Below are 97754 nucleotides of genomic sequence, written 5' to 3'. Positions count from 1 at the left end.
CCCCGACGGACGCCGCCCTCGCCGCCGACCTGGCGCTGCCGATCGAGGAGCTGGAGCTCACCGTTCGGTCGTACAACTGCCTCAAGCGTGAGGGCGTCCACTCCGTGGGTGAGCTCCTGGCGCGTTCCGAGGCCGACCTGCTGGACATCCGCAACTTCGGTGCGAAGTCCATCGACGAGGTCAAGGCGAAGCTGGCCGGCCTGGGCCTGGCCCTCAAGGACAGCCCGCCCGGATTCGACCCGACCGCCGCCGCCTTCGACGCGGACGACAACGGGGGCACGGGCTTCGTGGAGACCGAGCAGTACTGACCGGCGCTCGGCTCGGCGGCCCGCCACGGGTCGCCGAGCTGTGCTACCGTCTCAGCGTTGCAGTTGTGGTACCCATGAACCTATGTGCGCCTGACGGGAATGTTTATCCATCAGGCGCATTTGTTTGTTTTCCGGGATCTCCGGATGGGGCCTCTGCCTACAGAAGGAGAAGGTCATGGCACAGGGAACCGTGAAGTGGTTCAACGCCGAAAAGGGTTTCGGCTTCATCCAGCAGGACGGCGGCGGCCCCGACGTCTTCGCCCACTACTCGAACATCCAGTCGCAGGGCTTCCGTGAGCTCCAGGAGGGCCAGCGCGTGTCCTTCGACGTGACGCAGGGCCAGAAGGGCCCGCAGGCGGAGAACATCGTCCCCGCCTGATCGCGGACGCGTATCCGCTCACCGGGGTCCGCACCGTCATGGTGCGGACCCCGGTTTGTGCTGTTTCCAGGAAGGCAGACAACCGCATGTCCCGCAGGTCCCAGAAGCCGAACCGGCGCGCCTCGTCGCCCGCACGGTCCGCGTCGTCCGCACGGTCAGCGTCGTCGGCGTCGTCCGGGTCGTCGCCGACGGAGTTCCGGCTGCCGGAAAGCACGACGCCCGCACTTCCCGCCGTCGAGGACTTCGCCGGTCTGGACATGCCCGCGGGGCTGCTGAAGACCCTCACCGCGCAGGGTGTGACCACGCCCTTCCCCATCCAGGCCGCCACCCTGCCCAACTCGCTCGCCGGCCGTGACCTGCTGGGACGCGGACGCACCGGCTCCGGCAAGACCCTCGCGTTCGGGCTGGCGCTCCTGGCCCGCACGGCCGGGCTGCGCGCGGCGCCCAAGGCGCCCCTCGCCCTCGTGCTGGTGCCCACCCGTGAACTCGCCCTCCAGGTGACGGACGCGCTGACCCCCTACGCGACGGCGGTGAACCTCCGGCTGGCCACCGTGGTCGGCGGGCTGTCCATCACCAAGCAGGCCGCCGCTCTCCGGCGCGGCGCGGAGGTGGTCGTGGCGAGCCCGGGCAGGCTGAACGACCTCGTGGAACGCGGGGACTGCGAGCTCGGCGACGTACGCATCACGGTGCTGGACGAAGCCGACCAGATGACCGACATGGGCTTCCTGCCGCAGATCACCAAGCTGATCGAGCAGGTACGGCCCGACGGGCAGCGCATGCTCTTCTCGGCCACCCTGGACCGCAACATCGACCGCCTGGTGCAGCGGTTCCTGACCGACCCCGTGGTGCACTCCGTGGACCCGTCCGCCGGAGCGGTGACCACGATGGAGCACCATGTGCTCCACGTCCAGGACGAGACCGACAAGAAGGCCGTCACCACGCGTATCGCGGCCCGGGACGGCCGGGTCATCCTCTTCCTCGACACCAAGAGGTCCGCCGACCGGCTCGCCAAGCGGCTCCTGACCGTCGGTGTCCGCGCGGCGGCACTGCACGGGGGCCGCTCCCAGCCGCAGCGCAACCGCACCCTGGAACAGTTCAAGAACGGTCAGGTCACCGCCCTGGTGGCGACGAACGTCGCGGCCCGGGGCATACACATCGACGACCTCGACCTCGTCGTGAACGTCGACCCCCCGGCCGACCACAAGGACTACCTCCACCGGGGCGGCCGCACGGCCCGCGCCGGCGGCTCCGGCAGCGTGGTCACGCTGGTCCTGCCCGACCAGAAGCGGGACGTCACCCGGCTCATGTCCGACGCGGGCATCCGCCCCCGGACGGCCCGCGTCACGTCGGGCGACGCGGAACTGGCCACCATCACCGGCGCCCGCGAGCCGTCCGGCGTGGCCGTCACCATCGAGGTCCCCCAGCCGGCGACACCGTCACCTACGGCGTCCCGACCGGAGGGGAAGACCGGTACCAAGCCCGGCACCACACCCGGCAGGCGATCCGGCCGCCGACGCCGAAACGGCGGCGGGGCCGAAACGGAGGCAGGCGCCGCCGCGAGGACCGGACCGCGGGCCGCGGGCCGGGGCTCCGACCGCCGGCCCACGGCCGGTTCGGCAGCGTCCGGTGGCACCTCCGCGACCGGCGGACGCGGATCCGGCCGCCGTACGGGATCCGGCGGGGCCACGGGCGGTGCCGTCAAGGCGGGCGGCCGCGGTTCCGGCCGCCAGTCCGCGTCCGGCACGGCGACGGGCGCGGCGACGGGCGCCCCCTCCGGCAAGGAAGCCGGCCGCGGATCCGGCCGCCGAGGCGGCTCGACGCAGTCCTCGGACGCCGGGCGCTCCGGCCGGGACTCCGGGCGCTGAGCGCCCGGAGTGACGGGGCGAGCTGAGCGGCCGGGGTGTGATGCCCTTGCTTGCCGCGAGGGTCACCCGTGTCCCCGAGGGGAACCCGGATCGCAGGGATGATCCAGGCGATTCCTCGGGTGACGGGAGGCGGCGATGGCGGACCCGGATGGCGCGGACCCGGACGGTGCGGACCCGGACGGCGCGCGGGAAGCGGTTACCAGGGCTCTCGACACCCTCGGCACGGGTGCTTACCTGGCGGACGAGCAGGGCTTGATCGTCGCCGTCAACACGCGCGGCGAACAACTCCTGGACCGCTGCGCTGCCGATCTGGTCGGCCGGGACGCCCACGACCTGCTGCACCGCACCAGTTCCGGGGAGCCCGTGTCCAGGGACCGGTGCCGCATGCGGGAGAGCGTCCTCGGCGGGCGCACGCGGCAGGGTGAGGACGAGTGGCTCGAGCGCGGAGACGGCACGTTGTTGCCGGTGGGATCGCTGGCCACTTCCTGTGACATCGGTGTCCGCCCGCCCACCACGCTCGTCCTCTTCCACTGCGCGGAGCGCTCCGGGCGCCGCGCCCAGCGGCCACCGGCCGGCGGACGGCTCTCCGAAGTGGAGCGGCTCACTCTGCTCGCGGAGACGACCACGCTGCTCACCTCCACCCTGGACATCCACGAGGCGCTGCGGCGCCTGATCAGCCTCGTGGTGCCTCGCATCGCCGACTGGGCCGTCATCGACCTGATCGGCGAGCGGGACGAAGTCTGGCGCTTCGCTGTCGCCCATGCCGAGGACGGCACCGTGGTGTTCCGGGAGGACCTCGAGGGGCCCATGCCCCCGGTGCCACAGGAGTCCCCGATGCCCCTGTCCCGTGCCCTGCGCGGTGTCGCGTCCTCCTTCGCCGGCCCTGAGACCTATCAGGGCCCGCCCGACTCCGGGATCGCGGTGGAGCAGCGGCGCCTGTTCGAGGCGACCGGCATGCACTCGGCCATCCTGGTGCCCCTCCGCAGCCTGCACGGCGTGATGGGCGCCCTCACCCTGGGCCGCGCCGACCAGCCCGACCGGTTCACCGCGGCCGACACCGCTCTGCTGGAGGACATCGCCCGACGCGCCAGCCTCGCTCTGGAGAACGCCCGCCTCTACCAGCGCCAGCGTCAGGTCGCCGAGACCATGCAGCGCCATCTGCTGCCGAAGCTCCCGCGCTCACCCGGCCGCAGCATGACCGCCCGCTACCTGCCCGCGCCGGACGCCTCCCACGTCGGCGGCGACTGGTACGACGCGTTCATCCTGGCGGACGGCGCCACCGCCCTCGCCGTGGGGGACGTCGTCGGCCACGACCTGGAAGCCGCGGCCGGCATGGCCCAACTGCGCAACATGCTCCGGGCCTACGCCGTGTCCCAGCAGAAGCCGCCGAGCAAGATCGTGGAATGGCTCGACCAGGCGACCCTGGGCATCACCGAGGTCTCCATGGCCACGCTGGTCTTCGCCCGCATGAGTGACACCGCCGACGGCCGGTGCGAGCTGTCCTGGACCAACGCGGGCCATCCCCCTCCCCTGCTGGTCACCCGCGAGGGTGTGGCCACCTATCTGACCGACGGCCACGGGATCCTCCTGGGCGTCACACCCGAGCAGGTCCGTCCCGACGCGACGGCGGAACTGCCGCCCGGGGCGACCCTGGTCCTCTACACCGACGGCCTGATCGAGTCCCCGGGCCACACCCTGGACGAGGGCCTGGACCGCCTGCGCCGACACGCCGCGGCCTTGGCCCATCGCCCCCTGCAGTCGTTCACCGACGAGTTGCTGGCACGGGCACGCCCACCGGACAACGACGACGACGTGGCCCTGCTGGCCGTACGGCACGGGCCCGGCTGATCCGCTTCTCACGGTCCAGTGGTACTCGCGGACACCCAGGTGCCCGCCGACTCTCAGGGCGCCCACTCTCCTCGCCAGGACGGAAGGAGGCGCGTATGGCAGCCGAGTACGTCACCTTGGTCTGCGACGGCATACCCAACGGCGTAGTACTCACCGACCCGGGCGACCGCGTCCTGGACGTCATCCAGGTCGTACGCCGACTCACCGGCCTGAGCCTCTGGCGCAGCAAGCTCCTGGTGACGCAGGCGCCGACCGTGGTTCTCGAGGGCAGACCCCGGGAGGACGCCGAGGCGGCAATCGTGGCTCTTCGTGCGACGGGAGCCGAGGCGGAAATCAGGGCGAGAACAGCCCACGAGTGGCGGAGTGACATGCGCGCCTGACGGCCCCGCCGGCAGCTGACGCCCAGAGACGGCCCACGGAGAACGTGAAGCCCCCTACCGGCGGAGAGACCGCAGGCAGGGGGCTTGGTCAGCCAGGGTTACTTCTTCTTGCCCTGGTTCTTGACCGCCTCGATGGCTGCCGCGGCGGCCTCCGGGTCGAGGTAGCGGCCGCCGGGGGTGAGGGGCTTGAAGTCGGCGTCCAGCTCGTAGTAAAGGGGGATGCCGGTGGGGATGTTGAGGCCCGCGATGTCGGCGTCGGAGATGCCGTCGAGGTGCTTGACCAGGGCGCGGAGGCTGTTGCCGTGGGCGGCGATCAGGACCGTGCGGCCGGCCAGGAGGTCGGGGACGATGCCGTCGTACCAGTAGGGGAGCATGCGGATGACGACGTCCTTCAGGCACTCCGTGCGCGGGCGGAGCTCCGGCGGGATCGTCGCGTAGCGCGCGTCGTCCGACTGGGAGAACTCCGTGCCGTCCTCGAGCGGCGGCGGCGGGGTGTCGTAGGAGCGGCGCCAGAGCATGAACTGCTCCTCGCCGAACTCGGCCAGCGTCTGAGCCTTGTCCTTGCCCTGGAGGGCGCCGTAGTGGCGCTCGTTCAGGCGCCAGGAGCGGTGGACGGGGATCCAGTGGCGGTCGGCGGCCTCGAGGGCCAGCTGCGCCGTGCGGATCGCGCGCTTCTGGAGGGACGTGTGGACCACGTCGGGGAGAAGGTCGGCGTCCTTCAGGAGCTCGCCACCGCGGACTGCCTCCTTCTCGCCCTTCTCGTTGAGGTTGACGTCCACCCAGCCGGTGAACAGGTTCTTCGCGTTCCACTCGCTCTCGCCGTGGCGGAGGAGGATCAGCTTGTACGGTGCGTCGGCCATGCCCCAGAGCGTAATCCACGCATTCGGACCATTGCTCGAGCCGCCCGGAGGGTGGACGCCCCCCCCCGGCCTCACTTAATTGAGTGGATCTCTCTTTCACCCTTCACGTAAGTTGTGCTCACCACATGAGCCGCTTACATCTGGGGGATCCGAGCCCATGACCGCCGCCAGTCTCAGACGCGCCGCCCGCGAGAGCGTCTCCGGTCTCCCCCGCGAGTTCTGGTGGCTGTGGACCAGCACCCTGGTCAACCGGCTCGGGGCGTTCGTGGCCACCTTCATGGCCTTGTACCTGACCATCGACCGCGGGTACTCGGCCTCGTACGCCGGTCTGGTCGCCTCGCTGCACGGGCTCGGCGGGGTGGTCTCCTCGATCGGCGCGGGCGTGATGGCCGACCGGTTCGGGCGGCGGCCGACGATGCTCGTCGCCCAGGTGTCCACGGCCGGGTCCGTGGCGCTGCTGGGGTTCGTGAGCGGTCCCGTCGCCATCGCCGCCGTCGCCTTCCTCGTCGGCATGGCGTCGAACGCGTCGCGGCCCGCCGTGCAGGCGATGATGGCGGACATCGTCCGGCCGGAGGACCGCGTCCGGGCGTTCTCGCTCAACTACTGGGCGATCAACCTCGGCTTCGCCGTGTCCTCCATGGCCGCCGGCTTCGTCGCCGAGGTCAGCTACCGGGCGGGCTTCCTCATCGAGGCGGGGATGACGCTGGCGTGCGCGATCGTCGTCTTCGCCCGGCTGCCCGAGTCGCGGCCCGCGCCCACCGCCAAGGAGGGCAAGGACGACGTCGGTCTCGGGACCGTGCTGCGCGACGGGCGGTACATGGCCGTCGTGGGGCTGTCCTTCCTCGTCGCGCTGGTCTTCCAGCAGGGCTCGGTCGGCCTGCCGGTGGCGATGGGCTCGGCCGGGTTCTCGCCCGCGGACTACGGCATGGCGGTCGCGGTCAACGGCGTGCTGATCGTCGCGCTCCAGATCCCCGTCACGCGGTTCATCGAGCACCGGAACCCGCGCACGCTCCTCGTCCTGTCCTCCCTCCTCGCCGGGTACGGCTTCGGGCTCACCGCCTTCGCCGGGTCGGTCAGCGTCTTCGCCCTGACGGTCTGCGTCTGGACGCTCGCCGAGATCGTCAACGCCCCCGTGCAGACCGGGCTCGTCGTGCGTCTGTCGCCCGTGCAGGGGCGTGGCCGCTACCAGGGCATGTACACCCTGTCCTGGTCGGTCGCCGCGCTGGTCGCCCCGCTGATGTCCGGCGCGGTGATCGACCGTTTCGGGGCGGAGTGGCTGTGGGCGATGTGCGCGGTCGTCGGTACGGCCGCGGCGCTGGGGTACGGGCTGCTCATGCGGCGGCTCCCGGAGGAGCGGCGGCCCGCGGCCCAGGTCCCGGTGGACGCCGGGCGTGAGGTCTCCGCCGCCTGACGGCACGCCTCCCTCACGGGTGCAGCCGCGCCCCCTTCACCACCTTGTCCACCGCGTTCCTCGGCCCGTACACGGCCAGCCCCACGAGATCCAGATCGCCCGTCCCCACGGCCCGTACCGCCGCCCGGTTGTCGCGGTCGTTTCCCGTGGCGAAGAGGTCCGAGGTGAACACGGCTCGCGGCAGGGCGCGGGACAGCGCCCGGGCGTGGGCCGCCGTCAACGTCTCCTTCGCGGCCTCGAAGACCAGCACCGGCTGCCGGAACATCGGCAGGTACGGCACCCCGTCGGCGTCCTCGTACGGCTCCCCGACCACCTCCGGGACCGTCGTACCGAGGCCGCTGACCAGGAAGGAGGTGACGTTGAGGCGCTGCCAGGGCTCCAGGTCCTCGCGGAGCAGTACGGCGATCTTGGTGTCGAAGCGGATGGGGTCGGTGGTGACGGCTCCGGTGGTGGGTTCCGTGCTCATGGGTTCTGTGCTCATGGGTTCCGTGCTCATGGGATGAGACTGCCGACCGCCGTACGGCTGCGTCTTGTACGTTCTTTACATGGCCGCCCGGCAGGAAGTCAGCGCGTGGCGTCCCCGCGTCCCGGGCGTCACCGAGGTGTTCCACGCCCGCTTCACCGAGTACGCGTACCCGATGCACGTCCACGACGCCTGGACACTGCTCATCGTGGACGACGGGGCCGTGCGGTACGACCTGGAGCGGCACGAGCACGGCACCCCGCACGACACGGTCACACTGCTCCCGCCGCACGTGCCGCACAACGGCTCCCCGGCCACTCCGGACGGTTTCCGCAAGCGGGTCGTGTACCTGGACAGCAGCCGGCTGGGCGAGGAGCTGATCGGGGCCGCCGTGGCCGGGCCCGATCTCCGGGATCCGGTGCTGCGGGTGCGCGTCGGGCAGTTGCACTCCGCTCTCGCCCGGCCCGGCGACGAGCTGGAGGCGGAGAGCAGGCTGACCCTCGTCGGGGAGCGGCTGCACGAGCATCTGCGGCGTACCGGCGAGGTGCCGCGCGCGCTGCGGGATCCGGGACTCGCCCGTGAGCTGCGGGAGTTGCTCGACGCCCGGGTCGTCGAGGGGGTGTCGCTGGAGGAGGCGGCGGGGCTGCTGCACGCCCATCCCGCGCATCTGGTCCGGGCGTTCAGCGGGGCGTACGGCATCGCGCCGCACCAGTACCTGATGTCCCGCCGGGTCGAGCGGTCCCGTCGGCTGCTGCTGGACGGGCTGCCGCCGGGCGAGGTGGCCGCGGTGACCGGGTTCTACGACCAGGCGCATCTGACCCGGCACTTCAGGAGACTGGTGGGCGTGACGCCGGGGCGCTACCGGCCGAGGTCGCGCTGAGCCTCGTACAGGTTGCGGGGGCGGACCGTGTTCGTCGAGGGGTAGAGCTCCAGGCGGGAGTGCAGGTCACCGGTGAAGTCGGGCACGTCGATCTGGTCGAACTCGGTGCACTGGTCGACGCCGACGGTGGCGCTGTAGGGGGCCAGGCCGTCGATCTTGACGAGGCCGGCGCGGTGGTTGGTGTCCCTGATGTTCCAGTGGGTGAAGCGGGCGCCGAACAAGGGCCCGGCGTTGGCGTCGCCGCCGTGGCGGCCGTTGTTGTTCACGGTGATGTCGGTGCGGACGTTGGCGAAGGGCAGACCGCGGTGGCTGTCGAAGGTGCCCATCCGCATGTCGCCGCGCGACCAGACGTTGTACGAGGACAGGCCCTCGACGTTGATGCCGTGGAGTTGGGTGTCGGTGGGCGCGGGGACGGTGCGCTCCTCGAGCGTGAAGTCCTCGACGAGGTTGTCGTGCGAACCCTCGCGGCAGAAGTAGGGGTGGTGTTCGCCCCGGCCGCCGACCCGGGTGCGGCGCAGGGTGCAGGAGGAGGCGGCGACCAGTCCGAAGCCGTTGTCGACGTCGCGGACGGTGACGTCGTCGGCCCAGCAGTCGTACGCGCACTGGAGGACGACCCCGTTGTAGCCCTTGTCGAGGAGGTGCGGGGACTGCGGGGTCTTGGTCACCTCCAGGGTGAGGCCCTCGACGCCCGCGCCCGTCAGTTCCTTCACGTGCGTGGTGAACTGCGGGTTCCACTCGGGTCGCAGGTCCAGCGGGAGCGGGCGTTCCAGGGTGACCCGGCGGCCGCGGACGTGCGCGATGCGGACGGGCCACTCGTAGGGGACGTAGGACAGCAGTTTCGTCTTGTCCTCCCAGTGGTAGGCCGCCGGGCCGGGGCCGCCGCCCGACATGTGCTGGAGCAGGGTGTGGGCGGTGTCGTCGGCGACGCGGAGCAGGACCAGGCGGCCGGGGCGCAGCCGTGCGGGGTCGGTGACGGTGACCGTCCAGTCGCCCTGCCGGGCGGGTTCGACGGCCGTGAGGGTCGTCCACTCGTCCCGTCTGTTGCCGGTCCAGCCCTCGAAGGGCCATGCCTGTGCCTTGATGGCGGCGACCAGGGAGTCCCAGCGTGCCGTGGGGGCGAGCCAGATGAGGCCGCCCGCCCATGACCAGGCCGACTTGGTGCCGCCGTAGCGGGAGCCGTAGGCGCCGATCAGTTCGGTGAGGCTCTTGGTGGCGTACAGCGTGGTGCGGGAGCTGCCGGCGCCGCGCAGTACGACGTCGTCGTGGCCGATGCGGATCAGGCCGTCGATGCGGAAGGTGCCGGGCGGGATGGTGACCGTGCCACCGCCGGCCCGTCCGGCGGCGGCGATGGCACGGTTGATCGCGGGGGCGCAGTCGGTGGTGCCGTCCGGTACGGCACCGAAGTCGGTGACGTCGGCCACGACGGGGTGGCGGGGGAAGCGGGTGGTACCGCGTCGGCAGCCGGCCCTGCCGACGTAGGGGATCTGCGGGTGGGTGAAGGGGGTGCGGGTGAACTCCCGCCAGAGGCTGGGGACTTCGCTCGTCGCGGCGGTCGCCGTGCCGGTCGTCGCGGTGAGGGCCACGGCGGTGGCACCGGCGAGGAGTGTTCGTCTGCTGACGTGCCTGTGGTTCATGTTCAGCCACCCCTTTGGATTCATGGATGTGAACGATGTTCAGGATTGCGTCTGCAGTGAGCATGCCATCACAGCCTCACGCGGGGGAAGGGGCCCCACGGGGATCGACCGGGCGGAAGTCCTCCGTCCGCTGATCACCGCGGGTTAGCGTCCCCTCCATGGATGACACACAGAGAGCACAGGAACCACAGACTCCTCCCGATCCATCCATGAAGGCCCGCGCACTGCCGGTCCGGCGTCTCGCGACCGCCGTCGCGGGTGCCGCGGCCCTGGTCGCCCTCAGCGTCGGCGTGGCCATGGCCGCGACCTCGGGCCACGACTCCGGCGCCCGGCACGGTGTCACGAGCACCGTCCCGCCGGACTCGGACTCCGGGGGCACGTCCGTCGGCACGTCGGACGGCGGTACGGACGGCAGTTCCGACGGCGGTACGGACGGCGGAGGCACGGTGGGCGGCACCGGCGGCGCCGATCCGAGCCCGACATCCACCTCTCCCGACGACCCGGTCCCGAGCCCCTCCGACGACCCGGGCGAGCCCACGCCCCCGAGCGACCTGGACCAGCTGAACCGGCGCATCACCGAACTCGACAAGAAGGTCGACCAGTTGCCGACCAAGAAGGAACTGGCGGACGCCCTGCGGGCGTTCGCCGACGAACTCGACAAGAGCGGCGGCGCACAGCCCGAGCCGGACCCCTCCTAGCGACCCGCCGGGCCCGGGGTCAGTCCGCCGAGCGCCGCGTCAGGTGCGCGAACGCGTCGAGGTTTCGCGTCGACTCGCCCCGGGACACCCGCCACGCGTATTCCTTGCGGATCGCGGAGGCGAAGCCGAGTTCGAGGAGTGTGTTGAAGCTGCCGTCGGCTGCTTCCAGGACCTGGCCGAGCAGCCGGTCGATCTCGTCGGCGGTGACGGTGGCGAGGGGCAGGCGAGCGGTGACGTAGACGTCGCCGAGCCGGTCGACGGCGTAACCGACGCCGTACAGCTTGAGGTTGCGCTCCAGGAGCCAGCGGTGGACGGCGGCCTCGTTCTCGTCGGGGTGCCGGATGACGAAGGCGTTCACGGAGAGGGAGTGGCGGCCGACGATGAGGGAGACGGTCGTCGACAGCTTGCGGGTGCCGGGGAGCTTCGCGACGTAGTTGCCTGGCTCGGGGCTCTCCCATTCCAGCTCGGCGTCCTTGAGGACGTCCTCGACGACCTGCGCCGCCCGCTTCTGTTCCGCGACCTCACCCATGGTGGGAGCGTACGCGACGGCGGTGCGACTGGGCCGCGGCCGTGTACACGTCGGCGGTGGCGGCGGCCGAGGCGTCCCAGCCGAAACATCGCGCGTGCTGTGCGGCGGCCGCCCCCATGCGGGACGTGAGCTCCGGGTCGTCGGCGAAACGGCCGAGCACGCGCGCGTAGTCGGCCGGTTCGTGACCCCGTACGAGGAATCCGGTCTCCCCGTCCCGCACGGCCACCGGAAGACCGCCGACCGCCGCGGCCAGCACGGGCGTGCCGGTCGCCTGGGCCTCTATGGCGACCAGGCCGAAGGACTCGCTGTAGGACGGCATGACCAGCACGGACGCGGCCCGGAACCAGTCGGCGAGCTGCTCCTGACCGACGGGCGGGCGGAACCGTACGACGTCGGCGATGCCGAGCCGCGCGGCGAGCTTCTGAAGGCCCTCGGGCTTGGCGAGGCCGCTGCCGCTGGGGCCGCCGACTATGGGTACGACGACACGGGAGCGCAGTTCGGGGCGCTCGTCGAGGAGGGCGGCGACGGCCCGCAGGAGGACGTCGGGGGCCTTGAGGGGCTGGATGCGTCCCGCGAAGACGGGTATCACGGCGTCCAGTGGGAGGCCCAGGCGGGCGCGGGCGGCGGCCCGGCCGTCGGCGGGGCGGAAGCGGTCGAGGTTCACGCCGGGGTGGACGACGGCGACCTTGGCGGGGTCGGCCGCGTAGTGCCGGACGAGTTCGTCGGCCTCCTCGGCCGTGTTGGCGATCAGCCGGTCGGCGGCGGCCACGATCTGGGTCTCGCCGATGACGCGGGCGGCCGGTTCGGGGGTGTCGCCGTCGGCCAGGCTGGCGTTCTTGACCTTGGCCATGGTGTGCATGGCGTGCACCAGGGGGACGCCCCAGCGCTGGGCGGCGAGCCAGCCGACGTGTCCGGAGAGCCAGTAGTGGGAGTGCACGAGGTCGTAGTGGCCGGGGCGGTGGCCGGCCCAGGCCTGCATCACCCCGTGGGTGAAGGCGCACAGCTGGGCCGGGAGGTCCTCCTTGGCGAGGCCCTCGTAGGGGCCGGCGTCGACGTGCCGGACGAGGACGCCCGGGGCCAGTTCGACGCTGGGCGGGAGGCCTCCGGCGGTCGCCCGCGTGAATATCTCGACCTCTATGTTGATCGCGGCGAGGCGCTGGGCCAGCTCCACGATGTAGACGTTCATTCCGCCGGCGTCGCCGGTGCCGGGCTGGTGGAGCGGTGAGGTGTGCACGGAGAGCATGGCGACGCGGCGGGGCCTGCGGTGCAGCCTGAGCCGCGAGGGGGCCGCCGGAGAGCGACGCCCGAGCCTGCTGACGTACTGGCTCACGTGGCGTTCCTCCTTGCTGCGGGCATGCCGGTCGGAAGGCCGCACTCGCCCTCCGAAGGAATGCAACAGCGCAAGGGTGCCCCGCCATTTCCCGATCAAGCGCCTTTACTCAATCATGACCATTCCTCGCTCAACCGTTCGATGGCCTGCCGCGTGGCCGCCCGGTTCGCGAAGCGGCTCGTCCGAGGCCCCTGGCGACATGCCCATGACCGTCACTTGACCAGCCGGAAAGCGGCCGCCGACCACCCCTTCAACCGCTTTTGACCTGCGGCGATACAACCTTTGACAGCGGAGTCACAGGGCTTGTACACGTGACGGGCCTGCTCATCGACCGTAAGGAAAAGCGTGTCCCTCTCCCGTCACGCCACCAGGGCGGCCCGCGTCATGGGCACCTCGGCCGCCGCGGCCGCGCTCTCCGTCGCCGCCGCCCACACGGCGCTCGCCTGCACCATCGGCGACTTCTCCGCGGAACCCGTCTGCGACGGCAAGGACAAGGGCGTCATCCGCGTCACCGACAAGGACGCGTCCGGCACCCCGGCCACCATCACCCTCTACGTGCAGCTGAGCATGCCCGGAGGGGAGCGATCGGTCGACACCAGGACCATCGACCACCCGACCGCGCAGGGCGTGAGCGTCGACCTCACCCCCCTGGACTGGTACCCCGGGGAAACCTTCCGGGTCCACGTCAAGGCGGGCGACCAGGTCGACGAGGACATCAAGCCGATGGTGGTCGTGCCGGACACGACGTGCGAGGCCTCCGCCTCGGCCTCCGCTCCTGCCCCCGCTTCCACCCCCGCCCAGCCCTCGGCGTCGTCGAACCCCTCCTCCGGCTCCCCCGCGACCCCGACCCCGCTCACGATCCCCTCGGAGAGCAGCAGCGCCTCCCCCACCCCGGCGGCGAGCAGCGCCCCCTCGCCCGCGGGCGGCGGCACCCACCTCGCCGAGACCGGAGCGGGCAACGGCACCACGGTGATCGCGGGCGGCGCGGCCGCACTGGTCGTGGCCGGCGGCGGCATCGTCCTCGCCCTGCGCCGCAGGGCGGCACACCGCTCGCACTGAATCCGCCCGCATACCCTCATACGTATGACAACCCGAGCGGCATCCCTCCCCCACCCTCGGCGTCGTTCGAGCGCGGGGACCCCCATCGTGGGCACGGTGACGCGCGGGACGACCAACCCCAACCGGCTGCGCCGCATGGACCGCTGGATCGCGGCCACGCACGGCGCGGCGCTGCGCCGGGCCGCCGACCCGGTCGCGGTCGACCTCGGGTACGGGGCGGCTCCCTGGACGGCGGTCGAACTCCTCGGCCGCCTCCGCACGGCCGCGCCCCGCGCGCGCGTCGTCGGCGTCGAGATCGAGCCCGCCCGGGTCGCGGCCGCCAGGCCCTACGAACGGGACGGACTCGCCTTCAGGCACGGCGGGTTCGAGATCCCCGTCTCCGGGCGGCCGCAGCTCATCCGGGCCGCCAACGTCCTCAGGCAGTACGACGAGGACGAGGTGGCCGCCGTCTGGGAGCGGCTGTGCGCACGGCTCGCCCCCGCGGACGGGCATGCGCGGGGCGGGCTGCTGGTGGAGGGCACCTGCGACGAGATCGGGCGGCGGCACGTGTGGGTCGCGCTCGGCCCGGAGGGGCCGCGGACGGTCACCTTCGCGGCCCGGCTGGGCTCGCTGGAGCGCCCGTCGGACCTGGCCGAGCGGCTGCCGAAGGCGCTCATCCACCGCAATGTGCCGGGCGAGCCGGTGCACGCCTTCCTGCGCGACTTCGACCGGGCCTGGGCCGCCGCCGCGCCCTACGCCTCCTACGGTGCCCGCCAGCGCTGGATCCGCGCGGTGCGGGACCTGGCGGCCGACTGGCCGGTGAAGGACTCGCCGGCGCGGTGGCGGCAGGGGGAAGTGACCGTGGCCTGGGGGGCGTTGGCGCCGCGGGGGCTGAGTCGCACCGTGCCCGCTCCCCCGATGGAACGATCTCGGTGAGTCGTTCGTCACAGTGACGGGGAGATCGCCATGTCGGGGAGGGAACGGGGGCAGGCACCCCACCGGGCACAACCTCTGTCGTTTTGCGCCAGGCCGTGGCACGATCCCCAGACGTCCGTAAGTTACTGACGGTAAATCAGTTTGGGGGCAGGGGTATGGGACCGGGCAAGCGCTGTCTGCTCACGGCCGCCGTGACCGTGGCCTGCGCGGTCACCGTGCTGGCGGCGCCGGGCACGGCGTTCGCGAGCCCCACACCCACACCGACGGCGTCGCCCAGCGCGTCCCCGACCGTCCCGCCGCTTCCGCCCGACAAGGACCTCGAGAAGGTCCGTGAGAAGCTCGACGACCTCTACCACGACGCGGCCGTCGCCACCGACGAGTACAACGCCGCCGAGGAGAAGGCCGACAAGCAGTCCGCCCAGATCGTCGAGCTGGCGAAGAAGATCGTCGAGGGCCAGAAGAGGCTGGACCGGCTGAAGGACCGCGCGGGAGCCGCCGCCCGCGCCCAGTACCGCACCGGAGGGCTGCCCGACGAGGCCCAGCTGATGCTCAGCGACGACCCGGAGCAGTTCCTCGACGGGGCCGGGCGGGTCCTCCAGGGCCAGCGGGCCACCAAGGGCCTGATCGCGGAACTGACCCGCACCCAGGCCGACTTGAAGCAGTACGCGAAGGACGCCGCCGCCCAGTGGGACAAGCTGGAGGCGAACCGCAGGGCCAAGGCCGCCGCCAAGAAGAAGATCAAGAAGCAGATCGCGGCCGCCGAGGAGCTCGAGGGCCGGCTGGAGAAGAAGGAGAAGGAGAAGCTCGCCAGACTGGAGCAGCAGGCCGCCCTCAAGGCGCAGACCGCCTGGCTGGACACCGGCATCCTCAAGGAGGTCAAGGGCGAGGCGTCCGAGCAGGACAAGAAGGCGGTCGAGTTCGCGACCAACCAGATAGGAAAGCCCTACGTGTGGGGCGCGGAGGGCCCGGACTCGTACGACTGCTCCGGCCTGACCTCGCAGGCCTGGGCGAACGCCGGCCGCCCCATCCCGCGCACCTCGCAGGAGCAGTGGAAGCAGCTCAAGCACGTCGACGTGAAGGACATGCGCCCCGGCGACCTGATCATCTACTTCGACGACGCCAGCCACGTGGCGATGTACGTGGGAGACGGCGCCATCATCCACGCCCCGCGCCCGGGCCGGACGGTGACGCTCGCCGGAGCGGGGACGATGCCGATACTCGGGGTGGTACGGCCCGACGCGTGAGCCGCATGCCCGGAAAACACGGAATGCCCCAAGGCTGGCGTGATGTACGCCATGTGACTCAATGCACCCCCAGTAGCCGCCCAAACCCCGGGGCGACGTGACCTTAGTCATTCCCGCTCCACTCCCGGCCTGTCCAACTGCGGTACAAAAAACGGCATATGACTCCGGCCGACTGCCAAGCGGCCCAGCTCACACCATTCCGTTGCGGCGGCGAGTACCGCTATGGTCCCCAGTCGGGTGGGTCGAGGTCCCTCGCCCCGCCACGCCCTCGGGGGGAGGGAAGGAACCCAGGACGATGCCCGCACCCATACCGCGGCAGAGAGCGATCCCGGCCGCGGAGAGTGGTCAGGCGCAGACCGCCGTGCCCACCGCCGGCGGTCCCCTCAAGGAAGAGGCCAACCGCGACACGGCCGCCGCACACACCACCGCAGCCGCCACCACTCTCACGCTGCTGCTGATCGAGGACGACCCCGGCGGCTCGCCGATCGTGCCCGAACTGCTGGACCCGTCCGGCAAGCCGATGCGTGTGCGCACCGCCCGCAACCTCACCGAGGCCGGGCGGCTGCTCACCGACGACGTCCACTGCATCCTGCTGGACCTCGCGCTGCCCGCCCCGGGCGGCACCGGCGCCGACGACGAGCTCGCCGTGCTCAGGCACGTCCTCGAGCTCGCGCCCCGGCACGCCGTGCTCGCGCTCACCGCCTCCGGTGACGCCGAGCGCGGCGCCGAAGCCGTGCGCGTGGGCGCCCAGGACTACCTCTTCCGGGACGAACTGGACGGCCGGCTGCTCAGCCGCGCCATCCGCTACGCGGTCGAGCGCAAGCGCTCCGACACGGCCGAGCGGCGCCTGGCCGAGGGCCGGGTGCGGGCCCAGGAGAACCGCCGCCTGGAGCGGGGCCTGCTGCCCACCCCCCTGCTGGAGGGCTCCTCGCTGCGCTTCGCCGCCCGCTACCGGCCCGGCCGCTCGCGCGCCCTGCTCGGCGGCGACTTCTACGACTGCGTGCGCACGCCCGACGGCACCGTGCACGCCATGATCGGTGACGTCTGCGGCCACGGCCCCGACGAGGCCGCTCTCGGCGTGGAACTGCGCATCGCCTGGCGGGCGCTGACGCTGGCCGGGCTGTGCGGGGACGAGCTGCTGAACACGCTTCAGCAGGTGCTGGAGCACGAGCGCGCGGACGACGAGATCTTCGCGACGCTGTGCACGGTGGACATCTCCCCGGACGGCCGCAGCGCGGGACTGTGCCTGGCCGGCCACCCCTCCCCGCTGATCGCCCGCCCCGGCCGGCCCGCGGAGCTCCTCCCCTACGACAACAACGGCCCCGCCCTCGGTCTGCTCCCCGGCGCCCGCTGGCCACGGATGCAGGTGGAGCTGGGCGCCGAGTGGAGCCTGATGCTCTACACCGACGGCCTGATCGAGGGCCGCGTCGGCGAGGGCGGCGACCGCCTCGGCCAGGACGGCATGGTGGCGATGGTCCGCCGCCAGCTCGACCGCGGCCTGACCGGCGAGGACCTGCTGCGCACCGCGGTCAGCGAGGTCCGCGACCTCAACGGCGGGGAACTGACGGACGACGTGGCGGTGGTCCTGCTGGACCGCGTGCCGTAGCGCTGCCGCTGGGCCTGCTTGTTACGGGCTCGGCGACGGTCCCGCCGGACGGGGCGCCGCGCCCCGAGGGGGGAAGCGCAGGGCCCGGCCGCCGCCGGCCCGAACGGCGCCTGCCGGGCGCCCCGGCAGCGGTTCCGCAGGGACCGCATACCGCAGACCCGCCGTCGGCAGCCACCGCAGCACGGCCTGCCGACGACCGGCCACCGCCGACCCGAACGGCGCCTGCCGGACGACCCGGCAATGATCCCGCCGGAACCAGATACGGCAAACCCGGCCGGAGGCTCAACGGCCGCAGCCGCGCAGGCCGTCGGCGACCGGCCGCCGCCGGCCCAGGCGCCTGCCGGACGGCCCGGCCATGGCCCCGCCGGGACCGGGTGTCGCAAACCTGACGGGAAGCGCAGCAGCCGCCGCACGGCCTGCCGACGACCGGCCGCCGCCGGCCCGAACTGTCGGCCGCTGCGCTTCCCGGCGGGTCTGCGGTATCTGGTCCCGGCGGGGCCAATGTCAGGCGCCCCGCAGGCGTCGCCTGCCGACGACCACCGGCCACCGCCGACCCGAACGGCGCCTTCCGGGCGACCTGGCAGCCGTCTCGCCCGGATCAGATGCCGCGAACCCGGCCGGAGGCTCAGCGGCCGCCGTTGTACGGGCCGTACGGGCCGTCGCTGCTGCTGCCGCGGCGGCGGCCCCAGCCGCTGCCGCCGGAGACCTGCCGCAGCGCGGGGCGCACGTCGACGATGTAGACGATGCTCCCGACCAGGCCGGCGATCGGCAGGATGGACAGGAGCGAGAACAGGTAGCTCACCACGAGCGCGATGCTCAGGATGATCAGCCAGAACACCTTGTTCTGCTTGTCGGCCGCGCGGAACGCGTCCTCGCGCCGGAGTGCGGCGTCGACGAGCCCGAACGCGGCGAGGGCCATCAGGACGATCTTCAGCAGTCCCAAGAAACCCGCGAAGCCCAACATCAGCATGCTGCCCACCGCCCGTTGTCTGCCATCCCTACGCGGCCACCGTACCCGTAGTACGGGCCGGACACCCCAGGGGTGCCCGGCCCGTACACGCGCCGTCGGTCACTTGGCGGGCGGCGTGGTCTTCTTCGCGGTGGCGGTCTTGCGGGCCGGCGCCTTCTTCGCCGCGGGCTTCTTCTCCGCGGCGGGCTCGGAGTCGGTCTCGACCGGCTTGGCGGGCTTCGCGGTGGTCGGCTCGCCCTTCGGCTCGACCGCGATGGCGAGCTCCTCGATCTCCTCGGCGGCCTCGCCGCGCCAGCCGCGCACGGTCTGCTCGCCGTGCTCGGCGACCTTCTCGTAGGTCTCGCGGGCCTTCACCGCGTACTCGGCGGCGACGCCGACACCGCGCAGGGCGAGGTCCTGGGCCGACTCGCCGAGCTTCTTCAGGTCGCCGTCGATGGTGCCGAAGAACTCGGTGACCCTGGTCTGGAGGTTCTCCTGCGCCTCCTTGGCCCGTGCGGCGGCCTTCTCCTGCACGGCCTTGGGGTCGGTGTTGCGCACGGCGTCGATCCGGGCCGGGGCCTCGGCGCGCAGCTGCTCGACCAGGGCGGGCACCTTCTTGGCCTGCTGGAGGGCCAGGTCGGCGGTACCGGCGGCGAAGTAGAGCGGGGTCGGGTCGCTGAGGGTCTTGCGCAGGTCGTCGGTGATGGCCATGGTGATGGTCCTCCCGGATTCACGTTCGGCTGAGGGTTGTTGGGTCCGCGGCGGGCCGGCCAGTGCCCTGGTCCGGTTCAACTGGCCGTCTGCCGCGGATCTGGGCCGGCATCGGCGTCGTCGCCGTCGGCCGTGCGGGTGCCGCGCACGGCGCCGGCGACGCTCGCTGTGTCCTCGTCCGTGTTCTCCTCGCCCGCGGTGTCGAACCCGAATCCGTTCTCTTTCCGAAAGGACTCGTAGATCTGTAGAAGCACCTGCTTCTGCCGCTCGTTCAGCGTGGGGTCGGCGATGATGACGGCACGCGTCTCCACCTCGTCCCGGTCCCGCTCGGCGTCGAGGATCCCGGCCCGCACGTACAGCGTCTCGGCGGAGATCCGCAGCGCCTTGGCGACCTGCTGCAACACCTCCGCGCTCGGCTTGCGCAGGCCGCGCTCGATCTGGCTCAGATACGGATTGGACACCCCGGCGGCGTCGGCGAGCTGCCTGAGCGAGAGCTGGGCGTTTCGCCGCTGCTCGCGCAGGTACTCACCGAGATTGCCGACGTTGAGCGATGCCATGACTCCACCTTGCCCCATTCGCGCTAACTATTGCAAGCACCTGCTTGCAATAGTGTGTCGTGTCACGTGGCGGACGGCTGGACCCGGTCGAAGAGGGCGAGGGCTTCGGCGGGGTCCTGGCTCACGAGGCGTTCCAGACCGGCCGTCGTGATCTCCGCCCACCTGCCGGCCCGTGCCCACATCCGTTCCTCGAAGGCGCGGACGGCCTCGTCCAGATCCTCAGGGCCGGCGGCGATGGACTCGGCGAGTTCGGCACCCTCCAGCATCGCGAGGTTCGCGCCCGCCCCCAGCGGGGGCATCAGGTGGGCGGCGTCGCCCAGGAGCGTCACGCCGGGGACGTGGGTCCAGGTGTGGGCCACGGGCAGGACGTGGAGGGGGCGGTGGACGAACGCGGTGCCGTGGTGGAGGAGGTCGAGGACGGGGGCGGCCCAGCCGTCGAACAGTGCCAGCAGGCTCGCTCGCACGGCCTCGGCGTCGGCCAGGTCCAGGTTCGCGTGCCAGTCCAGCGGCGCGCGGAACTGGGCGTACACCTTGACGTGGCCGCCGCTGTTGCGTTGGGCGACGAGCTTCCGGCTCACGCCGTACACGGCCACGGAACCGTCGCCGACCAGCCGGGCGAGGTCGGGGTGGCGGGTGTCGACGTCGTCCAGGGAGGTCTCGACCGAGGTGACGCCGGTGTAGTGCGGCGTCACCGGCGAGACCGCCGGGCGGGTCCGGGACCAGGCGCCGTCCGCGCCGACCACGAGGTCGAACGTCTCCTGCCGGCCGTCCGCGAAATGGACCCGTACGCCGTCCCGGGCCCCCGGCACCACCCGCGTCACGCCCCGCCCCCACTGGACGTCGAGAGGGCCGAGCAGCAGGTCACGGAGTTGCCCGCGGTCGATCTCGGGATTGGCCCGCTCGTCCGGACCGGGGCGCCAGTCGCGCAGGACGGTCCCGTCCGTGTCCAGGATGCGCATGGCCTGTCCCTCGGGTCGGGACAGCGCCTGGAAATCCGCGAGCAGTCCCGCCTTGTCCAGTGCGAGCTGGCCCAGCCCTTCGTGCAGGTCCAGCGTGCCGCCCGGGGGGCGGGCGTCGGGGGAGGGATCGCGTTCGAGGACGGTGACGGGACAGCCATGGCGGTGCAGGACGCGGGCGAAGGTAAGGCCGCCGGGGCCGCTCCCGACCACTGCGATGCGATGTCTCATGTCGATACACTGTATTGACTGCTGACGATGTATCGCAACCGTACGATGTGACCATGACTGTCTGGGACCGGCCGGAGCCGCCGGCTCGCCCCGTGCCGCTCGACCGGGAGCGGATCGTCGCCGCCGCCGTCGCGCTGGCCGACGAGGGCGGGCTGGAGGCGGTGTCGTTGCGCAAGGTCGCCGCCCGGCTGAACGCCGGCCCGATGCGGCTGTACGGGTACTTCTCCACCAAGGAGGAGCTCTTCGACCTCATGGTGGACGAGGTCCAGGCCGAGATCCTCCCCGAGGAGCAGCCCGGTGACTGGCGGGAGGCGCTGCGCGTACTCGCCCACCGCACCAGGCAGGCCGCTCTCCGTCACGAATGGCTGGCCGACCTGCTCGGCGGCCGCCCGACCCTGGGCCCGAACGGCCTCGCCGTGACCGAGGCCACGCTGTCCGCCCTCGACGGTCACGCCGACATCGACACCGTCATGCGCGCCGTGCAGACCGTCAGCGCCTACTTCACCGGCGCGATCAGGCGCGAGATCGCCAACCTGCGGGCCGAGCGCGCCACGGGCCTGTCCAAGCGCGAATGGCAGCGCGCCCACGGCCCGCATGTGGCAAGGATGTTGGCCACGGGCCGCTTCCCGGCGCTGGCCAAGGCGGTGCACGACGGCACGGACGTGGACGCCGAGACATCCTTCACGACCGGCCTGGACTGGGTCCTCGACGCCGTCGCCGCCAAACTCACCCGGCCGCCGGCGTGACGTGATCACGCGCACTACGGCCGTGCGCGGGTACCCCGCAGCCACTCCCGGAGCACGCTGAAGTCGGCATCCGTGAGCCCTCGGTGAGGCTCGACGCGGTGGAGGAGCGCCCGCCCGGGGTGGTGGGCGGCGACCCAGGCGCGGTCGGTCCGGGTGAGTTCGTCGTCGAGCCAGATGAAGGAGCGGCCGGCCGCCCAGGTGACCAGCGGCCGGGTCTTCCAGTGGAGGGGGCCCGGGGGATCGTCGTCGTCGGGCCAGTCCACGAGGGGCAGCCGGGGCAGGCCGAGCCAGGGCGCCACGAAGGCGTTCGCGTCGTCCAGCCAGGTGGTGGCCCACACCAGGTCGCAGCCCAGCGCCGCGAGCCGGGGGCCGAGGGCCGGGTCGATCCGGGTCAGCAGCGGGTTGTCGGCGGCGGCCGCCGCGGGCACGGAGGGCGACTCGTACACGGGGTACGGGCCGTCCGCGCCGAACGGCAGCAGCGTCCCGTCGACGTCGAGGAAGAGCAGCACGCCGGACAGGATCAGCCCTCGTAACCCTCCGCGGCGAGGATTTCGTCGATGCGGGCCCGGTGTGCCGCCTCCCATGCGTCGAGGCTCCCGGCGGCCTCCTTCGCCAGCCGGGCCCGGGCCGCCGCCAGCACCTCGGCCCGGCGGGCGGACGGCACGACCACGATCCCGTCCTCGTCGGCGACGACCACGTCCCCGGCGGCGACCTCGGCCCCGCCGCACCGCACCGGCCGGTTCAGCGGCCGTACGACGGACTTCGCGCCCGGTATCGGGACGACGCCCCGTGCGAACACCGGGAAGCCCATCTCCCGGATCTCGGCGAGGTCACGGACCACCCCGTCGGCGACGAACCCCGCGATGCCGCGCCGCCGGGCCACCGCGCACACGTTGCCGCCGGCCAGCGCGTACTCCAGATCGCCCGACTCCACGACGACGACCGAGCCGGGCCGCGCACGGTGGATCGCGGCGTGCAGCATGAGGTTGTCGCCGGGCGGGCAGCTGACGGTGTACGCCGGCCCGGCCAGGCGCGGGACCGGGTCCCACAGGGACCGGATGCCGAGATCCATGACCTGCGCACGGCCCAGGAGGTCGGCGAGGGTGGTTGACGGGATGCCCTGGAAGTCGGTGGCGTCAGTCATGGGGGGACGATAACCTCCCGATCATGACTGCCGGGTCGGCCTTGTGCCGTGAGCGAGTCGGGTGCCCGGCCTCTGAGTGAGGCCGCGGCGGGCCAGGAGCCCGCCTGTTCCTCTGCGTCCATGACCATCGACAGCAGAGGAAGAAAGCAGAGAGAGTGCCCAACGACTTCAGTCCACACGACTTCAACCAACACGTCATCGACGAGTTCCGCGCCAACCACGGCCGCGTCGGCGGCCCCTTCGAGGGCGGCCGCCTGCTGCTGCTCACCACCACCGGCGCCCGCACCGGCAACCCGCACACCACACCCGTCGGCTACCTCCCCGACGACGGCGACCGCGTCCTGGTGATCGCCTCGGCCGGCGGTTCGCCCCGGCACCCCGACTGGTACCGCAACCTCCTCGCGCGACCGCGGGTGACCGTGGAGAGCGGCGTGTTCACGTACGAGGCGCGCGCCGTCGTCCTGGCGGGCGACGAACGCGACCGGGCCTTCGCACGGGCGGTGGAGGCCGACCCGGGCTGGGCGGAGTACCAGCGCAAGGCGGGCCGGGTGATCCCGGTCGTCGCCCTGGAGCGGATCGCCACGTCCGGACCGGGACACATCGAGGCCCGCTCGCCGGGCGAGGCGATCAGGCTGGTGCACGACGCCTTCCGGCGCGAACTCGCCCTGATCCGGAGGGAGATGGCGAGCGGCGGCAGCTCCCTCGGCGCGCAGCTGCGGGTCAACTGCCTCGTGTTCTGCCAGGGCCTGCACAACCACCACACCGGCGAGGACACCATGATGTTCCCGTTCCTCGCCGAGCGGCACCCCGAGTTCGCCCCGGTCCGGGAGCGGCTTCGTCTGGAGCACGAACGGATCGCCGTGCTCGTCGGCGAGCTGCGCCGGGCGGTCGCCGCCGAGGACCCGGCCGAGGCGCGTGCCGAGGTCGTACGGCTGACCGAGGAGCTGGAGGCCCACCTCGACTACGAGGAGGAGCAGTTGGTCCCGCTCCTCGATGCCGCCGGCGCCGACCGCTAGCCGCCACGCGGGCCCCGAGTCCGTCGGGGCCCGCCGTCTCGATCCCGGGTGAGGCCTGCCTACGCGGGGACGTACCCAGGGCTCCTTCCGTGGTCGTGCTGCCAGCGCACGAGTGCCGTGGCGATCTGCCGGGAGCCCGGGACCGACTCCAGCCCCAGCCACAGGGCGGCTTCGGTCAGCACGCGGCGCAGTTTCAGTGCCGCCTTGGCGAACAACCACCAGTGCCGTTCCGGGCAGGCACCCAGCGACTGGGCCACCCGGACGACGTCGGTGATGAGGGACTGGGCCCGCTTGTAGCCGAGGAGCAGAGGCAGGTCGTGCCGCCAGCCGTTCGCGCTGCCGGGGCGGACGCGTTCCACGGTGTCGGCCCACTGCCGGGCAACGGCCCGTGCCTGCCCGTCCGGGTAGCGCATCAGGTGCAGATGGGTGGCGACGTCGTAGAGCGGGTCGCCGATCACGGCCAGCTCCCAGTCGATCGTCCACAGGCGCCGGTCGTCGTCGACGATGAGGTTCTCGCGGTGCAGATCGGCGTGGAGCAGGCTGAAAGGACGTTCCTTCAGACCCGAGACATGCTTGCGGAGGTGTTCGGATATGCAACAGCGGTCCGCCGAAAGGCTTTCGGGCGGCACTTCCACCATCTGGCGGAACATACCGATGATCTGCCCGAGGATGTCGGGAGGCACCGCGCAGCCCGCCCCGAGCAGCTCTCCGAGCGTCTTTCCCTCGATGAACCGCTGCAAGGTCGTGCCGTCGATTTCGATGACGTCCGGGATCCTGGATATGCGGCCCGAGAGCGCGCGGAGCAGTTGCTCCTCGGACGTGAAGCATCTTCGGTCGAACCAGAGAAGTCCTGGTCGCGGGTCCCGGAGCTTGTACCTGGCCCCGCCCTGGAGAGGGAAGACATATGTTTCGTGGTGATATCCCCGAAGCGGCCCTTTCACGTGTCTCGCGTCGCCGCTCAGCTCGATCGCCCTCAGACGAGCCTGTGAATTCCCCACAGCGGGCCCCTCTCGGTCACCCCGACGTTCATTCCCTCTGGAGCACCGCACGGTAGGAGTCCACGACAATCGAGGCACCTGCCGCCCGAAGTCCCCGTATCTTGCGCTCGTTCCGGCCGTAGCCGACGAACGATACTCCCGCTCGCCGTGCCGCCTGGAAGTCCGAGCCGCTGTCCCCGATCATCACCGCGTCCGTGGGCCCGAGACCGAGCCCGTCGAGTGCGCGGAAGATTACATCAGGATCGGGCTTCATGAGGGCGGGATTCGTCGTGCGCCCCTCAATCATTTCGAACCGGTCGAGCAAGCCGGCACGGGAAAGGTAACGACGCGCCGCTTCGGCGGAATTGTTGGTGACGATCGCCAGGCGGTGGCCCCGGTCCGTCAGCCGGCGTACGAGGGTGTCGGCGAGCTCGGTGGGCCACGCCGTCTCCGCGGCGGTCACCTCTCCCGCGGTGAGGTGCTCCTCCAGCAGCGCCGGCAGCTCCCGTACGGCCCGCTCCCGCCGGGCCCGGTGCACGGCCCGCAGCACCACATGCGGATCGGGGCTTTCGCGTTCCTCGTCGGTGAGGACGTCTCCCGCGCCGTACTTGGCGACCAGGCCGCGCAGTTCGTCCGCCAGCGGCGCCGACGCGCCCTTGGGAAACAGCCGGCAGACCGGCCCGTCGAAGTCGAACAGCACACCACGCGACTCCTCGATCAGCCGCCGCGCCGCCTTGCCCGCCGCACGGTCGTCAGCCATGCCGTCCCCTCTCGTCCCAGCCGCTCCTGCCGCTCTCGTCTCAGCCGCTCCTGCCGCCGGCCCGCAGCAGTCGCCGTTCCGCGTCGTCCGCGTCCCACTCGCGCAGAGCGTCGACGACCGTCTGCTCGTCCCCGACCTCGTCGAGGAGCCCGAGCGGCTCACGCGCCCGCTGGAGAGCCCGTCGGATGCGTTCGGCCGCGACACCGAGGTCCCGCTCACCGGGGTGGTCCGGCAGCAGCAGCGCGGCCCTCATCACGTCCGGGAACACCGACTGGGCGTACTCGAAGCCGAGGTAGACGGGCAGGTCGGTCTCCATGCCCGCGGTCGCCGCCGCATGACCCGAACGGCGCATGGCGTCCACCCACATACGGACCATCAGCTCCTGCTCCGCCTTGTCGTAGCCCATCCGCACCAGATGAGTCGCCACGTCATGCAACGGATCGCCGAACAGGCAGAGTTCCCAGTCGATCACCGACAGACGCTCACGACGCTCGTCCTCCGGTGCGGGCACCACCACCACGTTGGCGCGGTGGACATCCGTGTGCAGCAGTACGAAGGGACGCGGGGTCAGCACCGGCACCGAGCGCATGAAGCGGTCGATCGCGTCCTCGGGGATGCCGATCGCCTCGAAGAGCGCCCCGAAGCGGGGCTGATTGGCGTGGTGCACCCTGTCCCTCGCGAACCGCGCGATCCACTCCAGGAAACCCCGGCTGTCGGCCTGCCGCGGCCAGTCCGGCGGGAGCGGCGGCAGCTCGTTCTCCGTGACGTCGGCGAGGTCCGCGAAGAACTCGGCGAGCGCCATGATCCGTGCGCTGCCGATCGGGCCCTCCGGCACGGCGTCGGCCAGGGCCTGTCCGTCGACGTACTCGTGCAGTGACCATTCTCCGAAGTCGGCCAGGCAGCGGGGGACGCCACTGACGTGGGGTTCCAGCGCACGCAGCACCTGGGCCTCACTGGACCAGATCCGGGGCACCACCTCGATCGTGGGGAAGGGCGTGCGGAACTTGGCGAGATGCCGCCCGGACGGCTTCCGGAGGAGGAAGGCCAGCGGTTGCCGCAGTGCTGCGATGCGGTTGATGTTGTGATGGCCGGAAACCACCTCCCCGTCGGGGCTGCGGCGCCGCGCCTCCGCGAAGAAGCGCACGAGGGACAGGTGCGCTCTGCGGGGCAGAGGGTGCGACATGCGCGCAGACAATAGCGTGTGGGAGGGCCCTTCTCACGTCATGCCACTATGCGGACGCCGCGACGGCACCGCGGGCCGCCGATGCTTCGTGCGTGCTTCAGGCGCGCTTCAGGCGACAGTCTCAGCCTCGCTCAGACGTTCCCAGTACGACTCGAAACTGGCTCGCATGGTCGCGAAGATCCGGCCGTCGTGCCCGTCGGCTCCATCGGGCCCGCCCGCGCCGGCCTCGGTCGCTTCCGCGCGGTAGTGGGAGAGCACCGAGCCGAGACCGAGCACGTCCAGTGCCGGGACGGCGGTGCCGTCCTCCAGGGTGATCGTGCGCTCGAAGACCTCGTACAAGCCGAACAACAGGTCCTCTTCGTTGATCACGTACAGCTTGTACTGCGGGGTCATCTCCACGCGGCGGATCTCCGCCTGGGCGTCCACCCCCCTGGCCCGCAACTGCTCCATCAGGCCGTTGATCTCGATGGCGTACCTGCGCGCCATGGCCCGCCAGCGCTGCCAGATCCGGTCGTCCGCCTCGTCCTTGGCGGCGGGGTAGGCCAGTTTCACCTTCTCGGAGGGCAGCAGCATGCGCAGCCTGACCCGCTCCGGCTCGACCTCCCCGCTGACCACTCGCTCGGCCTGGACCTTCAGGTGGTTCCACAGCGTTTCGGAGGTCAGCGCGAAGGTGTCCAGTGTGACGACGGGCTGCTCGAAGGCATGGTGGATCAGTGGCCCCAGCGATGTGGTCACCCGCCGTTTGGGACGGGTGCCCGCCGGTTCCGCCTGCGGCACCTTCAGCACGCGCATGCCACTGCCCTGCCGGGACTCGACCCATCCCTCGTCCGACAGCTTGCGCAGCACCCGCTGGATGGTGTCCCGGCTCACCCCGAAGTCCGCGGCCAGATGAAGCTGCGTCGGCAGTCGCTGGCCGACGCGGTAGGTCCCGTTGGCCAGCTGCTCCCGGAGCACGGACTCCACCAGAGTGGAAGCCCTCTCTCCGCTCTCTCCACGTCCTGAGGTAGCCACGGACCGAACCTATCGCCCTTGCGCGCCGAGCGCACTACATTCTGTCGGTCAATCACTCTTATTGGACCGAGGGTTGACGCCGACCGCTGGAATCATGCCGGTCTCCGCTCGGCCGCATTAGCCCGATTGGCGGGAAAGTGGCGCGCCGAAGGGGGGAACCGCCGACTGCCTCCCGGTCAACTGTCCCGAAGAACCCGCAGCAACGGCTCGAGCGACGCCACCACCACCTCGGCCCCGGCGTCCCGCAACCGCTTGAGGCTCTCCTCACTGGTCGCGTAGCCGATGAAGGGCACCCCTATGAGCGCGGCGGCGGCGAAGTCGGTGGGGGCGTCGCCGATCATCACGGCGGCGCCGGCCTCCGCCCCCATCGCGGTCAGTGCGCGGTTCAGGCAGTACGGGTCGGGCTTGAGCCGGCTGAGGTCCTGGGTCCGGCCGTATATGTGCGGGGCGAAGCAGGACAGCAGATCGCGTCCCTCCAGGTACCTGCGCACGACCCGGGGAGAGTTGTTGCTGGTGATGGCCAGTCGTGAGCCGACCGCGGTCCAGGTGCGGATCAGCACGTCCGCGTATGCGGTGGGCATCGCCGTGGACGTGGCGAACAGCTCCTGTCTGGTGAGCCGTTCCTCCAGTTCGCCGATCAGGTCGCTGCCGGGGTGCAGGCGGCCGACGGCCCGCAGGAGTTCGTGCGGGTCGTCCGACTCCTGCGCGGCTGCCGTCAGCAGCGCTCGCAGGCCCCGCTCCCCCAGCCACCGGCTCAGATCACCGGCCACCTGCCGTGCCGAATGGCGGGCGAAGAGACCACAGATCGGCCCGTCGAAGTCCCAGAGCACGACCCTCGCGTCGGCGACCAGCTTCCGCAGCGTCGCGCTTCGTTCCGTGTCCCAGTGGGTCCGTGCCGTATCAGAAGTCACTAGGAGAGTGTCAGGTCCGTGGTGATGGTTTCCCAGAGGGCGTCGAACCACTTCTGCGATTCCTGCACGAACGCCGCGTCCCGTTCCCCGGCGCTCTTCTTGAAGTGGAAGAGCAGGGACGTGGAGCCGAGGGCGTCGTACATGTCGAGCGTCTCGCTCCCCCACTCCTCCTCGCGCCGGGTCAGCGTGTAGTACCCGATCAGTGCCTCCTCGCCGTTGAGCAGGTACATCTTGATGGGCGGGGTGAAGGGAAGCGCACGGAAGGCCACCCGCACGTCGATACCGTGGGTCGACCGCAGGGACCGCAGGTTGTGCTGGAGGACCTGCCCCTGGGCGTTGCGCATCCCGAGCCAGCGCCGGTGGACGGGGTCGTCCTCGCCGCGCCCCTCGACGGGCACCGGGAAGGCGAGCGTGATGTTCCGGGACGGTACGAGGATCCGGACGTCGATCGTGTCGGGGCGGAACCGGCCTTCGTGGATCAGCCGAAGCGGTTCGCCGAGGGCCACCATGAAGGTCTCGGCCGTGTGGCAGACGACGTCGATACGGGCGTGGGGGGCCGCGAGCGTCTCCGTCAGCCTCGGCGACAGCCCGACCATCGTCGGCTGGGGCTCGCCCCGGGGCGCGCTCGGCTCCGCGATGCGCGGCGGACTGCCCTTGCTCATGTTGGTCAGCAGCCCGGCCTCGTGCAGGACCCGCAGCGCCTGGCGCACCGCCCCGCGCTCCACGCCGAACTCCTCGGCGAGCTCCGACTGTGTGGGCAGCCGGTCACCCGCCTTCAGCTCGCCGGCGCGGATCCGCTCCCGCAGGACGTCGGCGATCTCCTGCGGCGAGAACCTCTTGCCGCGGTCCACTGCCACGCTCTCCTTGGTCACGACCAGAACGCTACAACCTTGATCCATCTATCGGGAGTTGTTTCATGGTTGTTCATAAGTATCGACCAAGGTCCCGCAACATGGGCATAGTTGGGCGCCAACCTAATTTCAGTCAAATCATCAGTCAAACTTCCTGTGCCGGTTAACCGATCACGCGGTCAGGGCAATATCCCGATGTCCAAGCCAGTCCAATTGGACGACTGGTTGACAGGGGGAGTCATGATCACCACTCAACTGATGGCGGCAGTCCTCACCATGGGCTTCGACCAGATGATCCAGAACCGTTACGGAGGAGTCGGCATGCTCGCGCTCCTTCTCCTCGTAGCCGGGATCAAGGCCAACAACTCGACCTGCTCCTCCATCGGAGCCGTGCTGCTCGTGCTGCTGATGACCCAGGCCTGAGACTCGGATTTGACTGGTCCCGTGCGCACGTCGATGCGCACCTGGAGCGCGCATCCGCCCAAAGAGGGTTGTTCGCAGGTTGTTTATGGATGTTCGCCAAGTGGGGACAACTTAGGCAGAGTTGGTTGCCAACTTAGTCCAGTTGGCGGAAGTTTTGCTTCCCGGCAACCTGAAGGGGGAACCACTGTGCCAGCCCTCGCCCTCATCTCCGCGGTCTTCGTCGTCGGCTTCGAACAGATCGTGCAGTGGAAGTACGGTGCCACCGGCATCGTCGGTCTGCTGATGCTCAGCATCGGCCTCAAGGCGAAGAGTCCGGCCGTCAGCTCGGCCGGGGCCGTGCTGCTCGCCGTACTGCTCGCCGGCCCCACCCTCTGATCCGCTCACCCCGTGAGTACGAGATCCGAACTGATCGTCCCCCAAAGGGCGTTGAACCACAGGCGTGACTGCTCCACGAAGGTCCCGTCCCGCAGTCCGGCGGCCTGCTCGAAGGCGAACAGCATCGAGCGCGTGCCCTCGGCGTCGTACAGCTCCAGGTGCTCGTGCTCGATCTCCCGCTCGCGCCGCGCGAGGGTGTAGTACGCGAACAGCGCCTCCGTGCCGTTGAGCAGGTACAGCTTCACCGGCGGGGTGAACGGCAGCGCGCGGAAGGAGACGTGCACGTCGATGCCGTGCGTGGCGCGCAGTGCCAGCAGGTTGTGCTGGAGCACCTGGCCCTGGGCGTTGCGCTGGGCAAGCCAGCGCCGGTGCAGCAGGCCGGCGGCCGAGGCGTCCACCGGCGCCGGGAAGGCGAGGTCGATGTCCCGGCTGGGCAGCAGGACACGGACGTCGACCTTGGCCGGTTTCAAGCGCCCCGCGTGGATCTGGCGCAGTGGCTCGCCGATCGCCAGCGTGAGCGAGACCGCGGTCAGGCACAGCGCGTCGATCTCGACGTGCGGGGCCGCGAAGGAGGCGGCTATCCGCGAGGCCAGGGCCACCATGGTGGGCTCGGGCGGGGCGGGCGGACCGGCCGGGGCACCGCGGTGGCCCGGGTCGGGGGCCACGGTGGCGGGGCTGCCCTTGGTCACGTTGGTGAGCAGCTGCTCCGACTGGAGGATGCGCAGCGCCTGGCGCACCGCCCCGCGCTCCACGCCGAACTCGTCGGCGAGCTTGGCCTGCGTGGGCATGCGCTGGCCCGGCCTGAGCGCTCCGGACCTGATCCGGGCGCGCAGTTCGTCGGCCACCTCGGTGTGTGACTTCTGTGGCCGTGGTGCCCTCTTCCGCCCATTGGCGGAGGCGTGTTCCGGGTCCACCGTCACACAGTACAACTTCCCGCCATCTTGGGGCAGTTCAGTGAAAGGTGGTTATGAGCCGCTTCCAAGCGGAGATAAGTACTGTGGAGTTGGCAGCCAACTTGGAGAACATGGTCCCTCAACGTGGTTCCTCCTCCGGTTGGCCGGCCGCCGGGTTCCCTTCCGGAGGGGAGCCGGGAGCCCGGCCCGAGCACAGTCACAACCGAACAGCGACAACTCAACACGGACGCGCACAGCCACAACTGAACAAGTACCGCTACGGATCAGTCACCACGGTTTTCGGCAGGAGGGAGCCGCCTGAACGTACGCAGCAGGGCGTCGGCCATTCGGACGGCGCCCGCTCGGTTTTCCGGGCCCGTACCCAGCGGGCCCCGGGGGCACCTCACGTCAGGAGGTCGTCCACCTGGGCCTCGCCGTCGCGGTAGCGGCGCGCGATCTCCGCGCTGCAGTCGTCCGTCGTGCGCTGGAGGTGCTGGCGGCGGCTGGAGACCTGCTGTTCGTAACGGACGAGGCGGCCCATCGCGGTGCCCAGTTCGAGATCGGTGCGGGCCTCGAGGTCGGAGAGTTCGACCTCGGCGAGCATGTCGGCGGCCAGCCGCCGGTACTCCTCGTTGTGCGGGGTGCCGAGGGTGACGTGGCGGGCCGAGGAACGCTGGCGGGCCGGGGCGTCGGTGAGGATCTCCGGGAGGCGGGACACCACGGAGGCGACCACCGTCGCGTCCCTCGGGCCGTCCACGGCGACCGGCTTCTCGCCGCCCCGGCGGGCCAGTTCCGCGCGCAGGATGTCGATCCGGCCCTGCAACAGCCGCCGTACGTAACTGAGGTCCGCCTCGTCACGCTGTGCGTCCCGGCGCAGGGTGCGCAGTTCGGGCAGGCTCAGCCGGGTCAGTTCGTGCCCGGGCGGCTCCACGGGCAGCGCCGGGCTGTCGCTGCGCTGCGTGGGCGGCCGCTGGATCCCCTTGAGATCCAGCCGCTCCGTACTCGGTGTGCTCATGTGCCTCTACCGTCCCCTCAACCGCGTAGGGCAGCATCGTGCCACCCCAAGTGGCCGCTATGTGACCGAGTACCCCCGAACAGCCCCAGATGGGGGCTAAGGAACCATAATGGACCGCCTGTGCCCCGGTCCCCGCCACCCGGCATCATGGTCCGCATGCGAGCAGTGGTGCAGAGAGTGGACGGCGCGAGCGTCGTCGTGGACGGGCAGACCGTGGGCGAGATCGTCGGCGAGGGGCTGTGCGTCCTCGTCGGGGTCACGCACGAGGACACCAAGGAGAAGGCGGCCCAGCTCGCCCGCAAGCTGTGGTCGCTGCGGATGCTGCACGACGAGAAGTCGTGCAGCGACGTCGACGCCCCGCTGCTCGTGATCAGCCAGTTCACCCTCTACGGGGATGCCCGCAAGGGCCGCCGCCCCACCTGGAACGCCGCCGCGCCCGGCGATCTGGCCGAGCCGCTCGTCGACGAGGTGGTCGCCCGACTGCGCGCCCTGGGCGCGACGGTGGCGACGGGCCGGTTCGGCGCGCGGATGCGGGTCTCGCTGACGAACGACGGCCCGTTCACGGTCCTGCTGGAGATGTAGGAGATGTAGCCGGGCCCCAGAGGGTCACGGGTCAGGGCTCGACCACGACCTCCTGCGCCGCCGCCGTGTCCCCGGCCACCAACCGCGCGTCCACCGGCACGTTCCGCTTCAGCAGGGCCAGGGCGACCGGTCCGAGCTCGTGGTGCCGTACGGAGGTGGTGACGAAGCCGACCTTGCGGCCGTCCGGACCCTCGTCCGCGAGGTGGATCTCCGTGCCGTGCGTCGGCAGGTGGACCTCGCTGCCGTCGAGGTGGAGGAAGACCAGCCGGCGCGGCGGCTTCCCCAGGTTCTGCACCCGGGCGACGGTCTCCTGGCCGCGGTAGCAGCCCTTCTGGAGGTGGACCGCCGTACCGATCCAGCCCAGCTCGTGCGGGATGGTGCGGTGGTCGGTCTCGAAGCCGAGGCGGGGGCGGTGGTGCTCGACGCGCAGCGCCTCGTGGGCGAGGATCCCGGCCGGCGGGCCCGCGGACTCGGCGTACGCCTCAAGGTCCGCGCGCGGCAGGAACAGATCACGGCCGTACGGCGTCTCCCGTACGACCACGCCCTCGGGCACCTCGGCGATGGAACCGGCCGGGAGGTGCACCACCGCGAAGTCGTCCGTGCGGTCGGCGGCCTCGACGCGGTAGAAGAACTTCATCGACTCCAGGTACGCCAGCAGCGCCTCCTGGGTGCCGGGCTCCACATGCGCCCAGACCGTCTCGCCGTCGTCCACCAGGTACAGCGCGTGCTCGATGTGGCCGTGCGCGGACAGGATCAGCGCCTCGGTGGCCCGGCCCGCGGGGAGCTCGCTGACGTGCTGGGTGAGCAGCAGGTGCAGCCAGCTCAGGCGGTCCTCGCCGGTGACGGTGACGACACCGCGGTGGGAGAGGTCGACGAATCCGGTGCCGTCGGCGAGGGCACGCTGCTCACGGAACAGGTCGCCGTAGTGGGCGGCGACGCCTTCGTCCACGCCCTCGGCGGGGACGGCGCCGGGCAGGGACAGCAGTGGGCTCTTCATACGCCAAGCCTACGACTCGGTATTTGAACTCTTGAGAGCGCAGTCCTTGCAGCGGCCGAAGATCGCGAAGTGCTTCATGTCCGTGTCGAACCCGAACGTCTCGCGCAGCTTGGCCGTGAACTCGGACGCCACCGAGACGTCCGCCTCGATCACGTTCTGGCAGTCCCGGCAGACGAGGTGGATGTGGTGGTGGCGGTCGGCCAGGTGATAGGTGGGAGCGCCGTGCCCCAGATGGGCGTGGCTGACCAGGCCGAGCTCCTCCAGCAGCTCCAGCGTCCGGTAGACCGTGGAAATGTTGACCCCCGACGCCGTCTTCCTCACCTCGCTGAGGATGTCGTCGGGGGTCGCGTGCTCAAGGGTGTCCACGGCTTCGAGCACGAGTTGCCGCTGCGGCGTCAGCCGGTAGCCGCGCTGCCTTAGGTCGCTCTTCCAGTCGGTGCTCACCACGGCGTCCAGTCTAGGGCCGCCCGCACCGGGCGTGCCGTGCGCATCTCACGGCCCTGCGGGGGCGCTTTCTCATGGGATGAAGCCGTGTCGTCCGGTCATGCACGCGGTGCCGGCCAGGAGGTGAGGGGCAGCGGGCCGCGGTCGATGACGGTGCGGATGCAGAAGGTGCTGCGGGCGTCACGCACGGGACCGATGGCCAGGATCTGGTCGGTGAGCACCCTTTCGAAGGTGCTCAGGTCCGGCACGGCGAGCTCGACGAAGAAGTCGGCGTCGCCGGAGACCACGTGGCAGGCGACCACGTGGTCGATCGCCTTCAGTGCCTCTTCGACCACCTGGGAGGTGGTGCGGGAGTGCTCGACCTTGAGGGAGAGGAACACCGTCAGCCCGAGGCCGAGGCGCTCGCGGTCCAGATCGGCCCGGTAGCCGGCCAGGACCCCGTCCTCCTCCAGCGCCTTGGTGCGCCGCAGGCAGGACGAGGGTGACAGGCGTACGGCCTCGGCGAGGTCGACGTTGGGGGTGCGTCCGTGACGCTGGAGGTGGTCCAGGATCGCCCGGTCGATACGGTCGTAGAGGGGGCGTGGCATGAAATGCAGCGTACTGGCCGGGCTGGCGAACAATCCTTCGTCACAGGGCCGTCCGGGCACTGCTCACGCCATCGTGTGCCGGGCTTGGCGATGCATCCTGGTCACGTGCTCCGGCCGGTACGCCGGACCGCGCCTCCGTACCCCTCTCCCGCCCACCGGACTGCCTCATGCACTGCTTCCCCCTGGAACCCGACCGCGCCGCGATGACCGAAATGGGCCGTCTCGTCCTGGACCGTGTCGTCGACCGCACCGAGAACCTCGCGGCCCGCCCCGCGAGCAGTCCCCTGCCCCCGCAGGCCGAGGCCGACCTGGTGGAGTCCTTCCTGGCGCCGCCGCCCGCCCGGGGCGGTGACCTGAAGGCTCTGCTCGCACGCCTGGACGAGGCCGCCGACTGCGCTCTGGAGACGGCCGGGCCCGGCCACCTGGCGTACATCCCGGGCAGCGGTCTGTACTCGGCCGCGCTCGCCGAGTTCTACAACCGTGCCGTCAACCGCTACGGCGGCCTGGCCTCGGTCGCCCCGGCGCTCGCCGCACTGGAGGAGAGTGTGATCCGCTGGATGGCCCAGGAGGTGTGCGGTCTCCCGGAGGGCAGCGGCGGGCTGCTGACCAGCGGTGGCTCGATGGCCACGTTCTCCGCGACGGTCGCCGCCCGCCACCACGGGCTCGGGGAGGATCTCGCCGACGGCACCGTCTACACCACCGCCTTCGCCCACCACTCCGTCGCCAAGGCCGCCCGCCTCGCCGGTATCCCCGCCGCCCGCATACGTACCGTGCCGCACACCCTGGACCTGCGGATGGACCCGGAGGCCGCGGCGGCGATGATCCGCGCCGACCGGGACGCAGGGCTGCGGCCGTTCCTGCTGGTGGCCACCGCCGGCACCACCGACACCGGCACCGTCGACCCGCTGCCGCAGCTGGCCGACCTGGCCCGCCGCGAGGACGTGTGGTTCCACATCGACGCGGCCTACGGAGGCTTCTTCCGGCTCACCGCACGCGGCGCAGAACGCCTCACCGGTATGGAGGAGGCCGATTCGATCACCCTGGACCCGCACAAGACCCTGTTCATGCCGTTCGGCACCGGCGCCCTGGTCGTCCGCGACCTCACCGCCCTGCACGCCGCACACGACGGCACCGGCAGCTACCTCCAGGACATGGGGGCGGCGGGAAGCGTCCCGGACTCCGGTCACCTCGGGCCCGAGCTGACCCACGAGATCCGCGGTCTGCGAGCCTGGCTCCCCCTCCACCTGCACGGGGTGGACGCCTTCCGCGAGGCCCTGGACGAGAAGCTCGACCTGGCCGCACACGTCCACCACACGCTGTCCGGCGTCGCCGAGCTGGAGGTCCTTCAGCGCCCGGACCTGTCCACCGTGGTCTTCCGCGTCCGTCCCGCCGACGCCGGCCCGGCCGCCGCCGAGCGGGCGGACGGAGCAAGCCGCCGTCTGCTGGAACGGATCAACGGCCACCAGCGCATCGTGCTCTCCAGCACGGTGGTCGACGGACGCCACACCCTGCGCGTGTGCGTGGTCTCCCACCGCACCCACCACGACCGCATCACCGAGGCCCTGAAGATCATCACTGCCGAAGCCAGGAACGTCTGAGGGACGCCTCCGTCGAATCACGATCACAAGGAGGACTTCATGACTGTCCATCCCGAATCCCTCCCCGCCAGGGGAACAGCCATCGTGACCGGTGCCTCCTCGGGCATCGGTGCGGCTTACGCACGTCGGCTCGCCGCGGACGGTCACGAGCTGGTGCTGGTGGCGCGGCGCGCAGAGCGTCTCCGCGCACTTGCCGCAGAGCTGACCGCGCAGCACGACGTTCGGGTGGAAACCGTCGTCGCGGATCTGAGCGATGCCGGTGACCTGGACCGGATTGCCCGGCGAACCGCCGAGGACGACGTCGAGCTGCTGGTGAACAACGCGGGCATCAACGGCTACGGCCCCTTCGCCGAGACCGATACGGCACTGCTGGAGAAGGTGATGGCCGTGAACGTGGTGGCGCTCACCCGGCTCACTCGCGCAGCCGTGCCCGGCATGCTGGCACGCGGCCGCGGCGCCGTGGTGAACGTGGCTTCCACCCTCGCCTTCGCCGGTTCGCTTCCGCCGGATCCTCTGCCGGTGCGGGCGGTCTACGGAGGGACCAAGGGGTATGTGGTCACCTTCAGCCGAACCCTGGCCGCGGAGTTGGCCGGTGCGCCGGTTCGTGTCCAGGTGCTGTGCCCAGGGCTGACGGCGACCGAGTTCCACCTCACCCAGGGCCAGGATCCGGTACCCGGTGATGTGGCGCGAGTACACGACGACGGAGGCATGCCCGTCGAAGACGTGGTGACCGCTTCGCTGAGGGCCTTGGAAACCGGCGAGGTCGTGTGCGTGCCCGGCCTGGTCGACGGCGAGGCGGTGGATCGCATCGCCGCGGCGGAGTTCGGGCTCCGCTCCTCGTCCACCAGCACACTCGCCCCGCGATACCGGGCCTGAGCCAGGACTCCAAAACCCGTTCGAGCGCGCCGAACAAGCACAACGTCCCCCGGGCCACTGCGGGTCCACTGCGGGCACGGGGGACGTGAAGGAACCGGCGAAGGTGCCGGAGGGCTACTTGAAGAACGCGATGCCGTCGTCCGGGAGGTCGTCCGGGAGGGCCTTGGCCCAGCGCTCGACCTCCTCCGGGGTGACGACCTTCTTCAGGTGGGCCGACATGTAGGGGCGCAGTTCGACCTCGGGGGTCTGCTTCTCGCCGACCCACATCAGGTCGCTCTTGACGTAGCCGTACAGGCGCTTGCCGCCGTTGTAGGGGCTGGAGGCGGCCGTGCGGGCCACGGCGTCCGTGACCAGGTCGATCTGGGGCTTCTTGTCGGCGAGCTCGCCGTACCAGATCTCGATGACGCCGTCGTCGCGGGTCATCGTGACCTCGACCTTGCGGTCGGCGTCGATCCGCCAGAAGCCGGACTCCGACTCCAGCGGGCGGACCTTGTTCCCGTCGTTGTCCAGCACCCACGTGTGGGAGTGGTACTCCAGGAAGTCACGCCCGTCGTGGGTGAAGGTGACCTCCTGCCCGAAGTTGCACTTCTCCGAGCCGGGGAAGTCGTGCACACCCGCGCCGGCCCAGTTGCCGAGCAGGAACGCGAGGGGAACCAGGTCCTTGTGGAGGTCGGACGGGATCTCGATCATGAGGTCGGCAGTTCCTTGATGGGGGTCAGCGCTGGCCCTGGTACAGCTTCTTCACGGTCAGCCCCGCGAAGGCGAGAACGCCGACGCAGACCAGGACCAGCAGGGTTTCGAAGAAGATCTCCACGGGTGCTCCTTGAGCGAGGGTGGGCGTACACAGAGCCGTGCCCAAGCTTACGCGGCCGGGGCCCGCCCTTCCCGGTCAGGTGGCCCTGGTCGCGGACTCACCCGGTCAGGGGACAATCCGGGCGACGGCCCGGTTGCTGTACGACGCTCTCCGGTGGGGCCCGGACGATCCCCGGGCACTACGGCGACCATTCCACGGAGGAGCCATGGCCACACCGGAGGACCTCAAGTACAGCAAGGACCACGAATGGGTCCGCGCCCTGGGCGGCAAGGTCCGCGTGGGCATCACCGAGCATGCCCAGAAGCAGCTCGGTGACGTGGTCTTCGTCGAGCTGCCCCAGGTCGGCGCCCGACTCGAAGCGTCGGAGCCGTTCGGCACCGTGGAGTCCGTCAAGGCGGTGTCCGAGGTCTACATGCCCGTTGCCGGCACGGTCGCGGCGGTGAACGACGAGCTCAACGGCGAGCCCGAGCTGGTCAACAGCGATCCGTACGGCGACGGCTGGATGATCGAGATCACCCTGTCCGACAAGTCGCAGCTGAACGGTCTCCTCACCGCCGCGGAGTACGAGGAGTACATCCGGGGCGAATCCGGCGACTAGGCCGACGCGCAGCCGCCATCGACACCCGAGGACACCCGCTTTCCCCGTCAGGAGGGGGTACGGCGGGTGTCCTTGCCGTCCCGGACGGGGACGAGGGTGGGGACGTCACCGGTGACTTCGACGCGGGCGGTGACGCTCGTCGTCGCGGCTACGCTTCCGGCATGACCAAGAAGCTCGTGATCAAGGTGACGGCGGGGGCCGATGCCCCCGAGCGCTGCTCGCAGGCGTTCACGGTGGCGGCGGTGGCCGTGGCCAGCGGGGTCGACGTCTCGCTGTGGCTGACCGGGGAGTCGTCGTGGTTCGCGCTGCCCGGGCGGGCCGCCGAGTTCGAGCTGCCGCACGCGGCCCCGCTGCCGGATCTGATCGAGTCGATCCTGGCGGCCGGCCGGATCACCCTGTGCACGCAGTGCGCCGCCCGCCGGGAGATCACCGAGAAGGACGTCATCGAGGGCGTGCGGATCGCGGGCGCGCAGGTCTTCGTCCAGGAGGCGCTGGGCGACGGCACGCAGGCGCTCGTCTACTGAGACGCGGGCTCCGGGACGCGGCCGCACGAGCGGGGCGCTACGAGCGGGGGCGCTTCTTGCCGTCCAGTTCGTCCCACCACTCGTCGGACTGCGGATCGCCCGAGGGGTCGTCCCACCAGCGGTCCTCGGGCCCGCGCCGGTTGGCGATCATCGCCGCGACGGGCGGGATGACCATGGCCACCACGCACATGCCGACCGCGGCGGGCACCGACCACAGGCGCACGACTCCCCACGCCAGGACGAAGAGTGCGATGCACGTCCCCATCATGGCGAAGTACAGATGCCGTCGCCGTGCGTACATGACTCCAGAGTAGGCGGCCACGCGGCGCTCGGCGCGTGCGGTGGACGCGAACGCCGAAGGGCCGCGCCCAGGTGTCCAACCCGGGGGCGCGGCCCTTCGGCCGGTGCTGAGGGGGCTCAGACCGCGATCGCTACCTCCGCGAGCCCGCCCTGCTGGGCGACGACCGTGCGGTCGGCGGTGGCGCCGGGGACGAGGGCGCGGACGGTCCAGGTGCCCTCGGCCGCGTAGAAGCGGAACTGTCCGGTGGCGGAGGTGGGGACCTCCGCGGTGAACTCGCCGGTCGAGTCCAGCAGGCGGACGTAGCCCGTCACCGGCTCGCCGTCGCGCGTCACCTGACCCTGGATCGTGGTCTCACCGGGCTTGATCGTCGAGGCGTCCGGGCCGCCGGCCTTCGCTCCACACATGTCTTTCTCCAGAGGGTTGGGGTCTGACCGGAAGGTCGGTCGGGTGGGTTACTTGTTGGCGCCGAGCTCGATCGGCACGCCGACGAGGGAGCCGTACTCGGTCCAGGAGCCGTCGTAGTTCTTGACGTTCTGCACGCCCAGCAGCTCGTGCAGGACGAACCAGGTCAGGGCCGAGCGCTCACCGATGCGGCAGTAGGCGATCGTGTCCTTGGCCAGGTCGACGCTCTCCTCGGTGTAGAGCTCCTTGAGCTCGTCGTCCGACTTGAAGGTGCCGTCGTCGTTGGCGTTCTTCGACCACGGGATGTTGCGGGCGGACGGGACGTGACCCGGGCGCTGCGACTGCTCCTGCGGCAGGTGGGCGGGGGCGAGCAGCTTGCCGGAGAACTCGTCGGGCGAGCGCACGTCGACCAGGTTCTGCGAGCCGATCGCGGCGACCACGTCGTCGCGGAAGGCGCGGATCGAGGTGTCCTGGGCCTTGGCCTTGTACTCGGTGGCCGGGCGCTCGGGGACCTCGGTGCCGTCGACCAGCTCGCGGGCGTCCAGCTCCCACTTCTTGCGGCCGCCGTCGAGGAGCTTGACGTTGTCGTGGCCGTAGAGCTTGAAGTACCAGTAGGCGTAGGACGCGAACCAGTTGTTGTTGCCGCCGTAGAGGACCACCGTGTGGTCGTTGGCGATGCCCTTCTCCGACAGGAGCTTCTCGAAGCCGGCCTGGTCGATGAAGTCGCGGCGGACCGGGTCCTGGAGGTCCTTGGTCCAGTCGATGCGGATCGCGTTCTTGATGTGGTTCTTCTCGTAGGCGGACGTGTCCTCGTCCACCTCGACGATGGCGATGGTCGGGTCGTCCAGGTGCTCCTGGAGCCAGTCGGCGTCGACCAGGACGTCGCTGCGGCTCATGCTCTTTCTCCTCCGGGGCAGTTGCGGCGGGGCGTGCGAGTGCGTGGGTGCGCGGCCCGTTGCGGGCCGACGCACGGATGCCCTGAGCAGGGCAGGGCGAAGGGGTGAGCGCGGAATTCGGGCTTCCGCTCAGAAGGGGCGACAGAGCATGGCGGCAACGCGGCACAGGTCCACTGCCCGCCGCTTCGTGAGATCCGCCTGTCGCTTCATGCCGACGATCGTAGGTACGGACAGTGGTGTGTGTCACCGGGGTGTCGTATGTTGAGATGCGATCGTCCGGGATGTGGGACACGCTGTGGGAAAGAGGCCCCGCCGCAGGGCTTCCGGGCACCGTTCACGGCCGGTGCTTCTGCGGTACGGACGCGGGCGTCTCGCTCCTCGGACGCCCGCGTTCACCGCACGTGGTCCTACCCGGCCAGCCGGACGTTCGAACCCTTCACCGTGATCTCGACGCCGTCCTTCGCCGCCCGCACCGAGTCCAGCTTGATGCCGCCGGGCAGCTGGTCTATGGCCTGCCTGAAGTCGGTGATCTCGCGGACCCGGCTCTCGGCGATGTCGACCTTGCCGATCACGGGCATGGAGTCGGCGCGCACCTTCACCTGGTCGCCCTCGACGGCGACCGAGCTGAGGACGTAGACCGGCTTGGGCAGCTTGTTGCCGAGGACCGTCGCCTCCACCGCGACCTTGATCTTGCCGTTGCCGCCGTCGGAGAGGCCGACCACGCGGGCGGTGACGCCGGGGGCGACCTCGGTGGGTTCGGACTTCGCCGTCTTCAGCAGCTCGTCGTAGGAGACGGTCGCGGTGCCGGTGGCGGTCGACGCGGTGGCCGAGCTGTAGTCCCCGGAGAAGTCGACGCCCTTCATGTCGGCCTTCAGGTCGTCGATACGGATCTTCTCGGCGCCCTTGCCGGTGGCCGCCTCGTAGTCCTTGATGCCGACCTCGACGTCGTCCAGGGAGCCGCCCGCCACCTGGGTGAGGAAGGGGAAGCCCTTGATCGACACGTCGGGGGTCTCGGCGAGGTTCTGCGTCGCCTTCAGCTTGTCGGCGGCCTCGCCCTCCGCGAAGTGCACGGCCACGCGGTCGACGATCACGAACAGGCCGCCCAGGATCACGACGACGATGAGCAGTATTCGCAGGGCGCGCATTTCGTTGTTTTCCCCCGGCTAGGCGGTCACGTGGCGTTCGGAGATGTGCGGTACAACCCGACGGTAACCCTGCGGGGCCGGGCCGCAGGGAAATTGTCGATCAGCTGTGACAGGGGCGGGCGCGCCCTTGCGTTCGCTCACCCCGCTTACCCCGATCAGCCCAGTGCCCGTCCCAGCACCCACACCACCGGTGCGGCCGCCGACAGCGGCAGGGCCACGCCCGCCGTGAAGTGGACGAAGCGGGAGGGGTAGTCGTAGCCGGCCACGCGGTGGCCGATCAGGGCGCAGACCGCGGCGGCGGCACCGAGGACGGCGCCCTTGCTGCCCAGGTCCGTCGCACCGCCCAGCGCAATGCCGGCGCCCGCCGCGGCGAGCACGGCGACGGCCACGGAGGCCGGGGTCGGCAGCGGCAGGGCGCGGGCCAGGAGGGCGACCGCCACCGCCGCCGCGCCGACCGTCACCGCGTCGGGTTCGGCGCCCAGGTAGCCGGTGGCGACGACCGCCAGCGCCGTGGAGACGACCGTCGCCATCAGGCCGTACATGCGCTCGTCGGGCGAGGCGTGCGAGCGCAGCTGGAGCACCAGCACGAGCAGGACCCACACCCCGAGGGGGCCGAGGATCGCGGCGGGGGCGTTCTCCCGGCCGGCCACCAGGACCGCCGCGTCCGCGGTGAGCCCGCCGGCGAAGGCGAGGGCGATGCCCTGCCGGGCGGGCCACATGCCGTTCAGCCGGAACCAGCCCGCGGCGGTCACCGCCTGGAGCAGCACCAGCGGTACGACCAGGGCGTACGTGCCGATCGCCGCCGTACCGGAGAGCAGCAGGCCGAGCAGCGCGGTCAGCGCGGCGGGCTGCATGCCCGGCTCGATGATCGGGGAACGGCCCTCCAGGCGGGCGCGCTGGGCGTCGGTGATGCGGGAGTTGCCGGACAGGGTGGCCGGTCCGTAACCGGGCCCGGACTCCGGCGCGGAGGGCTGCCGCGCGGGCGGCTGCTGCGCCGGGGGCTGCGGAGGGGCGGGCGCGGCGGGCGGGACGGATGCGGCGGGCTCGTAGGTCGGCTGCGCCAGGTACGCCGTCTCGGCGGCCGCCACCGGCGGCTGCACCGGCGTGTGCAGCTGCGTGTCCCAGGTCTGGCCCTGCCACTGCTGGGTGTGCTGCTCCTCGTAACCGCCCTGGTCGTAGCCGGACTGGCCGTAGCCGGACTGGCCGTACCCGGACCGGTCGTAACCGGACTGGTCGTAGCCTCCCTGGCCGTACCCGCCCTGGTCGTACCCCGCCTGCCCGGGCCATGCCTGCGGCGCCTGCTGCTGGTGCTGGTACGCCTCGTACTCGTTGTACCCGTGCCCCTGCTGTCCCTGATACGGGTTCTGGTAAGGGTTCTGGCCCTCATACGGCTGATCGGTCATCGCTCACCCTCCTGCGAACGGCGGGAGCACTTCGACCGTGCCGCCCTCGGCCAGCCGTACCGTCTCATGCCCGCGGGTCCCGACGGGGTCACCGTCGATGAGGTACGAGCAACGCTGAAGTACGCGCACGAGTTCACCGGGGTGTCGCTCCCGCACCGCGGCGAGCGCCTCGGCGAGGGTCGCCGCGTCGTACGGCTCCTCGGCGACCCCGGCCGCGGCCTTGGCGGCGGCCCAGTAGCGCACCGTGACCTTGGACATCTGGTTCCTCTGGTTCCTCTGGTTCCTCGATCGAAGGAAGAAGGATGGAAGAAAAGTGAGAGACGGATGAGGCCAGGCTAGCCCGCTCGCGTCACCGCCCAGTCCCCGATCCGGGCGAGCAGGGCGTCCTCGGCGGCGTTCTCGGCATGGCCCATGCCGGGCTCCAGCCAGAGTTCGCCGTGGTCACCGGCCGCGTCGGCGAGCATCCGGGGGTGGTCGACGGGGAAGTAGCCGTCGCTGTCGCCGTGCACGATCAGCAGCGGGGTGGGGGCGATCCTCGGCACCGCCTCGACCGGGGAGAGGGGCACCGGGTCCCAGTCGCGGTGGTGGATGCGGGTGTGCAGGCCGTAGCGGCCGACCAGGCGGCCCTCGGGGCGGGTGACCAGCCAGTGCAGGCGGCGCATGGGGGCGGTGCCCCGGTAGTACCAGCGGGCCGGCGCGCTCACCGAGACGACGGCGTCCGTGCCCTCGTGCAGCGCCGCGTGCCGCAGCACCACCGAGCCGCCCATGGAGAAGCCGACGGTGACCACGCGCGCGTGCCCGAAGCCGCGGGCCCACTCGACCGCGGCGGCGAGGTCCAGCACCTCCCGGTCACCGACCGTGGAGCGGCCACCTGAGGCGCCGTGCCCCCGGAAGGAGAAGGTGACGACGGCCCCGTACCGGGCGAGCACCCCGGCCACCCGGCGAACGTGCGGCCGGTCGACGGCGCCGGTGAAGCCGTGCGCGACGACGAACACCAGGTCACCGGCGGGTGGCGCGGAGGCGTCGTATACGACCGGACCCGGGTTGTATACGGAATCGATCGCAATCCCGTCCGCGGTGCGCAGAAACGTCCGCATAGCTGTACGTCTGCTCGTCTCGCAGTTCGGACGAATGGCGGAATGCGCCGTATGACCTGCCGGTCCGTTGCCCATGTGGGCTATTCTGCTGGGCAGAGGACTCGGGCAGTGTTGCCCCCGGGTCCTTTTGTGCTTTCGGAAGCGTTGTATACGAAGCGGGAAACCGCAGGTGTACGGGGCCTTCGGGATCGCAGAGCAGTTCCGTACCGCCCACGTCCTCGCAGGGACCGAGGAGGAACCAGACGTATGAGTTCTCTGCTGCTCCTGACCAACGCCCTCCAGCCGTCGACGGAGGTGCTCCCCGCCCTGGGTCTGCTGCTGCACAACGTGCGCGTGGCTCCCGCGGAGGGGCCCGCGCTCGTCGACACCCCCGGCGCCGACGTCATCCTGATCGACGGCCGCCGCGACCTGCCGCAGGTGCGGAGCCTGTGCCAGCTGCTGCGCTCCACGGGCCCCGGCTGCCCGCTCGTCCTCGTCGTGACCGAGGGCGGTCTGGCCGCCGTCACCGCCGACTGGGGCATCGACGACGTGCTGCTGGACACCGCCGGCCCCGCCGAGGTGGAGGCGCGCCTGCGGCTGGCCATGGGCCGGCAGCAGATCGTCGCCGACGACTCCCCGATGGAGATCCGCAACGGCGACCTGTCGGTGGACGAGGCGACCTACTCCGCCAAGCTCAAGGGCCGGGTGCTCGACCTCACCTTCAAGGAGTTCGAGCTGCTGAAGTACCTCGCCCAGCACCCGGGCCGCGTGTTCACCCGCGCCCAGCTGCTCCAGGAGGTCTGGGGCTACGACTACTTCGGCGGTACCCGCACGGTCGACGTGCACGTACGACGGCTGCGCGCGAAGCTCGGACCCGAGCACGAGTCGCTGATCGGAACCGTCCGGAACGTCGGTTATCGATTCGTTACTCCCGAAAAGGGCGACCGGTCCGACCGGCCCTCGGACGAGGCGAAGGCCAAGGCCGGCCGGGCAAAGCCGGGCGATGCGGACACCTCGGCCGCCCTGGACGACACCGAGGTCCACGCGGAGGCGTAGCGGACGCTCGGGCAGGGCACTGCTCGCGCCCAGCCGGGCCGCGATACGCCCTGCCCAGAGCGGGTCTCTCCGCGTAGACTCCGCGCGTGGCCAAGGTGACTCGGGACGATGTGGCGCGGCTGGCGGGGACTTCCACCGCCGTTGTCAGCTATGTCATCAACAACGGACCCCGGCCGGTCGCCCCGGCCACGCGCGAGCGTGTCCTCGCCGCGATCAAGGAGCTGGGGTACCGGCCCGACCGGGTCGCCCAGGCGATGGCCTCGCGGCGCACCGACCTGATAGGCCTGATCATCCCGGACGCCCGCCAGCCCTTCTTCGGGGAGATGGCGCACGCGGTCGAACAGGCCGCCTCCGAGCGCGGCAAGATGGTCCTCGTCGGCAACACCGACTACGTCAGCGAACGCGAGGTCCACTACCTGCGCGCCTTCCTGGGCATGCGGGTCTCCGGCCTCATCCTCGTCTCCCACGCGCTGAACGACCAGGCCGCCGCCGAGATCGAGGCCTGGGACGCCCGGGTGGTGCTGCTGCACGAGCGCCCCGAGGCCATCGACGACGTCGCCGTCGTCACCGACGACCTGGGCGGCGCCCAGCTGGCCGTACGCCACCTCCTCGAACACGGCTACGAGTACGTGGCCTGCGTGGGCGGCACCGCCGAGACCCCCTCCGTCGGCGACCCGGTCTCCGACCACGTCGAGGGCTGGCGGCGCGCGATGACCGAGGCGGGCATCCCGACCGAGGGACGGCTCTTCGAGGCGCCGTACAACCGCTACGACGCCTACAAGGTCGCGCTCGAGCTGCTCTCCGGCCCGCACCGCCCGCCCGCGGTCTTCTGCTCCACCGACGACCAGGCGATCGGCCTGCTGCGGGCCGCGCGCGAACTGCGCATCGACGTGCCCGGTGAGCTGGCGGTGGCCGGCTTCGACGACATCAAGGAAGCGGCCCTGGCCGACCCGCCGCTGACGACGATCGCCTCGGACCGCTCCGCGATGGCCCGCGCCGCCGTCGACCTCGTCCTCGACGACGGCCTACGGGTGGCCGGCTCCCGGCGCGAGCGACTGAAGACGTTCCCGTCCCGGCTGGTGGTCCGCGGCTCGTGCGGCTGTGCGTGACACGTCGCGGGGGTGCGGGTCGCTGGCCTGCGTCCCGCGGCTGCCGGTGACCCGCGGCTGCGAGGGTCCCGCGGTCCCCGGCTCGGGGAGTCCCGCGCCCTGCGGCTGCCCGTGAGCCAGGCCCTGCGGCTGCGGGCGTCCTGCGGCTGCCGGAGTCCCACGGCCTGCGAGTGCCGGAGTCCCGCGGTCCGAAGCCGTGAGGGAGTCGTGTCCTGCGGCTTCCCATGCCCTACGCCCGACGCCGGGGACGACACGGCTCCCGCGGCTCGGAAAGGCGGCTTCCACACCACCGCCCGCGATGACACACCCTCGGCCACAAGCCCGCAGCCGAATGACGTACCCCCGCGGCTGTGAGTGACCTGTACCCGTCACGATGAACGTCCCCTGAGAACCCGCTCCGAGCTGCGAGGACGGTCTTTATATCGGGCATACGAGGTTCTGCCGGGCTTCTCAGGGAGCACTCAGCCAGCTCTCATGGTCGCGGGCGAAGCTCTGTTCCATGACCGAGAGCTTCCGCCGCAGCGGCGCGTACGAGAACCCCCAGGGTGACGCCTACCAGGGCGCGTACCCCCAGCAGCAGCACGCCTCCTCCCCCGTGGACCCCCAGTGGCCGGCCCCTCCGGCGTACCGGCCCGCGCAGCCGGTCACCCCGCAGCCCGTCACCACCGAGCCGGGCACCACCGTCTGGCCGGCCACCCCCCAGACCACCGCGGACGGCGGACACGGCGGGCACGGCGGCGGTACCGCTCTCCTCCCCACCGTCCCCGCCGACGCCGACCCGGCGCCGAAGAAGAAGCGCACCCGGGGCCCGATCGCCCTGCTGGCCGCCGTGGCGATAGTCGCCGCGGCCGTGGGCGGCGGCACCGCGTACGCCTTCCAGGAGCTCACCGGCAAGGACACCGTCGCCACCTCCAGCACCACCACCAACGTGGTGCCCTCCAGCAAGAAGGGCAACGTCGCCGCGATCGCCGCCGCGGTCAGCCCGAGCGTGGTCGAGATCAACGCGACCCTCAGCAACGGCTCCTCCACCGGCTCCGGCGTGATCATCAGCTCCGGCGGCGAGATCATCACCAACAACCACGTCATCTCCGGCGCCTCCTCGATCAAGGTGACGACCAGCGACGGCAAGTCCTACACCGCCCAGGTCGTCGGCACCGACAGCTCCAAGGACCTCGCCCTCATCAAGCTCCGGAACGCCTCCGGCCTGAAGGCCGCGGCCCTCGGCAACTCCTCCGGCGTCCAGGTCGGCGACACGGTCGTGGCGATCGGCTCCCCCGAGGGCCTGACCGGCACCGTCACCAGCGGCATCGTCTCCGCGCTCAGCCGTGACGTGACCGTCTCCACCGACGAGAACCAGGGCCAGAGCCAGGGCGGGAGCGGCGGACAGTGGCCGTTCCAGTTCGGCGGCCAGCAGTTCAACGGCGACACCGGTTCCTCCACCACCACCTACAAGGCGATCCAGACCGACGCCTCGCTGAACCCCGGCAACTCCGGCGGCGCCCTGATCGACGCCGGCGGCAACATCATCGGCATCAACTCCGCGATGTACTCGTCGAGTCAGCAGTCGTCCTCGTCCTCCGACGCGGGCAGCATCGGCCTCGGCTTCGCCATCCCGATCAACACCGTCAAGTCCGACCTGGCCAAGCTGCGGTCGGGCTCCGACAGCTGAACCAGCGGCCTCGCACATCCAGGGAGTACGTCATGATCAATCAGGTCTCGCACACGGTCACCGGAACCGACCCGGCCGGCATCACCCTGGCCCTCGAGGTGGCGTACGACCTCCACGCGCCGGTGCCCGCGCCGCGCGCCCCCGAGGTCGCGGCCCCCGAGCTGATGGGTCTGCGCGTCCCCGCCAGCCGCCCGCACCGCCACAAGGTGCCGTTGAAGCGCCTGACGACCATGCCCGGCTGACACCGGCCTCCTGCCTACTCCACAGCCCGCAGTCATGCGACGCTGAAAGCGTCCCCACCCACCGCACCCCGAGGAACCGCGAGCGATGAGCCCCGCCGAAGGCGACCGTGACCCCCAGCGCATCCTGATCGTCGACGACGAACCGGCCGTACGCGAAGCACTTCAGCGCAGCCTCGCCTTCGAGGGGTACGACACCGAGGTCGCGGTCGACGGCGCCGACGCCCTGGAGAAGGCGACCGCCTACAAGCCCGACCTGGTCGTCCTCGACATCCAGATGCCCCGCATGGACGGCCTCACCGCCGCCCGCCGCATCCGCGGCGCGGGCGAGACGACGCCGATCCTCATGCTCACGGCCCGCGACACGGTCGGCGACCGGGTCACCGGACTCGACGCCGGAGCCGACGACTACCTGGTCAAGCCCTTCGAACTCGACGAACTCTTCGCCCGCATCCGCGCCCTGCTGCGCCGCAGCTCCTACGCGGCGGCCGTCTCCGCCCAGGCCCAGGAGGACGAGGCCCTCACCTTCGCCGACCTGCGCATGGACCTCGCGACCCGCGAGGTCACCCGCGGCGGCCGCCAGGTGGAGCTGACCCGCACCGAGTTCACGCTCCTGGAGATGTTCATGGCCCACCCCCGTCAGGTGCTCACGCGTGAGCAGATCCTGAAGGCGGTCTGGGGCTTCGACTTCGAGCCCTCGTCGAACTCCCTGGACGTCTACGTCATGTACCTCCGCCGCAAGACCGAGGCGGGCGGCGAGCCACGCCTCGTACACACCGTGCGGGGCGTGGGCTACGTCCTGCGACAGGGCGGCGCCGAGTGAGAAGGCTGGTTCGCCGCTACCGTTCCCTCCCCATCCGCTCCCGGCTGGCCCTGCTGGTGGCGGCGGCGGTGGCGTTCGCGGTGGCGGCGGTGTCGGTGACGTGCTGGTTCATCGTGCAGGGGAAGCTGTACGACCAGCTCAACAACGACCTGGCGAAGGGCATGCGGGGGCCCGCCCCCTACGGTCTGATCAACGACGCTCTCCAGACTTGCGCCGGCAGCCCGCAGGGCGACGGAGACTTCCGCAGCTCCTACACCCAGGCGGTCAAGGAGGACGGCAGCATCTGCCTCTCCTCGAACGCCACCGGCAAGGTCAAGGTCACCCAGGACGACAAGAACGAGATCAAGAACGCGAACACCGACGAGCTGTACTTCCGCAACGGCACCGACACCGAGGGCAACGCGGTGCGCGTCGTCGTCAAGCCGATGGGCACGACCCACAACCGCCAGACCGGTGAGGCCGGCCCCAACGTCGGACTCCTCGTCGCGGCGCCGCTGAAGGCCACCCAGAGCACCCTCAACGACCTGGCCCTGATCCTCCTCCTCGTCTCCGGCGTCGGAGTGGTCGGCGCAGGAGCCGCCGGCCTCGCCGTGGCCCGCGCAGGCCTCCGCCCCGTCGACAAGCTCACCGAAGCCGTCGAGCACGTGGCCCGCACGGAGGACCTGAGCATCCGCATCCCGGTCGAGGAGGACAGCGAGGACGAGGTCGCCCGCCTCTCCCGCTCCTTCAACTCCATGACCTCGTCCCTGGCCAGCTCCCGCGAGCTGCAACAGCAGCTCATCGCGGACGCGGGCCACGAACTCCGCACCCCTCTCACCTCGCTCCGCACCAACATCGAACTCCTCACCCGCAGCGAGGAGACGGGCCGCCCCATCCCCCCGGCGGACCGCAAGGCGCTCCTCGCCTCGGTGAAGGCCCAGATGACGGAGCTGGCCTCGCTCATCGGCGACCTCCAGGAACTGTCCCGCTCGGAGGGCCAGCGCGGCGAACGCGTCCAGGTGGTCTCCCTGGAGGACACCGTGGAGGCGGCCCTGAACCGCGCCCGCCTGCGCGGCCCGGAGCTGACCATCACGGCGTCCCTGGAGCCCTGGTACACCCGGGCGGAGCCGGCCGCGCTGGAGCGGGCGGTGGTCAACATCCTGGACAACGCGGTGAAGTTCAGCCCCGAGGGCGGCACGATCGAGGTGCGGCTGGTCGACGGCGTCCTCACGGTCCGCGACCACGGACCCGGCATCCCCGCCGACGAACTCCCCCACGTCTTCGACCGCTTCTGGCGCTCCCCCTCGGCCCGCGCCCTCCCCGGCTCCGGCCTCGGCCTGTCCATCGTGGCCCGCACGGTCCAGGAGGCGGGCGGCGCGGTCTCCCTCTCCCGCGCGGACGGCGGCGGCACGGTGGCGACCGTACGGCTACCGGGGGCGCCGACGGCTCCGCCGGATTCCGCGTAACGCCCTTGGCCCGACTGCCCCTCAGCCGCGCTTCGGGCCGGTGATCGCTTCGCCGATCACGAAGCCCTTGGCGGGGCCTTTGGGGATGACGACATCGGTGCCGTAGGGCACCCGGTGGGACTCACCCCAGTCGGCCTTGTCGGGGTGAGGGTCGGTGAGGAGGGTGACGGCGCCGTGGTCGTCGTAGTCATCGATGACGATGTACACGGGGATGCCGGCGCGAGCGTACTCGCGGCGTTTCCTGACGCGGTCCCTTTCCTGGTTGCGCTTGCCGGGTGAGACGACTTCGAGGACCAGGCGAACCGCTGCGGCATCGACACCAAGCCCGTCCTCGTCCGCGTACGGTTCGAGATCCTCTGGCGCGACAAGGAGATCGGGAATCCACCCTTTGCGCCGGAAGATGACGTTGGTGTCCTGGTATGCCGCGTACTCGCCTTCCCCCAGATAGCGAACCAGCGCGTTGCGCAGGCGGTTGACGATTTGAGCATGGGACAGGCGACCGGTGGGCGACACCTCGATGGCTCCCTCGATGATCTCAGCGTGGTAGCCCTCGGGGAGTTCCATGGCCTTCCATGCGTGCCACACGACCTCGTCCAGGTCAGGGCCGCTCTCGGTCAGGGGCTCGGTCCAGATCTCAGTCATGGTCTCGGGCCTCTCGTGCGCAAGAGCGGTCATGGGTGGCGTCACCTCCTCAAGTGTGGGCTGGGTGTGCTCGCGGCACAAGCAACGCGATCACCGTAGGTAGGGCGTTACGTCTGACCAGCGGCAATACCTGAGGATCACCCGATCGGACGATGAGTGGAGGCGGGCAGGGGCGGGCCGGACACGGTCCGCCGGGCAATTCGGAGGCGGCCATGCTCACGGCTTCGTAGGCTCCCCCCATGCCGAGCTCGGAACTTCAGCGGATCAACGCCTTCCTGGCCGCCTTCGCCCGCCGCCAGGCCGCGCACACCGTCGGCCTCCCGGGCGGGTTCGCCGTGTACGACGACGCCTTCGCCCACTCCCGCGCGAACAACCAGGTCATCATCGATACGGTCGTCGATTCCGAGGCGCTGCCCGCAATCGCGGAGCAAGCACTGGGCCATTTACCGCACCGAATGATCTCCGTCCTTGACCACGAAGTCGGAATGGCATGCGCAGAGCTGCTGATCCGCACCGGCTACACCCACTCCACCTATCTGGTCATGCTGCACACGGGCCCGGTGCCGGCCGGCGGCCTCGCCGCGGACGAGGTGGACCTCGACGCGATACGTACCCCGCTCACCAGGCGATGGCGTGGCCTCCTCCCGGACGTCGACGACGAGGTCGTACGCCACCTCGTCGACCGGCGCGAGGCTCGCCGGCGAGCGGCCGACATCGTTCGTTTCATAGGCGCCCGCACGGATGACGGCGAGGTCGCCTCATGGGCCGACCTCTACATGGACCCGGCAACCGGCACGGCCCAGATCGAGGACCTGATCACCTCGGAGTCCCACCTCAAGCGCGGATACGCCGACGCCGTCCTGACCACCGCCCTGCGCTCGGCTGTCGACGCGGGCTGCGGCACCCGGTTCCTGACCGCCGACGCCGCGGACTGGCCGCGCCACTGGTACGAGCGGCGCGGCTTCTCCGTCATCGGCTACTCGCACTGCTTCGAACGCGGCTGACGGCGAGAGGCCGTAGGGGAGGAGCGGCCGCAGGTGGGGAGTGGCCGTCCGGCTCTCCGGGGCGATCGGCGCGGTCGGCATGCCACCGTGGCGGCATGCCGACCGGCCATCGGGTCCCTGCCCCGGACGGCCCCCGGGACGATCAGACGTGCCCGAAGAGGAGGCTGCCCGCAGCGTTCGGGTCGTTCGAGTAGAAGTACTCGTGTGCCGCCCGGATGAACTCCCGCCGCGAGATGGAGCCGTCCCCGTCGACATCGAGCCTGTGGAAGGTCTCGATCGCGTCGGGCTGGGAGACCTTCCAGACCTTCCTCAGGAAGTTCTCGAACTCTTCCTTGCTGATCTCGTTGTCGCCGTTGACGTCCATGCAGTCGAAGATCGCGTGGCCGCAGCCCTCGACCATGTTGAGCCGGCTGGTGTCCATGCTCGCAAGGCGGTTGGCCTCGACGAACTGTTCCTTGGAGAGGCGCTGCTGCTGCCCGTTCGGTCGCGCGTGCCGGATGAGCTCCTGCCAGTACATCTGGTAGAAGGCCTGGATTCCGCCGGCCCGGAGGTCGTTCTTGCCGAGCTTGAAGACGCTGATGTAGCGGTCGACGAGCTGCTGGTAGTCCGACCAGTCCACGTAGCCGTCGTTGTTGGCGTCCATGGTGTCGAAGGCTCGTTCCAGCTTGAGCTGGACGACGTCTGGTGCCGTAGTGGTCATGGCTCCTGCCCTTTCGGAGGTGACGGTGACCTGCATGGATGTCGCGTTGCCGTACACCGACAGCACACTCTGTTGCCGGTCCACTCCGGAGCGTAATCGTGATATCACCGTATGTCCTGATGAAAGAAGCGCCTTGCGTGCGGCAACCTTCCCCCCGCCCCGCGGCAACTCCAGTTCACCCCCAACCGGGAACGACCCGAACAGGAGCCGCCCCATGGCCACCCCCCACTCGAAGCCGCGCCACCGCAGACGTCGCACGGCTCTCGCCCTCGGCGTCCCGCTCGCGCTGACCACCGCCGCCGCCGTCACCTACGGAGTCACCGGCACCCAGCAGAAGGCCTCGGCCGCGACCGCCGCCACCCCCGCCTGGGCCACCGCGACCGCCGACGGCTTCGCCTCCGTCAACGCGCTGGGGCAGAACGGCACGTACGGCGGCCGGGACGGCAAGACCGTCACGGTCAGGACGCTCGCGGACCTCGAGAAGTACGCGACCGCCACCGAGCCGTACGTCATCGTCGTCGCGGCGACCATCGACATGGACCCGGTCGGCAAAGAGATCAAGGTCCAGTCGAACAAGACGATCGTCGGTTCCGGCACCTCCGGACAGATCGTCGGCGGCGGATTCTTCCTCGGCCAGGGCGTCCACAACGTGATCATCCGGAACCTCACGATCCGGGACGCGTACCAGGGCACCTGGAACGACAAGGAGCACGACTACGACGGCATCCAGATGGACGGCGCCCACCACGTCTGGATCGACCACAACGACATCCGGCACATGGCCGACGGGCTCATAGACAGCCGCAAGGACACCACCTACCTGACCGTCTCCTGGAACAAGCTCAGCCAGGAGAACAAGGCCTTCGGCATCGGCTGGACCGACAACGTCACCGCGGACATCACGATCCACCACAACTGGATCCGCGAGACGGAACAGCGCAACCCGTCCACGGACAACGTCGCCCACGCCCACCTCTACAACAACTACCTGGAGGACGAGGCCGGCACCACCATCAAGTCCTCCTACGGCAACTACTCGCGCGGCAGGACGAACATGCTGCTGGAGAACTCCTACTTCCAGGGCATGAACAACCCCGTGATCCGGGACAGCACGGCCACCCTGGTCCAGCGTGGCAACGTCTTCTCCGGCACGAGCGGCAGGAACGAGAGCGGGGGCAGCGGCGCGGCCTGGGACCCGAAGAAGTACTACGGCTACACCCTCGACAAGGCCGCGGACGTGCCCGCCCTCGTGAAGTCCGGCGCGGGACCGCGCAGTTCCATCGGCACGACTGCCTCCACCACGTCGACCACGACTACCACCACGTCCACCACGCCCACCACCAAGGCAGCGGCCGCCACCACCCTCACCGTCGCCCAGGACGGCACCGGCCAGTACAGGACCGTCCAGGCCGCGGTGAACGCCGTCCCCGCGGGCAACCCCTCCCGCGTGGTGATCAGCGTCAAGCCGGGCACGTACCGCGAGCTGGTCAAGGTGCCGTCCGACAAGCCGCACGTCACCATCCAGGGCGCCGGCGGCAGCCGGAAGGACACGGTGATCGTCTACAACAACGCGGCGGGCACCCAGAAGCCCGACGGTTCGGGGCCGTACGGCACCGGGGGCAGCGCCACCGTCGCCGTCGAGGCCGACGACTTCCAGGCCCGCAACCTGACCATCTCCAACGACTTCGACGAGGCCGCGCACCAGGACATCAGCCAGCAGGCCGTCGCCCTGCGCACCGCCGCCGACAAGGTGTTCCTCGACGGCGTGATCGTCAGCGGCGACCAGGACACCCTGCTGGTGGACACCGCCGCCAAGGAGAAGCTCGGCCGCGTCTACATGAGCAACTCCTACGTGATCGGCAACGTCGACTTCATCTTCGGCCGCGCGACCACCGTGATCGACAAGTCCGTCATCACCCTGAAGAAGCGCTACAACGGCACCTCGGCCGGCTTCGTCACCGCCCCCTCGACCGCCGCCGACCGCAAGGGCATCCTGATCGCCAACTCCACGGTGAACGGTGACGTGTCCGACCGCAGCTTCTACCTCGGCCGTCCCTGGCACGCCGGCGGCGACGCGACCCTCGACCCGCAGACCACGGTCCGCAACACCACCCTGAGCGCCGCGATCAAGACCACCCCGTGGACCGACATGAGCGGCTTCTCCTGGAAGGACGACCGCTTCGCCGAGTACAAGAACACCGGGCCCGGCTCCGGCACCGCGACCAGCGACCGCCCCCAACTGACCGACGCCCAGGCGGCGAACCAGGAGGTCACGGACTGGCTGGGGGGCTGGACACCTACGGCTTCCTGAACTCTCCGGTCTCTCCCACGCTCTTGTCCAGGCGGTAGTGGAGCGCGCATCCGAGCCGCACGGGGGTCGCACCCGGATGCTGGTGTTCGGCGCGGCTCCGGCCGACGCGCCGGACCTCGTCGTGGCCGAGCGTGAGCGCGACCGGCACGGGCAGGGGCGGTGTCTCTTCCGGGCCGTATCCGAGCGTCAGGGCGATGTGATCAATGCTTGTCACCGCAGGGAGAGATGACATGAGCGACGCCGAGAAGCGAGCGGCAGCCCCCGGCGCCCTCCGTCTCCTGCCGTGGACCCCCGAAGGCAAGCCCTGCTACCTCAGCGCCGACAGCGACCACAGTCGTCTCTCGCTCCTCGCCGACGACGTGGAGGCGGGCCAGTTGGACTCCGCTGAGCAGGTGCTGGGCGGTGCCAGGGCCGTGCTCGCCGACCCGGAGGCCGGGGAGCGGGCCGTGCGGTTCGCGCTTGTCAGGGCGGTGGAGTCGCTTGCGGACACGCTGCGCATCGCGGTCACCAGGGGTGCGCGCCTGCGGGCGGGCGAGTCTTGATCGGTCCTGGCGTGCTCACCACCTGAGGATCATCGTCTCGTCCGTCAGCGCCGGCGCCTGCTCCCCGATCGTCTCCGGCAACGGTGACGCCAGCCGGGCGTACACCCCGCCCCGGGCGGCCAGTTCGGCGTGGGTGCCCGCTTCCACCAGTCGACCGTGGTCCACGACCAGGATCCGGTCGGCGTCCGGGGCCAGGGTCAGGTCATGGGTGATCATGATGGTCGTGCGGCCGGACATGAGGCGGCGCAGGGGCTGGATCACTTGGCGGGCGGCCACCGCGTCCAGGCCCGCCGTCGGCTCGTCCAGTACCAGGACGTGGGCGGCGCGCAGCATGGCACGCGCGATGGCGACGCGCTTGAGCTGGCCGCCGGAGAGGGCGGCCGTGCCGGGCGCGATCTCGGTGTCGTAGCCGTCGGGCAGCGCGGCGATGAAGTCGTGCGCCGCCGCGTCCCTGGCCGCCTGCTCGATCTCGGTGTCGGTGGCGCCGGGGCGGCCGCAGCCGATGTTCTCGCGGATGGTGCCGTTGAGGACGAGGGTCTCCTGGGGGAGGAGGGCGACGTTCTCGCGGAGGAAGTCCAGGGGGATGTCCGTGAGGGGGACGCCGTCCAGGCAGATCGCGCCCGTCGAGGGGTCGTAGAAGCGGGTCAGGAGCTTGGACAGGGTGGACTTGCCGGCGCCGCTCGCGCCCGTCACCACCACCAGTTCCCCCGGTCCGGCCGTGAAGGTCACGTCGCGCAGGGACGCGCGGCGGGACTCGGGGTAGCGGAAGGACACGCCGTGGAAACCGACCCGGCCGCGCACCGGCCATGCGGGGACCGGCTCGGCGGGGTCGCGGACGGCCGGCTCGGCGTCCAGGATCTCGGCGATGCGCTCGGCGCCGGCGGTGGCCGCGGTGACCGTGAGGCCGAGCCGGCCGAGGCCCCGGACCGGCGGGTAGAGGTAGCCGAGGAAGGCGGCGAAGGCGAGGAGCTGGCCGAGGGTCATGCGGCCGGCCGAGATCTCCCACACGCCCAGGCCGATCACGGCGAGCACGCACAGCGTCTCGACGACCTCGACGAGCTGCTCGTACATCTCGCTCAGCCGCGCCCCGCGCACGCTGGCCCGCATCCAGGCGCGCGCCTCGGCGTCGAGGCGCTTCTCCTCGTCCCGGCGGCGGTTGTAGGCCTGGGTGAGGACGATGTTGCCGAGCGACTCCTCGACCACCGAGGTGATCGCGCCGTCGGCGGTCCGCTCGTCCTGGGAGGTCTGCTTGATGCGGCCGGAGAAGCGGCGGGCGGCGAGGAGGAAGAGGGGGGCGAGGACGAAGGTGGCGAGGGCCAGGTCCCAGCGCAGCCAGAAGGCGGCGCAGGCGTAGAAGACGGCGGAGAAGGCGGCGGAGATCGTGCCGACGACGCCCGATACGACCATCTGTTCGATGGCTTCCACGTCGCCGGTGAGGCGCTCCACCAGGTCGCCCTGGCGGTGCTTCTGGAAGAAGTGCGGGGGCAGGCCCTGGATGTGCCGGAAGACGCCCGCACGCAGGCGGAGCACGAATCTCTCGGCGGTCCAGGTGGCCAGCGAGTTGCCGAGGTAGCCGACCAGCGCGCCGAGGGCGGCCACGCCGAGCCAGGCGGCGGCCGGGCCCCAGAAGGCGGAGAGCGAGCCGGCCTTCAGGGCGTTGTCGGTGAGGTCGGCGAAGAGCAGGATCGCGGTGGTCTCGGCGAGCGCGGACACCACCACGCAGGCCACGATCGCCGCCAGCCACCTTCGGTCGCCTCGGGTCAGCGGCCAGAAGCGGCGGAAGGCCTCGCGGGCTTCCCTCATGTCGACAACTCCCTTGAACGTGCCTCGGTACCTGTGCGGCACATGGCCGAGGCGGGGCCACCGGTGCGACCACGCTGTAACCGGTGACCCCGCCTCACGGCGTGCCTCAGCCCTGGTGCCCCACCGGGCGCCGCTTCGGCGCGGGCGCGGGCTTCTTCGGCGCCGGCTTCTTGGGAGCCGGGGCGGGCTTGTGGTGCTTCTTGACGGGGGCGATCTTGTGGAAGCTCATGCGGGTGTCTCTCTCCCTGTGATTTACGTCTGATTTCCGTGGGCGAATTCTTTGTCAGCCCTGGCGGGCGACCGGACGACGCTTCGGCTCGGGCTTCTTGGGCGTCGGCTTCTTGGGCACCGGGGCGGGCTTGTTATGCTTCTTGACGGGGACGATCTTGTGGAAGCTCATAGGGATTTCCTCTCCGGTTCTCAGGTTTGCTCAGATTGACTTGACCCGTTGCTTACAGCAGCGCTTACTCATGACCCACCGGGCGCTTGAGCTCGCGCTTCTTCGGCTCACGCCGCTTCGGAGCGACCTTCGGGGCCGGGCTGCACTTACGGGCCCTCTTGACCGGTGCGATCTTGCGGAAGCTCATCAGTCTTGCCTTTCGTCGCCGTTCGCTTTCGACATGGAAAACACTACGGCACCTCGGCACGCAAGAAAGCCAAATCAACTTAGACCTCGATGAATTGCAGCTGAGTGACATTTTCAGCAGCAACACGGAACCGGCTCGCCACTCACACAGAATTCATTACGAGCCTCACATGGAACTTACCGAGATCATTGCCAGGCTATTTCGCGCGCCGCTACCATGACGGCACGTCAGACCGGATGTGGGGGGAAGCAATGAAGATCGGGCTCGCGGAGGCTCTCAAAGCGTTGCGCAACGAACTGGCGCAGGCCTCGCTGGACGCCGAGGGCCAGCCGGTGCGGCTGCATGTCGAGACGGTCAACCTTGACCTCGAGGTCGCCGTCGAGGGCAGTGTGGAGGCGGGTGTCGGGGCGAAGTTCTGGGTCCTGTCGACGAACGGCAAGGCGGCGGGCTCCAAGGCCGTCACCCACACCGTTTCCCTCCAGTTGAAGGCCGAGACCGCTGAAGGCAACCGGGTGCTGACCGGTTCCGACCCGGCCAACCGGGTGCCGCTGGCGGACGACTGACCGCCTGCGGGCCGCGGCGTACGGGGGCAGAGCACGGATGGTGAGCCGTCTGGACCGCGTCGTGCAGGTCGTCCGCCGGGAACGCGACGGCCACACCTACTTCGAGGCGTCCGGATTCCTGCTGGTGGGCGACCTGGCGATCACCGCCGCCCACGCAGTGCGGGACAAGCCCGCCGGCCTCGAGGTGCGCGGTCCCGGTCGTGGATCCCGGGCGGTCGTACGGCGGGTGGTACCGCACCCCGACCGGGACGTGGCGCTCCTGGTCCTGGACACGGAGTACCTGACCGTGCCGCCCATCCGGTTCGCCCTGCTGCCTCGGGAGATGGGGCAGATCGCGGTGCACGCGGTCGGCTATCCCTGGTTCACCGAGGAGAAGGGCCGGCCGAGCGGCCACCAGATCAACGGAACGATCCAGCTCGGCTCGGACCGCCGGGCCCACCAGCTCCAGCTGTCCGTGCACAGCTCGGCTCCGCAGGCGCCCCGCCCCGGAGACTCACCGTGGAAGGGCTACTCGGGCGCGGGCATCCTCACCCAGGACGAAGGGCTGCTCGCCGGGATCGCCACCAGCCACCTTCCCGGGCGGGACCGGCGCAACGTCACCGCCACCGACCTCTGCGACCTGGGTGACCCGGACTTCCTGTCCCTTCTCGCCGCGCACCGCGTCGAGGCCGAGCCCGTCCCGGTCCGGCCGACCGCCAGAACCGCCTTGGCCGCCGATGCCGTGCACCACTGGCTGGAACCGCCCGTACGAGCGGTGCTGGACCGGCAGCGCGAGGCCGCGGACGAGCTTCCGTACCGCTTCCACCAGGACCGCCGTACCCGCCGGCTGACCACCGTGTACATCCGGCAGGTGCTGAGCAGGAGCGCGGCGCCGGACGACCCGGCGGGCCCGGAAAAGGCCGCGGAGGAGCTGAAGGAACACACCGCCGGGCGGGAGGGCAGACCCAAACGCGGCGCCGCTCACCGGCCGGGACAGAACCCGGCCAGACCCGCGATCCTCGGACCGGCGAAGCACGCCGGCCCACCTCGCCGGCTCGAAGACGTGCTCGACGAGCTGCTCGGGCAGGGCGCAGGCGGTCATCTGCTCGTCGAGGCCGGCCCGGGCACCGGGAAATCGACGCTCCTGCACAACTGCGCCCTGCGCTACGGCCGGGAGGCGCTGGATTCCGTCGTCGCCGACGGCAGGTTCGTACCGCTGTGGGTCGCCGCGTCCAGGCTCTCCGGCGCCGGACATTCACTGGAGAGCGCGGTGGCCGCCGAGACCGGGCTCGGCCCGGGGGACGGGACCCTGCCCCGGTTGCCACAGGGCGTCCGCTGGCTGCTCCTCGTCGACGCCCTGGACGAGGTCCACCACGATCAGCGCGGCCGCGTCATCCGGCGCCTCGCCGACCAGGCCAGACAGGGCACACGTGCTCCGATCCGCATGGTGCTGACCACCCGGCCCGACCCCGAGGCCACCGAGGAGCTGGCCGCGGCAGGGTTCCACCATCACCTGCTCGACCCCTTCGACCGGCACCGCCTGGAGGAGTTCACCGAGACCTGGTTCAAGGACTCCGGCCACCCGGGGCTCGCCACGGACTTCCTGCGGCAGATCGACGAGGCCGGGCTGAGCGACCTGCTGCGCAACCCGCTGCTGGCCACCGTCACCGCCATCGTCTTCGAGAACGCCCCCGGCGATCGGCTCCCGGACAACCGGCGCGGCCTGTACCTGCGGTACCGCGCGCTGCTGCGCGAAGCCAGATCCGGTCAGGTCGAGGCCATGTGGCGGAAGCTGGAGCAGCGCGCCTCGGTCACCTCCCGCGGGCGGGACGCCGTGGCCTGCCTGAAGGACGGCGTCGAGACGCTGCTGGCGCACCTCGCGCACGCGCAGGTCGTCCGTGGTGAACAGGATCTGCCCGGGGTCGCGCTGCGCTGGTGGGAGGAGACCGCGGCCGACGGGGCGGGGCGCCGCTTCGGAGCCGACGAACCGCTGGCGGGTTGGCCCAACGCGGTGACGGACGCACTGCTGGGGACCGGTCTGCTGGTACGCAGGGGACATGGTCTGGAGTTCCTGCACACGACGTTCGCCGAACACCTCGTGGCCGAGCAGCTCGTGGAGGAGGAGCTGACGGAGTCGTTCGACATCGCACACCCGCGGTGGCGAGCGGCGATCCTGGCCGCGTCAGGACGTACCGAACACCATCTTGAGCACATCTACCGCATGGCCCTGGCCCACTACTGCCATCGGCACCGTGCCGGGGGACGGAAGTTGCTGGACTGGCTGCAAGCGGGACTGGATCCCCATCAGATGCTCGCGGGGGAACTGCTGGCCGCCCGCTGCCCGGCCGAGGAGATCCACTACCGGCGGCTGCTGCTGGCCGTCGACGCCCTTCAGGTCTCGACGCCCGGGGGCAAGGTCTGGGACCTGCTCAGCCGCATCCGGCACGAGAGGATCCGGGAGTATCTGCACCGCATCGCCCATCAGCCCGATGCCCCCAGGCGGATGGAAGCCATCGTGGCGCTGATGCCGCACGACTCGGTGGCCGCCGCCCGGGTACTCGCACAGGTCGCCGGTCTGCCGAGCGTGGAACCGCGAGCCCTGCGACGGGCCGCGGAGGCCCTCGCCGCATCCCAGCAGCCGGCGGCGGCCGCGACGGCACTGCAAGCGGTCGCCAGGCACCGGCGCGCCTCGGCGAACCAACGGCTCTGGGCGGCGCAGGAACTGGCAGAACTCGGGGAGGAACACGTCGAGACGGCCGCTCGCGCGTTGCTGGCCCTCGCCGACGAGCCGGCCCAGCTGTCGACCGTCCCGTACGACGCGATCCAGGCTCTGGCCGAGTTCGGCGGTGACCTCGCACAGCAGGCCGAGCAACGGATCGACCGACTGGCACGCGCCCTGCTGCGTGGCACGTACGTGGAGATCCAACTGGCCAAGGAGATGGCGGATTCCGGTGGGCGGTTCGTGGCGGCCGCGGCCCGGCTGCTGCACGCCGTGGCCGACGCTCCTCTCACCAGTGACAACGATCGGCGAAAGGCGCTGGACGAGCTCATCGCTCTCGGAGGACCCCATGTCGAGGAGGCGGCCCGGTCCATCCGGGCCCTCGTGGACGATGCGGATACCGGCCCGCGCGAGCGGTGCGGGTACGCACAGATGCTGACAGAGCTCGGTGACGGCTACCGAGAGCTGGCGGCCGAGGCGTGGCGCACGGCACTCAACCGTTCGGATGCCCGGTTCACCGACCGGCTGACCGCGGCCCAGGGGCTGCGGCGTCTCGGCGGCGCGTACGCCCAGGAGGGGGAACGGAGCGTGGAAGTTCTCCTGCCGGGCGCTCGACGCGGCGGCTCGATCTGGCATGGAGAGGCCCGCCGCTTCCTGCGCCTGGAGCTGAGAGGCGTCAAGGACACCTCTGTAGAGCTCTGGCGGCCCTACGTCACCTACCCGAGATCCCATCCGCTCTACACGGCCGTGAGTAACGCCTTGTTGTTCTCCCGCAAACCTCCTGTCTCCCCGGTGGCAGCCGTGTGTGCGGTGCTGAGCGGCCCGGACATCCTCTCCGGGCGCCGCACGAGCGTCGCGGAGGAGCTGCGGAGGCTGGGCGGGCGTCTCCCGTCGGAGGTCGTCGAGGAACTGCGGACAAGGCTCACCGCCCCTGACACCGACCGGGCGGCCCGCCTGGGGGCGGCGCGGGCCCTGCTCACCCTGAACGAGCTGCGGCCGCCCGTGGACATCGCACTGCTCCGGACTGTGGTCGCCGACCGGGACACCGACACCCGGACCAGGGAAAAGGCCGTCGAGGTGCTGACCGCCCTGGGCGAGGAAGACCTGGACTGCGTCGCGTCGGAACTCCGGGCCCGGCTGGCCGGCCGGCGTACCAGCGCGTCCACCCGGCAACACGCCGCGCGGACGCTGCGTGAACTGGGCGAGTCCTACGTCACGTCGGTCGCCGGATCGCTGACGGCCGACGCCGTGCGTCCGGGAGCCGGCGTCGGAGCACGGCGCAGGGCGGCACGGGGGCTGCTCCTGCTGAGCGGGCCTCACATGCCCGTCGACGGAGACGTGCTCTACGACCTCGCCACCCACCCGGGGACCGGCCGCGCGGAGCGGCTGAGCGCCATGGAGGCACTGCTGTGCCTGGAGCCGTCGAGGGCGGCGGAACTGGCGCGCCTCGTGTACACCGTCGGAATCAGGACACGCCGACTGGACGCAGCGGCGCGCATACTGCTCCAGCTCGGTCAGCGGCACCGGCCGATGGCCGTAAAGGCGCTCACGAAGCAATTCCGTTCGGCAATCTACGGCTTCGCCGAGTCCGCGGAAAACGTCGGCCTCCTCGGTGAACCGTACGCCGGGGACCTCGCGCGATCCGTATACCGCCGGGCGTCCAGCTGGCCGGCCCTTGCCCACGAGCGTCTGACGGCGGGAGAGTTCTTGCTCGCCCTGGGGCAGGATTACCGGCGTTTCGGCGTGGCACTCCTGGTCGGAGCCATCCACGGCCGTAGTTCCCGCTCGTACGAACGGACAATGGCCGCGGAAGTGCTGGCGGACGTCGGCGACGAGCAGGCCGACATCGCGGTCGAGGCACTCAAGGAAGCCGGCAGGCGGGTGCGCTGGGGCGACCGCTTGTCGCACATGGACCTGGCCAAGTGCCTGATCTCGCTGGGCGAGAGGTACCACTCCGAGGCGGCCGGGGCTCTCGTCGAGTTCATCCTCCGACAGGACCCCGTCAGACTGCACGCGGCGGTCGTACTCCTGGTGGACCTCGGTGAGGAGTACAGACCGCGTGCGGTCTCGGCGCTGCGACAGGTGCTGCGTGAGGCCGCCTCCGAGGGGCGGTCCCGGCGTGCGGCACGGCGGCACGCCGCTGCCAGGGCGCTGGCGGCCTTGGAGCGTACCGGCGCCGAAGCCCCTGCCACCGGCACGCCCGCCGCCTGAGGGCGGCACTGGACAGGAGTGGAGGCCGGCGCGCATCGGCTCGTCACCGTGCGCGCCGCCTCACCGTTGGACCCGGGGGTGTCTCACCGCACGATCGTGATCCGGTTCGCCGCCGGCGGCGCCAGCGGGCTGCTCGCCGACGAGTTCGCCGTCAGGTACTTCTCCAGCGCCGTCAGGTCGTCCGTGCCGACGAGGTCGTTCGTGCCCTGTCCCAGGGTGGTGAAGCCGTCGCCGCCGCCCGCGAGGAAGCTGTTGGTCGCGACGCGGTAGGTGGCCGACGGGTCGATCGCCGTGCCGTTCAGGCGGATCGAGTCGGTGACCACCCGGTCGGCGCCCGTCTTCGTCAGGTCCAGGGTGTACGTCAGCCCGGAGGACGGCTGGAGGATCTTCGGCGCGGCCGCGTTCACGCCGCTCACCTGTTCCCTGAGCGTCTGGATCAGCTGGGCACCGGTGAAGTCCTGGAGGTTGACGGTGTTGGAGAAGGGCTGGACGGTGAAGCCCTCGGCGTAGGTGACGACGCCGTCGCCCTCGCCGCCCTTGGCCGTGTACGTCAGCCCGGCCCGCACCCCGCCCGGGTTCATCAGCGCGAGGTCGGTCTCCGGGTCGAGTTCCTTGCCGTAGGCGAACTGCGCGTCCGCGATCAGGTCGCCCATGGGGGACTCGTCGCCGGTGTTGCCGATGTCGGCGGAGACGTAGCCGATGGGCCGGTTGCCGATCGGCGCGGCGAGGGTGTTCCACTTGCCGATCAGGGCGGTCATGTCGGCCGCCTTCGGGACGTCCCGGGTGACCACGCGGTTGGCCGACTTCACCGCCGTACGGGCGATGTCGCCGGTGCGCCGGTCGTACGTCAGCGTGGTGTCCGTGTAGAGGCGGCCGAAGGAGGCCGCCGAGGTGACCATGCGGGGGCGGCCCGCCGGATCGTCGACCGTGCAGACGTACGCGGCGTGGGTGTGCCCGGTGACCAGCGCGTCGACGGCCGGGGTCACGTTCTTGGCGATGTCGACGATCGGGCCGGAGATGCCGTCGCCGACGCCCGGGGAGTCGCAGTCGTAGTTGTACGAGCCCGACGCGGGGAAGCCGCCCTCGTGGACGAGCGCGACGATCGACTGCACGCCCTGGCGCTGGAGCACCTTGGCGTACTTGTTGATCGTCTCGACCTCGTCCTTGAACTTCAGGCCCTTGACGCCGTCCGCCGAGACGATGCCCGGCGTGCCCTCCAGGGTGACGCCGATGAAGCCGATCTTGACGTCCTTCTTCTTCCACACCCAGTACGGGCGCAGGATCGGCTTGCCCGTCTTCTCGTCGAGGACGTTCGCCGCGAGGTAGGGGAAGTCGGCGCCCTGGAACTCCTTGTCCGTGTAGCAGCCCGCCGTGGGGTGGCAGCCGCCGTTCTGGAGCCGGGCCAGTTCCTTCGCGCCCTCGTCGAACTCGTGGTTGCCGACGGAGGTGACGTCCAGCTTCAGCTTGTTCAGCGCCTCGATGGTGGGCTCGTCGTGGAACAGCCCGGAGACCAGCGGGGAGGCGCCGACCATGTCGCCGCCGGCCGCGGTGATGGAGTACGGGTGCCCGGCGCGGGCGTCGCGCAGGTGCGTGGCGAGGTACTCGACGCCGCCCGCGTCGATCGTCTTCGTCGTGCCGTCCGGCTGGAGCTCGGTGACCCGGCCGGAGGAACCGGACGGCGGTTCGAGATTGCCGTGCAGGTCGTTGAAGGACAGGAGCTGGACGTCCTGGTAGCGGCTCGGGTGGTGGCCGCCGTGGCCACCGTGGCCGCCCCTGCCGTCGTGGGCGTCCGCCGGGAGCGCGGTGGCCAGTGCGGCAGCGGAGGCCAGTGCGGCGGCCGAGGCGAGAAGTGCGTACGTACGGCGTCTGACGCGGCGATACGGGTGATGTGCGGTCGGCATGCGCCCCCCTGTGGGTCTGCTGAGACGGTGGCCCGTTCCGGGCGCAGCCTAGGGTCAACGCGCGTAGCGCAACAGGGTGTTGATGGTTACATCCTGGTTTCCCTTTGCCGATTTCTTTACCGTTTCCCTTTTCGCCACCGGCCCGGGGCCGCCCCGTACCCTCATACGCATGACCAGCGACGACACCGTACGGCCCGCACGCACCCGTTCCATCGAGACCTACTCCGCGCTCTCCCCGGACCAGGCCGAGGCCGTGCTCGGGCTGCTCGCGGAGGCCGCCCGCGTCGACGGACAGCAGCCGGTGTCCGAGCAGGGGCGGCTGCAACTCTCGGGCGGCGCCCGCGAGGGCGTATCGCATCTGCTGCTGCTCGCCGGCGACGAACTCGTCGGCTACGCCCAGCTGGAGGACACCGACCCGGTGGAGGCGCCGGCCGCCGAACTCGTCGTCCACCCGGCCCACCGCGGGCACGGGCACGGCCGGGCGCTGGGCTCCGCCCTGCTGGCGGCCTCGGGCAAGCGGCTGCGGGTGTGGGCGCACGGCGGGCACTCCGCGGCCCGGCACCTCGCGCAGGTGCTCGGCCTGACCCTGTTCCGCGAACTGCGCCAGTTGCGGCGGTCGTTGGCCGATCTGGACCTGTCCGACCCGGTGCTGCCGGAGGGCGTGACGGTACGCGCCTTCGTGCCGGGTGCCGACGACGCGGCCTGGCTGGCGGTCAACGCCGCCTCCTTCGCCCACCACCCCGAGCAGGGCTCCCTTACCCAGCGCGACCTCGACGACCGCAAGTCCCAGCCGTGGTTCGACCCGGACGGCTTCTTCCTGGCCGAGCGGGCGGGCGAGCTCGTCGGCTTCCACTGGACGAAGGTGCACGCGGCCGAGCAGCTCGGCGAGGTGTACGTCCTCGGCGTGGCCCCCGGCAGGCAGGGCGGCGGCCTGGGCAAGGCGCTCACCACGGTGGGCCTGCGGCATCTGGCGGCCCAGGGGCTGCCGACGGCGATGCTGTACGTCGACGCGGACAACAAGGCGGCGGTGTCGGTGTACGAGCGGCTGGGGTTCACGACGTACGAGACGGATCTGATGTACCGCACCGAGACCTGATGTACCTGTACTACGGGGCACAGGGGCCGTAGGGGCGGCGATCTTGACGTCGCCCCCTCCGGCACAGCGGCGTGGCCACCTGCGTCCAGATCGTCCAGCAGACGAGGCAGGTCCGAACATCGTCCTGAAGGCGTACCGCGAGCTGGAACGCGAGGGGCTGGTGGAGGCCAGGCGGGGGCTCGGGACCTTCGTACGGCGTTCTCCGGGCGCCGCCCGTCGACTCACCCCTGCGCGCCGAATGGAGAAGTGGGCGGCGCGCTGATCGGCCGGGAGCCTCGTGGTGGCGTACGGCCTGTGCGCCCTCGCGTTCGGACGCTCGCCGCGCTGCTGCCGCGCCGCGTCCTGGCCGCCCTCGGCACCGCGTTCGCCGCGATGTGGCTGCTGCACTTCGTGCTGGAGCGCTACCCGCGGACCTGTGACCGACGGTGACCTCTACGTCACCGAAGCGGCCCGTGCTCCCGCCGACGCCGGCCGGTGAACCGGGGCCGGAACGCCGACGGCGATTTCGCCGTCTACCACCCGGAGTCCCATGACTGGCCCCTCCACCTGGCGGAGACCGGCATCGTCCTCACCCTGGCTGCCGCCGCGACCACGGCGGCCTGCACGGTGCTGCGCCGGCGCACCGCGTGGGGGACCGACGATCCCGTACGTCCTCCCACGGGGGGAAGGACGTACGGGATCGTCACTTTCGCGTCCGCCGCACCGCGCCCTCGCGAGCACCGCACCGCCCCGAACGCCCCGGAGCCGCCCCCAGATATCCCGCACGTCATGTCTCCGTAACCATCGATTCAGACGACCTTGCGACGCTCAGCCAATGAAGCCCGCCGTGCCAGAGCCTTCGCCACCCCCCGAGGGGTCCGCGGGGAACGGGGTCCTGAAGCTCCCACCCGCACGTTCCGACGCGCCCGTATCGCTCCTGACGCGGAACAATGGGGTCATGAGCCAGCCAGACACCCAGGCACAGGTCCAGCACGCGCAGCCCTCCGTGGGCTCCATAGCCGCGCACCGCCCGCACACCGTGGCGGCCGTGGTCTCCGACCTGGAACCCGACATCGATGCCGACCTCGACGCGTACGAGGAATCGCAGGTTGACGGGGTACAGCTGCCGCAGGGTCGATTCCTCGACCGGGAACGCAGCTGGCTCGCGTTCAACGAGCGGGTCCTCGAACTCGCCGAGGACCCGAACACGCCCCTCCTCGAACGGGCGAACTTCCTGGCGATCTTCGCCAGCAACCTGGACGAGTTCTTCATGGTCCGGGTCGCCGGACTGAAGCGCCGTATCGCGACGGGCGTCGCCACCCGCTCGGCCTCCGGACTCCAGCCCCGTGAGGTACTGGAGATGATCTGGGCCCGCTCCCGCGAGCTGATGGCCCGGCACGCCGCCTGCTACCACGAGGACGTCGCCCCCGCGCTCGCGGAGGAGGGCATCCACCTGGTCCGCTGGAACGAGCTGACGGAGAAGGAGCAGGCCCGCCTGTTCACGCTCTTCCGGCACCAGATCTTCCCGGTCCTGACCCCCCTGGCCGTGGACCCGGCACACCCCTTCCCGTACATCTCCGGCCTGTCCCTGAACCTGGCCGTGGTCGTACGCAACCCGGTCAGCGGCCACAAGCACTTCGCCCGCGTGAAGGTGCCGCCGCTGCTGTCCCGCTTCCTGGAGGCCGCCCCGGGCCGGTACGTCCCGCTGGAGGACGTCATCGCGGCCCACCTGGAGGAGCTCTTCCCGGGCATGGAGGTCCTCGAGCACCACGCCTTCCGGCTCACCCGGAACGAGGACCTCGAGGTCGAGGAGGACGACGCCGAGAACCTCCTCCAGGCCCTGGAGAAGGAGCTCATGCGGCGCCGCTTCGGGCCGCCGGTGCGCCTGGAGGTCGAGGAGTCCATCGACCGCGAGGTCCTCGACCTGCTGGTGCGCGAGCTGAAGATCAGCGAGGCCGAGGTGTACCCGCTCCCGGGCCCCCTGGACCTCACCGGCCTCTTCCGCATCGCCTCCCTGGACCGGCCCGAGCTCAAGTACCCGAAGTTCATCGCCGGCACCAACCGTGACCTCGCCGAGGTCGAGTCCGCGTCGGCGCCGGACATCTTCGCGGCCCTGCGGCAGCGGGACGTGCTCCTGCACCACCCGTACGACTCCTTCTCGACGTCCGTACAGGCCTTCATCGAGCAGGCGGCGGCCGACCCGGACGTCCTCGCGATCAAGCAGACCCTGTACCGGACCTCCGGCGACTCCCCGATCGTCGACGCGCTCATCGACGCCGCGGAGGCGGGCAAGCAGGTCCTCGTCCTTGTCGAGATCAAGGCCCGCTTCGACGAGCACGCCAACATCAAGTGGGCGAAGAAGCTGGAGGAGGCCGGCTGCCACGTCGTGTACGGGCTCGTCGGCCTGAAGACCCACTGCAAGCTGTCCCTGGTGGTGCGCCAGGAGGGCGAGACGCTCCGCCGCTACAGCCACGTGGGCACGGGCAACTACCACCCGAAGACGGCCCGGCTGTACGAGGACCTCGGTCTGCTCACCGCCGACCCGCAGGTCGGCGCGGACCTCTCCGACCTGTTCAACCGCCTCTCCGGCTACTCTCGCCGGGAGACCTACCGCCGGCTGCTGGTGGCCCCCAAGTCCCTGCGCGACGGCCTGGTCTCACGGATCGACAAGGAGGTCCAGCACCACCGTGCCGGGCGTCCGGCGTTCGTCCGCATCAAGGTCAACTCGATGGTGGACGAGGCGGTCATCGACGCCCTGTACCGCGCGTCCCAGGCGGGCGTACCGGTGGACGTGTGGGTGCGCGGCATCTGCGCGCTGCGGCCCGGCGTCCCCGGCCTGTCGGACAACATCCGCGTCCGGTCCGTCCTCGGCCGCTTCCTCGAACACTCCCGCGTGTTCATCTTCGGCAACGGCGGCGAGCCCGAGGTGTGGATAGGCAGCGCCGACATGATGCACCGCAACCTCGACCGCCGGATAGAGGCCCTCGTCCGGGTCACCGACCCCGCCCACCGGTCCGCGATCAACCGGCTGCTCGACACCGGCATGTCCGACACCACCACCTCCTGGCACCTGGGCCCGGACGGCGAATGGGTGCGGCACGCGACCGACGGGGACGGCCAACCCCTGCGCAACGTCCAGGAGATGCTCATAGACGCCCGGAGGCGCCGGCGTGGCACAGCAACACCTTGACCCGACGGACCCCACGGCCGGGGCGGTGACCGGGGAAACCCTCGCGGGCTACCTGCGCGCCCAGGCCACGGAGTTCCTCCGCGCGCTGCGGCTGCACCGGGAGACCGGGGGCGGCTCGAACGGCGCGGAGGAGTCCGTCGACGCGGCACGCGCCCTGCGCCGCTCGGCCCGCCGTATCAGCGGCAGCCTGCACACCTTCCGCCCCCTGCTCGACACCGCCTGGTCGGAGGAGATCCGGCCCGAACTGGCTTGGCTGTCGGGCACGTTGGGGATGGAGCACGCGTACGAGGGGCGGCTGGAGCGGCTGCTGCTGGCGCTGCACCGGCTGTCGGGGTCGGCGACGGTGCCCGCCCAGCCGGTCGGCGCGGCCGTGGGCGGCCCCACCGACGGGGCGGCGCCCGCCCCGCTGAAGGCGACGCCCCCGAACGGCAACCTGACCGTCGGTGCGGCGAAGGCGGGCGCCCTGCTGGACCGCCAGCTCACCCTCGCCCGGACCCGCGCCCACTCCACGGCCCTCCAGGCCCTGGGCTCCTCCCGCTTCCACGCCGTCGCCGACAAGGTCGCCGTACTGGCCAGCGAGGTCCCCCTCACCGCCGCCGCCACCTCCACCGCACTGCACCCCCTGGCGGACGCCGCCGAGGAACGCCTCACCGACGCGATCACCGCGCTCCCCCTGGTCACCGCGGGCCACCCCTACAACGCGGAGGCCCTCATCCACGGCCTCTCCCCGGACCCGTCCTCCCACCCCCAGGACGGCCCCTGGCACCAGGTCCGCCTGCTGCTGCGCCTGCACCGCTACGCCCGCGAGGTGCTGCACGGCCAGGGCGGCCCCGTCGACCTGCGCCTGCTCACGGCCGGCCAGGCCCTGAACCGGCACCGGGACGCCTCGGAGGCCGCCGCGGCGGCGGCACAGGCGGCCCGCACCCCGCGCATCGCCCCGGCGACGGCGTACGCCCTCGGCGTGCTCCACGCCGACCAGCGTCACGAGGTGGAGGCGTCACGGTTCGCGTTCCAGCAGTGCTGGCAGAAGCAGACGGTCACCACCCCCTGACCCCTGCCGCTGTCCCTCCTGCCCCTGGCTCTCCTGCCCCCTGACTCTTCGACGCGAGGCGGTGAAGCACCGGTGACGACCGCGAAGGACACCCCCGTACAGGCCGCGGGCTGCGTACTGTGGCGCCGCTCACCGGTGGACGGCGGCCTGGAGGTCTGCCTCGTCCACCGGCCCAAGTACGACGACTGGTCCCACCCGAAGGGCAAGCTCAAGCGCGGCGAGGAGGCACTGCCGGGCGCCCTGCGGGAGGTGGCGGAGGAGACCGGCTACACCGCCGAGCCCGGCGCCGAGCTGCCCACGGTGTGCTACTACGCCAACGGCCGCCCCAAGGAGGTCCGTTACTGGGCTGCCGAGGCCGTCGCCGGCGACTTCACGCCCAACGACGAGGTGGACCGCATCCTGTGGCTGGCGCCCGGGCCGGCCCGGGCCCGCCTGACCCAGCCCCGCGACCGGGACCTCGTCGACGCGCTGGTCTGCGACTCGCCGGTGTGACGACTCGTAGGGGTGACCGGGCCCGTCAGCCCGCCGTCGCATGCCCCTCCGCGTCCGCTCTCGCCTGGCTGCGGGCCCGGCGGGCGGGACCGCGCCAGCCGCAGGTGCACCGGGCCACGCAGAAGCGGCCCTGTTCGTTCGTCGTCGTGAGGTGTTCCTGCCCGTGCCGGGTCCGTTCGGGACCCTCCTGCTGCGCCACACAGACAACGTTACCCACCCGAAGCAAAGCGTACGTCCGCCCCCGTCCAAGCCCTGCCCGCGCGTGACGGCCGCCCCCTACTCGTCGTTAACCGGAAAGACAGGGGGCCCGTGACGGACGTACCGGCTGGGGGTAGGCAGGCTATGGATCGGCGGCAGTACAGGCGGGGCGGGACGGCCGGCAGGGCGGGACTCGCGGTGGGGATCGCGGCCGGTCTGGGCCTCGGGGTCACGGGCTGCTCCTTCAGCGGCGCCGCCGCGGAGGACGGGCGCGGCGCGGACGACCCGGTCACCACGCTGCACCGCGCCGCCGACGCCCTGCGCGAGGCAGGCAGTTCACAGGCCACCACCTCGATGGAGATGGCCACCGGCGGCACCCGGGTCACCATCCGGGGCGAGGGCGTCTACGACTTCCGCAGACAGCTGGGCCGGCTCACCGTGCAGCTCCCGCAGGACCCGGCCGGGCAGGCCGAGCACCGCCCGATCACCGAACTCCTCGCCCCCGGCGCCCTGTTCATGAAGAACCGCGGCGCGGGGGTGCCCGCCGACAAATGGGTACGGGTGGACAGCGCGACCCTCTCCGACGGCAACCTGGTCACGGGCGGGGCGACGGACCCGTACGCCGCCGCGGAGTTGCTGCGCGGGACGCGGACGGCGACGTACGTGGGGCGTACCGAGCTCGACGGCATCGAGGTGCGGCACTTCCGCGGCACCGCCGACCTGGTCAGGGCGGCGCGCGACGCCTCGGCGGGCAACCGGGAGGCGCTGGCCGCGGCGGCGAAGGGGTTCGCCACGGCCGAGGTCCCCTTCGACGCCTACCTCGACGACGAGGGCCGCATCCGTAAACTCAAGCAGAGCTTCTCATTTGTCAACGGCCGCCGGAAGGCCGGCGTGGCGGTGGCCTCCACGACACTGCTGTACGGCTTCGGCACCCCGGCGGACGTCCGGCTGCCGCTGCCGAAGGACATCTACGCGGGCCGGATCGCCGAGAACCAGCCACCCGGCGAACCGGCCGGCGACCCGGGGCACTAGTCAGCGCGGCGGCCCGTGAACTAGCCCGTCCGTGCCATGCGCGGTGTGTAGAGCCCTGCCTACTCTAGGAAGTCGGTAACGGCAGAGAAGAGGTGATGCGCGTGGCTCCGGTCGGCGGTACGGCAGTTCAGGACCACGTGGCCCTCGCCGAGATCGAGCTGTGCGGAGAGCTGATCATCGCGGCGTCCGCCGCCGAGGAAAGGCTCAGCCTGGAGAGCATCGACGAGGTGCTGCGCGTGGCGGAGGAACGGGACAGCTGACCTGCGGGGCGCTCAGGTGCGCAGCAGGCGGCCGATCGCCTTCGTGGCCTCCTCCACCTTGGCGTCGATCTCCGTCCCGCCCTTGACGGCCGCGTCCGCGACGCAGTGGCGCAGGTGCTCCTCCAGGAGTTGCAGCGCGAAGGACTGGAGCGCCTTGGTGGAGGCGGACACCTGCGTGAGTATGTCGATGCAGTAGGTGTCCTCGTCGACCATGCGCTGGAGGCCCCGGATCTGGCCCTCGATCCGGCGCAGCCGCTTGAGGTGCTCGTCCTTCTGCTTGTGGTACCCGTGCGTGGTGCCGCTCGCCTCGGAGGGCGCCGTGGCTCCGGCCTCGGTCGTCGTCATCGCGCCCCTCCAGTCACTGCGGGCTCCGGACCAACTCCGGAACAGCTCCGGACAGATACCCCTACAGGGTATATGGTAGCCAACTTTGCTGGGTATACGGGTCTTGGTACGCCCCCGTGATGATCGGTTTGACTGATGGGTGACACTGGGGGACGGCCCATTAGCCGTGGCCGGATGATGCGCCTAGCATCAGCCTGACCGAAACCGAAGCACCCCGAGGACCCCAAGTGCGCTTTCGTCTGACCCCCAGGGAGACGAGCTTCTACGACATGTTCGCCGCTTCCGCGGACAACATCGTCACCGGCTCGAAACTCCTGATGGAACTGCTCGGGGCGGACACCTCCGCCCGGGCCGAGATCGCAGAGCGTATGCGGGCCGCGGAACACGCAGGTGACGACGCCACGCACGCGATCTTCCACCAGCTGAACTCCTCGTTCATCACGCCCTTCGACCGCGAGGACATCTACTCCCTCGCGTCGTCCCTCGACGACATCATGGACTTCATGGAGGAGGCCGTCGACCTGGTCGTCCTCTACAACGTCGAGGAACTGCCCAAGGGCGTCGAGCAGCAGATCGAGGTCCTGGCGAGGGCGGCGGAGCTGACGGCGGAGGCCATGCCGAACCTCCGCACGATGGACAACCTCACCGAGTACTGGATCGAGGTCAACCGCCTCGAGAACCAGGCCGACCAGATCCACAGAAAGCTCCTCGCGCACCTCTTCAACGGCAAGTACGACGCGATCGAGGTGCTCAAGCTCAAGCAGATCGTGGATGTGCTGGAGGAGGCGGCGGACGCCTTCGAGCACGTGGCGAACACGGTGGAGACCATCGCCGTCAAGGAGTCCTGACCTCTTCATGGACACCTTGGCACTGGTCGTGACCATCGCGGTCGCGCTCTTCTTCACTTACACGAACGGATTCCACGACTCGGCGAACGCGATCGCGACGTCGGTGTCGACCCGGGCCCTGACGCCACGCGCAGCGCTGGCGATGGCGGCGGTGATGAACCTGGCCGGCGCCTTCCTGGGCTCGGGCGTCGCCAAGACCGTCAGCGAGGGCCTGATCGAGACGCCTTCGGGCTCCACGGGCATGGCGATCCTCTTCGCCGCGCTGGTCGGCGCGATCGTCTGGAACCTGGTCACCTGGTACTTCGGCCTGCCCTCGTCGTCCTCCCACGCCCTGTTCGGCGGCATGGTCGGCGCGGCGATCGCGGGTGGCACGGCGGTCCACTGGAACGGCGTGCTCAACAAGATCATCATCCCGATGTTCCTGTCCCCGGTGGTCGGCCTGATCGTCGGCTACCTGGTCATGACCGTGATCCTGTGGGCGTTCCGCCGCTCCAACCCGCACAAGGCCAAGCGCGGCTTCCGCATAGCGCAGACGGTGTCGGCGGCCGGCATGGCCCTGGGCCACGGCCTCCAGGACGCCCAGAAGACCATGGGCGTGGTGGTGCTCGCCCTGGTCATCTCCGGCCACGAGACCTTCGGCGACCCGATCCCGGTGTGGGTCAAGCTCGTCTGCGCCGTGATGCTCTCCCTCGGTACCTACGCCGGCGGCTGGCGCATCATGCGCACCCTCGGCCGGAAGATCATCGAACTCGACCCGCCCCAGGGCTTCGCCGCCGAGACCACCGGCGCGTCGATCATGTTCGCCACGGCGTTCCTCTACAAGGCGCCGATCTCCACGACCCACGTCATCACCTCCGCCATCATGGGCGTAGGCGCCACCAAGCGTGTCAACGCCGTCCGCTGGGGCGTCGCCAAGAACATCGTCCTCGGCTGGTTCATCACCATGCCGGCAGCCGCCCTGGTGGCGGCGGCGGCCTTCGGAGTCGTGAACCTGGCGTTCCTGTAGGCCCGCTCCCCCCACGAGGGGCCTCCGGCCGGGCGGGGCGCTTGCCTACAGGGGGTCGCCCCGTCCCCAGGGGCCCCGCCCCTTCGACCCCACCGGGGGCTGCGCCCCCGCACCCCCGCCGGACTCCGAGACGCAATCCCGCCGAGGCCGGGGCGCAGCCCGCAGCCCCGCCAGGACCCGAGCCGCAGCCCACAGGGGTGCAGGGGACGCAGTCCCCGCCGGGGTCTGGGGCGGAGCCCCAGGGTGGGGCGACCTTCCAGCTGACCCGCACGGGTGGGTGGGTGGGAAACGGGCGGGGTCTGGGGCGGAGCCCCAGGGCGGGACGGATACCCGGCGGGCGCGCGAACCCCGGGCGACACGAGAGGCCGCCCCCACGCCGGGAAGGCGATGGGCCCGCCCCCGGGAGCCAGGGGCGGGCCCTCACATCCCCGCGGTGGCACCGCCATGCAGCACCGCGAGGGGTCTCGGCAGACCGTCGGCCGGCTCAGCCGAAGCGGCCGGAGATGTAGTCCTCGGTCGCCTGCACCGACGGGTTGGAGAAGATCCGCTCCGTGTCGTCGATCTCGATCAGCTTCCCCGGCTGCCCCACCGCCGCGAGGTTGAAGAACGCCGTACGGTCGGACACACGCGCCGCCTGCTGCATGTTGTGCGTCACGATGACGATCGTGAACCGTTCCTTCAGCTCACCGATCAGGTCCTCGATGGCCAGCGTGGAGATCGGGTCCAGCGCCGAGCACGGCTCGTCCATCAGCAGCACCTTCGGCTCCACGGCGATCGCCCGCGCGATGCACAGCCGCTGCTGCTGACCACCGGACAGCCCGGACCCCGGCTTGTTCAGCCGGTCCTTGACCTCGTTCCAGAGGTTCGCGCCCTTGAGCGACTTCTCGACGATGTCCCCGAGCTCGCTCTTCTTGTAGCTGCCGTTCAGCCGCAGCCCGGCCGCCACGTTGTCGAAGATCGACATCGTGGGGAACGGGTTCGGCCGCTGGAACACCATGCCGACCTCACGCCGTACCGACACCGGGTCGATCCCGGACCCGTACAGGTCCTCGTCGTCGAGCATGACCTTGCCCTCGACCCGCCCACCGGGCGTGACCTCGTGCATGCGGTTCAGGGTGCGCAGGAACGTCGACTTGCCACAGCCCGACGGCCCGATGAACGCCGTCACCGAGCGCGGCTCGACCGTCATCGAGATGTCGTCGATCGCCTTGTGGGAGCCGTAGTAGGCGGTGAGTCCGCTCACGTCGATTCGCTTGGACATAACTACTTCACTTCCAGACTCTTCGGTCGCCGAGAGGTCGCGTCAGCGACCGGTCTTCGGGGCCTTCCAGCGGGCAATGCCCCGGGCCACCAGGTTGAGGATCATCACGAAGGCGATCAGCGTGAGGGACGCCGCCCACGCGCGGTCGTACGCCGCGTTGGCACCAGCGCTCTGCGAGTACTGCTGGTAGATGTACAGCGGCAGCGACGACTGCGCACCCTCGAAGGGGTTGTTGTTGATGAACGGGTTGCCGAACACCAGCAGCAGCACCGGCGCGGTCTCTCCCGCGATACGGGCGATGGCGAGCATGACGCCGGTGGTGATGCCGCCGATCGAGGTCGGCAGGACCACCTTCAGGATCGTGCGCCACTTGGGCACACCCAGCGCCAGGGACGCCTCGCGCAGCTCGTTCGGTACGAGCTTGAGCATCTCCTCGGTGGAACGGACCACGACCGGCATCATCAGGATGGCGAGGGCCAGCGAGCCGGCGAAGCCGAAGGGCTGCATGTCGAAGATCAGCATCAGGCTGAGGATGAACAGACCCGCGACGATCGACGGGATACCGGTCATCACGTCGACGAAGAACGTGACGGCCTGCGCGAGCCTGCCCCGCCCGTACTCGACGAGGTAGATCGCGGTGAGGATGCCGATCGGCGCGCCGATCAGGGTGGCGAGACCGACCTGCTCCAGGCTGCCGATGATGGCGGCGTAGATGCCGCCGCCCGGCTCGGAGTCGGCGACGACGCCCATGGAGTGGGTCAGGAAGTAGACGTCGAGGACCTTCACGCCGCGCGCCACGGTCACCCAGATCAGGGAGACCAGCGGCATCACGGCGAGCAGGAAGGCGACCCAGACGAGGGAGGTCGCGACGCGGTCCTTGGCCTGGCGGCGGCCCTCGACGCGGGCGGCGATGCCGAACGTGCCGAGGACGAAGACGATCGCGGCGATCAGGCCCCACTGGACCTTGCTGTCCAGGCCGGCGGCGAGGCCGATGCCGACGCCGACCACGAGGGATCCGGCGGCGATGGCCCACGGGGACCACTTCGGGAGGCTGGCGCCGCGCAGCGTGCTGGGGCGCTTGTCGGCGAGGCTGGCGGTGCTCATGCGTTGGCCCCCGAGTACTCCTTGCGGCGGGCGATGATCGCCCGGGCCGCACCGTTGACCAGCAGGGTGATGACGAACAGGACCAGACCGGAGGCGATCAGCGCGTCACGGCCGTCCTGCGTCGCCTCGCTGAACTTGCTGGCGATGTTCTGGGCGAAGGTGCCGCCACCCGGGTCGAGCAGGCTGGTCTGGATGTCGAAGGTCGGGGAGAGCACGGTGGCGACGGCCATCGTCTCGCCGAGCGCGCGGCCGAGGCCGAGCATCGAGGCCGAGATCACACCGGAGCGGCCGAAGGGCAGCACCGACATGCGGACGACCTCCCAGCGGGTGGCACCGAGGGCCAGCGCGGCCTCCTCGTGCATCCGCGGGACCTGCCGGAAGACCTCACGACTCACGTTGGTGATGATCGGCAGGATCATGATCGCGAGCAGGACGCCGACGGTGAGCATCGACCGGGGGGCGCCGCCCTCCCAGGAGAGGATGCCGGTCCAGCCGAAGTACTTGTCGAGCCAGCCGTAGAGGCCGGTCATGTGCGGTACGAGGATGAGCGCGCCCCACAGGCCGTACACGATGGACGGCACAGCGGCGAGCAGGTCGATCACGTACGCGACGGTGCCGGCCAGCCTGCGCGGCGCGTAGTGCGTGATGAAGAGCGCGATGGCGACCGCGATCGGGACCGCGATGGCCATGGCGATGATCGAGGAGACGATCGTGCCGAAGGCGAGGACCGCGATGCCGAAGGAGGGCGGCTGGAGGTTGGTGTTCCACTCGAAGGTGGTCAGGAAGTTGCCGTGGTCCTTGCTGATCGCGAGGGAGGCGCGGTAGGTGAGGAAGACCGCGATCGCGGCCATGACCACCAGCAGCAGGATGCCCGAGCCACGGGACAGGCCGAGGAAGATGCGGTCACCGGGGCGGGTCGCGCCACGGGCGTTGCGCTTCTGCTCGGCCACGGTCGGCTCGGGTACAGGGGGAGGCGCGTCGGTTGTCTGCGTCGTTATGTCCATCGGGTTCTCCGGTCTGCGGAGCCGCTTGCGGGTGGGCGGCTCGGTGGAGCCGTTCACCCGAGGACGGGCGCGCGGCTCCTGGCGGCGGTGCACCGGACGGTGCGGTCCGGCCCCGAACCGGGGCCGGACCGCACCCAGGTCAGCTCAGGCCCTCGATGGTGGTGCGGACCTTGGAGATGATCGCGTCGGGGACGGGGGCGTAGCTGATCCCGGACAGGATCTTCTGGCCGTCCTCGCTGGCGATGTAGCGGAGGAACGCCTTGGTGGCGGGCAGGGTGTCCGCCTTGTTGCCCTTGTCGCAGACGATCTCGTACGTGACCAGGGTGAGCGGGTAGGCGCCCTCGGCCTTGGTCTTGTAGTCGAGCTGGAGCGACAGGTCCTTGCCGGTGCCGACGACCTTGGCGGCGGCGATGTCGGCGGTGGCGGACTCGGTGGACGGGGCGACCGGCTTGCTGGCGCCCGTGTCGATGGAGACGGCCTTGAGGCCGTCCGAGACGTAGGACAGCTCGAAGTAGCCGATGGCGCCGGAGGTCTGCTTCACCTGCTGGGCCACACCCGCGGACTGCGGAGCGGACTGACCGCCCTTGGCCTGCCAGGCCTTGCCGCCGGAGTACTTCCAGTTGTCCGGGGTGGTGGCGATCAGGTACTTGGTGAAGTTGTCCGTCGTACCCGACTCGTCGGAGCGGTGGAACGCCTGGATCTTCAGGTTCGGAAGCTTCGCGGAGGGGTTCAGCTTCTTGATCGCCGCGTCGTTCCAGTTGGTGATCTTGCTGTCGAAGATCTTGGCGAGGGTCGGGGCGTCCAGCACCAGGTTGTCGGCACCCGGGACGTTGTAACCGACCGCGATCGGGCCGCCGACCATCGGCAGGTCGATGCCCTGGCCGCCCTTGCAGACGTTCTTGGAGGCCTTGACCTCGTCGTCCTTCAGCGCGGAGTCGGAGCCGGCGAAGGCGACCTGACCCTGCGTGAACGCGGTGACACCGGCACCGGAGCCGCCGCCCTTGTAGTTGATCTGCACGCCGCAGGCCTGGGAGAAGTTCTTCACCCACGCGTCGATCGCGTTCTTCTGCGCGGAGGAGCCGTCGGCGAGGAGCTGACCCTTGGCGTTGTCGCACTTGATCGAGCTGGCGCTCGTCGACGCCGAGGAGTCGCTGCCCGTCTTCTTGCCCGTGTCGTCGGAGCCGCACGCCGTCAGGGCCAGGGCGCCGGAGACGGCCACTGCACCGAGGGAAAGGGCGCGAAGCCGGTTCTTGCGCTGAAGCTTCACTTTCGGGAGTTCCTTCCAGGAGCCGCCACCGTCGGCGGCGTGCGAGGTCGTGTGATGCGACAGCACGTCCTCAAGGCCGCACTCCGCACCGGGTAAGGCCGAAATTAGGCAGAACAGGTGAAGCCGCCGATGGCCGGAAGTGAACGAGGGGTGAACCCCTGCCGTCGGCCCGGTGAGGTCACGGAATGCTTACGGGGAGGCCACACATGGGTTCCGACCGCCGGGTTACGTAGCGTGGAACCTTTGGCCCCGACGCACCGTCTCGTTCCAGGGGAGCCGACGAAAGGCACAGCATGGAACGGCGCAGGTTCATCTCAGGCGGAGCGGCCGCGGTGGCCGCGGTCGCGGTGGCCGGCTGCAAGGGGAGCGGGGGCACGGCCGCCGGAGGCGCGAAGCACGCGACGGGCACAGCGGACACGTCGACGCGGGCGCTGACGTCAGCATCCTCCCGTACGCCGATGAAGACCACCAACGCGGCCGTCGCCGCGAACTGGGCGGCCCTCGCCCGCGACCTCGACGGCACGCTGGTCCGTCCCGGCGACGCCGCCTGGAAGACCGCCCACCAGCTGTACAACACCCGCTTCGACGGCCTGAAACCCGCCGCGGTCGCCTACATCGCCCACGCCGACGACATCCGGACGACGCTGGCCTACGCCCACGCGCACGGCATACGCGTGTCGATACGCAACGGCGGCCACTCCTACGCGGGCTGGTCCTCCGGCGACAACCGCCTCATAGTCGACGTCTCCAAGCTCAACCGGATCCGGGTCAGCGGTCAGGAGGCCGTCGTCGGCGCCGGCTCCAAGCTGATCGACGTCTACCGCGCGCTCGGCGCCAAGGGCGTGACGATCCCCGCCGGTTCCTGCCCCACCGTCGGCGTCTCCGGCCTGGTGCTCGGCGGCGGCCACGGCGTGGCCTCCCGGGCGTACGGACTGACCTGCGACAGCCTCACCCGGGCCACCCTGATCACGGCGGACGGCAAGCAGGTCACCGCCGACGCCACCACCAACAAGGACCTCTTCTGGGCCCTGCGCGGCGCCGGCAACGGCAACTTCGGCGTCGTCACCGAACTCCACTTCAAGACCCACCCCGCCCCCCAGGCCGTCACCGGTTACCTGACCTGGCCCTGGGCGAAGGCCGCCGCGGTGGTCAAGGCCTGGCAGGAGTGGGGCCCGAGCCAGCCCGACGAGATCTGGTCGTCCCTGCACCTGTCGGGCTCCCCCGGCCGCACCCCCACGGTCGCCGTGGCCGCCTTCTCCATGGGCACCTACGGCGAGCTCAAGAACGCGGTCGACCGCCTGGCCGACAAGGTGGGCGCGGGCGCCACCAGCGTCTCCCTGCGCCGCCGGGGCTACGAGGAGGCGATGGAGGGATACGCCAACTGCACCCGGTTCTCCACCGACGCCCAGTGCCACCTCCCCGGCTCGACCCCGGGCCGCTCCCCGCAGGGCGCCCTGGGCCGCGAGACGTACGCCGCCCGCTCCGACTTCTTCGACCGCTCCCTCTCTGCGGCCGGCATCCAGAAGCTGCTGGCCCAGCTGACGTCGGTGCGGGGCGGCGCGGGCAGCATCGACCTCACGGCCCTCGGCGGCGCCGTCAACCGCGTCTCGCCCACCGCCACGGCCTTCGTGCACCGCCGCTCCCGGATGCTGGCCCAGTACATCGCGTCCTGGGGCTCGGGCAGTTCCGGCACGACGGCCCAGTCCTGGCTCACGTCGGCCCACGACGCCATGAAGCCCTACGCCTCCGGCGCGGCCTACCAGAACTACACCGACCCGACCCTCACCAACTGGCGCAAGGCGTACTACGGTGACGCGGCCACGCGGCTGACCCAGGTGAAGAAGCAGTACGACCCGGAGAGGTTCTTCAGCTACCCGCAGGGGCTGTAGGCGCAGGCTCCGGACGTGGGCCCGCCGCCGCGGCGGCGGGCCTCGCGGAACCCCGGGCGGCGCGGCGCCCTACGCGGCGAGATCCTTCTCCTCCGAGGCCACGGACTTGCGCGCACCGGGAACCAGCGCCTCCCCGGACCCGCCCTCGGACGAGCGCCGCCGGACGACCCACCCAGCCCGAGGCGACCGCTCCACCGCCTTCATCACCGGCGTGAGCAGAGCCATCGCCGGCGGCGACAGCAACAGCGCCACCGCGGTCCCGAGCGCGAACCCGCCGACCACGTCGGTCGGATAGTGCACGCCCATGTACACCCGGCAGAACCCCTCGAACAGTGCGAGCCCGATCCCGGCGACCCCGAACCTCCGGTTGGCGACGAACAGTCCGACCGCCATGGCCATGGTCAGCGTCGCGTGATCACTGACGAACGAGTAGTCGTTCTTCCCGGAGACGAGAACGTCCAGCCCCTGGCGATCGACGAAGGGGCGGGGCCGCTCCACGAATCCCCGGATGGGCACGTTCACCAGCACGGCGATCCCGGCGGCCAACGGCGCCCACACGAGCCCGGCGACGGAGGCGGCCGCCTCGTCCCCGTCGGCGGAGCGCCGGCGCACGGACCACCAGCACCACACCACCAGCAGCACCATGGCGAGCAGCAGCCCGTACTCACCCACGAACTCCATCACCCGGTCGACCCACCCGGGGGCGTCCTTGGCCAGTCCGTTGATGTCGTACAGCAGGTCGACGTCGGGGTTCGATCCGGAATCGGCGAGTACAGCCATGGTGCTGCGGCCCCTTCGTCGTTCTCCGGGCGCACCTCGCGTGCGCCGCTCCTACCCACCCCCGTGGTTTCGTAGATCCGCTTCCGCTGCGCTGACGCACTGACGTCCACTCGGCTACATCTACGGCTACGTCAACAGGAACGCACGTCCCCCGTCCCAACGTTCCACTCTCCACCGAAAGATCACTCAGACGTTATCGAAGAGAGACTCATAGCCGCAGCTCAGGGGGCGGGTTCACGCTCGGTCACACCTTCGTGGGGAGTGCTTTCGCGCCATCTTCGGTTACCCGAGTGGCTCCGAAGTAGTCGGGGGTGTCGACCGGGTCGAACCGGATGACGGCCCCCGGCCTGGGCGCGTCGATCATGTATCCGCCCCCCACGTAGATCCCCACGTGCCGGATGGCCCGAGAGTTTGTCAGATCGTCGGAGAAGAAGACCAGATCGCCCGGCAGCAACTCCTCCCGCTTCGGGTGCGGCCCCGCGTTGTACTGATCGTTGGCGACACGCGGAAGCGTGACCCCGACGCTCTCGTACGCCGCCTTGGTCAACCCGGAACAGTCGAACCGTCCGCCCTGGTCAGCGGTACCGTCGCCACCCCACAAGTAGGGCGTCCCGAGCTTCTTCTGCGCGTAGGCGATGGCAGCGGCGGCCTGCCGGCTGGGGTCCACCCGGGTGACGGGGGCGGCGAAGCTCTTCTCGAGCGTGCTGATCGTCTTCACGTAGTTCCGGGTCTCCGAGTACGGCGGCACGCCCCCGTACTGGATCACCGCGTACGCCCCCGCGTTGTAGGCGGCGAGCATGTTGTCGGAGATGTCGCCGGGCACGTCCTTCACGTACGAGGCGAGCTGGCAGTCGTACGAAGCGGCGGACGGAATCGCGTCATTCGGGTCCCACACGTCCCGGTCGCCGTCACCGTCACCGTCGATACCGTGCGTGGCCCACGTCCCCGGGATGAACTGCGCTATCCCCTCCGCCTTCGCCGGGCTCTTGGCGTTCGGGTTGAATCCGCTCTCCTGGTACAACTGGGCGCCCAGCAGGGCCGGATTGAGGGCGGGGCAGAGATTGCCCCACTTCTGAACGAGCGTCTGGTACGCGGCCGGCACGGCGCCCTTGGCCAGCGAGACGGCCCCGCCGCCCACCCCGCCCGCGAGGTTCCCGGCGACGACGTACACCCCGACCACGAGCAGCATGACGAAGCTCAGCCCGAGCCCGGCCGCGGCCGCACCGGCCACCCATACTTTGCGCACGGCTCAACACTCCCCCATCCGCGCCCGCTTCAAGTCCGCTTTCGCCTCACACCGACCGACTCAGCCAGCATTTCGGCCTATTCGTGCCACCGAAATCGTCAGAGTACGGGAAGCGACAGCGGGGCCGCCCCCGGCCGGCGACGGGCTCACCCGTCGGCCCCTCCAGCAGTCCGCTCTTCGTGCGCTGAGTCCCCGTCAGCGCGCTCAGCAGGTACCGCCGTTCGACGTCGGTGAGCCACAGCATGACCAGGCCGTTGTCCCGGTCGTCGGGGCATTGCGCGAGGAGGCCCGAGGCGGCCATCCGGGTGGCCGTCTTCGTCACGGCGGGGGTCGTGACGCTGCCGAGGCCGTACGCTCCCGCTCCCCCGGCGGCACGCCGGCAGCACGGAGGCACCCCGCACCTGACCGACCGCTACTGCTCTTCCCTGACCACCGGCCTCACGCATCGTCTCCCGCGGGCCGCCGGCCTCACGGATCGCTCGCCGCGTCCCCGTAGAGCTCGGCCGCCTCCGTCCCCAGCACCACGCTGTACGAGATGTCGGCCGTCGTCCCGCCCTGTTCGTGTCCGCCCAGGATCCCCACGACCTCGTGGTCCCCGTTGACCCAGGGGCTGCCGCTGGTCCCGCCGGTGAATTCGGGGCAGGAGATCCGCTGCTGGGTGTCGCTGTGCGCGCCGGGCTTGTTGGTGCAGTCGATGGGGGATTCCTGGGAATTGGGGTAGCCGGTGACCGTCACGGCGGTGGCCCCGGTCGCCGTACGGGTGGCGAAGCGGTTGCCGCCGACGACGTCCTCGACCAGCTTCCCCTGTTCTCCGCCCAGTCCCTCCACGACGGCGAACGCCACGTCGCTGTCCTCGTCCTGCCCCTTGGACCAGCCGTCCGGCAGGAACCGCCTCGTCACCTTCCACACCCCGTACGGCGCCTTCCCGTCCCGGTAGCCCGGCACGAACACCACGCCGCCGCCGTCGCCGCTGTCGTCACCGTCACCGTCCACGCAGTGCGCGGCGGTGACGATGAGGTCGCGATGAGCACTGTGCACGACCGAGGCGGTGCAGAAGTGCCCGCCGGCGAGCTTGCCGGCCCGGTCCGCGTCGAAGAGCGCCCCGACTCTCGCGCTCTCCCGGTTCGGGGCGGCCACGACGGTGACCCCGAAGGGGCCCGGACCGTCGTCGGCGGCCGCCACGGAGGCCGACGTCATCGCCAGCAGCACCACGGTGCCGAGCAGGGCGGGACGCGAGGTGACCGAGATGCGTGAGGTGCGCTTCATCAGGCCCACTTTGTCCCATGAAGGTGAGAATCGGTTCCCGGCTTCGCTGAGATTTGACTGTGAATCGCGCTTACCCCTGGCAATCGGTCCACAACAGCTTCCTGACCCTGGAAGCCCCCAACTCCCGCAACACACCTACCCCGCACGAGTCCGCGCACTCCCGCACCATGCGCAACCGCTCCGCGCCGGAGAGTGCAGGAGAGTGCTGGAGGGTGCGGCTCACGGCGGGGATACGGTGGGCATCCGTCAGGAAGGAGCCGCCGGATGCCTGAACTGCCCCCGGACCTCAGCTGGGAACGCGCCGCCCCACCGGACGCGACCGGGCCCGGTCCCTGGATCGAGATCGCCTTCGGTGAGGGCGAGGGCGGGGAGGCTCCCGTCTACATCCGGGAGACCAGCGACCCGGACAACGTAGTCACCACGAACCGCCGTAAATGGGATGCCTTCGTACTCGGCGTGCAAGCAGGCGAGTTCGACCACTTCGTGGAGGGCGTGGAGGGCGAGGGCAGGGAGTCCTAGGCCACCGGCGCCACCAGCGGATACCGCACGCCCGTCAGTTCCTCGGACAGCGTCCACAGCCGCCGTGCGGCCACCGGGTCGCTCGCCGCGGTGGTGCGGCCCACGAGGGTGGGGGCGCCCCGCATCTCGGCCATGCCGTCGGGGCCGACGTAGCTCGCGCCGGGGAGGTCCTGGCTCGCCGCGTAGAGGGTGGGCAGGGCGCCCGCCTTGTCGTCCTGGGCCAGGATCCGGTTGCCGATCTGCATGAGGGCGCGGGCGACCGGGTTCGCGGTGTGGCCCTGGAGGTTGGTGGCCGCCCAGCCGGGGTGGGCGGCGAGGGCGCGGACGGGTGAGCCGGACTCGGTGAGGCGGCGCTGGAGTTCCAGGGTGAACAGCAGATTCGCCAGCTTGGACTGGGAGTAGGCGCGCTGCGGGGTGTAGCGGCCCGTGAGGTTGGTGTCGTCGAAGGAGATCCTGCGGTCGCCCATGCGGTGGGCGCCGGAGGAGACGGTCACCACCCGGTCCCGGACGTGGGGCAGCAGCAGGTTCGTCAGGGCGAAGTGACCGAGATGGTTCGTGCCGAACTGCATCTCGAAGCCGTCCTTGGTGCGCTGCTCCGGGAGCATCATCACGCCCGCGTTGTTGATCAGCACATCGATCGTCCCGCCCTGCCAGGAGTCGGCGAACTCCCGGACGGAGGCCAGGTCGGCGAGGTCGAGCCGGCGCACCTCCGTACTGCCGTTCACCCGCGCGGCGGCGGCCCGGCCGCGCTGGAGGTCCCGTACGGCGAACACCACGTGCGCGCCCGCGCGGGCCAGCGCGTCGGCGGCGGCGAAGCCGATGCCGCTGTTGGCGCCGGTGATGACGGCGGTGCGGCCGGAGAAGTCGGGGAGGTGGGTCGCGTTCCATGTGCGCGCCTCGGGCGCGTCGGTCTTTTCAGCCATGCCCCCAAAGTAGGCGCCGCCAACAATGCTGTCAATGACAACAATGGTGACGCCGACAACAATGTCGCCGTCGACAACATGCGGATACGATGTTCCGCATGCCCGAGAGCCGCCCCTATCACCACGGAGACCTCCGCGCCGCCCTCCTCACGGCGGCCGAGCGCACCCTGCGCGACCGGGGAGCCGGCGCGCTCTCCCTGCGCGAACTGGCCCGCGAGGTCGGCGTGAGCCACGCGGCTCCCGGCCGGCACTTCAAGGACAAGCAGGCACTGCTCGACGCCCTGGCCCTGGCCGGCTACGAGCGGCTGTCCGCCGCGCTGGAGTCCGCGGACGACCCCGCGCTGCCGCTCGAGGCACGGCTGTCGGGACTGGCGAAGACCTACGTGGGCTTCGCCGTCGAGCACGCCGCGCTGCTGGAGGTGATGTTCGCGCGCAAGCACGACCCCGAGGTCTCCACCCAGCTCGCCGACGCCGTCGACCGCTCCGTCGGGTCCTTCGAGCGGCTGATCACGGACGCGCAGGCGCGGGGCGAGATCGTCGCGGGCGACCCGGCGCGCCTCACCTTCTTCGCCGGCGCGATCATGCACGGGCTGGCCACCTTCGCCGCCAACGGCAGCATCCCGGCCGACCAGGTCCTGGCCGACCTGGACGAGCACGTACACCACCTGCTGCACGGCCTCAAGCCCCGCTGAGCCCACCCCCGGCGACCCGCGACCCCCCGCTGTGCCCGCGCTGTGAGCCGGGTCAAGCCGTGCCCACCCCGGCGTCATCCGCCCGCCAATGATCAGTAAGCCCGGGGCCCGTTTCGGTAACGCGGCAGTCAGGATTCCGCCACCCGCCTTGTTGTCGCGTACCCAACAAGCCATCGTCGTCGCGGGCCGCCGCCCCCACCGGTGAGCGCACCGGTGGCCCCCACCCGCAGGCCTCTGTCCCCCCTGCCCAGGAGGCTGTACGTTGCGTACGACCACCCCCGACTCCCCCCACATACGCGGCAGATGGCGCCGGGCCGGAGCCGCCGGAGCCGCCACCGCGGCACTTCTGTTCGCCGGACTCGGCACCGCGACCCAGGCCGACGCCACCACCACGGCCGCACCCGCCGCCTCCTCGAAGGCCGCCTCCGCGAAGGTGACGTGGGCCGCCACCCCCTGCGCCACGCCCAAGCACAAGGGCGAACTGGCCTGCGACTCCTTCCGGGTGACCGGCGGGACCACCGCCTTCCAGAAGGCGCGGGCCGCGGAGACCGGCAAGGCCGCCAAGGTCACCCCCAAGGCCGCCGCCGCCGGCCCCACCGGATTCGGCCCCAGCGACCTCCAGGACGCCTACGGCCTCACCTCCGCCGCCGCCTCCAACGGCTCCGGCGAGACCATCGCGATCGTCGACGCCTACGACGACCCGAACGCCGAGGCCGACCTGGCCAAGTACCGCTCGTACTACGGGCTCGACGCCTGCACCACGTCCAACGGCTGCTTCACGAAGATCAGCCAGACCGGCTCCACGACCTCCCTCCCCGCCGCCGACAGCGGCTGGGCCGAGGAGGAGTCGCTCGACCTGGACATGGCCTCCGCCGTCTGCCCGCAGTGCAACATCATGCTCGTCGAGGCCAAGTCCGCCACCACCGCCAACCTCGGCACCGCGGTGAACGAGGCGGTCGCCCTCGGCGCGAAGTACGTATCCAACAGCTACGGCGGCTCGGAGTCCTCCTCCGACTCGACCTACGACACCAAGTACTACAAGCACCCCGGTGTGGCGATCACGGTCTCCGCCGGTGACGAGGGCTACGGCGCGGAGTACCCGGCCGCCTCCCGGTACGTCACCGCCGTCGGCGGCACCGCCCTGTCGACCTCCTCCAACTCCCGCGGCTGGACCGAGAGCGTCTGGAACACCAGCAGCACCGAGGGCACCGGCTCCGGCTGCTCCTCCTACGACACCAAGCCCAGCTGGCAGACCGACACCGGCTGCGCCAAGCGCACCATCGCCGACGTCTCGGCCGTCGCCGACCCCGCGACCGGCGTCTCGGTCTACGACTCCTACGGGGTCACCGCCGGCTGGTACACCTTCGGCGGCACCAGTGCCTCCGCCCCGATCATCGCGGGCGTCTACGCCCTCGCGGGCACCCCGGGCAGCGGCGACTACCCCGCCGAGTACCCGTACGAGTCGGCCGGCACCTCGGCCCTCAACGACGTGACCAGCGGCAGCAACGGCAGCTGCTCCTCCAGTGCGAGCTACCTGTGCACCGCCAGGTCCGGCTACGACGGCCCGACCGGCTGGGGCACACCGGAGGGCACGGACGCCTTCACCGGGTGAGCACCAGGGCTTGACCTCCCCGTCGGGTCACGGGGAGCCGCCACAGCGAGGGGGACGTGGGGTCCCCTCGGCGGCACACGAAGAGAAACGGGTCACGGCAGCCGGCCGTGACCCGTTTCTCTTACCGAAGGGGTCTCGGCAATCGCCGGGGCCCCTTCCTCGTGAGACCATCTTTGACGGCACCTCACCCGACCAGCCGTCAGAAAGCGCGCGGCGTCATAGAGGAGCACAACGACGGAACCACACGACAGGTTCCGCTCAGGCCTCATTGCCCGGCGTGACCTGCCGTGATACACAGAGTGACCGTACGGTCCATTCGTACGAAACCCGCCATTCAATGACGCCAAGTCGACATACGGCGGCGCCATCGTCGGCGACAATGAGGCCTGACCTCTGCACACCGCAGGGGACTGCGGAACAACCCACCAGGGGCGGTGACTTACATGTTCTTTGCGGCCGACAAGGGAGACATCAACACCATCATCGGCGGAATCGCTCCGGACTGGGGGCCCTTCGGCAGCCTGGGCAACGAAGCGAAGGTGATGATCGAGGTGGTGATGGCCGTCGCCATCCTGCTCTGCCTCGGCATCGCCGTCTGGGGTGCGGCCAAACAGCGCATCGGCGCGACGGCCCTCCGGGACACCTTCAGCGCCGAACAGGGCAAAGGCCTCATCATCGCCGGTCTGACAGGAGTCTTCATCATCGGCTCCCTGGGCACGCTGTTCACCATCGTGTACGGCATGGCCGTGTAGCGCTCCCCCGACTCCCCCACTCCTCCAGTCCTCCGGGCACGCCCGGTCCCCACCACCCCACCCGCCCGTCGTGCTCACCGGCTGAGGTTGCGTTTCCCTGATGTCGAGTCACCACACCGCGCCCGCGCGGGAGCCAGCACGGCTACCGTCGTACATCTACGCGTTCCGGTACGAGGTCGAGGGGGCGTTCGCGGCATGAGTCTCGGAGACGAGCAGGGTTACGGCGGCTCGGGCGAGACCAGAACCCGGCTGCCCGAACGCGGCGGCGACCCCTACGGTGGGGCCCGCCGAGGCGGTCGGTCATCCTCCCGGAGCCTGGTCACGGTGGTCGGCGTCGTCGTCCTCCTCATCGCGGCGATCGCCTTCGCGAACCGGGGCGATGACAGTGCCTCCGGCGGCGACAACAGCTCCGGGAGCAAGCCGAAGGCGGCGGCGACCGCGGCGAGCGGGACGAAGCCGGTCACTTCGAAGGCCGGGGGGATTCCTACGGGGTTCTCGCGGGATCAGCAGGGGGCGGAGAGTGCTGCCGCCAACTACTCCGTTGCACTGGGCTCGGCCGACATGTTCAGCAAGGCTCGGCGGCACGAGATCATCAACACCGTCTATGCCCCCGCTGTGGCAGCCCGCAGGCAGTCGGACCTGGACAGCGCCTACTCCAGCGAGTCGTTTCTCTCCAACATCGGCCTCAACAAGGACGGCAGCGCGCCCAACGGTCAGACGTTCGTCTCCCGGGTCGTCCCCGTAGGCACCAAGGTCACATCAATGACCGGTGACACCTCCACCGTCCAGGTCTGGTACACCTCGCTCTTCGGCCTGTCCGGCGAAGCCTCGACCAACCCGGTCACCGAGAGCTGGTACACCACCACATACGAACTGAAGTGGGTCGACAACGACTGGAAGGTCACGGACTTCCAGCAGAAGGACGGCCCCGTCCCGGTCGGCCGCGACCAGAAGGCCTCCACCGCTGACGACATGACGAAGGCCGTCGAGGAGTACGGAGGATTCACGTATGCGCGCTAACCAACGCATGCTCAAGGGCACGGGCGTCTTCGCCGCCGTACAGACCACCGTCCTCCTATTCTCCACACGCGCCTTCGCTGAGCCCAGTCCGTCGCCGTCGAAGAGCAACAACGCCTGCGACCTCATCCGCGGCCCAGCCAAGTCGTACTGCGAGAAGGGCAACAACTCCGGCGGTAAATCCGGCGTAACCAGCAACAACCCCCTCTCCGACACCCTCGACCCCCTCGCCTCCCTCGCCAAGGGCTGTGCCGACGCGGCGTCGTGGACCATCGACAAGCTCAGTGACGCGGTCAAGGAGACGGCGAACGTCGACTTCACGAACCAGAAGTTCCTCCAGCAGTACGCGGTCGTCTTCGCCGCGTCGACGATCCTCACGCTGCTGCTGTGGCTGCTGGCCGTGGCCAAGCGAGCCGTACGCGGCGTCCCCATGACCACCGCCCTGTCGGAAGCCGTCGGGTTCCTCTGGCTGACGGTCCTGGCCTCCGCGTTCACGCCGCTGATCCTGTACACGGTCGTATCGGCCACCGACGGAGTCACGGACGTACTGGCCAAGGCCACCGGCGACCAGACCGACACGTTCTTCGGCACCTTCTCCGGCGCCCTGAACAAGGGCAACGACATCGGCGGCGGCCCGATCATGCTGATCGTGGTGTCGCTCGTCAGCATCCTCGCCGCCGGCATCCTCTGGCTGGAGCTGGTGATCCGCGCCGCCCTGCTCTACGTCGGCGCCCTCCTCGGCACCGTCGTCTACGCGGGCCTGGTGGACAAGAACCTGTGGGGGCACGTCCGCCGCTGGGCCGGGATCATGATCGCCGTCATCCTGGTCAAGCCCGTCATCGTCATAGTGCTGGGCCTGGCCGGGGCACTGTCCGGGGACAACGGCCCGGACAGCTTCTCGGCCGTCGTGTCGGGCCTCGCCATCATCCTGCTCGCCATCTTCGCGAGCGCGATGATCTACCGCTTCGTCCCCGGCTTCGGCGACGAGATCGCGAGCGGCCGCAACAACCGCATCATGCAGGGCGCCGAGAGCAAGGCCGCCGCGGTCATCAGCTCCCCGGCGACCCTGGTCGCGCAGGGCATCAAGACGCACAGCACCCGCGCCGACAACAACGGAGGCGGCGGCCAGTCGTCGTCCAGCGCCTCCCGCCCGGCCAACCCGGCCTCCGGCGGGGTCGCCGCGCACAGCAGCCGCACCCCGAGCGGGGGCGGCGGCGCCGCGCCCGCGCCGCGCGCTCCCAGCCCGGCCAACACCCCGCACGCCAGCAACACCCGCAACAGCAACCGCTCGGGAGGTGAAGGGCGTTGACGACCGAGTCCCACCTGTCCCATCCGGTCACGCCCCGCCGTACGTATCTGATCGGCCGCGCCCGGCCGAACGGGATCATCGGCCGGAACCGCGAGTCCGGCGAGATCGCGCTGATCATCGCGGGCGCGTTCCTCGGCATGATGTGCGGCCTCCTCGTCCCGGTCCTGTCGCTGCGGATCGTGCTGCTGACGGGCTTCCCGATGCTGGCGCTGGCGGCGGTGTACGTGCCGTACAAGCGCCGCACCTTCTACAAGTGGTTCGAGATCAACCGCAGCTTCAAGCGCAGCGTCAAGCGGGGAGCCGTCTACCGGTCCGATGTGATGGAGGCCGGTACGCGGCTGGACGGGCGTGAGGTCGAGATCGGGCCGCCGCCCGGCATCGGCCGGATCACCTGGCTGGCCGCGCCCTTCGGACCGGACGAGATCGCCGTACTGCTGCACGCCGACCGCAAGACCGTCACCGCGGCCATCGAGATCGAGGGCCCGGGCGTCGGCCTGCGCGACTCCGAGGACCAGGAGGCCCTGGTCGACCGGTTCGGCACCCTGCTGAAGCACGTGGCGAACGGCGACGGCTTCGTCACCCGCCTCCAGATGCTCGCCCGCACCCTGCCCGCCGACCCCGACGCCCACGCCAAGGACGTCACCCAGCGCGGCGACGAGCGGGCGCCGGGCTGGCTGCGGCAGTCGTACGACCAGTTGCAGTCGATGGTGTCCACCAGCAGCGAGCAGCACCGTGCCTACCTCGTCGCCTGCATGCACTACACGCGCGAGCTGGCCGCCGAGGCGCAGGCCATGGCCCGGGCGGCCCGGCCGCAGGGCGGGCGGAAGCTGGACCGGGACGCGGGGCTCGCCGTGGTCATGGCGCGTGAGCTCACCGACATCTGCTCGCGGCTCCAGGAGGCCGACATCAGGGTGCGCCAGCCCCTGGGGCAGGGGCGTCTCGCCTCGCTCGTCCACTCCATGTACGACCCCGACCACCCGATCGACCACATCCAGGCGATGACCAGGCGCAACGCCTGGCCCGCCGAGCTGGACGCCATGGAGCCCACCTACCTCCAGGCCAAGACCAGGGAGTCCGCCACCCGCGCGCCCTGGTGCCATGCCACGGCGTGGGTCAAGGAGTGGCCGATGACGCCCGTCGGCGTGAACTTCCTCGCGCCGCTCCTCGTCCACACCCCGGACGTCATCCGTACCGTCGCCGTGACGATGGACCTCGAACCCACCGAGATCGCCATCGAGCGCATGCTGACGGAGAAGACCAACGACGAGGCCGAGGCCTCCCGCGCCGCCAAGATGAACCGGACCGTCGACCCGCGCGACGTTGCCGCCCACTCCCGCCTCGACCAGCGCGGCGAGGACCTGGCCAGTGGCGCCGCCGGAGTGAATCTGGTCGGCTACATCACCGTCTCCTCGCGCACCCCCGAGGCGCTGGCCCGCGACAAGCGCACGATAAGGGCGTCGGCCGGAAAGTCGTACCTGAAGCTCGAATGGTGCGACCGCGAGCACCACCGCGCGTTCGTGAACACGCTCCCGTTCGCCACCGGAATCCGAAGGTAGGAGTTGATGCGCTGATGCGGGACCCGCTGTCCGCCATCACGGACGCCTTCACGTCCTTCCTGTTCGGGAAGATCGAGACGTCCCGGATGCCGGTGCGCACCTCCACGGGCCAGGCGCAGGCCGTCTACCTGCCGACCGCCGCCCCCGGCCTCGGCGACTCCGGCGTCATCATCGGCCGCGAGGTGTACTCCGGGAAGGGCTACATCTACGACCCGTTCCAGCTGTACGGCCAGCAGCTCCCCGCCCCGCACTGGCTGGTCCTCGGCGAGTCCGGCAACGGCAAGTCGGCGCTGGAGAAGACGTACGTCCTGCGCCAGCTGCGCTTCCGCGACCGCCAGGTCGTCGTCCTGGACGCGCAGGGCGAGGACGGCGTCGGCGAGTGGAACCTCATCGCGGAGGAGCTGGGGATAACCCCCATCCGGCTGGACCCCACGGCGGCCCTGGACCACGGCATCCGCCTGAACCCACTGGACCCCGCGATCACGACCACGGGTCAGCTGGCACTGCTGCGGACCATCATCGAGGTCGCGATGGGACACGGCCTCGACGAGCGTTCCGGCTTCGCGCTGAAGGTGGCGCACGCCTACGTCAACGAGACGATCGTCGAGCGCCAGCCCGTGCTCACCGACATCGTCGAGCAGCTGCGGCACCCGGAACCCGAGTCCGCCGAGGCGATGAACGTCGCCATAGACGACGTAAGGGCCTGGGGACTCGACGTCGCCCTGGTGCTGGACCGGCTCGTCGACGGTGACCTGCGCGGCATGTTCGACGGCCCGACCACGGTCGGCATCGACCTGGACGCCCCGCTGATCGTCTTCGACCTCTCCCACATCGACCGCAACTCCATCGCCATGCCCATCCTGATGGCGATCGTCGGGGTGTGGCTGGAGCACACCTGGATCCGCCCCGACCGGAAGAAGCGCATCTTCCTGGTCGAGGAGGCCTGGCACATCATCAACAGCCCCTTCGTCGCCCAGCTGTTCCAGCGGCTGCTGAAGTTCGGCCGCCGGCTCGGCCTGTCCTTCGTCGCGGTCGTCCACCATCTGTCCGACGTGGTGGACGGAGCGGCGGCGAAGGAGGCCGCGGCCATCCTGAAGATGGCGTCTACACGGACGATCTACGCCCAGAAGGCCGACGAGGCACGGGCCACGGGCCGTGTGCTGGGGCTGCCCAGGTGGGCCGTGGAGATCATCCCCACCCTCACCCCCGGCATCGCCGTCTGGGACGTCAACGGCAACGTCCAGGTGGTCAAGCACCTGGTGACGGAGACGGAACGCCCACTGGTCTTCACCGACCGCGCGATGACCGAGTCCTCCTTCGACCTGGCCGCCGACGACGCCCTGCGCGCCGCCGAACTGGAAGCGGAGCAGCGGGCGGCGGCCTTCGTGGAACAGCACATCGGCGACCTGGACGGGTCGTCGGAGTCTACGGTGGCGTAGGGAGACGGCGTGAGACCCGACGACCGCGACCACGGGCGATACGGCGACAGACGATACGACGACGGGCGCGGCGGCCGGCGGGACGGCCAGGGCGGCATCCCGGACGGCCTGCTGATCGGCCTCCTCGCCTTCCTGCTCGGCATGACCCTGCTGGTGTGGACGGCGACCGGCCTCGCGGGCTGGTTCGCGGGCGGCGCCTGGCCGTCCGGCGTCACCTTCACGGGCACCCCCCTGGCCATGCGCCACCTCATCGGCCACCCGCACGACATCAGGGGCGCCTGGCCGGACACCCCGGCGGCACAGCTGTCGGGGTACGGACTGTTCTGGGGGCTGTTCATAGGGCAGCTGATGGTGCTGTTCGTACTGACCGTGTTCGTGATCGGTACGGTCGCACGGTGGCGGGCGGGGCGGGCCCGGCGGAGGTCGGGGAAGGAGATGGACGCGGCGGGTTCCCCCGCGTCGGCTCAGGCGTCGGCCCGGGCGCCAGAGCCGGCGTACGAGGCTTCCAAGCCCCGGGGCGAGGCACCCGAGCCGCTGCCCGAGGTGCGGGCGGTGCCGGCGCCTCGCAGCGAGCCTGAGCCCGAGGGGGCGCCTGGCCTCGTAGCTGACGGCGAACGGGTGGGTGGGTGGGAAACCAACCACGCCGAAGGCGCGGTGCTCTACGCCGCACCCGCAATCCGCCAGACAACCGCGTCCCAAGCCATCCGCGACGCGGAAGGCCCCTTGCTCGTGGTCACGTCCAACGCCAGTGTCTGGCAGGAGACCAAGGACGCGAGGGCCAAGCTGGGTCCGGTCCTCCTCTACGACCCCACCCATCTCTGCGACACCCCCGCCCGGCTGCACTGGTCCCCTGCCACGGGCTGCCATGACAAGCAGACGGCGGTACAGCGGGCAACCGCCCTGCTCGCCCCGGTGAAGCCGACCGCCCGTCTGGACCAAGCGGTCAGCGACACCGCCGAGACCCTCCTGCGCAGCTACCTCCACGCCGCCGCCCTCGACAACCGCAGCATCCGCCACGTGCACCGCTGGGCCCAGGGCACGCAGATCCAGGACGCGGTCCGCGCCCTGCGCACCAACCCCAAGGCGGCCCCCGGCGCCGCGGGCGAACTGGAGGCCGCGCTCACCTCGCATCCCGAACGCCGGGACATGGCCCACGAGCTGACGAGCCGTGCCCTCGCCGCGCTCTCCACGGTCAACATCCGCGAAGCGTGCACTCCAAACCGAACTGATGCCCTCGCCTTGGATTCCTTCGTCAACGAAGGGGGCACGCTTTATGTGGTCGGTGAATCCATCGAGGACCCCAGGACCAACCCCGGCGCGATGCCGCTCCTGACGGCCCTCGTCTCCAGCGTGGTCGAGCGCGGCCGGCGCATGGCCGAACGGTCATCCTCCGGTCGGCTCGACCCACCACTGACCCTGGTCCTCGACGACGTCGCGGCCGTGGCCCCACTCCCCCAGCTCCCGGACCTGCTGTCCACGGGAGCGGACCACGGCCTGCCGACCCTGGCCCTCCTCCGCTCCCGCGAACAGGCCCGCAGCCGCTGGCCACACGACGAGCTCCCAGTCTGAGCTCTTCAGTCCCGTCAGTCCCGTCAGTCCCGTCAGTCCCGCTCGATCACGAACTCCAGCTCCAACTGGGCGTCGTCCTTCACGAACGGCAGGGTGACCCCGCTCGGTACGAACCCGGCCCTGCGGTAGAAGCGCTGCGCACGCCCGTTGTCCTCGTGCACCAGGAGCCGCACCCGCTCGGTGCCCTGCGCCCACGCCCACTCCAGGCCGGCGTCGAAGAGCACCTCGGTAAGACCGATCCCCCGGTAGTCGGGCCGGACGAACACCCCGACTATGTGCCCTTGCCTCCGCTCCACGGGCAAACCGGCCCAGTCCTTCGTACCCGCCTCCTCGACCAGCACCGTCAAGGAACCGACCCACTCCCCGTCCGGCGCCTCGGCGATGATCTGCTGCGCCCCGGTCGCCCCCTCCGCGGCTCCCTCAGCCCGCCCCTTCCAGAAGGAATCGGGCTTCTCCAGGGCTTCCTCGTACGTCTCCAGGAAGGCGAGGTGTGCGACCGGATCCTGGAGCGCGAACAGTCGCAGCGCCTTGGCGGCCGGCCACTCGTCGGCGCGAATCGCCCGGATCACATAGTCGCCGCTGGTCATGGTCGTCATGGTGGTCATGCGAGCCACCGTAATACCGATGTCAGTGGCAGGTCCTACTGTTTTGCCGTGCATGATCCGTGCCTGATCCGTGCCGACAGGCACCCGCGAACCAGGGAGATCCCATGACAACCCTGCTTGGTCGGCCCAACACAGCACTCCTCGTCATCGACGTACAGAACGGCGTGCTGGCGGGCGCGCCCCGCCGCGACGCAGTCATAGCCAACATCAACACCCTCGTCGACAAGGCACGCGCGGAGGACGTGCCGGTGATCTGGGTGCAGCACTCCGACGAACACCTCGAACGCGGCAGCGACAGCTGGGAGTACGTGGCGGAGCTGACCCGCCGCGACAGCGAACCTCTCGTCCACAAGTCGTGGGCGGACTCCTTCGAGGACACCGAGCTCGAGGCCCTCCTGGCCGAGCGCAAAGTAGGCCGGCTCGTCGTCACCGGCGCCCAGACCGATGTCTGCATCCGCTCGACACTGCACGGCGCCCTCGTCCGTGGGTACGACGCCACGCTGGTCGCCGACGCCCACACCACGGAGGACAACACCGAGTACGGCGCTCCCGCACCGGAACAGGTGATCGCCCACACCAACCTCTACTGGAAGTGGCACAGCGCGCCCGGACGCGAGGGCGGGATCGTCGAAACGGCGGAGGTGGCTTTCTAGAAGTGCCGGAAACGCAGAAAACCCCCGCACCGTGAGGTGCGGGGGTTCTCCCAATATTTGTTCGGCGGTGTCCTACTCTCCCACAGGGTCCCCCCTGCAGTACCATCGGCGCTGTGAGGCTTAGCTTCCG

At 70.6% G+C, this 97754-nt stretch carries 101 protein-coding genes; 52 read left to right on the top strand and 49 right to left on the bottom strand.

Annotated features, from left to right (window positions below):
• The 5 genes from ACFY01_RS41140 to ACFY01_RS41120 form a co-directional block, all read left to right on the top strand.
• On the top strand, positions 1–308 hold a 308-nt coding region (locus ACFY01_RS41140; RefSeq protein ID WP_390740910.1), incomplete at its 5' end, for a DNA-directed RNA polymerase subunit alpha C-terminal domain-containing protein.
• A gap of 175 nt (positions 309–483) precedes the next feature.
• On the top strand, positions 484–687 hold the full coding sequence (locus ACFY01_RS41135) for a cold-shock protein (protein ID WP_016578941.1): 204 nt from the start codon (positions 484–486) through the stop codon (positions 685–687).
• Between the two features lie 86 nt (positions 688–773).
• Positions 774–2552 carry a DEAD/DEAH box helicase gene (locus tag ACFY01_RS41130; RefSeq protein ID WP_390740909.1) on the top strand — a complete coding sequence of 593 codons (1779 nt, stop codon included), beginning with the start codon at positions 774–776 and terminating at the stop codon, positions 2550–2552.
• 135 nt (positions 2553–2687) lie between these two features.
• Entirely contained in the window at positions 2688–4400 is a 1713-nt protein-coding gene (locus tag ACFY01_RS41125) for a SpoIIE family protein phosphatase (RefSeq protein WP_390740908.1), read from the top strand.
• A 95-nt stretch (positions 4401–4495) separates the two neighbouring features.
• A complete protein-coding gene (locus ACFY01_RS41120; RefSeq protein WP_390740907.1) occupies positions 4496–4780 on the top strand; it encodes a ribosomal protein L7/L12 in 285 nt (94 codons plus the stop codon).
• 98 nt (positions 4781–4878) lie between these two features.
• On the opposite strand, the gene ACFY01_RS41115 is transcribed toward ACFY01_RS41120, so the two are convergent.
• Positions 4879–5640 (bottom strand): phosphoglyceromutase, encoded by a 762-nt coding sequence (locus ACFY01_RS41115; protein WP_390740906.1) that lies wholly within the window; start codon positions 5638–5640, stop codon positions 4879–4881.
• A gap of 157 nt (positions 5641–5797) precedes the next feature.
• On the opposite strand from ACFY01_RS41115, the gene ACFY01_RS41110 reads away from it, so the two are divergent.
• Positions 5798–7051, top strand: coding sequence for an MDR family MFS transporter (locus tag ACFY01_RS41110; protein ID WP_390740905.1), 1254 nt, complete (start codon positions 5798–5800; stop codon positions 7049–7051).
• Positions 7052–7064: 13 nt separating this feature from the next.
• Here ACFY01_RS41110 and ACFY01_RS41105 read toward each other — a convergent pair whose 3' ends face one another.
• Positions 7065–7532 carry a DUF2000 family protein gene (locus tag ACFY01_RS41105; protein ID WP_390740904.1) on the bottom strand — a complete coding sequence of 156 codons (468 nt, stop codon included), beginning with the start codon at positions 7530–7532 and terminating at the stop codon, positions 7065–7067.
• A 64-nt stretch (positions 7533–7596) separates the two neighbouring features.
• On the opposite strand from ACFY01_RS41105, the gene ACFY01_RS41100 reads away from it, so the two are divergent.
• Positions 7597–8394 carry an AraC family transcriptional regulator gene (locus tag ACFY01_RS41100; RefSeq protein ID WP_390740903.1) on the top strand — a complete coding sequence of 266 codons (798 nt, stop codon included), beginning with the start codon at positions 7597–7599 and terminating at the stop codon, positions 8392–8394.
• Here the strand turns inward: ACFY01_RS41100 and ACFY01_RS41095 are convergent.
• Positions 8373–10028 (bottom strand): glycosyl hydrolase family 28-related protein, encoded by a 1656-nt coding sequence (locus ACFY01_RS41095; protein WP_390740902.1) that lies wholly within the window; start codon positions 10026–10028, stop codon positions 8373–8375. The genes ACFY01_RS41100 and ACFY01_RS41095 overlap by 22 nt on opposite strands.
• 209 nt (positions 10029–10237) lie before the next feature.
• Between ACFY01_RS41095 and ACFY01_RS41090 the strand changes: the two genes are divergently transcribed.
• The gene (locus ACFY01_RS41090) at positions 10238–10726 is read left to right on the top strand and encodes a hypothetical protein (protein WP_390740901.1); all 489 of its coding nucleotides are present in this window, start codon (positions 10238–10240) and stop codon (positions 10724–10726) included.
• A 19-nt stretch (positions 10727–10745) separates the two neighbouring features.
• On the opposite strand, the gene ACFY01_RS41085 is transcribed toward ACFY01_RS41090, so the two are convergent.
• Both ACFY01_RS41085 and mshA read right to left on the bottom strand, forming a co-directional pair.
• Positions 10746–11255 (bottom strand): YbjN domain-containing protein, encoded by a 510-nt coding sequence (locus ACFY01_RS41085; RefSeq protein ID WP_390740900.1) that lies wholly within the window; start codon positions 11253–11255, stop codon positions 10746–10748.
• The gene (mshA, locus tag ACFY01_RS41080; protein WP_390740899.1) at positions 11248–12585 is read right to left on the bottom strand and encodes a D-inositol-3-phosphate glycosyltransferase; all 1338 of its coding nucleotides are present in this window, start codon (positions 12583–12585) and stop codon (positions 11248–11250) included. The genes ACFY01_RS41085 and mshA overlap by 8 nt, the downstream gene beginning before the upstream one ends.
• A 345-nt stretch (positions 12586–12930) precedes the next feature.
• On the opposite strand from mshA, the gene ACFY01_RS41075 reads away from it, so the two are divergent.
• The 4 genes from ACFY01_RS41075 (at position 12931) to ACFY01_RS41060 (ending at position 17409) form a co-directional block, all read left to right on the top strand.
• Entirely contained in the window at positions 12931–13644 is a 714-nt protein-coding gene (locus tag ACFY01_RS41075) for an LAETG motif-containing sortase-dependent surface protein (RefSeq protein WP_390740898.1), read from the top strand.
• A gap of 24 nt (positions 13645–13668) precedes the next feature.
• The gene (locus tag ACFY01_RS41070) at positions 13669–14559 is read left to right on the top strand and encodes a class I SAM-dependent methyltransferase (RefSeq protein WP_390740897.1); all 891 of its coding nucleotides are present in this window, start codon (positions 13669–13671) and stop codon (positions 14557–14559) included.
• 155 nt (positions 14560–14714) lie between these two features.
• Positions 14715–15803 carry an NlpC/P60 family protein gene (locus tag ACFY01_RS41065; protein WP_390740896.1) on the top strand — a complete coding sequence of 363 codons (1089 nt, stop codon included), beginning with the start codon at positions 14715–14717 and terminating at the stop codon, positions 15801–15803.
• Positions 15804–16098: 295 nt separating this feature from the next.
• Positions 16099–17409: a PP2C family protein-serine/threonine phosphatase gene (locus tag ACFY01_RS41060; protein WP_390740895.1), complete on the top strand. Its 1311-nt coding sequence runs from the start codon at positions 16099–16101 to the stop codon at positions 17407–17409.
• Positions 17410–18034: 625 nt separating this feature from the next.
• Here ACFY01_RS41060 and ACFY01_RS41055 read toward each other — a convergent pair.
• The 4 genes from ACFY01_RS41055 to ACFY01_RS41040 all read right to left on the bottom strand — a co-directional run bounded on the left by ACFY01_RS41055 (position 18035) and on the right by ACFY01_RS41040 (position 20813).
• Entirely contained in the window at positions 18035–18379 is a 345-nt protein-coding gene (locus ACFY01_RS41055; protein WP_390740894.1) for a DUF2516 family protein, read from the bottom strand.
• 99 nt (positions 18380–18478) lie between these two features.
• On the bottom strand, positions 18479–19069 hold the full coding sequence (locus ACFY01_RS41050) for a hypothetical protein (RefSeq protein ID WP_390740893.1): 591 nt from the start codon (positions 19067–19069) through the stop codon (positions 18479–18481).
• A gap of 77 nt (positions 19070–19146) precedes the next feature.
• Positions 19147–19626, bottom strand: a complete 480-nt coding sequence (locus ACFY01_RS41045) for a helix-turn-helix domain-containing protein (RefSeq protein ID WP_390740892.1) — start codon at positions 19624–19626, stop codon at positions 19147–19149.
• 62 nt (positions 19627–19688) lie between these two features.
• Positions 19689–20813, bottom strand: coding sequence for an FAD-dependent oxidoreductase (locus tag ACFY01_RS41040; RefSeq protein WP_390740891.1), 1125 nt, complete (start codon positions 20811–20813; stop codon positions 19689–19691).
• A 53-nt stretch (positions 20814–20866) separates the two neighbouring features.
• On the opposite strand from ACFY01_RS41040, the gene ACFY01_RS41035 reads away from it, so the two are divergent.
• A complete protein-coding gene (locus ACFY01_RS41035; RefSeq protein ID WP_390740890.1) occupies positions 20867–21559 on the top strand; it encodes a TetR/AcrR family transcriptional regulator in 693 nt (230 codons plus the stop codon).
• A gap of 14 nt (positions 21560–21573) precedes the next feature.
• On the opposite strand, the gene ACFY01_RS41030 is transcribed toward ACFY01_RS41035, so the two are convergent.
• Both ACFY01_RS41030 and ACFY01_RS41025 read right to left on the bottom strand, forming a co-directional pair.
• Positions 21574–22068 carry an HAD domain-containing protein gene (locus ACFY01_RS41030; protein WP_390740889.1) on the bottom strand — a complete coding sequence of 165 codons (495 nt, stop codon included), beginning with the start codon at positions 22066–22068 and terminating at the stop codon, positions 21574–21576.
• 11 nt (positions 22069–22079) lie between these two features.
• Positions 22080–22703, bottom strand: a complete 624-nt coding sequence (locus ACFY01_RS41025; protein ID WP_390740888.1) for an RraA family protein — start codon at positions 22701–22703, stop codon at positions 22080–22082.
• 155 nt (positions 22704–22858) lie between these two features.
• Between ACFY01_RS41025 and ACFY01_RS41020 the strand changes: the two genes are divergently transcribed.
• Positions 22859–23719: a nitroreductase/quinone reductase family protein gene (locus ACFY01_RS41020; protein WP_390740887.1), complete on the top strand. Its 861-nt coding sequence runs from the start codon at positions 22859–22861 to the stop codon at positions 23717–23719.
• A 59-nt stretch (positions 23720–23778) separates the two neighbouring features.
• On the opposite strand, the gene ACFY01_RS41015 is transcribed toward ACFY01_RS41020, so the two are convergent.
• From ACFY01_RS41015 to ACFY01_RS40990, 6 genes are all read right to left on the bottom strand, one after another.
• Positions 23779–24459: a phosphotransferase family protein gene (locus ACFY01_RS41015; protein WP_390740886.1), complete on the bottom strand. Its 681-nt coding sequence runs from the start codon at positions 24457–24459 to the stop codon at positions 23779–23781.
• A 286-nt stretch (positions 24460–24745) separates the two neighbouring features.
• The gene (locus tag ACFY01_RS41010; RefSeq protein ID WP_390740885.1) at positions 24746–25456 is read right to left on the bottom strand and encodes an HAD family hydrolase; all 711 of its coding nucleotides are present in this window, start codon (positions 25454–25456) and stop codon (positions 24746–24748) included.
• 40 nt (positions 25457–25496) lie between these two features.
• Complete coding sequence (locus tag ACFY01_RS41005; protein ID WP_390740884.1) at positions 25497–26639, bottom strand: phosphotransferase family protein; 1143 nt, start codon at positions 26637–26639, stop codon at positions 25497–25499.
• A gap of 108 nt (positions 26640–26747) precedes the next feature.
• Entirely contained in the window at positions 26748–27602 is an 855-nt protein-coding gene (locus ACFY01_RS41000) for a winged helix-turn-helix domain-containing protein (RefSeq protein ID WP_390740883.1), read from the bottom strand.
• A gap of 224 nt (positions 27603–27826) precedes the next feature.
• On the bottom strand, positions 27827–28561 hold the full coding sequence (locus ACFY01_RS40995) for an HAD family hydrolase (protein ID WP_390740882.1): 735 nt from the start codon (positions 28559–28561) through the stop codon (positions 27827–27829).
• Positions 28561–29439 carry a GntR family transcriptional regulator gene (locus ACFY01_RS40990; RefSeq protein ID WP_390740915.1) on the bottom strand — a complete coding sequence of 293 codons (879 nt, stop codon included), beginning with the start codon at positions 29437–29439 and terminating at the stop codon, positions 28561–28563. Before ACFY01_RS40990 ends, ACFY01_RS40995 begins: the two co-directional genes overlap by 1 nt.
• Before the next feature lie 213 nt (positions 29440–29652).
• Here ACFY01_RS40990 and ACFY01_RS40985 point away from each other — a divergent pair, with 213 nt between their 5' ends.
• Together ACFY01_RS40985 and ACFY01_RS40980 are read left to right on the top strand one after the other, a co-directional pair.
• Positions 29653–29835: a hypothetical protein gene (locus tag ACFY01_RS40985; RefSeq protein ID WP_390740881.1), complete on the top strand. Its 183-nt coding sequence runs from the start codon at positions 29653–29655 to the stop codon at positions 29833–29835.
• Positions 29836–30021: 186 nt separating this feature from the next.
• Positions 30022–30210: a hypothetical protein gene (locus ACFY01_RS40980; protein ID WP_390740880.1), complete on the top strand. Its 189-nt coding sequence runs from the start codon at positions 30022–30024 to the stop codon at positions 30208–30210.
• A gap of 5 nt (positions 30211–30215) precedes the next feature.
• Here the strand turns inward: ACFY01_RS40980 and ACFY01_RS40975 are convergent, their stop codons facing one another.
• Positions 30216–31130 (bottom strand): winged helix-turn-helix domain-containing protein, encoded by a 915-nt coding sequence (locus ACFY01_RS40975; protein ID WP_390740879.1) that lies wholly within the window; start codon positions 31128–31130, stop codon positions 30216–30218.
• A 376-nt stretch (positions 31131–31506) separates the two neighbouring features.
• The gene (locus tag ACFY01_RS40970; RefSeq protein ID WP_390740878.1) at positions 31507–32118 is read right to left on the bottom strand and encodes an aerial mycelium formation protein; all 612 of its coding nucleotides are present in this window, start codon (positions 32116–32118) and stop codon (positions 31507–31509) included.
• A gap of 156 nt (positions 32119–32274) precedes the next feature.
• Between ACFY01_RS40970 and dtd the strand changes: the two genes are divergently transcribed.
• Positions 32275–32700, top strand: coding sequence for a D-aminoacyl-tRNA deacylase (dtd, locus tag ACFY01_RS40965; RefSeq protein ID WP_390740877.1), 426 nt, complete (start codon positions 32275–32277; stop codon positions 32698–32700).
• Positions 32701–32731: 31 nt separating this feature from the next.
• On the opposite strand, the gene ACFY01_RS40960 is transcribed toward dtd, so the two are convergent.
• From ACFY01_RS40960 to ACFY01_RS40950, 3 genes are all read right to left on the bottom strand, one after another.
• Positions 32732–33697: a YgfZ/GcvT domain-containing protein gene (locus ACFY01_RS40960; protein ID WP_390740876.1), complete on the bottom strand. Its 966-nt coding sequence runs from the start codon at positions 33695–33697 to the stop codon at positions 32732–32734.
• 9 nt (positions 33698–33706) lie between these two features.
• Positions 33707–34144 (bottom strand): Fur family transcriptional regulator, encoded by a 438-nt coding sequence (locus tag ACFY01_RS40955; protein WP_390740875.1) that lies wholly within the window; start codon positions 34142–34144, stop codon positions 33707–33709.
• A gap of 95 nt (positions 34145–34239) precedes the next feature.
• Positions 34240–34728: an Lrp/AsnC family transcriptional regulator gene (locus ACFY01_RS40950; protein WP_390740874.1), complete on the bottom strand. Its 489-nt coding sequence runs from the start codon at positions 34726–34728 to the stop codon at positions 34240–34242.
• Between the two features lie 167 nt (positions 34729–34895).
• Between ACFY01_RS40950 and ACFY01_RS40945 the strand changes: the two genes are divergently transcribed.
• Positions 34896–36326 carry a pyridoxal phosphate-dependent decarboxylase family protein gene (locus ACFY01_RS40945; RefSeq protein ID WP_390740873.1) on the top strand — a complete coding sequence of 477 codons (1431 nt, stop codon included), beginning with the start codon at positions 34896–34898 and terminating at the stop codon, positions 36324–36326.
• A 39-nt stretch (positions 36327–36365) separates the two neighbouring features.
• Complete coding sequence (locus tag ACFY01_RS40940) at positions 36366–37202, top strand: SDR family NAD(P)-dependent oxidoreductase (RefSeq protein WP_390740872.1); 837 nt, start codon at positions 36366–36368, stop codon at positions 37200–37202.
• Between the two features lie 114 nt (positions 37203–37316).
• Here the strand turns inward: ACFY01_RS40940 and ACFY01_RS40935 are convergent, their stop codons facing one another.
• Positions 37317–37892, bottom strand: a complete 576-nt coding sequence (locus ACFY01_RS40935; RefSeq protein WP_390740871.1) for an FABP family protein — start codon at positions 37890–37892, stop codon at positions 37317–37319.
• A 329-nt stretch (positions 37893–38221) separates the two neighbouring features.
• On the opposite strand from ACFY01_RS40935, the gene gcvH reads away from it, so the two are divergent.
• Both gcvH and ACFY01_RS40925 read left to right on the top strand, forming a co-directional pair.
• Positions 38222–38614 (top strand): glycine cleavage system protein GcvH, encoded by a 393-nt coding sequence (gene gcvH, locus ACFY01_RS40930; protein ID WP_390740870.1) that lies wholly within the window; start codon positions 38222–38224, stop codon positions 38612–38614.
• Positions 38615–38775: 161 nt separating this feature from the next.
• Positions 38776–39138 (top strand): DsrE family protein, encoded by a 363-nt coding sequence (locus ACFY01_RS40925; protein ID WP_387830758.1) that lies wholly within the window; start codon positions 38776–38778, stop codon positions 39136–39138.
• Positions 39139–39175: 37 nt separating this feature from the next.
• Here ACFY01_RS40925 and ACFY01_RS40920 read toward each other — a convergent pair whose 3' ends face one another.
• The 8 genes from ACFY01_RS40920 to ACFY01_RS40885 all read right to left on the bottom strand — a co-directional run bounded on the left by ACFY01_RS40920 (position 39176) and on the right by ACFY01_RS40885 (position 44457).
• A complete protein-coding gene (locus tag ACFY01_RS40920) occupies positions 39176–39439 on the bottom strand; it encodes a DUF3099 domain-containing protein (protein WP_390740869.1) in 264 nt (87 codons plus the stop codon).
• A gap of 116 nt (positions 39440–39555) precedes the next feature.
• Positions 39556–39843 (bottom strand): DUF1416 domain-containing protein, encoded by a 288-nt coding sequence (locus ACFY01_RS40915; protein ID WP_010351646.1) that lies wholly within the window; start codon positions 39841–39843, stop codon positions 39556–39558.
• A 48-nt stretch (positions 39844–39891) separates the two neighbouring features.
• The gene (locus tag ACFY01_RS40910) at positions 39892–40737 is read right to left on the bottom strand and encodes a sulfurtransferase (protein WP_390740868.1); all 846 of its coding nucleotides are present in this window, start codon (positions 40735–40737) and stop codon (positions 39892–39894) included.
• 129 nt (positions 40738–40866) lie between these two features.
• On the bottom strand, positions 40867–40947 hold the full coding sequence (locus ACFY01_RS40905) for an Ms5788A family Cys-rich leader peptide (protein ID WP_350751515.1): 81 nt from the start codon (positions 40945–40947) through the stop codon (positions 40867–40869).
• A 197-nt stretch (positions 40948–41144) separates the two neighbouring features.
• Positions 41145–41882: a DUF2993 domain-containing protein gene (locus ACFY01_RS40900; RefSeq protein WP_390740867.1), complete on the bottom strand. Its 738-nt coding sequence runs from the start codon at positions 41880–41882 to the stop codon at positions 41145–41147.
• Positions 41883–42037: 155 nt separating this feature from the next.
• Positions 42038–43285, bottom strand: a complete 1248-nt coding sequence (locus tag ACFY01_RS40895; protein ID WP_390740866.1) for a hypothetical protein — start codon at positions 43283–43285, stop codon at positions 42038–42040.
• Between the two features lie 3 nt (positions 43286–43288).
• Entirely contained in the window at positions 43289–43543 is a 255-nt protein-coding gene (locus ACFY01_RS40890) for a MoaD/ThiS family protein (protein WP_390740865.1), read from the bottom strand.
• 77 nt (positions 43544–43620) lie between these two features.
• Positions 43621–44457 (bottom strand): alpha/beta hydrolase, encoded by an 837-nt coding sequence (locus ACFY01_RS40885; RefSeq protein ID WP_390740864.1) that lies wholly within the window; start codon positions 44455–44457, stop codon positions 43621–43623.
• A gap of 171 nt (positions 44458–44628) precedes the next feature.
• On the opposite strand from ACFY01_RS40885, the gene ACFY01_RS40880 reads away from it, so the two are divergent.
• From ACFY01_RS40880 to ACFY01_RS40855, 6 genes are all read left to right on the top strand, one after another.
• Positions 44629–45417, top strand: a complete 789-nt coding sequence (locus tag ACFY01_RS40880; protein ID WP_390740863.1) for a winged-helix domain-containing protein — start codon at positions 44629–44631, stop codon at positions 45415–45417.
• A gap of 86 nt (positions 45418–45503) precedes the next feature.
• Positions 45504–46526: a LacI family DNA-binding transcriptional regulator gene (locus tag ACFY01_RS40875; RefSeq protein ID WP_390740862.1), complete on the top strand. Its 1023-nt coding sequence runs from the start codon at positions 45504–45506 to the stop codon at positions 46524–46526.
• Between the two features lie 499 nt (positions 46527–47025).
• Entirely contained in the window at positions 47026–48195 is a 1170-nt protein-coding gene (locus tag ACFY01_RS40870) for a trypsin-like peptidase domain-containing protein (protein ID WP_390740861.1), read from the top strand.
• 32 nt (positions 48196–48227) lie between these two features.
• Positions 48228–48437: a hypothetical protein gene (locus tag ACFY01_RS40865; protein ID WP_390740860.1), complete on the top strand. Its 210-nt coding sequence runs from the start codon at positions 48228–48230 to the stop codon at positions 48435–48437.
• Between the two features lie 85 nt (positions 48438–48522).
• Positions 48523–49257, top strand: coding sequence for a response regulator transcription factor (locus ACFY01_RS40860; RefSeq protein WP_361454209.1), 735 nt, complete (start codon positions 48523–48525; stop codon positions 49255–49257).
• The gene (locus tag ACFY01_RS40855; RefSeq protein ID WP_390740859.1) at positions 49254–50702 is read left to right on the top strand and encodes an ATP-binding protein; all 1449 of its coding nucleotides are present in this window, start codon (positions 49254–49256) and stop codon (positions 50700–50702) included. Before ACFY01_RS40860 ends, ACFY01_RS40855 begins: the two co-directional genes overlap by 4 nt.
• Positions 50703–50723: 21 nt before the next feature.
• On the opposite strand, the gene ACFY01_RS40850 is transcribed toward ACFY01_RS40855, so the two are convergent.
• On the bottom strand, positions 50724–51377 hold the full coding sequence (locus ACFY01_RS40850) for a Uma2 family endonuclease (protein WP_390740858.1): 654 nt from the start codon (positions 51375–51377) through the stop codon (positions 50724–50726).
• A gap of 206 nt (positions 51378–51583) precedes the next feature.
• Here ACFY01_RS40850 and ACFY01_RS40845 point away from each other — a divergent pair, with 206 nt between their 5' ends.
• Positions 51584–52348, top strand: coding sequence for a GNAT family N-acetyltransferase (locus tag ACFY01_RS40845; RefSeq protein WP_390740857.1), 765 nt, complete (start codon positions 51584–51586; stop codon positions 52346–52348).
• Positions 52349–52490: 142 nt separating this feature from the next.
• On the opposite strand, the gene ACFY01_RS40840 is transcribed toward ACFY01_RS40845, so the two are convergent.
• Positions 52491–53048, bottom strand: a complete 558-nt coding sequence (locus ACFY01_RS40840; protein ID WP_390740856.1) for an EF-hand domain-containing protein — start codon at positions 53046–53048, stop codon at positions 52491–52493.
• Positions 53049–53262: 214 nt separating this feature from the next.
• Here ACFY01_RS40840 and ACFY01_RS40835 point away from each other — a divergent pair, with 214 nt between their 5' ends.
• Positions 53263–55359, top strand: coding sequence for a pectinesterase family protein (locus ACFY01_RS40835; RefSeq protein ID WP_390740855.1), 2097 nt, complete (start codon positions 53263–53265; stop codon positions 55357–55359).
• Here the strand turns inward: ACFY01_RS40835 and ACFY01_RS40830 are convergent.
• Positions 55346–55573 carry a DUF6177 family protein gene (locus ACFY01_RS40830; protein WP_390740854.1) on the bottom strand — a complete coding sequence of 76 codons (228 nt, stop codon included), beginning with the start codon at positions 55571–55573 and terminating at the stop codon, positions 55346–55348. The two genes, ACFY01_RS40835 and ACFY01_RS40830, sit on opposite strands and share 14 nt — an antisense overlap.
• A 16-nt stretch (positions 55574–55589) precedes the next feature.
• Here ACFY01_RS40830 and ACFY01_RS40825 point away from each other — a divergent pair, with 16 nt between their 5' ends.
• Entirely contained in the window at positions 55590–55901 is a 312-nt protein-coding gene (locus ACFY01_RS40825) for a hypothetical protein (protein ID WP_390740853.1), read from the top strand.
• Positions 55902–55916: 15 nt separating this feature from the next.
• Here the strand turns inward: ACFY01_RS40825 and ACFY01_RS40820 are convergent, their stop codons facing one another.
• Together ACFY01_RS40820 and ACFY01_RS40815 are read right to left on the bottom strand one after the other, a co-directional pair.
• A complete protein-coding gene (locus ACFY01_RS40820; RefSeq protein ID WP_390740852.1) occupies positions 55917–57704 on the bottom strand; it encodes an ABC transporter ATP-binding protein in 1788 nt (595 codons plus the stop codon).
• A gap of 106 nt (positions 57705–57810) precedes the next feature.
• A complete protein-coding gene (locus tag ACFY01_RS40815; RefSeq protein ID WP_390740851.1) occupies positions 57811–57933 on the bottom strand; it encodes a hypothetical protein in 123 nt (40 codons plus the stop codon).
• A 609-nt stretch (positions 57934–58542) separates the two neighbouring features.
• Here ACFY01_RS40815 and ACFY01_RS40810 point away from each other — a divergent pair.
• Together ACFY01_RS40810 and ACFY01_RS40805 are read left to right on the top strand one after the other, a co-directional pair.
• The gene (locus tag ACFY01_RS40810) at positions 58543–58854 is read left to right on the top strand and encodes a trypco2 family protein (RefSeq protein ID WP_390740850.1); all 312 of its coding nucleotides are present in this window, start codon (positions 58543–58545) and stop codon (positions 58852–58854) included.
• Between the two features lie 37 nt (positions 58855–58891).
• Positions 58892–63763 carry a trypsin-like peptidase domain-containing protein gene (locus ACFY01_RS40805; protein WP_390740849.1) on the top strand — a complete coding sequence of 1624 codons (4872 nt, stop codon included), beginning with the start codon at positions 58892–58894 and terminating at the stop codon, positions 63761–63763.
• Positions 63764–63846: 83 nt separating this feature from the next.
• Here the strand turns inward: ACFY01_RS40805 and ACFY01_RS40800 are convergent, their stop codons facing one another.
• Complete coding sequence (locus ACFY01_RS40800) at positions 63847–65664, bottom strand: bifunctional metallophosphatase/5'-nucleotidase (protein WP_390740848.1); 1818 nt, start codon at positions 65662–65664, stop codon at positions 63847–63849.
• 169 nt (positions 65665–65833) lie between these two features.
• Here ACFY01_RS40800 and mshD point away from each other — a divergent pair, with 169 nt between their 5' ends.
• The 5 genes from mshD to ACFY01_RS40775 all read left to right on the top strand — a co-directional run bounded on the left by mshD (position 65834) and on the right by ACFY01_RS40775 (position 71472).
• A complete protein-coding gene (gene mshD, locus ACFY01_RS40795; RefSeq protein WP_390740847.1) occupies positions 65834–66760 on the top strand; it encodes a mycothiol synthase in 927 nt (308 codons plus the stop codon).
• Between the two features lie 294 nt (positions 66761–67054).
• Positions 67055–67189: a hypothetical protein gene (locus tag ACFY01_RS40790; RefSeq protein WP_390740846.1), complete on the top strand. Its 135-nt coding sequence runs from the start codon at positions 67055–67057 to the stop codon at positions 67187–67189.
• Positions 67190–67574: 385 nt separating this feature from the next.
• Positions 67575–69929 (top strand): RNA degradosome polyphosphate kinase, encoded by a 2355-nt coding sequence (locus tag ACFY01_RS40785; protein ID WP_390740845.1) that lies wholly within the window; start codon positions 67575–67577, stop codon positions 69927–69929.
• Entirely contained in the window at positions 69910–70980 is a 1071-nt protein-coding gene (locus tag ACFY01_RS40780) for a CHAD domain-containing protein (RefSeq protein ID WP_390740844.1), read from the top strand. The genes ACFY01_RS40785 and ACFY01_RS40780 overlap by 20 nt, the downstream gene beginning before the upstream one ends.
• Before the next feature lie 72 nt (positions 70981–71052).
• Positions 71053–71472, top strand: coding sequence for an NUDIX hydrolase (locus ACFY01_RS40775; protein ID WP_390740843.1), 420 nt, complete (start codon positions 71053–71055; stop codon positions 71470–71472).
• A 25-nt stretch (positions 71473–71497) separates the two neighbouring features.
• Here ACFY01_RS40775 and ACFY01_RS40770 read toward each other — a convergent pair whose 3' ends face one another.
• Positions 71498–71671, bottom strand: coding sequence for a hypothetical protein (locus ACFY01_RS40770; RefSeq protein ID WP_390740842.1), 174 nt, complete (start codon positions 71669–71671; stop codon positions 71498–71500).
• Positions 71672–71814: 143 nt separating this feature from the next.
• Here ACFY01_RS40770 and ACFY01_RS40765 point away from each other — a divergent pair, with 143 nt between their 5' ends.
• Together ACFY01_RS40765 and ACFY01_RS40760 are read left to right on the top strand one after the other, a co-directional pair.
• A complete protein-coding gene (locus tag ACFY01_RS40765; protein WP_390740841.1) occupies positions 71815–72702 on the top strand; it encodes a hypothetical protein in 888 nt (295 codons plus the stop codon).
• 95 nt (positions 72703–72797) lie between these two features.
• Positions 72798–72962 carry a hypothetical protein gene (locus ACFY01_RS40760; protein ID WP_390740840.1) on the top strand — a complete coding sequence of 55 codons (165 nt, stop codon included), beginning with the start codon at positions 72798–72800 and terminating at the stop codon, positions 72960–72962.
• Positions 72963–72974: 12 nt separating this feature from the next.
• Here the strand turns inward: ACFY01_RS40760 and ACFY01_RS40755 are convergent, their stop codons facing one another.
• Positions 72975–73307 (bottom strand): metal-sensitive transcriptional regulator, encoded by a 333-nt coding sequence (locus ACFY01_RS40755; RefSeq protein ID WP_390740839.1) that lies wholly within the window; start codon positions 73305–73307, stop codon positions 72975–72977.
• Positions 73308–73534: 227 nt separating this feature from the next.
• Here ACFY01_RS40755 and ACFY01_RS40750 point away from each other — a divergent pair, with 227 nt between their 5' ends.
• Both ACFY01_RS40750 and ACFY01_RS40745 read left to right on the top strand, forming a co-directional pair.
• Positions 73535–74155: a DUF47 domain-containing protein gene (locus ACFY01_RS40750; protein WP_188289463.1), complete on the top strand. Its 621-nt coding sequence runs from the start codon at positions 73535–73537 to the stop codon at positions 74153–74155.
• Between the two features lie 7 nt (positions 74156–74162).
• A complete protein-coding gene (locus ACFY01_RS40745) occupies positions 74163–75161 on the top strand; it encodes an anion permease (protein WP_390740838.1) in 999 nt (332 codons plus the stop codon).
• 484 nt (positions 75162–75645) lie between these two features.
• Here ACFY01_RS40745 and pstB read toward each other — a convergent pair whose 3' ends face one another.
• The 4 genes from pstB to pstS form a co-directional block, all read right to left on the bottom strand.
• Positions 75646–76422 (bottom strand): phosphate ABC transporter ATP-binding protein PstB, encoded by a 777-nt coding sequence (gene pstB / locus ACFY01_RS40740; protein WP_390740837.1) that lies wholly within the window; start codon positions 76420–76422, stop codon positions 75646–75648.
• A gap of 42 nt (positions 76423–76464) precedes the next feature.
• Entirely contained in the window at positions 76465–77526 is a 1062-nt protein-coding gene (gene pstA, locus ACFY01_RS40735; protein ID WP_390740836.1) for a phosphate ABC transporter permease PstA, read from the bottom strand.
• Positions 77523–78530, bottom strand: coding sequence for a phosphate ABC transporter permease subunit PstC (pstC, locus tag ACFY01_RS40730; protein ID WP_390740914.1), 1008 nt, complete (start codon positions 78528–78530; stop codon positions 77523–77525). The genes pstA and pstC overlap by 4 nt, the downstream gene beginning before the upstream one ends.
• Before the next feature lie 139 nt (positions 78531–78669).
• Positions 78670–79797 carry a phosphate ABC transporter substrate-binding protein PstS gene (gene pstS / locus ACFY01_RS40725; RefSeq protein ID WP_390740913.1) on the bottom strand — a complete coding sequence of 376 codons (1128 nt, stop codon included), beginning with the start codon at positions 79795–79797 and terminating at the stop codon, positions 78670–78672.
• A 293-nt stretch (positions 79798–80090) separates the two neighbouring features.
• On the opposite strand from pstS, the gene ACFY01_RS40720 reads away from it, so the two are divergent.
• Positions 80091–81686: an FAD-binding oxidoreductase gene (locus ACFY01_RS40720; RefSeq protein ID WP_390740835.1), complete on the top strand. Its 1596-nt coding sequence runs from the start codon at positions 80091–80093 to the stop codon at positions 81684–81686.
• A gap of 69 nt (positions 81687–81755) precedes the next feature.
• Here ACFY01_RS40720 and ACFY01_RS40715 read toward each other — a convergent pair whose 3' ends face one another.
• The 4 genes from ACFY01_RS40715 to ACFY01_RS40700 all read right to left on the bottom strand — a co-directional run bounded on the left by ACFY01_RS40715 (position 81756) and on the right by ACFY01_RS40700 (position 84978).
• Positions 81756–82466 carry a phosphatase PAP2 family protein gene (locus ACFY01_RS40715; protein WP_390740834.1) on the bottom strand — a complete coding sequence of 237 codons (711 nt, stop codon included), beginning with the start codon at positions 82464–82466 and terminating at the stop codon, positions 81756–81758.
• A 244-nt stretch (positions 82467–82710) separates the two neighbouring features.
• Positions 82711–83655, bottom strand: a complete 945-nt coding sequence (locus ACFY01_RS40710) for an NlpC/P60 family protein (protein ID WP_390740912.1) — start codon at positions 83653–83655, stop codon at positions 82711–82713.
• A gap of 103 nt (positions 83656–83758) precedes the next feature.
• Complete coding sequence (locus ACFY01_RS40705; protein ID WP_390740833.1) at positions 83759–84034, bottom strand: hypothetical protein; 276 nt, start codon at positions 84032–84034, stop codon at positions 83759–83761.
• A 146-nt stretch (positions 84035–84180) separates the two neighbouring features.
• Positions 84181–84978, bottom strand: a complete 798-nt coding sequence (locus ACFY01_RS40700; RefSeq protein WP_390740832.1) for a trypsin-like peptidase domain-containing protein — start codon at positions 84976–84978, stop codon at positions 84181–84183.
• A 264-nt stretch (positions 84979–85242) separates the two neighbouring features.
• Between ACFY01_RS40700 and ACFY01_RS40695 the strand changes: the two genes are divergently transcribed.
• A complete protein-coding gene (locus tag ACFY01_RS40695) occupies positions 85243–85497 on the top strand; it encodes a DUF397 domain-containing protein (RefSeq protein ID WP_390740831.1) in 255 nt (84 codons plus the stop codon).
• Here ACFY01_RS40695 and ACFY01_RS40690 read toward each other — a convergent pair.
• A complete protein-coding gene (locus tag ACFY01_RS40690; RefSeq protein WP_390740830.1) occupies positions 85494–86420 on the bottom strand; it encodes an oxidoreductase in 927 nt (308 codons plus the stop codon). The two genes, ACFY01_RS40695 and ACFY01_RS40690, sit on opposite strands and share 4 nt — an antisense overlap.
• An 89-nt stretch (positions 86421–86509) precedes the next feature.
• On the opposite strand from ACFY01_RS40690, the gene ACFY01_RS40685 reads away from it, so the two are divergent.
• From ACFY01_RS40685 to ACFY01_RS40650, 8 genes are all read left to right on the top strand, one after another.
• Positions 86510–87112 carry a TetR/AcrR family transcriptional regulator gene (locus tag ACFY01_RS40685; RefSeq protein ID WP_390740829.1) on the top strand — a complete coding sequence of 201 codons (603 nt, stop codon included), beginning with the start codon at positions 86510–86512 and terminating at the stop codon, positions 87110–87112.
• A gap of 262 nt (positions 87113–87374) precedes the next feature.
• On the top strand, positions 87375–88724 hold the full coding sequence (locus ACFY01_RS40680; protein WP_390740828.1) for a peptidase S8: 1350 nt from the start codon (positions 87375–87377) through the stop codon (positions 88722–88724).
• Between the two features lie 443 nt (positions 88725–89167).
• Positions 89168–89476, top strand: coding sequence for a hypothetical protein (locus ACFY01_RS40675; protein ID WP_355155411.1), 309 nt, complete (start codon positions 89168–89170; stop codon positions 89474–89476).
• A 195-nt stretch (positions 89477–89671) separates the two neighbouring features.
• Complete coding sequence (locus ACFY01_RS40670; protein ID WP_390740827.1) at positions 89672–90496, top strand: hypothetical protein; 825 nt, start codon at positions 89672–89674, stop codon at positions 90494–90496.
• Positions 90486–91802, top strand: coding sequence for a hypothetical protein (locus tag ACFY01_RS40665; protein ID WP_390740826.1), 1317 nt, complete (start codon positions 90486–90488; stop codon positions 91800–91802). The genes ACFY01_RS40670 and ACFY01_RS40665 overlap by 11 nt, the downstream gene beginning before the upstream one ends.
• Positions 91799–93358 carry an SCO6880 family protein gene (locus tag ACFY01_RS40660; RefSeq protein ID WP_390740825.1) on the top strand — a complete coding sequence of 520 codons (1560 nt, stop codon included), beginning with the start codon at positions 91799–91801 and terminating at the stop codon, positions 93356–93358. Before ACFY01_RS40665 ends, ACFY01_RS40660 begins: the two co-directional genes overlap by 4 nt.
• 14 nt (positions 93359–93372) lie before the next feature.
• Positions 93373–94797, top strand: coding sequence for an ATP-binding protein (locus tag ACFY01_RS40655; protein WP_390740824.1), 1425 nt, complete (start codon positions 93373–93375; stop codon positions 94795–94797).
• Positions 94798–94806: 9 nt separating this feature from the next.
• The gene (locus ACFY01_RS40650; protein WP_390740823.1) at positions 94807–96366 is read left to right on the top strand and encodes a type VI secretion protein; all 1560 of its coding nucleotides are present in this window, start codon (positions 94807–94809) and stop codon (positions 96364–96366) included.
• A gap of 32 nt (positions 96367–96398) precedes the next feature.
• On the opposite strand, the gene ACFY01_RS40645 is transcribed toward ACFY01_RS40650, so the two are convergent.
• Positions 96399–96962, bottom strand: coding sequence for a GNAT family N-acetyltransferase (locus tag ACFY01_RS40645; protein ID WP_390740911.1), 564 nt, complete (start codon positions 96960–96962; stop codon positions 96399–96401).
• A 113-nt stretch (positions 96963–97075) separates the two neighbouring features.
• Here ACFY01_RS40645 and ACFY01_RS40640 point away from each other — a divergent pair, with 113 nt between their 5' ends.
• Complete coding sequence (locus tag ACFY01_RS40640; RefSeq protein WP_390740822.1) at positions 97076–97624, top strand: cysteine hydrolase family protein; 549 nt, start codon at positions 97076–97078, stop codon at positions 97622–97624.
• Positions 97625–97754 lie beyond the last annotated feature (130 nt).

Origin of the sequence: Streptomyces sp. NPDC001480 (genome assembly GCF_042894725.1) — a bacterium.
GTDB lineage: Bacteria > Actinomycetota > Actinomycetes > Streptomycetales > Streptomycetaceae > Streptomyces.
This window is presented reverse-complemented; position numbering and strand designations above follow the sequence as displayed.

What these genes read in the sequence shown, in the direction of transcription:
- pstA (WP_390740836.1), bottom strand. Translation starts at nt 77,526, where the DNA reads ATGAGCACCGCCAGCCTCGCCGACAAGCGCCCCAGCACGCTGCGCGGC.
- ACFY01_RS40915 (WP_010351646.1), bottom strand. Translation starts at nt 39,843, where the DNA reads ATGTGTGGAGCGAAGGCCGGCGGCCCGGACGCCTCGACGATCAAGCCC.
- ACFY01_RS41085 (WP_390740900.1), bottom strand. Translation starts at nt 11,255, where the DNA reads ATGGGTGAGGTCGCGGAACAGAAGCGGGCGGCGCAGGTCGTCGAGGAC.
- ACFY01_RS40935 (WP_390740871.1), bottom strand. Translation starts at nt 37,892, where the DNA reads ATGATCGAGATCCCGTCCGACCTCCACAAGGACCTGGTTCCCCTCGCG.
- gcvH (WP_390740870.1), top strand. Translation starts at nt 38,222, where the DNA reads ATGGCCACACCGGAGGACCTCAAGTACAGCAAGGACCACGAATGGGTC.
- ACFY01_RS40645 (WP_390740911.1), bottom strand. Translation starts at nt 96,962, where the DNA reads ATGACGACCATGACCAGCGGCGACTATGTGATCCGGGCGATTCGCGCC.
- ACFY01_RS40755 (WP_390740839.1), bottom strand. Translation starts at nt 73,307, where the DNA reads ATGACGACGACCGAGGCCGGAGCCACGGCGCCCTCCGAGGCGAGCGGC.
- ACFY01_RS40985 (WP_390740881.1), top strand. Translation starts at nt 29,653, where the DNA reads ATGATCACCACTCAACTGATGGCGGCAGTCCTCACCATGGGCTTCGAC.
- ACFY01_RS40910 (WP_390740868.1), bottom strand. Translation starts at nt 40,737, where the DNA reads ATGAGCCGCAGCGACGTCCTGGTCGACGCCGACTGGCTCCAGGAGCAC.
- dtd (WP_390740877.1), top strand. Translation starts at nt 32,275, where the DNA reads ATGCGAGCAGTGGTGCAGAGAGTGGACGGCGCGAGCGTCGTCGTGGAC.
- ACFY01_RS40665 (WP_390740826.1), top strand. Translation starts at nt 90,486, where the DNA reads ATGCGCGCTAACCAACGCATGCTCAAGGGCACGGGCGTCTTCGCCGCC.
- ACFY01_RS40870 (WP_390740861.1), top strand. Translation starts at nt 47,026, where the DNA reads ATGACCGAGAGCTTCCGCCGCAGCGGCGCGTACGAGAACCCCCAGGGT.
- ACFY01_RS41055 (WP_390740894.1), bottom strand. Translation starts at nt 18,379, where the DNA reads ATGCTGATGTTGGGCTTCGCGGGTTTCTTGGGACTGCTGAAGATCGTC.
- ACFY01_RS40940 (WP_390740872.1), top strand. Translation starts at nt 36,366, where the DNA reads ATGACTGTCCATCCCGAATCCCTCCCCGCCAGGGGAACAGCCATCGTG.
- ACFY01_RS40905 (WP_350751515.1), bottom strand. Translation starts at nt 40,947, where the DNA reads ATGAAGCGACAGGCGGATCTCACGAAGCGGCGGGCAGTGGACCTGTGC.
- ACFY01_RS40695 (WP_390740831.1), top strand. Translation starts at nt 85,243, where the DNA reads ATGCCTGAACTGCCCCCGGACCTCAGCTGGGAACGCGCCGCCCCACCG.
- ACFY01_RS40970 (WP_390740878.1), bottom strand. Translation starts at nt 32,118, where the DNA reads ATGAGCACACCGAGTACGGAGCGGCTGGATCTCAAGGGGATCCAGCGG.
- ACFY01_RS41120 (WP_390740907.1), top strand. Translation starts at nt 4,496, where the DNA reads ATGGCAGCCGAGTACGTCACCTTGGTCTGCGACGGCATACCCAACGGC.
- ACFY01_RS40895 (WP_390740866.1), bottom strand. Translation starts at nt 43,285, where the DNA reads ATGACCGATCAGCCGTATGAGGGCCAGAACCCTTACCAGAACCCGTAT.
- ACFY01_RS41125 (WP_390740908.1), top strand. Translation starts at nt 2,688, where the DNA reads ATGGCGGACCCGGATGGCGCGGACCCGGACGGTGCGGACCCGGACGGC.
- ACFY01_RS40810 (WP_390740850.1), top strand. Translation starts at nt 58,543, where the DNA reads ATGAAGATCGGGCTCGCGGAGGCTCTCAAAGCGTTGCGCAACGAACTG.
- ACFY01_RS41105 (WP_390740904.1), bottom strand. Translation starts at nt 7,532, where the DNA reads ATGAGCACAGAACCCATGAGCACGGAACCCACCACCGGAGCCGTCACC.
- ACFY01_RS41070 (WP_390740897.1), top strand. Translation starts at nt 13,669, where the DNA reads ATGACAACCCGAGCGGCATCCCTCCCCCACCCTCGGCGTCGTTCGAGC.
- ACFY01_RS41090 (WP_390740901.1), top strand. Translation starts at nt 10,238, where the DNA reads ATGAAGGCCCGCGCACTGCCGGTCCGGCGTCTCGCGACCGCCGTCGCG.
- ACFY01_RS40670 (WP_390740827.1), top strand. Translation starts at nt 89,672, where the DNA reads ATGAGTCTCGGAGACGAGCAGGGTTACGGCGGCTCGGGCGAGACCAGA.
- ACFY01_RS40890 (WP_390740865.1), bottom strand. Translation starts at nt 43,543, where the DNA reads ATGTCCAAGGTCACGGTGCGCTACTGGGCCGCCGCCAAGGCCGCGGCC.
- ACFY01_RS41110 (WP_390740905.1), top strand. Translation starts at nt 5,798, where the DNA reads ATGACCGCCGCCAGTCTCAGACGCGCCGCCCGCGAGAGCGTCTCCGGT.
- ACFY01_RS41050 (WP_390740893.1), bottom strand. Translation starts at nt 19,069, where the DNA reads ATGGCCATCACCGACGACCTGCGCAAGACCCTCAGCGACCCGACCCCG.
- ACFY01_RS41135 (WP_016578941.1), top strand. Translation starts at nt 484, where the DNA reads ATGGCACAGGGAACCGTGAAGTGGTTCAACGCCGAAAAGGGTTTCGGC.
- ACFY01_RS40640 (WP_390740822.1), top strand. Translation starts at nt 97,076, where the DNA reads ATGACAACCCTGCTTGGTCGGCCCAACACAGCACTCCTCGTCATCGAC.
- ACFY01_RS40925 (WP_387830758.1), top strand. Translation starts at nt 38,776, where the DNA reads ATGACCAAGAAGCTCGTGATCAAGGTGACGGCGGGGGCCGATGCCCCC.
- pstC (WP_390740914.1), bottom strand. Translation starts at nt 78,530, where the DNA reads ATGGACATAACGACGCAGACAACCGACGCGCCTCCCCCTGTACCCGAG.
- ACFY01_RS41040 (WP_390740891.1), bottom strand. Translation starts at nt 20,813, where the DNA reads ATGAGACATCGCATCGCAGTGGTCGGGAGCGGCCCCGGCGGCCTTACC.
- ACFY01_RS40860 (WP_361454209.1), top strand. Translation starts at nt 48,523, where the DNA reads ATGAGCCCCGCCGAAGGCGACCGTGACCCCCAGCGCATCCTGATCGTC.
- ACFY01_RS40825 (WP_390740853.1), top strand. Translation starts at nt 55,590, where the DNA reads ATGAGCGACGCCGAGAAGCGAGCGGCAGCCCCCGGCGCCCTCCGTCTC.
- ACFY01_RS40745 (WP_390740838.1), top strand. Translation starts at nt 74,163, where the DNA reads ATGGACACCTTGGCACTGGTCGTGACCATCGCGGTCGCGCTCTTCTTC.
- ACFY01_RS41100 (WP_390740903.1), top strand. Translation starts at nt 7,597, where the DNA reads ATGGCCGCCCGGCAGGAAGTCAGCGCGTGGCGTCCCCGCGTCCCGGGC.
- ACFY01_RS40920 (WP_390740869.1), bottom strand. Translation starts at nt 39,439, where the DNA reads ATGTACGCACGGCGACGGCATCTGTACTTCGCCATGATGGGGACGTGC.
- ACFY01_RS40805 (WP_390740849.1), top strand. Translation starts at nt 58,892, where the DNA reads ATGGTGAGCCGTCTGGACCGCGTCGTGCAGGTCGTCCGCCGGGAACGC.
- ACFY01_RS40685 (WP_390740829.1), top strand. Translation starts at nt 86,510, where the DNA reads ATGTTCCGCATGCCCGAGAGCCGCCCCTATCACCACGGAGACCTCCGC.
- ACFY01_RS40655 (WP_390740824.1), top strand. Translation starts at nt 93,373, where the DNA reads ATGCGGGACCCGCTGTCCGCCATCACGGACGCCTTCACGTCCTTCCTG.
- ACFY01_RS40815 (WP_390740851.1), bottom strand. Translation starts at nt 57,933, where the DNA reads ATGAGCTTCCACAAGATCGCCCCCGTCAAGAAGCACCACAAGCCCGCC.
- ACFY01_RS41025 (WP_390740888.1), bottom strand. Translation starts at nt 22,703, where the DNA reads ATGACTGACGCCACCGACTTCCAGGGCATCCCGTCAACCACCCTCGCC.
- ACFY01_RS40960 (WP_390740876.1), bottom strand. Translation starts at nt 33,697, where the DNA reads ATGAAGAGCCCACTGCTGTCCCTGCCCGGCGCCGTCCCCGCCGAGGGC.
- ACFY01_RS40950 (WP_390740874.1), bottom strand. Translation starts at nt 34,728, where the DNA reads ATGCCACGCCCCCTCTACGACCGTATCGACCGGGCGATCCTGGACCAC.
- ACFY01_RS40715 (WP_390740834.1), bottom strand. Translation starts at nt 82,466, where the DNA reads ATGGCTGTACTCGCCGATTCCGGATCGAACCCCGACGTCGACCTGCTG.
- ACFY01_RS40690 (WP_390740830.1), bottom strand. Translation starts at nt 86,420, where the DNA reads ATGGCTGAAAAGACCGACGCGCCCGAGGCGCGCACATGGAACGCGACC.
- ACFY01_RS41060 (WP_390740895.1), top strand. Translation starts at nt 16,099, where the DNA reads ATGCCCGCACCCATACCGCGGCAGAGAGCGATCCCGGCCGCGGAGAGT.
- ACFY01_RS40820 (WP_390740852.1), bottom strand. Translation starts at nt 57,704, where the DNA reads ATGAGGGAAGCCCGCGAGGCCTTCCGCCGCTTCTGGCCGCTGACCCGA.
- ACFY01_RS40710 (WP_390740912.1), bottom strand. Translation starts at nt 83,655, where the DNA reads ATGCTGCTCGTGGTCGGGGTGTACGTCGTCGCCGGGAACCTCGCGGGC.
- ACFY01_RS40885 (WP_390740864.1), bottom strand. Translation starts at nt 44,457, where the DNA reads ATGGGCAACGGACCGGCAGGTCATACGGCGCATTCCGCCATTCGTCCG.
- ACFY01_RS41035 (WP_390740890.1), top strand. Translation starts at nt 20,867, where the DNA reads ATGACTGTCTGGGACCGGCCGGAGCCGCCGGCTCGCCCCGTGCCGCTC.
- ACFY01_RS40800 (WP_390740848.1), bottom strand. Translation starts at nt 65,664, where the DNA reads ATGCCGACCGCACATCACCCGTATCGCCGCGTCAGACGCCGTACGTAC.
- ACFY01_RS40675 (WP_355155411.1), top strand. Translation starts at nt 89,168, where the DNA reads ATGTTCTTTGCGGCCGACAAGGGAGACATCAACACCATCATCGGCGGA.
- ACFY01_RS40850 (WP_390740858.1), bottom strand. Translation starts at nt 51,377, where the DNA reads ATGACCGCTCTTGCGCACGAGAGGCCCGAGACCATGACTGAGATCTGG.
- ACFY01_RS40900 (WP_390740867.1), bottom strand. Translation starts at nt 41,882, where the DNA reads ATGCGCGCCCTGCGAATACTGCTCATCGTCGTCGTGATCCTGGGCGGC.
- pstB (WP_390740837.1), bottom strand. Translation starts at nt 76,422, where the DNA reads ATGTCCAAGCGAATCGACGTGAGCGGACTCACCGCCTACTACGGCTCC.
- ACFY01_RS41130 (WP_390740909.1), top strand. Translation starts at nt 774, where the DNA reads ATGTCCCGCAGGTCCCAGAAGCCGAACCGGCGCGCCTCGTCGCCCGCA.
- ACFY01_RS41065 (WP_390740896.1), top strand. Translation starts at nt 14,715, where the DNA reads ATGGGACCGGGCAAGCGCTGTCTGCTCACGGCCGCCGTGACCGTGGCC.
- ACFY01_RS40865 (WP_390740860.1), top strand. Translation starts at nt 48,228, where the DNA reads ATGATCAATCAGGTCTCGCACACGGTCACCGGAACCGACCCGGCCGGC.
- ACFY01_RS41010 (WP_390740885.1), bottom strand. Translation starts at nt 25,456, where the DNA reads ATGGCTGACGACCGTGCGGCGGGCAAGGCGGCGCGGCGGCTGATCGAG.
- ACFY01_RS41115 (WP_390740906.1), bottom strand. Translation starts at nt 5,640, where the DNA reads ATGGCCGACGCACCGTACAAGCTGATCCTCCTCCGCCACGGCGAGAGC.
- ACFY01_RS40700 (WP_390740832.1), bottom strand. Translation starts at nt 84,978, where the DNA reads ATGAAGCGCACCTCACGCATCTCGGTCACCTCGCGTCCCGCCCTGCTC.
- ACFY01_RS41005 (WP_390740884.1), bottom strand. Translation starts at nt 26,639, where the DNA reads ATGTCGCACCCTCTGCCCCGCAGAGCGCACCTGTCCCTCGTGCGCTTC.
- ACFY01_RS40840 (WP_390740856.1), bottom strand. Translation starts at nt 53,048, where the DNA reads ATGACCACTACGGCACCAGACGTCGTCCAGCTCAAGCTGGAACGAGCC.
- ACFY01_RS40760 (WP_390740840.1), top strand. Translation starts at nt 72,798, where the DNA reads ATGCGCGTGGCTCCGGTCGGCGGTACGGCAGTTCAGGACCACGTGGCC.
- ACFY01_RS40845 (WP_390740857.1), top strand. Translation starts at nt 51,584, where the DNA reads ATGCCGAGCTCGGAACTTCAGCGGATCAACGCCTTCCTGGCCGCCTTC.
- ACFY01_RS40785 (WP_390740845.1), top strand. Translation starts at nt 67,575, where the DNA reads ATGAAGCCCGCCGTGCCAGAGCCTTCGCCACCCCCCGAGGGGTCCGCG.
- ACFY01_RS40835 (WP_390740855.1), top strand. Translation starts at nt 53,263, where the DNA reads ATGGCCACCCCCCACTCGAAGCCGCGCCACCGCAGACGTCGCACGGCT.
- ACFY01_RS40765 (WP_390740841.1), top strand. Translation starts at nt 71,815, where the DNA reads ATGGATCGGCGGCAGTACAGGCGGGGCGGGACGGCCGGCAGGGCGGGA.
- ACFY01_RS40880 (WP_390740863.1), top strand. Translation starts at nt 44,629, where the DNA reads ATGAGTTCTCTGCTGCTCCTGACCAACGCCCTCCAGCCGTCGACGGAG.
- ACFY01_RS40720 (WP_390740835.1), top strand. Translation starts at nt 80,091, where the DNA reads ATGGAACGGCGCAGGTTCATCTCAGGCGGAGCGGCCGCGGTGGCCGCG.
- mshD (WP_390740847.1), top strand. Translation starts at nt 65,834, where the DNA reads ATGACCAGCGACGACACCGTACGGCCCGCACGCACCCGTTCCATCGAG.
- ACFY01_RS41045 (WP_390740892.1), bottom strand. Translation starts at nt 19,626, where the DNA reads ATGGCATCGCTCAACGTCGGCAATCTCGGTGAGTACCTGCGCGAGCAG.
- ACFY01_RS40945 (WP_390740873.1), top strand. Translation starts at nt 34,896, where the DNA reads ATGCACTGCTTCCCCCTGGAACCCGACCGCGCCGCGATGACCGAAATG.
- ACFY01_RS41095 (WP_390740902.1), bottom strand. Translation starts at nt 10,028, where the DNA reads ATGAACCACAGGCACGTCAGCAGACGAACACTCCTCGCCGGTGCCACC.